We start from the raw sequence: 113,202 nt of genomic DNA, 5'->3' as shown, positions 1-113,202 counted from the left end.
CGGCGTGGCACTCGGCTCGGCCAATAAGTTCCAACTCATTGAGCAGCTTGCCAAAAAGCTCGGTGCCGCCATTGGCGCCACCCGCGCCGCCGTCGATGCGGGCTATGCCCCCAATGACTGGCAAGTCGGCCAAACCGGCAAGATCATCGCCCCCGATCTCTATATTGCCATTGGCATTTCCGGCGCGCTGCAGCATCTCGCCGGCATCCAGGGCGCCAAGAAGATCGTCGCCATCAACTCCGATTCCGAAGCGCCTTTGGTCAAGCTGGCCGATGTCGCGCTGATCGGCGATCTCTTTGAAATCATTCCGCAATTACTGACCGAGCTGGACAAGGCCGGCGTCAAACGCTGACGTTTGCCGATTGCAAATTCTCTGCTCCCGCCTATAACCATCCTGCATTCCACCGGAACACTTCTTCATCATGTTCGAGACCCTGACCAAGGCCCCCGGCGACAAGATCCTGGCGCTTATGGGCGAATACGCAGCCGACCCGCGCGCCACCAAGATCGACCTGGGCGTCGGCGTCTATAAGGACGAAAAGGGTGTCACCGCCGTGATGTCCGCCGTCCGCAAGGCGGAGCAACGTATTCTCGATACTGAAAAAACCAAGACCTACCTCGGCATCGCCGGCAACAAGGGTTTCGGCGCCGCCGTGCTCGACCTCGCCCTGGCCGATAGCGTCGACCGCTCGCGCGTCCGCATTGCCCAGGCCCCCGGCGGTACCGGCTCGCTCTGGGTGCTGATGCAGCTGATCAACCGCGCCCGTCCCGGCGCGACGGTCTGGGTCTCCGATCCGACCTGGCCCAACCACAATCCGATCGCCGAAAATTCCGGCCTCAAGGTCCAAAAGTATCCCTATTTCGACACCGAAACGCGTGGCGTGAAGTTCGAGGCCATGCTGGCCACACTCGACAAGCTGGGCAAGGAAGACGTCGTGCTGCTGCACGGCTGCTGCCACAACCCCACCGGCGCAAACCTGACGCCAGAACAATGGGATGAGGTGACCGCCAGCCTGCTGCGCACCGGCGCCTTGCCCTTTATCGACCTGGCCTATCTCGGCTTTGGCGATGGCATTGAAGCCGACGCCTATGGCACGCGCAAGATCCTCTCGGCGGTTCCCGAAGCGCTGGTCGCCTTCTCCGGCTCGAAAAATTTCGGCCTCTACCGCGAGCGCGTCGGTGCGGCCATTCTCGTGGCCCGAGATACCGCTGAAGCCGATGTGACCCAGTCGCAGCTGCTCAACATCATCCGTGGCGCCTATAGCCAGCCACCCGATCATGGCGCGGAAATCATCCGCACCATCCTCGAAGACGCCACGTTGCGTGCGGAATGGGAGACCGAGCTCAACCAGATGCGCGGCCGCATGATCACGCTGCGCGAAAAGCTGAGCGAAGCCATCCGCCAGAAATCCAATTCCAAGGATTTCGACTTTATCGCCGCCCACCGCGGCATGTTCTCGCTGCTCGGGCTGGAAAATTCCGTCGTTGAACATCTAAAAGCCGAGAACGGCGTCTATATGATCGGTGACAGTCGCATCAACGTCGCGGGCATCCCGGAAGATCGCATTGGCGATCTGGCCGATGCCCTGCTCGCCGCGATCAAATAGTTCAGTCGTTTGACCTTGCGGCAAGCCTTTGCCGTGCTACATCTTTTGCCTAACGGGCCCTCAGGAGGATACCATGAAGTTCTTCGTCGACACTGCGGAAATCAAGGACATCAAGGAGCTCTATGAGACCGGTCTCCTCGACGGCGTCACCACCAACCCGTCGTTGATCGCCAAGTCGGGCCGCGACTTCAAGGAAGTCATCGCCGAGATCGCAGCGCTGGTTCCCGGCCCGGTTTCGGCCGAAGTTGCTTCGCTTGAATATGACGGCATGGTCGCCGAGGGCGAGCACCTCGCCAAGATTGCCGACAACGTCGTGATCAAGCTGCCGCTGACGCTCAATGGCCTCAAAGCCACCAAGCATTTCTTCGACAAGGGCATCAAGACCAATGTCACGCTCTGCTTCTCGGCCAACCAGGCTTTGCTGGCAGCCAAGGTCGGCGCCACCTATATCTCGCCCTTCCTCGGCCGCCTCGATGACATCAATCTCGATGGCGTCGAGCTGATCGAAAACATCCGCCAGATCTATGACAACTATGGCTTCGAAACCCAGATCCTGTCGGCCTCGATCCGCTCGCCCAACCACGTGACCCAGGTTGCGCTAGCCGGTTCGGACGTCGCGACCATTCCGCCCGACGTGATCCGCAAGCTGGCCAACCACCCGCTGACCAATGCCGGCATCGAAGGCTTCCTCAAGGACTGGAAGGCCACTGGCCAGTCGATCCTTTAGTCTGTTCTGACGACGCCGATCACCCGGAAGACCTCTCCCTAGGGTGAGGTCTTCTGCATTTTGGGGGCTCGCATGGCCGATACCGAACTCGCCGCTGCCATCAAAGCTGCGCTCGCTGCCGTGGAAATCCCCGGCGGCGGTGACCTGTCCGGCTATGCCGGCCTCTCCGATATCATCGTCACCCCGGGCGCCGTCGCCTTCGCCATTGCCGTCGCGCCCGGCATGGAGGCCGCCTTCGGCCCGGCCCGCGAACAGGCGGCCGCCGTGGCGCAGAAGCTCGGCGGCACCCGCAAGGTCATGGTCTCGCTGACCGGCGGCAAGGCACCTCCTAAATCCGGCCCGACCTTCTCGCATGGCAAGCCGGTCCCCGCCGGCAAGACTCCCGTGCCCGGGATCAAGCACATCATCGCCGTCGGCTCCGGCAAGGGTGGCGTCGGCAAGTCCACCACGGCGGTCAATATCGCTCTGGCGCTGCAGGCGGAGGGTCTCACGGTCGGCATTCTCGACGCTGATCTCTACGGCCCCTCCATCCCCAAATTGCTCGGCCTCGAAGGCCAGCCCGCCATTCGCGACGATGGCATTTTCTCGCCGCACGAGGCGTTCGGCCTCAAGGCCATGTCTATCGGCTCCATGCTGGTCAAGGATCAGGCGGTGGTCTGGCGCGGTCCGATGGCCACTTCCGCTCTGCGCCAATTGCTGCGCGAGACCGACTGGGGTCCGCTCGACATTCTCGTCATCGACCTGCCGCCCGGCACTGGCGATATCCATATTTCGCTGTTCCAGCAGGCCGAAGTGGATGGCGTGGTCATCGTGTCGACGCCGCAGGACCTGGCGCTGATCGATGCCAAAAAGGCCATCGACATGCTGCCCCGCTTCGGCGTGCCGATCCTGGGCCTTGTCGAAAATATGAGCTATTTCGTCGCCCCTGACACCGGCACCCGCTACGACATCTTCGGCTCCGGCGGCGCCGAACGCGCCGCTGCCGAGATGAACATGGCTTTCCTCGGCGCAGTGCCTCTCGTCATGTCGATCCGGGAAGGCTCCGACGCCGGGCACCCGCCGGTTGCGTCTGCGCCGAATGGTCCGGAAGCGGAGGCCTATCGGGCTATTGCGCGCACCATCCTGACCAATACGCCGGCGTTGCGAGAGCGCTGAGGCTTGCTTTTCATCCATCTTGCGGGCAGGCATTGTTGCATGGATCGCTGCGGATTGGATTGAGCATGGACGACTTCGAAGAACTCTCCGAGAGCCAGCAGCGCCTCGATGCCATGCTGACCGAGCTGGGCGATGACGGCATGCTGCTCAGCGAGCTCGACGGCTATCTCTGCGGCATTGCCGCCGGCCCGGAGTTGGTCGCGCCCGAGACGTTTTTGCCATTGGTTTGGGGTGGTGAGGACTTCGACGTGCCGGCTGTCAATCAGGCCGAACTGACCTCAGCCGTCATGGCGCGTTACGAGCAGATCAATACCGAACTGGCCGAAGCCCGCTACGAGCCGCTCTATGAGCTCGACGAGGAAGACGGTGTGATCTGGGAAGTCTGGATCGCCGGCTTCGAGGCGGCGATCGGGTTGAGCTTTGACGCCTGGGAAAAGCTGCTGCAGAGCCACAAGGAATCCCAGGCGCAGGAGGCCGCTTTCGGCATCATGTCGCTGCTGGCAGCTAGCGATCCCGCGATCAGCGACGAAGACGCCAAGGATCCGGAGATGATCAAGCTGCAGCAGGATGCGCCGCATCTCATTCCCGAAATCGTCGGCACGCTCTATCGCGCCCATCGCCTCGCCACGCCGCAGACCCCGATCAGGAGCGATGCCGTCGGCCGCAATGATCCATGCCCGTGCGGCTCGGGGCTCAAATACAAGAAATGCCACGGCGCCAGCTGACCTTAGTCCTGCCGCATCGCAGCGGGACAGATCGTGCATTCACTTCCATCGATAGCCGGAGCCGTCCATGACTGCCACCTCGCTGATGACCGAGCCCAAGACTGCTGACGAAACCACGGTGGACCGCGACTGGTGGCGCGGCGCGGTGATCTATCAGATCTATCCGCGCTCCTATCAGGACCAGAATGGCGACGGTGTCGGCGATCTGGTCGGCATCACCAGCCGGCTCGACTATGTCGCCGACCTCGGCGTCGACGCTATCTGGCTGTCGCCGGTCTTCACCTCGCCGATGAAGGATTTCGGCTATGACGTCAGCGATTACCGCGGCATCGACCCCAGCTTCGGCACGCTGGAGGATTTCGACCGGCTGGTGCAGAAGGCCCATTCCTTGGGACTGAAGGTCATCATCGACCAGGTGATTTCCCATTCGTCCGACAAGCACGCCTGGTTCGCCGAAAGCCGGCAAAACCGCACCAATGCGCGCTCGGACTGGTATGTCTGGGCCGACCCGAAGCCGGATGGCACCCCGCCGAACAACTGGCTCTCCATCTTCGGTGGCTCGGCATGGCAGTGGGACAGCCGGCGCATGCAGTATTACATGCACAATTTCCTGGTCTCCCAGCCCGACCTCAACTTCCACAATCCCGATGTGCAGGATGCCCTGCTGGGCGACATGCGCTTCTGGCTGGAGCGCGGCGTCGATGGCTTCCGCCTCGATACGGTGAACTTCTATTTCCACTCGACGGGCCTGGAATCCAACCCCGTGGTCAAGCCCGAGGATTTCAACGCCTCGACTGCCCCCGCGGTGAATCCCTATAATTTCCAGGAACACTTGTTCGACAAGTCGCGGCCGGAAAACCTCGATTTCCTCAAGCGCCTGCGCGCCATGATGGACGAATATCCCGGCACCACCACGGTGGGCGAGATCGGCGACAGCCAGCACCAGCTCGAAATCATGGCGCAATACACCTCGGGCGACGACCGACTGCATATGGCCTATACATTCGATTATCTCGGCGGCGAATTCTCTGCCGAGCATTTCCGCAAGTCGATCGGCGCCACCGAAGCCGGCGCGCCGGACGGCTGGATTTGCCTCGCCTTTTCCAACCACGACGTCGTGCGTCATGTCAGCCGCTGGGCGGTACATGGGCAGGAGGCGGCCTTCACCCGCCTCGCCGCGACGCTGATCCTCGCCATGCGCGGCTCGGTCTGCCTCTATCAGGGCGAGGAGCTGGGGCTCAAGGAGGCCGAGCTGGCTTTCGAGGATCTGGTCGACCCCTATGGCATCGAGTTCTGGCCGCAGTTCAAGGGCCGCGACGGCTGCCGTACGCCCATGGTCTGGCAGGCCCATTCCGCCAATGGCGCCTTCTCCACCGCCAACCGCACCTGGTTGCCAGTGCCGGCCGAACACCTGCTGCATGCGGTGGACACCCAGCACAATGTCGACGGCTCGGTGCTGGAATTCTATCGCGCCCTGCTAGCCTTCCGCCGCGCCCATCCGGCGCTGATCAAGGGCGACATCAGCCTGCTCGAAGCGAGTGGCAATGTGCTGGCCTTCATCCGCGAGCATGACGGCGAACGCCTGCTCTGCGTCTTCAACATGGGCGAAGTGGCGGCCGAATTCGTCGTGCCGGCGGGTCTGGCGCCGAGCGATGCCGGCTGCCCGGGCGTTACGGCGGCGGTGATCGATGGCGAGATCGATCTGGAGCCGTTCGGGGCCTATATCGCGGTGGTCTAGGCATCAGACGTCCGAAAGCGCCGCCCGGCCTTTCGGCTTACGGAGACACGAGTAACGGGCGGCCATTGGACCTCAAGAGTTTAGTAGAGTGGCCCAAAGGCCGCCCGTCACGATCCGCTTTTGCACAGGGTCCGGTTCAGGCGGTACCATTCTTGCAGGTCCGGCTGCCGAGTTTCCAACCCCACTGGAGAAGCGCCCCTCTCCCACGGTCGCCCCGCCCGGCCCTGCGTCGGGGCCGCGTGTGTGGCGGGTATGGGGAGAGTATGCGGCAGGTTGGATGGGGCGTGGATAGATTTCGGGTTTTTGCTGGTGGGGCAGGGGGATGCGTTTGTTAAGCGTCTCTGCTTGAGCCGAAACATCGCACCCCCACCCGACGCCTCCGGGGCCACCCTCCCCACAAGGGCGAGGGATAAGCGGCATCGAGTTTGCTGAACTCTCCTCTCCCTCCCCTGTATGGGGAGGGTGGCCCCGGACGGGTCGGGTAGGGTGATGGGAGCCACGATCTGTGGTTACGCAGGCGTCCCGATATCCGGCAGCCTCGCCCCGACCAGTTCCTGCGTTAGCCTATGCTGCGGCGCGAAAAAGATCTGTTCGGGTCGCCCCTCCTCGACGATCCTGCCCGCCTCCATCACCAGCACGCGGTCGGCAATCGCCGCGACCATGTCGAGGTCGTGGCTGATGATCAAGTAGGTGAGACCGAATTCGAGTTGCAGGCGCGCCAAAAGTGCCAGCACTTCGCCGCGGACGGAGACGTCGAGGGCGGAGACGGGTTCGTCCAGCACCAGCAATTTTGGCCTTGTCACCAGCGCGCGGGCTATGGCGAGGCGCTGGCGCTGGCCGCCGGAGAATTCATGCGGATAGCGGTCGAGCATATCGGCGTGAAGGCCGACGGCGGTGACGGCTTCCACAAGGCGCGCGTCAATGGCTGGCCGGTCGAGACCGGGTTCGAGCCGCAAGGGTTCGCTTAGCGAGTCGCCGATGCTGCGGCGCGGATTGAAGCTGCCGAAGGGGTCCTGAAACACCAGGGAAATGTCGCGGCGCAGGGGCTTAGGCAGGTCGGAGCCGTGGTAGCTGGTGCCGTCGAGGCGGATCGCGCCACTGGTTGCGCGATCGAGGCCGACGATGATCTTGGCCAGCGTGGTCTTGCCGCAACCGGAGGGGCCGACCAGCGCCAGGCATTCGCCTTGGGCGACGGAAAAATGCACCTCATTGACGGCGCGCAGCGACTTTTCGGCCCAGAACACAAAGCCGTTCTGGCGATAGTCGCGGGTCACGCCGTCGACTTCGAGCAATGTGCCGCCGATCGGCGGGCGTTCGGCGCGCAAAGGGTCGAAGCGCGAGGCGGCGACCAGCTTCTGCGTATAGTCCTGCTGCGGCGAGGCGAACACCTGCGCGGCCTCGCCACGCTCGACCAGCCGGCCGCGATGCATCACCGCGACGCGGGTGCAGAGGCGAGCTACGGCCTTGAGGTCGTGGCTGATGAACAGCAGGGCCATGTGGCGGCGCGCGCAGATTTCGGCAATCAGGTCGAGCACCTTGCGCTGGGTGATGAGATCGAGCGCCGAGGTCGGCTCGTCGGCGATCAGCAGGTCCGGCTGGCTGGCCAAAGCCATGGCGATCATCACGCGCTGGCGCTGGCCGCCGGAGAGCTGATGCGGAAAGCGGCTGCCGTGACTGGGGTCGAGACCCACTTCGCCGAGCAGGGCCGGCACTTCGAGCTGCACGGCGGCATTGTCGCGGTTGAGCCGGATGGATTCCGCGATCTGCTCGCTGACCCGCATCAGGGGATTGAGCGCGGTCATCGGCTCCTGGAACACCATGCCGATGCGACGGCCGCGCAGGCGCGCCATGTCGCGCTCGGAGGCAGGCATGGGCGCGCCATCGAGGGCAATGCGGCCGGTCAGGCTGGCGCCTTCCGGCAGGAGACCGGCGATGGCCAGGGAGGTCAGCGTCTTGCCCGAGCCGCTTTCGCCGATGATGCCGAAGCGCTCGCCGGGCGCGATAGCAAAGCTGAGGCCGGAGACGACTTCAGTGGCGCCGAAGCGGATCGAGAGATCGGAGACTTCAAGCAAGGACATTGGGGTTTCCTTGCCGCAGGCGGGGATCGATGGCGTCGCGCAGGCCGTCGCCGGCAATGTTGAGGGCGATGACGATCAGCACGATGGCCAGCCCCGGAATAATGGTCAGCAGCGGATGGATCAGGAACAGGCCCTGCGCGTCCTTGAGCATCAGCCCGAGGCTGGTTTCCGGTGGCTGGGTGCCCAATCCGATATAGCTCAGCCCTGCCTCCGACAGGATGCCAAGCGACATCTGGATGGTGCCCTGAACGATCAGCAGGCTCATGATATTGGGCAAGAGGTGCCGCCAGGCAATCATCGCATTGTTGAGGCCAGCCAGCCTACCAGCCGCGACGAAGTCGAGCGTTGCGACGCTAAGCGCCCCGCCGCGCGCCACGCGGGCAAACACCGGAATGTTGAAAATGCCGATGGCGAGGATGGCATTTGGCGCGCCGGGGCCGATCAGCGTGGTGACCAGGATGGCGACGATCACCGCCGGGAAGGCGAAGATGAAATCGGACAGCCGCAGCACCAGCCATTCGACCGGTCCGCCCCAGGCGGCTGCGGCGAGGCCGAGCGGCACGCCGACGCCCATGCCAATCACCACGGCAACGGCAGCGACGAGGAAACTGGTCCAGGTGCCGGCCATGACGAGCGAGAGCATGTCGCGGCCCAGATTATCGGTGCCCAGCCAGTGTTCCGGCGTCGGGCCCAGGAAGCGGCGAGGGATATCGATCTGCTCGATGGGGAAGGGCGTCCAGACCAGCGAGACCACGCCGATGGCGAGGAAGATCAGCGTGGCGATCAGGCCGATGGCGAGGCTCGGATGGGCAAACAGCCGCTTCATGAGGCGCTCCGTTCGCGCAGGCGCGGATCGACCAGCGCATAGGCAATGTCGGTGACCAGCATGGTGGCGGTGACGGCAAGGATGAGAATGATGGTGGCGCCGCGCACCAGGATCAGGTCGCGCTCCAGGATGGCGGTATAGATCAGCTTGCCGAGGCCGGGCAGGTAGAAGACGTTTTCCACGATGATCGTGCCGGCGACGAGATAGGCGAATTGCAGGCCGAGGATGGTCAGCACCGGCAGCAGCGCATTGCGCACGCCATGCCGCCAGACTGCCTCGCCCATAGTCAGCCCCTTGGCGCGGGCGGTGCGGATGTAATCCTGGCTGGTAACATCGACCAGGGCGGTGCGCATCACCCGGGCAAGGATGGAGGCCTGCGGCAGGGCCAGCGCCAGGCTGGGCAGGATCAGGCCGCGAAAGGCCAGGCCCGGATTTTCATGCCAGGGCGTGAAGCCGCCGGGCGGCAGCCAGCGCAGCACGACGGCAAACAGCAGGGTCAGCAGCATGCCGAACCAGAAATTGGGAATGGCAATGCCGGTCTGGGCGACGACCATGACGGCCGTATCCAGCGCCTTGCCGCGGCGCCGGGCGGCAAGAATGCCGAGTGGCAGGCCGACGGCAACAGAAATCACCATGGCAAAAATGGCGAGCGGCAGGGTGACACCGAGGCGGCCCCAGATCAGCTCGCCGACGGGCGCGCGCTGGGTATAGCTCATGCCGAAATCGCCGCCCAGCATGCCCCAGATCCAGGCGATGAAACGCTCTGGTGCGGGGGTATCGAGGCCCATCTGCAGGCGCAGGCGGGCGACGGATTCCGGGGTGGCATTGATGCCGAGGATAAACTGCGCCGGATCGCCCGGCAGCAGGTCGAGCAGCCAGAAGATCACCAGCGCGGCGACGAGCAGGGTGACGGCAAAGCCGAGGAAGCGGCGGAGGGCGAAGAGGATCATGGTGCTGTCCATGCCGCCAAAACATTACCGGCGATCACTGGACCACCTCGCCCCTCAGGGGAGAGGTCGGCGCGTTAGCGCCGGGTGAGGGGTGGGATGTTGGGGCAGGGCATGATCGATCAGCATCGCACCCCTCACCCCAGCTCTGCCACGTCGCGTGCGCTCCTGGCGTCGCTACCCTCTCCCCTGAGGGGAGAGGGAGCAGAAGGCCGAAAAGGCTCATTTCCGGTATGGAAGTGTCACTCCGTCCAGCGAATATCCCGCAGCACGAGCCCCTCGATGGGCGAATCTTTCCACATGCCGGTAAGCTTGGAATTCCACACGCCGGTCTGTGGCAGCTGGAACAGGTAGCCGTTGACCGCGTCGTCAGCGAGAATGGTCTGCGCCTCCACGGCCAGTTCCTTGCGCTTGGCTTCGTCGGTCGTGCCATTGAGGGTCTCGATCAGCGCTTGGAACTCAGGGTTGTCATAGCCGAAGTAGTAGTCGGGGTTGGCGTAATTGCCAATGTCGAAGGGTTCGACATGGCTGATGATGGTGAGGTCGAAGTCCTTGTTGGTATAGACGTCTTCCAGCCACTGCGCGAATTCGACATTGATCAGTTCGAGCTTGATGCCGACCTCGGCGAACTGGCTGGCAATGATCTGGCCGGAGAGGCGGGCATAGGCCAGCGGCGGCAGTTTCAGCGTGGCGCTGAAGCCATCGGGATAGCCGGCTTCGGCGAGCAGCGCCTTGGCCTTTTCCACGTCATGCGGATAGGTGCCGGTCAGGTCGACATAATAGGGATTGTGCGGGGCAAAGGCGCTGCCGATCGGCGTGCCATAGCCATAGGTGGCGCCATCGATGATCGCCTGGCGATCCAGCGCATGGGCCATGGCCTGACGGACCTTGAGGTTGTCGAAGGGCGCCTTGCGGTTATTGGTGCCGAGGATGGTTTCGCCCTCGGTCGAACCGGCCAGAATGGTGAACTGCGGATTGCCCTCGAAAACGCCAAGCGCTTCCTGGCCGAAGTTGTTGGTGCCGTCGATGTCACCGGCCAGCAGGGAATTGGTCAGCGTCGCAGTATCGCCGATGAAGACATAGGTGGCCTTGCTCAGATGCACCGGCTCGCCCCAATAGGGCTGGTAGGCTTCAAGGATTACCCGGCTGCCCTTGTCCCACTGCACAAAAGCGAAAGGACCGGTGCCGATCGGCTCATTGGCATTGTTGTCGGCGCTTTCCGGCGCCACGATCACCGCATCGCCACGGCCCAGATCAAACAGGAAGCGGCCGATCGGACGCTCGAGCTTGAGCTCGACGGTCAGCGGATCCACTACGGTGACGCTGGTGATCGGGGTGAAGAATTCGCGATGCGCGTTGGTGCTGTCTTCGGCCAGGATGCGCTCGAAGGTGAACTTGACGTCTTCGGCATCAAAACTGGTGCCGTCATGGAAGGTGACGCCGTCATGCAGCTTGAAGGTGTAGGTCAGGCCATCGTCGGAAATGGTCCAGCTTTCGGCCAGGCCCGGCTGCACGGCGCCGGTCTGGTCGATGCGGGTCAGGCCCTCGAAGATGTTTTGATAGGTGACGATGTCGATGGCTTCCGCCGCGCCGGCGGTCGGGTCCAGCGCCGGTGGCTCAAGCGCCACGCCGATCCGCACTTCGCTCGATTGCGCCATGGCCATGCCGGCCACTGCCGTGCTGAAGGCCAGCGCCAAACCGATTGCCTTGGTGATCCTGTTCATCAATCTATCCCCACGCTGCGCGTATTCGCGCCTTGGCCGCATCATATAGGGCAGCGCGACTAACATGGCAGCAGGGTGGCCGGTTATACTTTCCTACGATCCCCAAGAACCGTAGCAAGAATGACCGGAATTAGCCCCGCCAGCACGATGCAGAGTGCGGGCAGCGCCGCCTGGGCGAAGAGCCCGACATTGGCGCGGCTATAGACCAGTGTCGCCAAGGTCTCGATTCCCAGCGGGCGCAGCAGCAGGGTGGCCGGCAATTCCTTGACGATTTCGACGAAGACCAGCGTGGCAGCGCTGAGGATGGCGGGCATCAGGGTGGGCAGGTCGATCTTGAACAGCAGGCCCAACCCGCTTTCGCCCAGCACGCGGCCAGCAGCCAGCATGGAATCGCCGCGCTTCTTCATCGCGGCGTCGAGCGTTGAATGGCTGACCGCGAGGAAGCGGATGGCATAGACATAGAGCAGGGCGGCCATCGAGCCGGAGAGGATCAGCCCGGGCCGCCAGTCCCACAGCGCCATGGTCATACGGTTGAACCAGAGGTCGGCCTGGCCGAGCGGCTGCAACAGGCCGAGCGCGAGAACGGTGCCAGGGATGGCATAGCCGAGCGTGGCGAGCCGGATCGCGCCGCCGCTCACCGGGCCACGTCGCGCCAGCTTGGCAGCGACAAGGCCGAGGATGACGGTGATCAGGGCGCCGAGGCTGGCGAGGGTCACGGTCGGGATAAAGGCATTGAGCGTTAAGGTGATGGTTTCGGGCAGCACAAGGCGGAAGGCCGAATAGGTCAACTGGCCGACGGGAATGCCGAAGCCGAGGGCGAGGAGAGTAAGGCAGAATGTGAAGGCCAGCCAGCGTCGGGGACCCTGGAGGATTTCGCGGGCAGGCGGCACGCGATTGTCGCGGCTGGCGAGATAGACCCGGTCGCGTCGGGCGCGCTGTTCGGCGATGATCAGCAGGCCAATTACCAAGACCACCGTCACCGCCAGTTGCGCCGCGCCGCCGAAGTCGGAGCGGTTGATCCAGGTGGAATAGATGATGGCGGTGATGGCATTGATGCCGAAATACTGCACGGCACCGAGGTCGTTGACGACCTCCATCATGGCCAGCGTCATGCCCACCACCAGCGCTGGTCGCGACAGCGGCAGGGTGACGGTGAAGAAGGTTCGCATGCCACCGGCGCCCAGGGTGCGGGCAGCGATATTGAGGCTGGCCGACTGCATCAGGAAGAAGGCGCGGCAGGCGACGTAGACATAGGGGTAGAGCACCGAGGACAACACCAAGACGGCGCCCCAGTCGCTGCGGATGTCGGGAAACCAGTAATCCTTCAGCGAGGTGGCGCCGTTGACGCTGCGCAGCGCCGTCTGTAGCGGGCCGGTGAAGTCGAGGAATTCGACGTAGGAATAGGCGGCGAGATAGGTCGGTACCGCCAGCGGCACCACCAGCGCCCAGTCGAACAGCTTTCGAAGCGGGAAGTCGTAATGCGTCACCAGCCAGGCGGCGACGAGGCCGACGGCGCCGGTGAGCACACCGACGCAGACCATCAATGTGCCGGTCTCGCGCAAGGCGGTGGGCAGCATGGTGGCGGCGAGGCCATTGCTGCCGCTGCCGAGAGCCGCCAGCGCCGACCACAGCAGCCAGAGGATCGGCAGCCCCGCCAGGGCCACCAGCAGCAGCAGCAGCACTGCGGGCAGGCTGAAGCTGCGAAAAATCCGGCTCAGTTCTGCGGGCCTTCGTCGAACTTGACTTCATCCACCAGCGCCGCCGCTTCCTTGCGATGGGCGGCGATTTCGACCATGGGCGTGGTGTCGGCCTTGAGCGCACCCCAGCTGGCCACTAGTTCGGAGGCTTCGACCCCATCGACCACCGGGAACTCGTAATTGCCGCTGGCATAGAGATGCTGGGCTTCGTCGGAGAGCAGGAATTCCACCAGCAGGTCGGCATTGGCCTTGTTGGGCGCATATTTGGCGACAACCGCACCGGAGAGATTGACCTGCGTGCCATCGCCGGTCGCGTCGGGATAGATGATCCGCGCAGCCTCAGCCCATTGCTTTTGCTCAGGCTCGGCTGCGTTGGTCAGCATCAGGCCCATATAATAGGTATTGCCGATGGCCAGGTCACAGGTGCCGTCGAAGATCTGCTTGACCTGATCGCGGTCGGCGCCGGTCGGGGCGTGATTGAGATTGTCGCGCACGGCGGTCAGCCAGGTGCGAGTCCGGTCGACGCCCCAATGGGCGATGCGAGTGGCGATCAGCCCGATATTATAGGCATGCAGCCCCGAACGGGTGCAGAGGCGACCCTTCCATTCTGGCCCGGCGATATCTTCGTAGCTCAGCGCGGTTTCGGTCACCCGATCGACCGAGGCATAAAACACCCGGGCGCGCAGCGACAGCGCCACCCATTGCCCGTCGGGGTCGTGATATTGGTCCGGCGCGCGGGCCAGCGCTGCGGCGGAAATCAGCTGGGTGATGCCAATCTCCTTGGCATTGGCCAGGTTGCCGATATCGACGGTGATGATTACGTCAGCTGGCGACAGCTCGCCCTCGGCGGCAACGCGCTCGATCAACCCGTCCGCGGCAAACAGCACATTGGTCTTGATGCCGGTTTCGGCGGTGAAGACGTCGAGCAGCGGCTGGATCAGGCCGGGCTCACGATAGGTATAGACATTGACGGCGCCACTCTGGGCGACGGCCGGTCCCGCCAGCGTCAGCAGCGCTGCGATACAGCCAATTTTCCGCCAGCCCGTCATAGAAATCTCCATCTATGACCAAGGGTTGTGCGACTGGGCGGGGGGAGGTGTCAAGCTGAGTTGGTGGATCAGCTTTGGATCGAGGAAACCACTTTGGCCAGCGGCCAGTCATCACCCCACCCGACCCCTCCGGGGCCACCCTCCCCATTCAGGGGAGGGAATTGCCCGCTCAGCGAACTCGATGCCTCTTATCCCTCCCCCTTGTGGGGAGGGTGGCCCCGAAGGGGTTGGGTGGTGGTACTCTTCGCTTACGTCATAAGCCTTACTTTTGCGGGCCTTCGTTGAACTTCAGCTCATCGACCAGTGCCGCTGCCGTAGCGCGATGCGCCGCCACTTCGGTCAGCGCCACCGGAGAAGCCTTGAGCGTGCCCCAGCTGGCGACCAGTTCGTTGATCGGCGCCGATGCCACCACCGGGAATTCGTAATTGGTATCGGCATAGATGGCCTGGGCTTCGTCCGACAGCAGGAATTCGATCAGCGCATTGGCGTTCTCGGCATTCGGCGCATGCTTGGCGATGAAGCCGCCGGCGACGTTGACCTGGGTGCCGTCGGCCTCGGCATTCGGATAGATGATGCGGGCGGAAGCGGCCCAATCCTTCTGCTCCGGCTCGGCGTCGTTGTTGAGCATCGCACCCATGTAATAGGTATTGACCACCGCCAGATCGCAGGTGCCATCCAGGATATTCTTGACCTGCGCACGGTCATTGCCATTGGGGGCAAAAGCCAGGTTGTCGCGCACATTGGTCAGCCATTCGCGGCCGGCCTCTTCGCCATTGACGGCGATATAGTGGGCAATGAGGCCAATATTATAGGCGTGGTCGCCTGGACGGGTGCAGACGCGTCCGGCCCATTCCTCGCTGGCGAGGTCTTCATAGGTTAGCGCGGTGGCGTCGACGCGATCCTTCGAGACATAGAACACGCGGCTGCGCAGCGACAGCGCGGTCCAGTTGGCGTCTTCGTCGCGGAATGCGGGGGGCACACGTTCGGCCAGCGCCGCGGTGGTGATCGGCTGGGTCAGGCCCTGCTCTTCGGCACCGACCAGATTGCCGATATCCACGGTGAGCACGACATCGACGGGCGATAGCTCGCCCTCGGCGGCAACGCGTTCGAGCAGGCCGTCGCCGGCATAAAGCACATTGGCCTTGATGCCGGTTTCGGCGCTGAAGCTGTCGAGCAGCGGCTGCAACAGGCTCTGCTCGCGATAGCTGTAAATATTGACTTCGCCGCTCTGGGCAAAGGCGGGCATGGCTAGGCCGCAGAGGGCCACCGAACCGAGAAGGGTCAGGGCAAGGCGCTTGGTCGTCATGTCAGATCTCCCTATTGAGCGGGGTTCAAGGTCCCGCCGCAGTGGAGATGTGTCGCAGAAGATTTCCTCGCGTCAATAATCGCGAGGTCTATCAATATCTTGCAGTCTGGAACGGTTCAAAGAACCGCTGGCGAAATGAAGCAAAAACAGTCGATTAGCTGACCGCCGCGATCCACTTATGCGCATGCGACATATAGAAGCGCATATTGTCGGGATTATTCTTCGACTTGCGGTGTTGCAGTCTTTTCCACCAGATCGGCCGGGATAATCATGGTGAACAGCATGCCCTGTTCGCCGGCCGGATCGACCGAGAGAGAGAAGGCATTCACCGCCAACAGCGACCGCGTCAGGGCAAGGCCGATGCTCGAGCGCACCGGCACCATGGCCTGGCCGCTGCGGCTGACGCCATCGCGGAACACCACGAAGCGCTCGGCCATGTCGACGGCATTGTTGGAGCTGTCGCGCACATGCACGGCAATGCTGCCATCGTCGCCACGCTGCGCCGAAATCACCACGCCGCCGCCGGTCGGCGTCTGGTCGATGGCGCTGGCCAGAAGGTTGAGCACGGCCTGGGCCAGCGAGGCGCGATCGGCGGTGACCCGCGGCAGGGTTTCGGAGATCGCATTGCGCACGATGACGCGGGCGCCGCTGGCCTGCTGGCGAATGCGCAACACGCAGCTTTCGAGCAGGCCGGTCAGCTCGATACTGGCGCGCTGCGGCAGGTAACGGCCATCGCGCAGGCGGGCATAGTCGTCCAGCTCATCGACCAGCGCGGCGATTTCCTGGCCGGCCGTGCTGATATCCTGCGCATAGCTCTCGTAACGCTCATCCTGCACCAGACCCGCCTGCGAGCGCAGCATGTCGGCAAAGCCGATGATGGTATTGAGCGGCCGCCGCACGCCGCGACTGATCCGCGCCAGCAGCGCCGGATCGGCATCGCCACTGCTGGCCGGCAGGCGGACGGGTGTCGCCTCGCGGGCCCGCACGAAGCCGAAATAGCCGGTAATGACCCCGGCCTGGCCCTGAGCAAACAGCATGATGTCGGCGATGCCCGATGCGGCACGCAGGGTCAGCACGGGACGTTCCGTCTCGGCAAAGCGGGCCGGACGCTCAAGGAAGGCGCGCAGTTCGGGGCCATCGATGGGGGCAATCAGCGCCGACAATGCCTTGCCTTCGAGCATGCCCTGGTCATTGAGCAGGCTGGCGCTATTGGGCGTGATGCTGCTGATCACGCCGGCGCGAGTGGTTTCGAAAAAGCCATCGCCACGCAGATCGGCAAAGTTGCGAGCAAAGGCGGCCACGGCCGCTTCGTGGCCGGTGCGCACCTCGGTGGTGCTGGCCGATAGCATCAGCGCCGGCTTGCCCTGCCAGGAAATCGACTGCAGTCGCGCGGTGACCGGCACCAAAGTGCCGTCGCGCTGCACCAGGTGATTGACCGGGCCGGCACCCTCGCCATCGGGTCCGGCGGCCGGAAAGACTGCGGCCAAACCGGCAGCGCGCAGGCTTTCCACCGAACCATAACCAACCATTTCGGTAATGGCGCGATTGGCAAACAGCACCTGCTGGTCGCGGAACACCAAGATGCCCAGCGGCAGGCGATTGAGCACCAGCGTTTCGCCACCGAGGTTGATCAGGGCGCCGGTGCGCTGTGGATCAATAGGGGCGGGCACTGCCGGGGCAGCCGGCGCCGGATCGCCGACCCGGTCGGTCAGGATGCGGGCCAGCTCGTCGAAATTATAGCGCGACACGCGCTCGACGGCCTCGGGATCGGCCGGTGGCAGATCAGCAAAGGCCTTGGCCATGCGTTCATTGTTGCTGTCGGCAACTTCCGGCTCGTCGGCCGAAGATTCCACGGGATCGGTCACGCCGTCGAGCGCCACCAGATCGTCCTGATCCGCCTCGGCATCGCTCAGCTCAAGCGGCGGTTCGGCCTCTTCGGGCGCGGGACGATCGTCAGCGCTCTCGGCCAGGGCAGGGGGCTCCGGCTCGGTGACCAGATTAAGCGGCGCGTCATCGGCCTCGGTCAGCGGCGTGAACAGCGCCTCGTCGGCTGCCAGGCGATCGACCAAAAGGCTCAGGCGGCTGGCTGCGGGGGCGTCTTCCGGCTCTGGATCCTGGGCAGGGTGTTCCGGCTCGGTCACCAGCTCCAGCGTCGCAACGCCGTCCGGCTCGGCTTCGCGCCAGTTTTCCAGCTCCTGCGCATAGGTCACCTCTTCGGCGACCTCGGGGCGAGGCGTGTCTTGCGTGTCGATATGTTCGGGCTCGTCCAGCGCATCCTGCGCGGCGGCGATATCATCGACCTGCGGCATGAAGGGTTCGGTGGTCTCCGACTCGATCTGTGTCTCTGTCGCCTGTTCATCGGATGAAGCGTGAGCAGCGTCCACCTCAGCCGGGATAGTCTGCTCGGCCTCCACCACAGGAGGGAGTTCGGTATGTTCGACTGTCTCTTCGACGGTGACGGCGGCGGCGTCCTCTATCACATCCGAATCGTCGCCCGCCGCCGCCAGCACTTCGTCGGCAATCGGATCGACACCGACCACCAGCAGCACGGTCTGGCCGTCCTGCCAGACGAGCGGCGTCGTGGCGCAGGTGCTTGAGGTCGGCTTGTCGCCGGCCAGAAACTGGATGCGGGCCAGGCTGGTGCGGCCGGGCGAGCCAAGGCGGATATTGCGGGCAATCTGGCCCTTGATCGGCACGGCCGGCGGCGCCAGCTTCAGCCCGTGCTTCTTGAGCTTGGCCAGGAACAGCGGTGCAGCGGCGTTTTCCCACAGCAACTGCTGGCCATCCTGCGACCACAGCCAGGCCGGGCGCGAATCCGCGGCATGCTGAAGCACGCGGCGGGCGCTTGGCGATGTGGTCCAGTCGGCATCCATCTAGGCTAGAACTCTCCGGATGCGGGCAAAGCGTACCAATACGGCACAATTTTTGCGGCAATCTTAAGCTTTGTTCAATATAGACTGCGCCGGAACCGGTCCAGTGCAGCCCTCAGCCTAGCCCCAGGCTTCCTCAAGGATGGTTAAGCCGGCTGCGATGACAAATCCGTCATCCACAGGCGAAATCACCGCTTGTCATCTCGAAATTCTCGACCTATGTTCCGCCCGCTTTCGGGACGAGCATTCGGCCATCCCTTGCAGAGCATTTGCCGCCTTAGCTCAGTTGGTTAGAGCGCTAGATTGTGGATCTAGAGGTCCTCGGTTCGATCCCGAGAGGTGGTACCATTCCTTCCCACAGCAGCAACCGTCACCGCGTTACGCGCAGGTAGGACAGGTTTTCGCCGATCTTGGAAAAGGCGGAGGCGAGGTCTGCGCCGGTGGTGGCTTCGAAGGCGTAGGACGAGTCGGTGGCGCAATTGGCCATGATGTCCTTGGCGGCCTGGATGTCGCCGACGTCAAAAGCCACGGTATAGATGCGCACCGGCGGATCGGCGGCCTTCATCGCATCGCACAGCTTCTGCGCCTGGGTGAAGGAATCGCCATTGGCGGGATCACAGTTGATCTTGGTGTTTTCGTCACCGCTGCCGGTGCCGGAAATCTGGCTGATCACGCCGTTGCAATAGGAGGTGTTGAAGGCGCCGTCCGTCATCAGCACCACGGCGCGGATCACGTTTTTTTCGGTCTTGGGCGCGGGCTGGCTGGCTGCCGGCCACGGACCGGAAAAATTGGGCGATACCATATACCAGCCCCAGGCAATGCCGAGGTGACCGGCGGTCGAGCCGACGGCGGGCAGGTCATCCGCCAGCGCATGCAGCACGGTCTTGTTGGAGGTCAACGGCTGGATCACCACATCCGGGCAGGCATTTGCGGCGGTCGGATAGTTGCGGCCGATCAGCGTCGTGGCTGGAGAGGCGTCACTGAGGCCATTGGTGGTGCGCTCCGTCGCGCAGGTGCTGATCTGCTGCAGGCGCCAGCTGGTGTTGGTATTGGTTGAGCTGTAGCGGTTTTGGTAAAGGTAGTACTGACAGCCGGCAGTGACGCAAGCGGCAGTGCCGCCGCTGGTATAGGTGCCGTAATTCTTGCCATTGGTCCTGGCGGTGCCGCTGAGCACAAAGGTATTGGTCGCCACCGCGCCGATCTGCCAGACAAGGAAGCGGTAGTCGTTATTGTCGACCGACTGGTTGTTGATCCAATTATAGGCCGTGCTGTCGCTGGTCGGATACTGGTTGTAGCGGTTGTAGGCATTGATGGCAGAATAGCTGTTCATGCCCCTGACGCCCGAAATATAAACATTGGCACCAGCAGCCAGGCCATGGTTGGCCGACTGCACCACGAGCTCGCAGGTCGAGACCAGGCATTTGGTGACGGTGTAGGGCGTCAGCTTGTTGTAGGAGCCGTAATAGCGGCCATTGACGACATTGCCACTGAGGTCCTTAAGCCGGAACTTGTTGGCATCGACATAGGCCACCTGAAAAATGGTGTTGCCGATCTGGCTCATGCCTTGAAACAGGGGGGTGGGCGAAACATAGATATAGTCGTTGTTGACGAAGCCGTGGTTGTTTGAGGTCACTTCCACGGCGTAGCCGTTGCTGGAGTTCTGCACCACGGCATCGGTGGCCGTCTTGTCTCCACCGGTTGACCAGGTGATCGCGGTAATCGCAGTTGGGGCCTTCACCGCACCGCGTATGGTCGGGGCCCAGGTGCTGCCGACATTGACGCCCATCGAATAGGGCACGATGGCCATCTTGGAATAGCTTGGCGTCTGGGAATCCTTGACCACGAGGTCGATCAGCTGCCCGAGGGCGCGCTCCAGCGCATCAATCTTGGTTTCGGTCTGCCAGCCACTGCCGGCTTTGGGCACAGTGTCATTCATCGAGCCGGTGATATCGACGGCAACCGACACTTCGACATCCATCGAGCCGCGCTTGACCTCGGACTGGATATTGGCGCTAAGCGTCTTCACGCCGACAAGGTTCACGAAGAAGGTATTCACCGTCATGTTGGCGGTGAAATACAGCGAGCCCTGCGTCTTATCGATCACCGTATTGTTGATTACCACAATGCCGGACTGGCCGACGCGGTCATTGACCAGGGCCTGCGCATCGCTCTGGATCTTGGCCTTGTCCGGCGTGGTCACCAGGATACGCGAATGCAGCGCCAGCGCTGCGGCGTCGAGCGCCACCTGGCTGCGGCTGCGGGTCTGCTCCAGTGACACATAGTCGACCACGGCGCCGCCGAGCGCGACCAGCACGATGGCCATCAGCCCGAAAATCACGGCGAAGACGCCGCTTTCGTCACGACCGAAACGGCGGATCAGGGAAGACAGACCATGCATCGAACAGGCACCCATAGCTCACGCGCCCCGCGCTGGAGCCAAGCCTAAACTGCTGGAAAATCCTTAGGAAAGGACAACCACCTTGCTGTGAAGTTTTACGCGTTCGTACAAATCGATCACGTCTGCGTTGGTCATGCGGATGCAGCCTGACGAAACATTCTGCCCGATGCTCCACGGCTCGGTGGTGCCGTGGATGCGATAGAGCGTCGATCCGAGATAAAGCGCCCGCGCGCCGAGCGGATTGTTCGGTCCGCCTTCCATATGCCGCGGCAGCTCTGGCCGGCGCTGCAGCATTTCGGCCGGCGGCGTCCAGCTCGGCCATTCGGCCTTGCGCGTCACCTGATGCGTGCCGCTCCACTCAAAGCCGGATTTGGCGACGCCGATGCCGTAGCGCAGGGCGCGGCCGTCACCCAGCACGAAATATAGAAAATGCGCCCGCGTATCGACCACCAGCGTGCCGCTGCGTTCGCTGGTCGGATATTGCACCACCTGTCGCAGGAACACCGGATTGACCTGGGTATTGGCCTGCAATTGCAGCGCATGGCGCGGCGGATGATTGACCACGGTGATGCCCGGCGGGGGCGCAAAGCGCCAGCCCTGCTGCAGACCCTGCGCCGTCGCCGGCAAGACGCTCGACAGCGCCATCAGCAATGCCAGAAGGCTTGCACCACCCGTTTTGATCCCGACCATGCTCATCCACCTGTGTTTGCCGGATTTCCGGCTTGCGCGGATAGTGCCAGCCAAGGGCCAACACGCCGTGAATCCACATGGTGAAACCATTGATAAGTCTGTTGGTTAGCGCCGCGATAAAGCCTGCGCTAAGCTCGCACTATGTCCATTGAGTCGCCCCCCGACGGTCTGCCGCGCTGCCCTTGGCCGGGCGATGATCCGCTCTATCGCCACTACCACGATCGCGAATGGGGCCGTCCGGTCACTTCCGATACGCGGCTGTTCGAAAAGATCTGCCTCGAAGGCTTCCAGTCCGGGCTGAGCTGGATCACCATTCTGCGCAAGCGCGAACGGTTTCGTACCGTGTTTCATGGCTTCGATATTGCCAAGGTCGCTGCGATGACGGACGCGGACGTCGAAGTCCTGCTGCAGGATGCCGGAATCATCCGCCATCGCGGCAAGATCCTCGCCACCATCAACAACGCGGCGCGCGCTCTCGAACTGCAGGCCGAATTCGGCTCGCTCGCCGCCTATTTCTGGTCGTTCGAGACCAGGCCCGAACATCGCCCGAATGATCTGAGCTGGGCCAGTCTGCGCCAGCTGGCGCAGACCGAGGCTTCGGTGCGGCTCAGCAAGGACCTGCGCAAGCGTGGCTTCAAATTCGTCGGCCCGACGACGTGTTATGCCTTCATGCAGGCCATGGGGCTGGTCAATGACCATATGGATGGGTGCTTCTGTCGTGATGAGGTGGAAGCGGAACGGGCGGCACTGGTGCGGCCGAAGTAGCTGATCTCTCAGTCGACTACCCTCCCCCTTGAGGGGAGGGAAGCGAGATAGGACTTAGCCCTTCGCTAAGTCCGTCATCGAGCAGGAAGGGGGTACCCTTCCGCAGGCACAGCGCCTGTGGCTCACCCCCTCCCTTGATCCCTCCCCCACAGGGGGGGAGGGTGTCGACTGAAATATCTCGGCCCAATGCATCTGTGGCTTCCCGGCCACACCCATCCCCTCCCTGCGTCAACCCGCCACATCTGCGCTTGCGGATCACGGAATCGCGAGCTAGGAATTAGGTGTCCAAAAACGCCAACCCGAGGGAGGCACATCCATGACAGTCATGTTCGTACGCCACCAGGGTCCCAAAATGCGACATACCCGCCAGGCCTGAGCCTCGCCCGTTCGTCGCCCCCGGCACTTCGGTGCCTTGGACACTCTCCCAACCGTGATGTGCTGAAACCGGGTCGCTCTGCGTCCTGATTGTGCTCATCATCACCTGAACCCAACAGAGGCCGGTCCGCGTTTGCGCGCGCCCGGAAACCGTCATGTCTTACGATATCCCTCGTGAGGGCAGCGTCGTGCTGCGCCTTGAATTCTCCATCGCCGATGCCGTGCACCAGCGCGGTCTGCTGTCTGTTCTGGGGGCCGCGATCAGCGCTTGGTGGAACCGTCCGCGGCTGCCCGCCAACATACCCGCCCGCCTGCGGGCCGATATCGGCCTGTCGCCGGTCGCAGACGCTGCCCACTGGCTCGACATCCCAAGCCGTTCCGGCATTCCAGATCCGCTGCGAAGGCCTGGAATGTAAGGATCGGGGAGGCCGGTTTTCCGGTCTCCCCGCCATTGCTCCGTAACCTCAGAAGTCCGGCGCGCCGAACGCCGCTGGGTCCCATCATGACGTTCAATGCACTCGACGAGGGCAGCGCTATGCTGCGCCCCGATTTTCACATCATACGTGCCGTCCATTTGCGCGGCCTGGTCCCGGTTCTGCGCGTCGCCGTGGCGGCATGGTGGGACCGTCCCCGCCTGCCACAAGACCTTTCGCCGCGCCTGCGCGCCGACATGGGCCTGCCGCCGGCCAAGCCAAGCCTGTTCTGGCCGGAGGCGTCGGATAGTCCGCATCTGTCACTGCCCTTGGGGTGGCATGCGATGTAGCGGCTGGGAGGGGCTGATCTCAGGATCGGCCCCTTCATTGCCACCCCCTCGGTGTCATCCCGGCGAAGGCCGGGATCCATCCTGAGATGCAAGGTGCGCAGGATGGTCGTCGGAACCACCTTGCGGCTGCGGCCTGATCTCGAGATGGGCCCCGGCCTTCGCCGGGGTGACACCGTGGATGGGGCTGCCATTGCACCAAACACTCGCCCGCCGCCTGTTGTCTCCATCACCCCGATCCGGTAACAACACCGCGACTTCCAAGGACTGCCAGATGACCGAAAAGACCAAGCTGATCGCCCCGCGCCTGCCGCGCGGCTTCGAGGACCGCACGCCGGGCGAGATCGCCGCTGTCGGCCAGATGATCGACAAGATCAAGGCGGTCTACGAACGCTATGGCTTCGATCCGGTTGAAACGCCGCTGTTCGAGTTCACCGAGACCCTCGGCAAATTCCTGCCCGATACCGACCGGCCCAATGCCGGCGTGTTTTCGCTGCAGGACGACGACGAGCAGTGGATGAGCCTGCGCTACGATCTCACCGCGCCGCTTGCTCGCTATTTCGCCGAAAATTTCGAGACCCTGCCCAAGCCCTATCGCTCCTATCGCCAGGGCTATGTCTTCCGCAACGAAAAGCCCGGCCCGGGCCGTTTCCGCCAGTTCATGCAGTTCGATGCCGACACCGTCGGCGCCGGCGGCCCCGAGGCCGATGCCGAAATGTGCATGATGATGGCTGATGTCATGGATGCACTGGGGCTGCAGGGGCAATATGTCGTCCGGGTCAACAACCGCAAGGTGCTGGATGGTCTGAGGCAGGCGATGGGCATCAGCGACGATGATCAATGGCTTGTCGTCATGAGGTCGATTGATAAGTTTGACAAAATTGGCGCGACAGGGGTCGAGCAGCTGCTTCAGAAGGGTCGATTGGACGAAAGCGGCGACTTTACCAAAGGGGCCGGACTGTCCGAGGTGCAGGCAAAGGCGCTGCTGTTGCTTTTCGCACCCATCACTATGCAAGAAGTTCCGGTCGCTATTGCTACCGAAGACACCAACAAACCGCGTTTTGAGCTTTGGTCATTGGATAAGGTCAATGCGGCTCCCGCCGGGGTCACCCGGGTCGATGAAGTTGCTCAGGCTTCCGCGGCCACGCTTGGCTACATTGCGATGGTGTTTCGTAGCATCGGGTCTCAAGTGGACTCGAATACGAGTGCGTACTACGGCTATAAAGAACTTTACGAAATGGGGCGTCTTTTTCAGGCTGCTGGCTACAACGCCGACCGCATCAAGATCGACCCATCCGTCGTCCGTGGCCTCGAATATTACACCGGCCCCGTCTTCGAAATCGAACTGACCTTTAAGGTGCAGAACGAGAAGGGCCAGGACGTGGTGTTTGGCTCCGTCGGCGGCGGTGGCCGTTATGATGGCCTCGTTTCCCGCTTCCGTCGCGAGCCGGTGCCCGCCACCGGCTTTTCCATCGGCGTCTCGCGCCTTGCCAATGCGCTCAAGCTGACCGGCAAGCTGAATGCGTCCGAACCGGCCGGCCCGGTCGTTGTGCTAGTGATGGATAAGGAACAGATGGCCGGCTACCAGGCCATGGTCGCCGAGCTGCGCCAAGCCGGCATTCGTGCCGAAATGTTCCTGGGCAATACCAAGAATTTCGGCAAGCAGGTCGCCTATGCCGACAAGCGCAATTCGCCCATCGTCATCATCGAAGGCAGCCAGGAACGCGAGCAGGGGATCCTGCAGATCAAGGACCTGATCGCCGGCAAGCAGGCCGCCGCCGCCATCACCGACAATGCCGAATGGAAGGCCGCCCGCCCCGGCCAGTTCGAGATCAAGCGCGACGAGCTCGTTGCTGCCGTCCAGAAACTGCTGAGCGAGCAATGAGCGTCTGTCGTCTCCCCATCCGCGATGTCATCCCGGCGCAGGCCGGGATCCATCTCGAGATCTCTGATCGGCCGCAAGGTAGTGCAGTCACGTCTTGCGATCTGGCGGCATGGGGGGGCATCTCAGGATGGATCCCGGCCTGCGCCGGGATGACAACCCTTGGGTTTGCGATGGAGTGGGCATCATGACCAATGCCGCCTTCCGCCGCACGCAGCTGGATGCCCTTGTCGAAGCGCAGGGCGCCACCCGCGCCACGCCGCCTTTGCTGCTGTCCGCCGATCCCTATTTCGACCTCGCCGGCGAGGAATTCGGCCGTCGTCTGTTGCTGACCACGGACGTCACCGGTGCCGAATATTGCCTGCGGCCGGATTTCACCCTGCCCATCGTCACCGCCTATATCGCCGATGGCGTCGGCGAACCGGCGGCCTTTTCCTACATGGGCCCGATCTTCCGCCAGCGCGACACCGGCCCGGCCGAATTCGACCAGGCCGGCGTGGAACTTCTGGCGCAGCCCGATGGGGATGTGGCGCTCGACCAGGTTCTCACCTTTGCCCGCGCGGCGCTGTCGATCTTCGGCGTGGCGCCGGACATCCGCCTTGGCGGCGTCGGCCTGTTCGAAGCGCTGCTGGTGCAGGCCGATATGCCTGACGCCTGGCGCCCGCGCATCCGCAACCGTTTCGGCCATACCGAGGCGCTCGATCGCCTGCTGACGCGCCTCGAAGCCGCGCCCGACGTGATCCGCGAACAGCAGCCCGGCCGCGACACGCTGGTCGAGAGCGTCACCGAGCAGATGGTCGCGTCCGGCCTCAGCCTCTCCGAGGGCCGTACCCCCGACGAGATCGCCGACCGCTATCTCGAACAGCAGGCGCTCGATGCCGCGCATGTCCCGGCCGCGACACTGAAACTGCTGCGCGACTATCTGGCCATTTCCGGCCCGGTGCTGCAGGCGCTGACCCAGGTCGAGGCGCTGGCCAGCCGGCACCGGCTGATGCTGGGCGCCCCGATCCGCGCCATCCGCCGCCATCTCAATGGCCTGGGCGAAACGCGCGTCAGCTTTGACGCCAGCTTCTCGCCGCGGCTCGACTATTACACCGGCATCGTCTTCGAAATGACCGGCCCCAATGGCGATGTTCTGGCCTCCGGCGGGCAATATGACCGCCTGCTCGAACGCCTCGGCGCCAAGGCCCCGATCGCCGCCTCCGGCTGTTCGGTCTGGGTTGATCGCCTGGAAGCGGAGGTCGCCCCATGAATGGCATTACGCTCGCCGTCCCCTCCAAGGGGCGCCTCGAAGAACTGACCCGCGAATGGTTTGCCTCCAAGGGCCTGACGATCACCAGGCCGGGCGGCGCGCGCTCCTATCTCGGCGCGGTGGAAGGCATGCCGGAAGTCACCGTGCGCTTCTATCCAGCCTCCGAAATCGCCCGCGAGCTGATCCGCGGCAGCATCGATATCGGGGTCACCGGGCTCGACCTGATCCACGAGACCAGCGAAAGTGGCCCGGCTTCGGTGTCCATCGCCAGCAAGCTCGGCTTCGGCAAGGCCGATTGCGTCGTCGCCGTGCCCGAGGCCTGGATCGACGTCACCCATATGCACGACCTGGCCGATGTCGCCTCCGACTTCCGCAGCCGCCACGGCCGCTGGATGCGCATTGCCACCAAATACATCACCGTCACCCGCCAGCATTTCGCCAAGGCGGGCATTGCCGAATATCGGACGGTGGAAAGCCTCGGCGCCACCGAGGCGGCGCCAGCCTCGGGCGTCGCCGATATCGTCGTCGATATCACCACCACCGGCTCGACCCTCGCCGCCAACGGGCTGCGCGTGCTGGAGGATGGCGTGATGCTGCGCAGCGAGGCCTGCTTGATCGTCTCGCGCATGGCGAGTTTTGCGCCCGAGCGTAAGGCGCAGCTCGATGCCGTGCTGGCGCGGCTGGGGACGGTTGCGGGTTTCTAAATATGGAATGGTGGCTGTTCGCGATCCCGGTGCTTATGGTCGGCAGCCTGGCCCTGTTGATCAGCCGCACGCCCCAGGGGCGGATCAATCGCCGCCGCAATGACAGCGGTGACCACGCCTCCGGCGACAGCGGTTCCACGTCCTCGCACCATCACGGCCATCGCGACGGTGATGGCAGCACGGACAGCGCTGACAGTGGTGGGGGCGACGGCGGCGGTGGTGGCGGCGACTGAGAATTGCCAGCGCGCCCGATTCACGGCACAAGCAAGCCATTGGGCCGAGGGGATTTTGTGGCCGACGCGATTGAACTGACCATTCTGATGCCCTGCCTCAACGAGGCCGAAACCCTGGCAACCTGTATCGCCAAGGCGCAGGGTTTTCTCGTCCGTAGCGGCGTCTCGGGCGAAGTGGTGATTGCTGACAACGGTTCCACTGACGGCTCGCAGCAGATCGCCCAGGAGCTCGGCGCCCGCGTCGTGCCGGTTGCCCAGCGCGGCTATGGCGCGGCGATTGCCGGTGGCGTCGAGGCGGCACGCGGCCGCTATGTGATCATGGGCGACGCCGACGACAGCTATGATTTTGCCGATCTCGACGCCTTCGTCGCCGCCTTGCGGGCTGGTGCCGATCTCGTCATGGGCAACCGCTTCCTCGGCGGCATCGCCCCCGGTGCCATGCCCTGGCATCACCGCTATATCGGCAACCCCATCCTCAGCGCCGTCGGTCGCCGCTTCTTCCACACCCCGATCGGCGATTTTCACTGCGGGTTGCGTGGCTTCTCCCGCGCCGCATTCCTCGGGTTGAACCTGCGCACCACCGGCATGGAATTCGCCTCCGAAATGGTGGTCAAGGCGACCCTGGCCCAGCTCGACCTGCGCGAAGTGCCCACCACGCTGGCCAAGGATGGCCGCTCGCGCCCGCCGCATCTGCGCTCGTTCCGCGACGGCTGGCGCCACCTGCGGTTTCTCTTGCTGTTCTCGCCGCGCTGGCTGTTCCTTTATCCCGGCATTGCGCTGCTGGCGGTGGGGCTGGTGGTTGGCGCGGTGCTGCTGCCCGGCCCCTTCACCATTGGCGACGTCTCCTTCGACGTGCACACTTTCCTCGTCGCGGCGCTCTGCATCATCGTCGGCCTGCAGTCGATTTCCTTTGCCATCATCGGCCGGCGCTTTGCCTCGCGCTATGGCTTCATCCCGCGCTCCGGCCATTATGACAAACTGCTCGAAGCGCTGACCCTCGAACGCATCCTGCTCATCGCCGTCACGCTAATGCTGGTCGGCGCGGGCGCGCTGGTCTGGGGCCTCGGCGAATGGGCGTCGCGCGATTTCGGCAACCTCAATCCCAGCACCACCATGCGCCCCGTCATCCTCGCCCTGACGGCGCTGGTCTCGGGCTTCCAGCTGATGATGAGCGGCTTCATGTCCTCCATGATCAACATCCCCATCTACGAACGGCGCATTGCCGAGACGCCGAAAGCCGACTGATGCTTGATCCGCTCATTCTTCTCGCGCTTGCCGCCGTCGGCATGCTGGCTGGTTTCGTCGATGCCGTGGCCGGCGGTGGCGGGCTGATCGGCATTCCGGCGCTGCTGTTTGCCGGCCTGCCGCCCGTCGCGGCCCTGGCCACCAACAAGCTGCAGGGCGTGGTGGGAACAACCATGGCCGCCGTCACCTATTGGCGCCGCGGCTATGTCGATGTGCGCTCGCTGCTACCAGCCATCCTGCTGACCTTCGCCGGCAGCCTCTGTGGTGCAATGATCGTGCGCAAGATCGATACGACGCTGCTGAGCGCTGCCGTGCCCGTGGCGCTGATCGCCATCGCGCTCTACTTTCTCTTCGCGCCCAATCTCAACGACAAAGATCGTCACCCGCGCCTCGGCTTTGCGCGTTTCGTACCGCTGATGGGCATGCTGATCGGCTTTTACGACGGCATTTTCGGGCCGGGCACCGGCTCTTTCATGACCATCGCCTTTGTCACGCTATTCGGTCTCGGCCTGACGCGGGCGACGGGCCACACCAAGGTCCTCAACCTCACCTCGAACCTGGCGGCTTTGGTCATCTTCATTCCGGCCGGCGATGTGGTCTGGCCGGCGGCGATCGCCATGGCGATCGGCCAGATCATGGGTGGCTATATCGGCGCCCGCGCCGGCATCCGCTTCGGCGCCCGCATCATCCGCCCGCTTGTGGTGGTCATCTCCATCGCCTTGGCGCTGAAGCTTTTGTTCTTCAAGTAAGCCCGGCAACCTCGCGCAGCGCGGCATTGATACGGTCCTGCCAGCCCGGACCCTCGTCCTGGAAATGCTCCAGCACGGCGCGGTCGAGCCGTAGCGTCACCATTTCCTTGCCCTCGGGCGGCGTCACCGGCTTGGCCGGTGCAGGGGCTGCCGGCTTGCTCGTCGCACTCTTGAAGGCAGCCTCGGCCTGATCATAGGCACTGCCGCCGCGTCTGGGTGGTCTCATCGAATCCTCGAGGTATTTTCCGGCCAGCCTAATCCGCAACCGGGATAAGAAAAAGGCGCAGTGTTGCCACTGCGCCTTTCTGCAAAGTTCGTGACTGGGAAGAAACGAACTTCGAAGCTTTGGGTCGGACTTCTTAGAAGTCCATGCCACCCATGCCGCCCATGCCGCCGCCGGCGCCCATTGCAGGACCTGCGTCCTTCTTGGGGGCTTCGACGATGAGGGCTTCGGTGGTGATCAGCAGCGAGGCAACCGAAGCGGCGTCCTGGAGAGCATGACGCACAACCTTGACCGGGTCGATCACGCCGAGAGCAACGAGGTCACCATATTCACCGGTGGCAGCGTTGTAGCCAAAGGTCGGCGAGGTGTTCTCGAGGATCTTGCCGACAACGACCGAACCTTCAGCGCCAGCATTGTTGGCGATGGTGCGTACTGGTTCCTGCAGCGCACGACGGACGATGGCAATGCCAGCTTCCTGGTCGGCGTTGGCACCCTTGATGGTCAGGGCGTTGGAAGCGCGCAGCAGAGCCACGCCGCCGCCGGGGACGATGCCTTCTTCAACGGCAGCGCGGGTCGCGTTCAGGGCGTCGTCGACGCGGTCCTTGCGCTCCTTGACTTCGACTTCCGTCGAGCCGCCGACCTTGATCACCGCAACGCCACCAGCCAGCTTGGCCAGACGTTCCTGCAGCTTTTCCTTGTCGTAGTCCGAAGTGGTTTCTTCGATCTGCGCCTTGATCTGGCCAACGCGACCCTGGATGTCTTCGGCAGAGCCGGCGCCATCGACGATCGTGGTGTTTTCCTTGGTGATTTCAACGCGCTTGGCAGTGCCCAGCATGTCGATGGTCACGTTCTCGAGCTTGATGCCGAGTTCTTCGGAAATGACCTGGCCACCGGTCAGGATGGCGATGTCTTCGAGCATGGCCTTGCGGCGATCGCCGAAGCCGGGAGCCTTGACGGCAGCGACCTTGAGGCCGGCGCGCAGACGGTTGACGACGAGGGTCGCGAGAGCCTCACCTTCGATGTCTTCGGCAATGATCAGCAGCGGGCGCTGCGACTGAACAACCGACTCCAGCAATGGCAGGATGGTCTGCAGGTTGCTGAGCTTCTTCTCGTGCAGGAGGATCACGGGATCTTCCAGAACGGCGGTCATCTTCTCGGCATTGGTCACGAAGTAGGGCGACAGGTAGCCGCGGTCGAACTGCATGCCTTCGACGACGTCGAGTTCGGTCTCAGCGGTCTTGGCTTCTTCGACGGTGATGACACCCTCGTTGCCGACCTTCTGCATGGCTTCGGCAATCATCTCGCCGATGGCGGTTTCGCCGTTGGCCGAAATGGTGCCGACCTGGGAGACTTCAGCCGAAGAGGTGATCTTCTTGGCCGATGCCTGCAGCGACTTGACGACTTCCTCGACAGCGAGGTCGATGCCGCGCTTGAGATCCATCGGGTTGAAACCGGCGGCAACAGCCTTGACGCCTTCGACGACGATGGCCTGGCCGAGCACGGTTGCGGTGGTGGTGCCGTCGCCGGCAACATCATTGGTCTTGGAAGCGACCGAACGCAGCAGCTGGGCGCCGAGGTTTTCGAACTTGTCTTCGAGTTCGATTTCCTTGGCAACCGACACGCCGTCCTTGGTGATGCGCGGAGCACCAAAGGACTTTTCGATCACGACGTTACGGCCCTTGGGGCCGAGGGTCACCTTGACCGCATTGGCCAGGATGTTGACGCCGCGCAGCATCTTGTCGCGTGCGTCGGTGGAGAACTTTACTTCTTTAGCGGCCATGAGGGGCGCTCCTTAAAGAGAGTGAATGGGAGAAAGACAAAGGGCAGAAGCCACGGTCCGATCGATCTTCAGCTGATGCTGGTCTGCAAATGCCGCTTTCTGCGCTTCCGGTGCTCACGTACTCAAACGTACGCTGCGCTCCGGTTCTCGAAATCGACATTTTCGACTCAGCCTGAGCTGAATCTCTTCCGGCCCTTAGACTTCGACGATGCCCATGATGTCGGATTCCTTCATGATCAGCAGATCTTCGCCGTCGAGCTTCACTTCCGTGCCGCTCCACTTGCCGAACAGCACGCGATCGCCGGCCTTGACGTCGAGTGCGTTGATCTTGCCAGCGTCGTCACGGGCGCCGGGGCCAACCGAAACGATCACGCCCTCGGAGGGCTTTTCCTTGGCGGTGTCTGGGATGATGATCCCGCCCTTGGTCTTTTCTTCGCTGTCGAGGCGACGGACGACCACGCGGTCGTGCAGAGGACGAAAGCCCATGTTTAGCTCCTATGGCAGCATATCAAATGCAATTTTGGCACTATTAGCACTCGCCATTGTAGAGTGCTAACAGGGTGACGGGGATATATGGCTGGGGCCGTGCGGAGTCAAGGTTCGGTGAACCCGCTTTCTTCTCGCGCGTTGTGTTCCCACACCGACAAATCACGAGAATGGCAGGCCAACATGACGCGTCAATGTCTGGACAAGGATATCAAGATCACCCCGGCCAAGGGCCGGGTGCATGTGCTGTTCGACGATGCCGAAATAGGCTCGTCGTTGAATGCGCTTGAACTGGATGAGCCGGGCGCGCCGCTGCGCATCTATATTCCGCGCGCCGATATCCGCGAGGATGTGCTCGAACTTTCCGAAACCCGCACCACCTGCCCCTATAAGGGCGAGGCCCATTACTACAATCTTAAGACGCTGACGGCAGATGGTCCTGACCAAGTCTGGTATTATCCCGACCCATGCCCGCTGGTGGAGCCTATCCGCGATCACCTGGCCTTCTGGGGTGACCGGATCGAGTACAAGACGTCGGAAGTCTAGCAACGAAAAGAGCCCGCATCATGCGGGCTCTGCCATTTCGGGACGTCGGAGCGATCAGTTCCTGAGGAAGTCGATCAACTCGGCGTTGAATTCTTCGGCATGGCTGGCATTGAAGCCGTGCGGCGCGTCCTTGACCACTACCAGCTTGCTGCTCGCGATCGCCTGATGCGTCCGCTGGCCCGATCCTTCGAGCGGCACGATGCCGTCGGAATCGCCGTGAATGACCAGGGTTGGCACCGTGACCTTCTTGAGGTCATCGCGGAAATCAGTGGTGCCGAAGGCCTTCATGCAGCCCAGCGCCGCGGTCTGGTCGGACTGCTGGCACAGCGCGATGGCCTTTTGCCGGTCCGCCTCGGAGACTTTCAACACGCCCTTGGCCGAGAAAAAGTCCTTGGTGAACTGATCGAAGAAAGCCGCGCGATCAGCCTTGAGACCCGCTTCCATCTCGCCTGCCTTTTCCTTCGTCAACGGCCCCTCTGGATTGTCCGGCCCCTGCATCAGATAGGGCGGCACGGCGCCGGCAAACACCACCGAATGCAGCCGGTCTTCGCCGTGATCGGCGATATAGCGGGCGACTTCGCCGCCGCCCATCGAAAAGCCGACCAGGGTGACATCCTTCAGGTCGAGGTCCTTGATGATGTCGGAGAGGTCATTGGCCAGCGTCTTGTAGTCGAAGCCATCTTGCGGTTTTTCCGACTGGCCAAAGCCGCGGCGGTCATAGGTGATGACGCGATAGCCGGCTTGCGACAGAGCCGGCACCTGCTTTTCCCAGGCCTTGCCGGACAGCGGCCAGCCGTGGATCAGGATGACCGGACGACCGGTGCCGCCGGTGTCTTCGACATGCAGGGCTATTGATTGAGCCACGACAATTCTCCTTGTTCTTGATGCAGGGCCAACGACGTGGTCTGACATCTGTTCCGGCTGGTCTGATCAATTGCGGGATTGTGAACTTGCGGGCGGCGAGGCGTTTTGTGGAAACTTCCCCCTTCCACCGGGCGCCAAGCTGCGCCATAAGGCACCTATGACCCAGGACAACACTCTTCAGATCAAGCTGCGCCTCAAAGGCGGCAGTGGCCCGAATGCCAACTGGCATTGGGAAATCCATGACGCCAGCGGCAAGGTCGTCAAGACCGGTTCGGCCGTCGGCCCCGAGCACAAGGCCTTTGCCACGGCACGTATCGCCAAGGAAAAGCTGGAGCAATCCCCCGGCAAGTAATTGCCGGCGACCGACGAGACTGCCTTGACCACTCCCGCACCAGCCGCCCAGACCAGCCCCACACCGTTCCGGGGCGGGCCGCTCTACGGGATCACGCTCAAGGTGGTGTCGGTCATTTCCTTCGTGATCATGGCCAGCCTGCTCAAGGCCACCGACACGGTGCCGGCCGGGCAGCTCGTCTTCTTCCGCTGCTTTTTCGCTTTGTTGCCCGTGGCCATCTGGCTGCTGTGGCGCGGGCAATTACGCTCGGCGCTGCACACCAAGCGGCCGCTCGGCCACGTCATCCGCGCCATGGTCGGTGCCACCTCCATGGGCTTGGGCTTTTTCGCCCTGACGCGCCTGCCGCTGCCCGAAGCCACCGCCATTGGCTATGCCGCGCCTTTGCTCATCGTCATTTTCAGTACGATCCTGCTCAAGGAGCGGGTGCATGTGTTTCGCTGGACGGCGGTGCTGATTGGCCTTGTCGGCGTGGTGATCATCCTCTGGCCGCGCCTCACGCTCTTTACCAGCGGCCAGCCGCTGGGCGATCGCGAGGCGATCGGCGCCATTGCCGCCTTTGGTGGCGCTGTGGTCACCGCCTTTGCGCTGATGCAGGTGCATAACCTCACCCGCACCGAGCGCACCGAGGCCATTGTCGTCTATTTCTTCATCATCGCCAGCCTGCTGTCGCTGCTGACCATTCCCTTTGGCTGGATATTGCCGACGCCCCAGCAGGCCATGCTGATGGTCGGAGCGGGCTTTGCCGGCGGCGTCGGCCAGCTGATGATGACCTCGTCCTATCGCTATGCCGACATGTCGGTCATAGCGCCCTTCGAATATGTCTCGCTGCTGCTGACGCTGATCATCGGCTTTGCCGTCTTCGGCGATATCCCGACGCTGACCATGGTGTTTGGCGCGTTGATCATCGTCGGCTCCGGCATCGTAGTGATCCTGCGCGAGCACTATCTCGGGCTGGACCGCGTCAAGGCCCGCGAGGCGAACACGCCTTAGCTGGCGACAGCCATCTCCGACCAACCCTGGCGCTTGCGATAGATGGTGGAAGGACTGATTTCCAGCGCCGCAGCCGCCAGGGACACATTGCCGCCGAAGCTGGCGATGGCGTCTTCGATGATGCGCTGTTCCTGCTGCCACATCGGCAGGATTGCCTGGCGGCGTTCGCCACGCGGCATCGGTTCGGGGGCAGGGGCGAGGCCCTGCGATTCGATATCGGCGGCGCGCAGCATCGGCATGGTGATCTCGGCGCCGTCGCACATCACGACCAGGCGCCGCACCAGGTTTTGCAATTGCCGCACATTGCCCGGCCATTCCGCCGACGTCAGCAGCGCCGCCACATCCGGGGCGAAGCCTGTAAAGCTCTTGCGCTCTTCGGCTGAATAGCGCGCGAGGAAATGCCGGGCCAGCACCATGATATCGCTCGGGCGCTGGCGCAGCGGCGGCAGGTGGATCGGCAGCACATGCAGGCGATAGAACAGGTCTTCGCGGAATTTCTTCTCGGAAATCAACTGCATCGGATTGCGGTTGGTGGCGCAGATGACGCGCACATCGACCTGCCGCACGCCCGCCTCGCCAACCCGGCTCAGGGTGCCGGTCTGGAGGAACCGCAGCAGCTTGCTCTGCAGCGACAGGTCCATCTCGCCGATTTCGTCGAGGAACAGCGTGCCGCCATCGGCCAGCTCGGCCGCGCCCTTGCGGTCTTCATGCGCGCCGGTAAAGGCGCCGCGCGCCACGCCGAACAATTCGCTTTCCATCAGGTCGCGTGGAATCGCCGCGCAATTGATGGCCACCAGACGCTTGCCCATGCGCGGGCCCTTGGCATGCAGCGCTTCGGCGCAGACATCCTTGCCGGTGCCGCTTTCGCCGGTGATGAACACCGGGGCCGACGATGTGGAAATGCGGCCGATCTGTTCGTAGACGAACTGCATGGCGCTGGAGGAGCCAATAAAGCCGGCAAAATCGCTGAGGCCTTCGCTCTGCGGCTCGATGCTGAGCGCCCTAGCCTTGCCGTGGCGCTGCGCCAATTCGCTGATCCGCGCTGCCATTGCCGGACCGCTCAGCGGCTTGGTGACATAGTCATGCGCCCCGGCCCGCATGGCGCCAACGGCTGCGGATACCGATGCGCCATCGGACAGCGCCACAACCAGCGCTCCATCGGCCAGCCGCACCAGCCGCGCCACGGCATCGTCGCTGCGATCGCTGAGATCGCGCAGGCTCTGCAAATCGGCGAGAATGATATCGTAACCGCCATCGCGCAGCAGTTCTGCCGCCGGCCGACCGCCCGAAACCACGGTGATGCGCAGGCTGCCGCCAAGGCTTTGCCCCAGCGTTTCGCTCACCAGTTGCGCACTGGCGTCATCGGCATCGACAAGCAATAGCCGACCAAAGGGTTCGCCATTGCTTCGATTGTGCATCGCCATGCAGCCGCGTCCTCGTCTTCAAGTCATATAACCGGTCCACAGCCGCTCCCGCTGCTGTCCCGTCCGCCCATTAGGTCACCAACAGGGTAAACAATCCGTTCCAAACCGTCGCATTCTGCATCGAACGCCTGTTTGGCTGGTGCAATTAGCCATGGGACAGCGCGGCTTGCGCGCTTTTGTGTGCCCTTGCGCAATGCTAAGAGGATTGGGCCGAATCCCGGCACCAGAGATGGGTTTGAGGTCCGCCCCGTGCAGGCATTGGTCTACACGTTCATTGCCCTTGCAGCGACCGCCATTGGCGCCGTCGCCTATTTCGGGCTGACCTTCACCCCGGCCGAGGCGATCCTCGCCGCCGTGGTCTTCGGCTGCGTCTGCGTCGTGCTGATGGAGCGCACCCTGCGCCAGCGCGCCGAGAATCGCCTGGAAAAGGCCATCGAAGATCTGTCGCGCCTGCTCGCCACCGATGCCCAGGCGGGTGCTGTATTGGGCCAGCGCATCAATGCCATGGCCGATATCAATGCCGACCAGCGCCTCGAAGGCGTCGAGGCCGATATTTCCGTGCTCGGCACGGTGATCCGCCAGGTCGCCGAGGCCGTCGCCGATATCGAGGATCGTGCCAAGGCCAGCCAGTCTACCGGCCGCGACCGCATGATCGCCGCCGCACCGCCGCCAATGATGCGCGAGCCCGAACCCAGCATTCCGCTGGAGCTGCTGCGCCAGGGCATCGACGATGGCCGGCTGATCTATCACATCCAGCCGGTCGTGACCCTGCCGCAGCGCCGGCCGCAGGGCTATGACCTGGTGCCGCGCCTGCGCATGGAAGACGGCGACCTGGCCGATCGCGGCGATTTCATGCCGCGTCGCGGCGGCGAGGACCTGCTGCGCCAGATCGAAGGCGTCGGCATGGTCGAGGCAATCACCATTTCGCGCCGCGCCCGCACCTCTGGCCAGCCGATCACCCTCTATGTGCCGCTGTCGCGCGCCACGCTGGGCGATTCCTCGGCCTCCGAACAGCTGATCGTCTCGCTCGAAGCCAATCGCGCCATCGCGCCGGGCCTGATCTTTGCCATTTCCGAACATGACTGGCAGGGGCTGACCACCGGGGAGCGGGCCATTGCCGATGCCATGGTCAAGAAGGGCGCCGGCTTCTCGGTGACCAATGTGCGCTCGCTGCGCGTCGATGTCGCCGAAATGGCGGCGCAGGGCGTGCGCTCGCTGCGCATCGATGCCAGCCATTTCATCGCCGAACCGCAGGCCTTCACCGATTTCCACGCTTCCGATATCGCCAATTACATCGCCCGCTTCGACATCAAGCTTTTGGCCACCAACATCACCAATGAGCGCCAGATCGTCGAATTGCTCGAAGACGGCATCGTGCTGGTGCAGGGCCCCCATATCGCCGCGCCGGGCCCGGTTCGTGCCGATCTCGTGGTCGAAAGTGGCCGCGCCGCACCGCAATTGCGCCGGGCGGAATACTAGGGCTGCGGCGGTTTCCCCTTGATCCCGAGGGGCAGACTGCCACATAGAACGGCGCATCCTGTTTGCATCGGAATAGCGCGATGACCAGCCCCCTGCCTTCCATCTCCGGCCTTGCCGATCTCGCTGACCGTTACGACGCGGTGCTGAGCGACGTCTGGGGCGTCGTCCACAACGGGGTGGAAGCTTTTCCCACCGCCGTCGATGCACTGACCAGGTTCCGCGAGGCCGGCGGCAAGGTGGTGTTCATCACCAATGCGCCGCGCCCCTCCAGCCCGATCGTCGACATGCTCGACCGGCTCGGCGTGCACCGCCCGGCCTATGATGCCATCGTCTCCTCGGGCGATGCGACCCGCGTGATGATCGCCAAATATTCCGGCAAGGCGATCCACCATGTCGGCCCGCCGACCGAAGACGATGCACTTTACGAGGGTCTCGATGTGCGCCGCACCGGCGCCGACGAGGCCGAGGTTGTCGTGGTGACCGATCTCGATACCGATGAAGACACACCGGAAATGTACCGCGAACGCGCCAAGACCTGGCTGGCCCGCAAGCTGCCGATGATCTGCGCCAATCCCGACCGCGTGGTCGAGCATGGCGACAAGATCATCTATTGCGGCGGCGCTTTGGGCGATCTCTATGCCGCCATGGGCGGCATGGTGCTGATGGCGGGCAAGCCCTATCAGCCAATCTATGAAGAGGCCTTCCGCCTCGCCGAAGTGGCGCATGGCGGTCCGCTCGACAAGTCGCGCGTGCTGGCCATTGGCGACTCGGTGCGCACCGATGCGACGGGCGCAGCGCAATTCGGCATCGATCTGCTCTTCGTCACCGGCTCGATCCACGCCGCCGAACTCGATGCTTTCGGCAAGCCCGATCCGCAGGCCATTGCCGATCTGGTTTCGCCCAGCCGCGCCCATATGGCCGGTTTCCTGCCGCGGCTCAGCTGGTGATACGATGAGCTTCGTCCGCCTGAATTCACTGGATGCCGTGCCGGCAAACCTGCGTGGCGCCTATGTTGCCATTGGCAATTTCGACGGCTTTCACCGTGGCCACCAAAGCGTGCTGACGACGCTCAAGGCCCGCGCCGCCGAGGCTGGCGTGCCGGCCATGGTGCTGACCTTCGAGCCGCATCCGCGCGACGTCTTCGCCCCCGCGCCCTTCATGTTTCGCCTCACCGATGGTGACGCCAAGGCGCGGCTGGCCGAGGCCTTCGGCATTGACGCCATCACCGTGCTGCATTTCGACCGCGACTTCTCCCAGATCGAAGCCGAGGATTTCGTTTCGCGCTTTCTGGTCGAGGCCCTGGGTGTCACCGGCGTCATCGTCGGTTCGGACTTCCACTTCGGCCGCCAGCGTCGCGGTACCCCGAATTTCCTCAAGGCCTCGGGCGAGGCGCATGGCTTTGCCGTCGAAACGCTCGGCCTGATGGACGAGGGCGACGAGGTTATCTCCTCCTCGCGCATCCGCGCGGCCCTCTCCGAAGGCGCCGTCACCGCCGCCAATCGCCTGCTCGGCTATCACTGGTTTTTCGACGGCTGCGTCGTCAAGGGCGACCAGCGCGGCCGCGAGCTTGGCTACCCCACGGCCAACACCATGACCCATGCCAATTTCCAGCTGGCCCAAGGTGTCTATGCCGTGCGCGCCCGGCTGGGTGATCGCCTGCTCGACGGCGTCGCCGCCTTCGGTAAGCCGATGTTCAACAACCAGCGCCCGCCGTTCGAAACGCATCTGTTCGATTTCGACGAGGACATCTACGGCCAGACCATCACCGTGGCGCTGATCGCCCATATCCGCGGGCAGGAAGTGTTTTCTGGACTGGACGAGCTGATCACGGCGATGGATCGCGATAGCCGGAAAGCGCGGGAAGCGCTGGCCGCGGCCAAGCCGATTAGTGAGCTGGATGCGAAGCTGGGGTTTGTGGGGTAGGGCAAGCCTGGTCTTCCCACACACTCGATGTCACCCCGGCCTTGCGGCCGTGGTACCATCTCGAGATGGTACCACGGCCGCAAGGTCGATCGGACGAAACACCTTGCGGCAAGACAAACATCTCAGGATGGATCCCGGCTCAAGGCCGGGATGACACCGTAGTTGTGGCGTTGTAGGTGCCTTCGGTCCCCTCAATCATCCAGCAACAACCGCACCAATTCCGACTGCCGCCGCACCCCGGTCTTGTCAAAAATGCTCGTCAGCTGGCTCCGCGCCGTCGCCACCGAAATCCCGCGCTTGTCTGCCGCCGATTTCCGCCCGCCGCCGCGTACGATTTCCCAGGCCAGCCGCGCCTCCGCAGGTGTCAGCCCATAGCGCTGGCGCATGCGTTCGACAGTCTGTTCCATCCTGGCGTCTGGGTCGGTGACGAAGATCATTGCCAATTGCTGGGTGAAGCCGGGCCACCAATTGCTGGTGGGGAAGGGCAGGCATTGCACGCTGAGCGGGCTGCGGCCCTCGCTGCGGCTGATCTGCAGGATGCCCTCGTCGCGCGAAACCATGCCGCGCACCGTCTGGGCGATCAGCCGGCTCAGCTGGGCCGTTTCGCGTGGATCGGCGCAGCTCAACCGGCCATCCTTGAGCGTCAGCCCGTCGCCGGCGGCCATGATGAGGTCGGCCATTCCATTGGCGGTGCGGATTATGCCATTGGCGCCGACCAGCAGCGCGCCGCGATCGAGATATTCCAGCGCCGCAAAGGCGCCCATGCCGAGCGAGCGGGTCTCGTGCAACACCTGGTTGAGCTGGAAGGCGCGGATCAGATGCGGCGTCACCGCGCCGAACAGTTTCAGCGCATCCTGGTCATATTCATTGCGGCCTGACACCATCAGCGTGGCGCGCCAGCCCTGCGAGGTGGCGAGGTTCAGCGCCGCGCCGTGGAGATAGTTCTGCGGCACGCACCATTCGTTGTAGAATTCGCTGGCCCGAAAACTCTCGGCATCCACTACCATGGCATCGACCACCGGACGCCCGACCGGCGTGGTGTGCAACGCCAACTGCATGGCATTGCGGCGGTGGTAATGCTCGGCATAGCTGCGCACCATCACCGGATCGGTGCGCACGGTGACCAGCAGCGGTACCTGCGCGGCGGTCTGCCCGCCCATGGTGGCGTCGATACTGCCGGTGCTGTCGGCGAGGTTCTTGAGGGCGGCGGGCCAATGCTCGGGATGGGCGGCGGCCTCGTAGATGTCGTCGATCAAACCAAGGATCGTGTCCACGAAGTCCTCACTGGCGCTGGATTTTTCGACTGCACACCGAATTGGCCGCCAATTCAAGCTGAGCCATCACAAATAGTTGCCCTGCCCCGAAGTCTTGCAGCGGCATCGCTGCAAACCGCCATGGGCTAAAACACTTTGCCCCGATGGCCGCCCCTTGCTAAAAGGCGCCCCAACTCTCCCTTTCCGATTGCCGTTTTCCATGACCGATACCGCTACAGGCGCCGCCGAAACCGATTATTCGTCGACGCTGTTTCTGCCGGAAACCGAATTTCCCATGCGCGCTGGCCTGCCGGATCGCGAGCCAGGTTGGCTTAAGCGCTGGGAAGACATGGACATTTACGCCATGCAGCGTGAGCAGGCCAAGGATCGGCCGCTGTTCACCATCCATGATGGCCCTCCCTATGCCAATGGCAATATCCATATCGGTCACGCGCTCAACAAGACGCTGAAGGACCTTGTCTCCCGCTCGATGCAGATGCTGGGCCACAACTCGGCTTATGTGCCGGGCTGGGACTGTCACGGCCTGCCGATCGAGTGGAAGATCGAGGAACAGTATCGCGCCAAAGGCAAGGACAAGAACGAGGTTCCGGTCGTCGAATTCCGCCAGGAATGCCGCAGCTTTGCCGAAAGCTGGGTCGATATCCAGCGCGAGGAATTCAAGCGCCTCGGCGTGCTCGGCGAGTGGGACAACCCCTATCTCACCATGAGCTTCGACGCCGAAGCCCAGATCGCCCGCGAACTGATGAAGGTGGCCACCTCCGGCCAGCTCTATCGCGGCAGTAAGCCGGTCATGTGGTCGGTTGTGGAACGCACCGCGCTGGCCGAGGCCGAGATCGAATATGCGGATTATGAGAGCGACACCATCTGGGTGAAGTTCCCGGTCAGCCAGCTGGGCGGTGCCGAGCCGGCACCCGGCAGCGCCGCCGTTCGCCCCTATGTCGTGATCTGGACGACGACGCCCTGGACCATCCCCGCCAACCGCGCCATCTCGTTCTCCGGCAAGATCGCCTATAGCCTTTATCGCGTCACCGCAGCTGCCGAAGGCAATTGGGCCGCGGTCGGCGACCAGTATATCCTGGCCGACAAGCTGGCTGCCGAAGTGATGCAGAAGGCCAAGGTCGAGGCCTATGAGCGCGTCTTTGCCGTCACCAGCGAGATGCTGGCCAAGACACTGGCCGAGCATCCGCTTCGCGGTCTCGGCGATGGCTATACGTTTACGGTCCCGCTGCTCGATGGCGATCACGTCACCGATGATGCCGGCACCGGCTTTGTCCATACGGCGCCGGGCCATGGCCTCGATGACTTTGAAATCTGGATGAACTCGTCGCGCCTGCTGGGCGAAAAGGGCGTGGACTCTGCCATCCCCTATGTCGTCGGCGACGACGGCTTTTACACCAATGAAGCCCCCGGTCTCGAAGGCGCTCGCGTCATCGACGACAACGGCAAGAAGGGCGACGCCAACAACCGCGTCATCGCCGCGCTGGCCGAACGCCATGCCATGGTTGCCCGCGGCCGCGTCAAACACTCCTATCCGCATTCCTGGCGCTCCAAGAAGCCGGTGATCTTCCGCAATACGCCACAGTGGTTCGTCTATATGGACCGCGACATTGAAGGCGCCTCGGGCGACACCCTGCGCCACCGCGCGCTCAATGCCATCGATGCAACCAAGTTCTATCCCGCCGCCGGACAGAACCGCCTGCGCGCCATGATCGCCGATCGCCCCGACTGGGTGCTGTCGCGGCAGCGCGCCTGGGGCGTGCCGATCACGGTGTTCGTGCACAAGGAGACGCAGGACATCCTCAAGGACGACGCGGTCAATCACCGCATTGCCCAGAGCTTTGAGGAAGAGGGTGCCGACGCCTGGTACAAGCCCGGCGCTGCCGCGCGTTACCTTGGCGAAGCCTATGCGGTGGCAGACTATGAAATGGTCACCGACGTGCTCGACGTGTGGTTCGACTCGGGCTCGACCCACTCGTTCGTGCTGCGCAACAAGCAGAAGTGGCCGCATCTGAAATTCCCGGCATCGATGTATCTCGAAGGCTCGGACCAGCACCGCGGCTGGTTCCACTCGTCGCTGCTGGAAAGCTGCGCCACCAATGGCCACGCGCCCTATGACAGCGTGCTGACCCATGGCTTCACCATGGATGGCGAAGGCAAGAAGATGAGCAAGTCGCTGGGCAATACCGTTGCTCCGCAGGACATCATCAAGCAATACGGCGCCGATATCCTGCGCCTCTGGGTGGCCTCGTCCGACTATTCGGAAGACCTGCGGCTGGGCAAGGAAATCATCCAGACCACCGTGGATGCCTATCGCAAGCTCAGGAACACGCTGCGCTGGCTGCTCGGCAATCTCGCTCACTACGAAGCCAAGGACGAAGTGGCTTTCGGCGAGATGCCCGAGCTCGAACAGCTGATGCTGCATCGCCTGGCCCAGCTCGATGCCCAGGTGCGCGACGCCTACAAGTCCTATGACTATCGCCGCGTCGTGACCTTGCTCACCAACTTCATGAATATCGAGCTGAGCGCCTTCTACTTCGATATCCGCAAGGACGCTCTCTACTGCGACCCGATCTCGAGCGTGAAGCGCCGTGCATCGCTGACCGTGCTCAACCACCTCTATATGTGCCTGACCGCCTGGCTCGCCCCCATCCTGGTCTTCACCATGGAAGAGGTCTGGCTCGAACGCTTCCCCGGCGCCGAATCCTCCGTCCATCTGCGTCTCTTCCCCGAGGTTCCAACCGAGTGGAAGAACGACGCGCTGGCTGCCAAGTGGGAGCAGGTCAAGTCGGTGCGTCGTGTCATCACTGGCGAGCTGGAACTGCAGCGCAAGGAAAAGGTCATCGGTTCCTCGCTCGAGGCCGCCCCGACCGTGTTCATCACCGATCCGGCCCTGGCCGCGGCGGTGGCTGATCTGGATCTCGCCGAAATCGCCATCACCTCAGCTTTGACGCTGGGCAATGGCCATGCGGCACCGGTCGGCGGCTTCACCCTGGCCGAAGTCCCCGGCGTTACGGTGGTGTTTGCCAAGGCCGAGGGCCAGCGCTGCGCCCGCTCGTGGAAAGTGCTTCCTGAAGTTGGTTCCGACCCGGAATATCCCGACGTCTCACCGCGCGACGCCCAGGCGCTGCGCGAACGCGCCGCGGCGGGTCTCTAGCCGTGGCGGCGAATAACGACAAGGCTGCCGCCGTTCGCGGATGGCTGCAGCCCTCCGTCTACATATCCCTGACCATGGCGATCCTCGCTTTCGGCCTCGACCGCGCGCACAAAGCCTTTGCGGTTTCGGGTGATTGCATCGCTATAGGCGCCTCCAATTGCGTCGAGGTCTTCACCAGTTATGTGCCCTTCGCCATGACCGGTTGGCGCGGCGGAGAGATCGTTCGAGTCACCGACTTCTTCGACTACGTGCTGGTGTGGAACACCGGCATTTCCTACGGCATGCTCGACCACCTGCCGGCCTGGGTTCTGGGGGTCGTCATGCTGGTGGCCATCGTCGCGCTGTCGATCTGGTGGGTGCGCGCCGATTCAGCGCTGGTGCGGCTCGGTCTCGCCTTCTGCATCGGTGGTGCCCTGTCCAATGCCATTGACCGGCTGATCTATGGAGCGGTGGCGGACTTTTTCCACCTGCACTGGGGCACTTGGTCCTTCTATATTTTCAACATTGCCGACGTTGCCATCACCGTCGGCGTGATCCTCTTGATCCTCGATCTGTCGGGCCTCACCAAGCTGCGGCCGAGCAAATCATCCGCGTGAACATCGTCCTGCCTGAATCTGGTTTTAACCGGCAAAGTGCGTTATAAGCCGCCGACATCGTGAAGGACGTCTCATGCAGATTGGATTGACCGGGCAGCACACTGCTCTTCGTGCCCTTGGCCGCGCCGCTTCGGCTGGCATGGCCATCGTGCTCGCGCTGGCGCTCACCGCCTGCACGACTGCCGAAGGCACCAATGCCATGGGCGACTTCCGCACCTTCGAGCGCGAGGTCATGACCTCCACGGCTCGTGGCGTCGGCCTCATCCCCGGCGAAGAGGCCAAGGAAGAAATGACCACGGCTCGCGCGCCACTTGCGCTGCCGGCTTCCGGTCAGGCCCTGCCGGCGCCGAGCACCGCCAGCGCCAAGGCCCAGCTGCCGGCCAATAGCGACACCGTCCAGATCGATACCGCCAATCTCAGCGAAGCCGACATCACGCGCCTGCGCAATGCCAAGGTCGTCGACCTGCGCAATGTCGCCGGCCGTCCGCTGACCGAGCAGGAAGCCCGCACGCTGACCGCCCGCATGCAGGCCAATAATCGCGACGTTGCCGTCAACAGTTCCAATCGCGCGCTCTACATGCCGCCGGATGAATATTTCACCCGCGTTGGCGATGCCGACCTGGTCTGCGCCGTGGGCAATGGCGACGTTGTCGCCCTCAATGATGCGCGCTGCCCCCCGGCCGTGCGCAAGGCCATCCAGGATGCCCGTATTCGCGCCACGCCAAATCTGACCCCCGGCGGTACCGGTGGCGGCCAGGGCGTTTCGCTCAACGACTCCGAAACCAAGCTCTGACGCCAGCGTCAGGTCTACCCTTTGCAAGCGGCCGGATTATCCGGCCGCTTCGCGTTTTCCGCGCCGCCCATTTTGGGTCCCGCATGATAGAAAGAATGCCGCCATGAGCGACAAGACGACCGACAAACCCACCCAGCCCGATACCGGCGATCGCCTCGCCAAGGTGATTGCCCGCTCCGGGCTTTGCTCCCGCCGCGATGCCGAGGTGTGGATCACCGAAGGCCGCGTCGTGGTCAACGGTAAGAAGGTGCTCACCCCCGCCTTCAACGTGACCGATCGCGACAAGATCCTGGTCGATGGCGCGCCGCTCGCCGCTCGCCAGGGCACCCGCGTCTGGCTCTACCACAAGCCGGCCGGCCTGGTGGTCACCGAGAAGGACCCCGAAGGTCGCGAGACGATTTTCGAACATCTGGAAACCCACGGCCTGCCGCGCGTCGTCACCGTCGGCCGCCTCGATATCAATACCGAAGGCCTGCTGCTGCTGACCAATGACGGCGGCCTCAAGCGCGTGCTTGAACTTCCCGCCACCGGCTGGCTGCGCCGCTATCGCGTGCGCGCCCATGGCTCGGTGACCCAGCAGGCCCTCGACAAGCTCAAGGACGGCATCGAGATCGACGGCATCAAATATGGCGCCATCGAAGCCACGCTCGAGCGCGAGCAGGGCGCCAATGTCTGGCTGGTCATAGCTCTGCGCGAAGGCAAGAACCGCGAGGTCAAGAATGTCCTCGGCGCGCTCGGCCTCGAGGTCAATCGCCTGATCCGCGTCTCCTATGGCCCGTTCCAGCTCGGCGACATTCCTGTCGGCGGTATCGAGACCATCAAGGCGAAAATGCTTCGCGACCAGCTCGGCAAGAAGCTTGCCGATGCGGCCGATGTCGATTTCGACAGCGAAATGCCCGCCGAGGCCAATGCCCTGGTCGGCAAGCCGACCCGCGATCGCCTGACCGGCCGCGGCACCAATACGGTCGAAATTGCCCGCCAGCGCTTCCGCTTCACCGATGGTGCGGAAAAGACAGAGGAAGAATTGCGCGCCGACCGTCCGCGCCAGGATCGCCCCGGCCGTTTCGACAGCCGCAAGCCGATGGCCAAGCGCGACGAGCGCCAGGACGACGAATATGCGCCGCCGCCGCGGCATATCCATTTTGACGAAGACGGCCGTGCGCCGGAGGAATTCGTGGCCAAACGCAATACCCGTATCGTGACGCGTCCAGACCGCGACGACCAGTCCGCCAAGACTTTCGGCAAGGCCGCGCCCAAGCCGGCCGGCAAGAGCTTTGGTGACAAGAAGTCCTTCGGTGACAAGAAGCCGTTTGGCGACAAGAAGAGCTTTGGCGATAAAAAGCCATATGGCGACAAGAAGCCCTATGGCGACAAGAAGGCTTTTGGCGACAAGCCACGCGGCCCGCGTCCCGAATTCGGTGATCGCCCGCGCGGTCCGCGTCCCGAAGGCGGTTCGCGTCCGCCGCAGGGCCGTGAATTTGTCGGCACGCCGCGCGGTCCGCGTCGCGAAGACGCCGGTGCCGGCGAGCGCCCGGCCTTCACGCCACGCGTGCGGCCCGATAGCGAACGCGGTGAAGGCGCCGCCTTCAAGGGCGAGGCCAAGCGGCCCGGCCGCAACTTCTCCGACAAGCCGCAGCGTTTCCGTCCCGAGGGTGGCGAACGTCCGAGCTTCGGCGACCGTCCGCCGCGTGGCGACCGCCCGAGCTTTGGCGATCGTCCGCCGCGCGGTGATCGTCCGGCCCGTCCGGGTCGTGACGAATTCGGCTCCGAGGCCAAGACCTATGGCAAGCCGCGCATGCGCGCCGATGGCAAGCCCATGCCCAAGCGCGACGGCGCTGCCCCCGCCCGTGGCCCGCGCCCCGGTGGTGCTGGCAAGCCCGGCGGCTTCGGCAAGCCGGGTGGTTTCGGTGGCAAGCCCGGCACTCGTCCCGCTGGCGGCGCTGGTGGCCGTCCCTCGGCTGGCGGTCGTCCGTCCGGCGGCGCCGGTCGCCCCTCGGGTGGCGGTGGCCGTCCGTCCGGTGGTGCCGGCCGCCCGACCGGTGGTCCGCGCAAGCCGCGCGGCTAAGCCATGCGTATCGTTGCCGGTAAATTCCGCGGCAAGCAGCTCAATTCTCCGTCGGACGATAGCATTCGCCCGACGGCGGACCGGGTGCGCGAGAGCATGTTCAACATCCTCGCCAGCCGCCTCGGCCCGGTGTTCGATGGGGTGCGCGTGCTCGACCTCTTCGCCGGCACCGGCGCGCTGGGGTTGGAGGCCCTGTCGCGCGGCGCCAGCCATGTCACCTTCGTGGACATGGGCGCCGAATCGCGCGGCCTGATCCGCGACCACATCGAAGCCTTCGGGGCAGGGGGCATCACCAAGCTGCTGCGCCGCGATGCGACGGACCTCGGCACCCCCGGCACGTTTGGGCAGTTCGACTTGGTGTTTCTCGATCCGCCCTATGGCAAGGGTCTGGGGGAACTGGCGCTAGCGGGGCTGGCGAAAGGCGGCTGGCTGAAGCCTGGGGCGACGCTGGTGTTTGAGGAAAGTGTCGAGGCTGAGGTGGTGATCCCGGAGGGATTCATGCTGGATGATCGCCGGGAGTATGGCGCAGCGGCGGTACATTTCCTGACGTTTGGTGAGACCGCCTAGACGCTCCACAAACGCGGTGTCACCCCGGCCTTGAGCCGGGGCCCATCCTGAGATGTCGGTCTAGCCGCAAGGTCGTATTGCTGATCACCGCCACCTTGCGGCTGTGGAGCGGTCTCAAGATGGATCCCGGCTCAAGGCCGGGATGACACCGTGGGTCCGGGATGACACCGTGGGTCTGGATGGCCCTCAGCCTAAGCCGCAGCCGCTAGACAAACCCCACACTTCCCCCGAATCTCCATCGTCGTCCGCTCGACCTTGAAGCCCTTGGCCCCGGCCCATTCGCCCAGGCGTTCCTCGATCACCGCATCGGCAAATTCATCCACCTTGCCGCAGCCTTCGCAGATGGCAAAGGCAATCAGCCCCTTGCGGTGGCAATGCTCATCCGCACAGGCGACAAAGGCATTGAGCGACTCCAGCCGATGCGCCAGCCCGCGCTCCACCAGCTTGTCGAGCGCGCGATAGACCTGTAGCGGCGCCCGCAGGCCATCGGCCCGCAGCTTGTCGAGAATGTCATAGGCGCTGAGCGGCCCCTCGGAATGGTTGAGCGCCCCCAGCACCAGGCCCTGGTTGCGCGTCAAATCGCTCGGAACGTCGTGACTATGCGCCATGGGTCTCACCTCTGCCGAACAGTCGCGTGACGGGAACCGCCAGCGACACCAGGAATATAAGCAGAGCCATCACCACAATCGATGGCCCCGACGCGGTATCCCACGTTCTTGATCCAAACAGCCCGCCGACCACCGCAATGGCGCCGAGCACGGCCGCCACCACGGCCATCATTTCCGGCGTCGCGCTCAGCCGCCGTGCCGTCGCCGCCGGAATGATCAGCAGCGAGGTGATCAGCAGCACGCCGACCAGCTTCATGGCAATGGCAATGACCGACGCCATCAGGATCATCAGCACCAGCCGGCTAGCCTCGGGCCGCAGGCCTTCCGCCTCTGCCAATTCCGGACTGACGGTGGAGGCCAGCAGCGGCCGCCAGGCGAGGATCAGGATCAGCAGGATGGCCAGCCCGCCGCCATAGATGATGGCAATGTCTTCCACCGACACGGCGAGAATATCGCCGAACAGGAAGCCCATCAGGTCGATGCGCACCGTGGTCAGAAAGCCCACCAGCACCAGCCCCACGGCCAGCGTCGAATGGCTCAAAATGCCCAGCAGCGCGTCGGTCGACAGCGTCGCCTGCCGCTGCAGCACGATCAGCGCCCCCGCTACCAAAGCTGCCACGGCGAACACGCCCAGCGTCATATTGACCGACAGCAGGATCGACAGCGCCACGCCCAGCAGCGCCGAATGGGCCATGGTGTCGCCGAAATAGGCCATGCGCCGCCAGACGACGAAACAGCCCAGCGGCCCCGCCACCAGCGCCAGCCCCATGCCGGCAATCAGCGCGCGGGAGAAATAGTCACCGAACATGGTCATGCCCCGCATGGTCGTGATGTCCATGATCACCTGTGTGATCGTGATGATGCTCGTGGGCATGCCCCTGGGGCGTGACGCAGCCATCGTCGTGATGTTCATGGTCGTGGTGATGCTGATAGATGGCCAGCGATCCCGCCGCCCGCTCGCCGAACAGTTTGAGATATTCCGGACTGCGCTTGACCATCGACGGCGTGCCGCGGCAGCAGACATGGCCATTGAGGCAGATCACCGTATCGGTTTCGGCCATCACCACATGCAGGTCATGGCTAATCATCAGGATCCCGCTCTGCGTCGTGTCGCGGATCTGTCGCACCAATTCGTAAAGCGCCACTTCGCCTGAGAAATCGACGCCCTGCACCGGCTCGTCCAGCACCAGGAGGTCGGGCTTGCGGATCATCGCCCGGGCAAACAGCACGCGCTGGAATTCCCCGCCCGACAGTTCCTGCACCGCCGCCTTGAGCAGCCGCCGCGCCCCAACGGCTTCTAGTGCCGCATCGATTTCGGCAGCCGAAAACCGCCCGGTCAGCGTCATTAGCCGATCGACGGTCAGCGGCAGCGTCCAGTCGATCGTCAGCTTCTGCGGCACATAGCCGATGCGCAGGCCTGGCTTGCGCACCACCGTGCCGGTGGAGGGCTTCAGTACGCCCGTTGCCAGCTTGGCCGTGGTCGACTTGCCCGAGCCATTCGGCCCGATCAGCGTCACGATCTCACCGCGCGCAATGGTCAGGTCGACCCCGCTCACCAGCGTGCGACCGCCGCGCGACACGCCCGCATTGCTGAGCGTGATCAGCGTTTCTCTTTGTGCCCTTGCGTCCATCTAAAACCCCTTGACGCCCTTCAATACGTTATAGCATAACACCACTCAAGCGTAATAACATAACATATCACGCTATAGCTTCACGTCTTCAAGAGGTCTCTGCCGATGAAATTGCTCGCCCCCACAATCCTTCTGGCCGCGACCCTGCTCACCTCCACCGCCTTCGCGGCGCCCAACGTCGTGGCCTCGATCAAGCCGGTGCATTCCCTCGTCGCCGCCGTCATGGCGGGCGTCGGCGAACCGACGCTGATCGTCAAGGGCTCGGCTTCGCCCCACACCTATGCCCTGCGCCCCTCCGATGCCGGCGCGCTGGAAACGGCCGACGTGGTGTTCTGGACTGGTCATGGCATGGAGTTGTTCCTCGGCGAGGCGCTCGGAACCCTCGCCGGCAAAGCCACGGTGGTCGAACTCGCCGACGCCCCCGGCATCGCGCTTCTCCCCGTCCGCGAAGGCGGCGCCTTCGAAGCGCATTCGCATGGGGGGGAGGATCACGATCACGACCATGAAGGCCATGACCACGCCCATGACGAACACGGCGAAGGCGACATGCATTTCTGGCTCGATCCGGAAAATGCCAAGCTGATGGTCACCCAGATCGCCACCACGCTCTCCGAAGCCGATCCCGAAAACGCCAGCGCCTATCAGGCCAATGCCGAGGCCGAAAACGCCAAGCTCGACGCGCTCGAAGCCGAGATCACCGCCACCCTGGCTCCGGTCGCCGACAAGCCTTTTGTCGTCTTCCACGACGCCTACCAGTATTTCGAATCCCGCTTCGGCCTCGACGTCGCCGGCTCGGTCACCGTCACCCCCGACGTAACCCCCGGCGCCGCCCGCATCGACGAACTCAAGGCAAAGGTCGCCACCCTGGGCGCCACCTGCGTCTTCGCCGAACCGAACTTCGAACCAACGATCATCAAGGCGATCACCGAAGGGACGGAGGCCAAGTCAGGCGTGCTGGATCCGGAAGGTGGCGCGCTGGACGAGGGTGTGGATCTTTACCCCAACCTCCTCCGCGGCCTCGCCACCAGCCTCGTGGAGTGCTTGAGCTAGTTCTCGGTTTTTCGCTCAAGTGCGGCTGAGAGAGCTGTTCACACAAAGCGAATCCAAACACGCGATGTCATCCCGGCCTTGAGCCGGGACCCATCACGAGATCGGGTCACGGCCGCAAGGTAGCAGTGGCTATCACAACGACCTTGCGGCGACGGTAGCATCTCGAGATGGGCCCCGGCTCAAGGCCGGGGTGACACCGTGGGTGGGTATCATTTGCGCTAAACCAACGCCCACCCATGCCCAAAACCTCGCCCCCATCTGTAACGTGCTAACATATCGGAGCCACCATGCACGCTCGCTTCCTCCTGCCCCTCCTCGCCGCCACCGCCATCACCGCCCCTGCTTTCGCCGATGACCACGCCGCCGCCTGGCGCCTGTTCATCGCCGATCACGCCAAGCCACAAGTCACCGCCCTCGACCTTGCGACCGGCGACACACTCGCCAGCTTCCCCCTGGCCAGCCCGGCCACCCTCTACACCACCGACGGCGCAGTCTTTGCCGTGCAGGGCGCCGGCAACCAGGTCTCGGTCATCGACAGCGGCATTGCGCTGGAAGACCACGGCGATCATGGCGACATCACCATCACCGATCCCAAACTGATCGAAGCGACCCTGACCGGTGAAAAGCCCGCCCATTTCGTCGAGCACGGCGGCAAGTCGGCCCTGTTCTTCGACGGCTCTGGCCTGATCAGCCTGTTCGACGCCCACGCCTGGGCCCATGACGGCACCCTCGTCACCGAAGAGCGCAACAGCGGCACGGCCCACCACGGCGTCGCCGTCCCCTGGGGCGACTACACGCTGACCTCCTTCGCCAATGCCGATGACGAAAAGAAGCCCCGCATCGGCCTTAACGTCCTCGACAAAGACGGCAACCAGGTCGGCGAAACCCATGCCTGCCCGGACCTGCATGGCGAGGCCACCTCGGGCAATCTGGTGATCGTCGGCTGCGGCGACGGCGTGCTGATCGTCTCCGGCTCCGGCGAACCGCAGATCGAAAAGCTGGCCTACACCGGTCTGCCCGAAGGTAAGTCCACCACCTTCCTCGGCGGCGTGGGCATGCAGTATTTCCTCGGCAATTACGGCGCCGACCGCGTCGCCATCATCGACCCGGCCGAGGCTGAGCCTTTTCGCCTCGTCGACCTGCCGACCCGCCGCGTGCATTTCGCGGTTGATCCGATCCGGCCGAAGTTCGCCTATATCTTCACTGAGGACGGCAAGCTCAACCAGCTCGACGTGGTCTCCGGCGCGATCGTGCAGTCCCTTGCGGTCACCGAACCCTATTCCATGGACGGCGACTGGGCCCTACCACGCCCCCGTATCGCCGTGGCCGGTGATGTGGTTGCGGTCACCGACCCGAATGAGAGCGAAGTCCACCTGATCGACATCGCCAGCTTCACCGAGACGCGGACGCTCCCGATAGAAGGCGCGCCGTACAATATCGTGGCCGTCGGTGGCGCAGGGACCGTGCACTAACGCCCAAGCCAGCCCGGTTTGCCGGGCTGGCTACTTCAACGGCCCCTTGAAGATGAAAAACGCGCCCAGCCCGATCAGGGCGAAGCCTACCCCGTGGTTGAGCGTCAGCTTCTCGCCAAAGTAGAACACCGTAAATACGGCAAACACCGACAGCGAGATCACCTCCTGGATGGTCTTGAGCTCAGACGGCGAATAGACAGCCTCGCCGATCCTGTTGGCCGGCACGGCCAGCCAATATTCGAAGAAGGCGATGCCCCAGCTGATCATCACTGCCGCCCAAAGCGCCGAGCTGGGCCACTTCAGGTGCCCATACCAGGCAAAGGTCATGAAGATATTGGATGCAAGCAGCAGCCCGATGGGTGCCAGTGTGGCGAAGTTGAAGCCCAAGGCTTCCTCCTGAACGAACCGGTCAATCCGGCGCGCCATTTAGCCATAAGGCCCGCGCCGGGAAAGCCCGATTTATCTAAGGTGGTTCGTCCGCTGCTCCAGCGCATACAGATCGTCATGCAGGCTATCCATGCGCGATTTGAGCGCCGCCTGCGCGTCATAGACGCCGCGATTGTAGTAATAGGCGCCCATCTTGTCGGCAAAGAACTGCATCAGCATTTCGGCCGGAATGGCACCGATATCGCTGTCCAGCTCCTGGCGGAAATAGTCCTGGATCTCGCCGACGATGGCCTTGCTCTCTTCCTTGCTGAACTTGATCGGCTTCATCTGAAAATCTCCTTCATCGCCGGTTCATACGGCGAGTCGTTGATTGTCGGGCGTCGCGATTTGCGTCAAAATCAGCGCCTTGAGGAGAAACACACCTATGCTCGCCCGCGTTTTTCTGTGCACGATTTGCGTCGCGCTGGTCGCGACGCCCACCATGGCCAAGGATAAATCCGGCGCCAAGCCCGAACAGGTCGCCTGCGCCGGCGTCTATGGCGCCGACAGTTCCGAGGCGCGGGTCATCGAGACCTTTGGCGCCGAGAATGTCGTCACCGGCCCGGTCGATGGCCCCGAGGGCAGCACTTATCTCGCCACCACCGTCTTCCCGGACGATCCCGAGCGCACGATGGTGTTCTCGTGGTTCGACGAGGATGCGAAAAAGGATGCCAGCAGCATCCGCCTCTCGCCCTCGCAGACCGGACCCTTCGGCATCCGCATCGGCATTACAGTGGCGGAAGTCGAAGCCATCAATGGCGAACCCTTCACGCTCAGCGGCTTCTGGTGGGATTATGGCGGTTCAGCCGGTTTCGACAGCGGCAATCTGAGTGGCGTCGAGGGCGATTGCTACGTCAATCTCCGCTTCACCCCGCCCGATGAAGTCTCGGGTGCCATCGACGTCACGCCGATCTCTGGCGACGTGGAAGTCCCCTCCAGCGAAGGCCTGTTGGAAGTGCTCGACGTCCGCGTCGAACAGGTCAGCCTCGGCTATGCCAGCGAAGACTATGCCTATTAGAATTGACCATGCCGCCACGAGAGCGTAACGCTGCTCTCGTGTTGGTTTCCGACGGCCGTTGTGCCCGAGGGATCAAAAGGGAACACGGTGCGACGTACCCATCAGGGCGCAAAACCGTGGCTGCCCCCGCAACTGTAAGCGGTGCGGGTTCTCAACTGCCACTGGCGCATGCCGGGAAGGCGAGGACCCTATATCCACCGCGAGCCAGGAGACCTGCCAGCACACGAACCGGGCGAAAAGCCCAAGACTATTCCGCGCACGGAGGGTGCTGCCATGAATACTACGACCACTACCTCGACTGGCCTGCAGTCGCTCTCGATTTCCCAGCGTCTCATTGCCGGTTCGCTGGCGCTTTTGCTTGGGCTGACCCTCTTGGTCGGCACAGGCTTTGCCGGCGATTTCCGCCTGCATAACGGCGCCCACGATACCCGCCACGCCATGGGCTTCCCCTGCCACTAAGGCAGGCGATCAGAGAGTATAGAAATGATCCGCAATCTGTTTGCCGCTGCGCTTCTCGCAGCCATTTGTGCTGGCCTGGTCACAGCCGCGATCCAGCATTTCCGCGTCACCCCGATTATCCTGCACGCCGAAACCTTCGAGGGCGAAGGCGGTCATAGCCATGGCGAAGCAGCCGCTGTCGCCGACCATGTCGATGCCCCCGGCACCCCGGCGCATAGCCACGATGTGGTTGCTGCCGTCGAAGCCGAAGAATGGGCGCCGCAGGACGGCTTCGAGCGCACCGCCTATACGACGCTGGCCACCGTGCTGGCCGCCGCCGGCTTTGCGCTGGTCATCGGCGCCGTGTCGATGTTCGCCAACATCCCGGTCACCTTCGCCAATGGCTTCCTCTGGGGCCTTGCAGGATTCCTGACCTTCTCGCTGGCCCCGGCCTATGGCCTCGCCCCCGAACTGCCCGGCATGCCGGCCGCCGATCTCGTCGCCCGGCAGATCTGGTGGGTTGGCACGGCGCTGGCCACCGGCTGCGCCATTCTCCTCCTTGCCAAGACCCGCGCCAGCTGGGCCTTTGCCGTCGCCGCCCTGCTGGTGATTGCGCCCCATATTATCGGCGCGCCGGTCGCGCCCGATGAGCCGAGCGGCGTGCCTGCCCATCTGGCGACAGAATTTGCCGCCATTACTCTGGGCACGTCTTTCGTCTTCTGGCTGCTGCTCGGCTCGCTGTTCGGTAAGTTCAGCGATGTCTTCGCCACCCGCAGCGCCGCCATCCCCAATGGAGCCCATGCATGACCACCAAAATCCCCACCACCGTCATCACCGGCTTCCTCGGCGCCGGCAAGACCACGCTGGTCCGTCACCTGCTGGCCCATGCCCCCAAGGGCAAGCGCATCGCGCTGATCATCAACGAATTTGGTGATCTCGGCGTCGACAAGGATATCCTCGCCGGTTGCGGCGACGAGACCTGCCGCGAAGAGGATATGGTCGAGCTCTCCAATGGCTGCATCTGCTGCACAGTGGCCGATGAATTCATCCCCACCATGCAGGCTTTGCTGGCCCGCCCGGAAAAGTTCGATCACATCGTCATCGAAACCTCCGGCCTCGCCCTGCCGCAGCCGCTGATCCGCGCCTTCAACTGGCCCGAGATCAAGGCGCAGGTGACCATCGACGGCATCGTCACTGTGGCCGACGCCTCGGCTTTGGCCGAAGGCCGCTTTGCCTCGGACGAAGCCGCCGTCGACGCGCAGCGCCGCCAAGACGAAATGCTCGATCACGAAACCCCGTTGGGCGAACTGTTCGAGGACCAGCTCTCGGTGGCCGACCTGGTCATCATCAACAAGGCTGACCTGGTCGATGCCGCCATGTTGGAAAAGGTCGAGGCCAATATCCGCGCCGAACTGCGCCCCGGCGTCGGCGTCATCCATGCCCGCAATGGCCATGTCGATATCGCCGCACTGCTCGGCATGGGCATGGGCAGCGAGGACGACATCGCCAACCGCCCCAGCCATCACGAGCTGGAACATGGCGGCGAGACCCACGAGCACGACGATTTCGACAGCTTTTCGCTGAAAATCCCCGGCGTTGAGAGCAAGGACGACCTTCTCGCCATCATCGAGCAGACCATCCGCGACCATGACGTGCTGCGTCTCAAAGGCTTTGCCGCCATTCCCGGCGCTGCTGCCCGCCTCGCCATCCAGGCCGTCGGCCCCCGCGTCACCGCCTATTTCGACCGTCCGTGGAAAGACGGCGAACTCCGCGAAACCGCTTTGGTCGTGATCGGCGAAAGCCCGCTCGACCACGCAGCCATCAAGGCCAGCCTGCAGCGCGCGACCAAGGTCGCCGCGTAACGCATGCATCTCCTCTCCGCCCAGGCCGGCGCCATCCAGCAGGAGGGCGAGGCCATCGACCTCAACCAGCGCCCCGGGGCGCTGGTTTTCGCCAGCTCGGCCGATAGCGAACTCGCCATGCTGGCCGGCGCCGCCGACCGGGCAGGGGAGGGAGAACTCCGCCTCGCCAATACGCTGCGGCTCTCCAACAATCTTTCGGTCGATCTGTGGCTGGAACAGACGGTGGCGCAAGCGCGGCTGGTGGTGCTCCGCCTGATCGGCGGCGCCGCCTATTTCCAGTATGGCGTCGATGAGCTGACGGCGCTCTGCGCCAACCGCAAGATACCCTTGGCCTTGCTGCCCGGCGACGCCAATCCCGACCCGATCCTGCAGTCGCGCTCGAGCGTGCATCCTGGCGACTGGACAAGGCTGCACAGCCTCTTCATCGCCGGCGGCCCGGACAATGCCGACACGATCCTCGCGGCGTTCAATCTTCTGTCTGCCCCTCTCCCTCCGGGTGAGGGGGCCTTGGCCAATCTTGAGCCCAAACCCTTCGCCCGCTTCGGCCTCTGGCACCCGACCGCCGGCATGAGTGACGAAGCCGGCCTGCGCGCGCTGCACCAGCCCGGCGCTGCCCACATCCCCATCCTCTTCTATCGCGCCGCCCTCGAAGGCGCCGGCACCGATACCATCGCCGCCCTCATCGCCGAACTCGAAGCCCGGGGCCTGAACCCGGTCCCGCTGCTGGTCTCCTCCCTCAAGGAAGCCGCCTGCATCCGCTTCGTTCAGAACGCGCTGGCCGCCTTCCCACCTGCCGCCATCTTCAACCTCACCGGCTTCTCCCTCGGCATCGACGGCCTCGACGACAAGTCCAACCCCTTCGCAACCTGCGACGCCCCTGTCATCCAGCTGATCCAGTCCGGCCGTTCCGAAGCGCAATGGGCCGCCGATAGCCAGGGTCTCAGCTCCAAAGACATGGCGATGTTCCTCGTCATGCCCGAAGTCGATGGCCGTCTCGGCGGCCTCATCGTCGGCCACAAGGCGGACGCCATCTGGCACGAGCGCTGCCAGGTGCCGCTCACCAGCTACACCCCCGACGCCTCGGGCATTGCCCGCGCGGTGACTCTGGCCAAGAACTACGCCACCCTCCGCGCCACATCGCGGGCAGACCGCAAGATCGCCCTCGTGCTCGCCAACTACCCGATCCGCGACGGCCGCCTCGCCAATGGAGTCGGCTATGACGCGCCGGAATCCACGGTGCGCATGCTGCAGGCGCTGGAAGCGGCAGGTTATGGCGCCTCGGCTGTGCCTGCTGATGGCGAGGCTCTCATTGCCCTGCTCCAGTCCGGCCCCACCAATGCCAACCCCTCGCGTGGCTCATCCCCTGCCCAGCTAACCCTCGCCCGCTATCGCGCCCTCTTCGCCAAGCTCCCGGCCAAAATCCAGCACGACGTCATCACACGCTGGGGCGACCCGGCCGAGGATCCCTTTGTCCGCGACACGACCTTCCATCTCCCCGCGCTCATCTTCGGCAATATCGCCGTCCTGCTCCAGGCCGCCCGCGGCTATCAGCTCGACGAAACCCTGAGCTATCACGATCCGGCGCTCGTCCCGCCGCATGCCTATCTCGCCGCCTACCTCTGGCTGCGCCATGAGTTTTCCGCCCATGCGCTGATCCACAATGGCAAGCATGGCACGCTGGAGTGGCTGCCCGGCAAGGCCACTGCCCTCGACGGCGCCTCCTATTCCGACGCCCTCTGGGGGCAACTGCCGCATCTCTACCCCTTCATCGTCAACGACCCCGGCGAAGGCACCCAGGCCAAGCGGCGCACCGGCGCCGTCATCATCGATCACCTGGTGCCGCCGCTGACCCGCGCCGAAACCTATGGGCCGCTGAAAGACCTCGAGGCCTTGCTCGACGAATATTACGCCGCCTCCGGCATGGACCGCCGTCGCCTCGCCGATCTCAGGCGCCGCATCCTCGATTTCACTCGGGACTCACGCCTCGACCGCGATATCGGCCTGCCCGAGGACGAGACCGAGGCGCTGATCAAGATCGACAATTTCCTCTGCGATCTGAAAGAGGCGCAGATCCGCGACGGCCTGCACATTTTCGGCCAGTCGCCGCAGGGTGATCTCGAACGCGATCTTATCGTCGCTCTGGCCAGAGTACCGCGCGGCGAGGGAAGCGGGGATAGTTCTCTGATCCGCGCTTTGGCCGATGATCTCAAGCTCGGTTTTGACCCTCTGACGGCCAAGCTCGGCGAGCCCTGGTCCGGCCCCCCGATTGCGCGTTCAGAATCCGTTCATCTGGCGACAATTCGGACCATGGGCGACGTGGTCGAGCATCTCGAATCCATCGCCTCCGACCTGGTCACCGGCACACCGCCCGATCCATCCTGGACCGGCACCATTGCGGTTCTCGATACCGTCGAAACCCTGATACGCCCCCGCCTCGCCGCCTCCGGCCCCGCCGAAATGCAGGCGCTGCTCGATGGCCTAGACGGCAAATTCATCCGCCCCGGCCCCTCTGGCGCCCCTTCGCGCGGGCGGCTCGATGTACTGCCCACAGGTCGCAATTTCTACTCGGTGGATAGCCGCGCCGTCCCCACGCCAACTGCCTGGGAGCTCGGCAAAAAATCCGCCGAAAGCCTGGTGCTGCGCCATCTGCAGGACCACGGCCATCACCTCCGTTCGGTCGCGCTGTCGGTCTGGGGCACGGCCAATATGCGCACCGGCGGCGACGACATTGCCCAGGCCCTGGCGCTGATCGGTGCCAAGCCGGTCTGGGACCCGGGCTCGCTCCGCGTCTCCGGCTACGAGATCATTCCACTGGCCAAACTCGGCCGCCGACGCGTCGATGTCACCCTGCGCATCTCCGGCTTTTTCCGCGACGCCTTCCCGGCCCAGATCGCCCTGTTCGACCGCGCCATCCGCGCTATCGGCGCCCTGGACGAGCCCACTGACGACAATCCCATCGCCGCCACCATGCGGACCGATGCCCTCGGCCTGATCGCTCAAGGCGGCGACGAAGCCGCCGCGGGCCATCGGATTTTTGGCTCCAAGCCAGGCACTTACGGCACCGGCCTGAATGCGCTGATCGACTCCGGAGCCTGGACGTCCAAGGCCGACCTCGGCCAGCAGGCGCTCGACTGGGGCCAATATGCCTATGGCGCAAAGGCCGCCGGTACGCCGCAACGCGACCGCTTCGCCGCCCGCCTCTCCGATATCGACGCGGTGATCCACAATCAGGACAACCGCGAACACGACCTGCTCGACAGCGACAATTACTACCAATTCGCCGGCGGCCTTTCTGCTGCCGCCGAGACGCTAACCGGTCGCCAGCCCGCCGCCTATCACAACGACCATTCCCGCCCCGAGCGCCCGCTGATCAGGACGCTGGAAGAAGAAATCTCCCATGTCATGCGCAGCCGCGTGGTCAATCCAAAATGGCTCGTCGGCATGCAGCGCCACGGTTATCGCGGCGCCTTCGAGATCATCGCCACGGTGGATTTCATGTTTGCCTTCGCCGCCACCACGGGCGCGGTCAAGACGCATCATTTCGACCTCGCCTTCGAGGCCTTTGTCGAAGACGACGCCACCCGCGACTGGCTCAAAGCCGCCAATGCCCACGGCTATGACGAGCTGATCGCCAAATTCAACGACGCCCGCCAGCGCGGCCTCTGGGTGCCGCGCTCCAATTCCGCTTACGCCTATCTGGAGAAATCCGCATGAGTGACAAACCGGCCAAGAAGACCGACCTGATGAGCGAGGCCGAACGCGATGCCTATCACGCTGAAAAGATGAAGAAAAAGAAGGAAGCGCGGAACAAGATCCTCGCCACCAAGACCCAGGAAAAGGGCCTGCTCATCGTCCACACCGGCAAGGGCAAGGGCAAGTCCACGGCCGCCTTCGGCATGGTTTTCCGTGCCCTTGGCCACGGCTTCCGGGTCGGCGTGGTGCAATTCGTCAAGGGCGTCTGGGAGACCGGTGAGCGCGACGTGCTCGACAAATTCCCCGAGCTGGTCACCATCAATGCCATGGGCGAGGGCTTTACCTGGGACGTCGCCGACCGCCAGCGCGACCTCGCCGCAGCGCGCAAAGCCTGGGAGCAGGCGAAGGCGCTGATCATGGACCCCAGCTACAAGCTGGTGCTCCTCGACGAGCTCAACATCGTGCTGCGCTACGATTATCTGCCCATCGAGGAAGTGGTGGAATTCCTCAAGCAGAAGCCCCAGGACACCCATGTCATCGTCACCGGCCGCAATGCCAAGGACGAGCTGATCGAGATCGCCGATCTGGTGACCGAAATGACCGAGATCAAGCACCACTTCCGTGCTGGCGTGAAGGCGCAAAAGGGCATCGAGTTTTAGCAGCCGTTGCCGCGCAAGGACTGAACCATCCGCTCGATCGGTTGGTTCATGTCGGCGGTTTCTGTGACCGAATATTCGGCGCGGAAGGCGGCGTAGCTGGTGTCGTCGCAGAGCAAGACCAGGCGTTCGTAGAGCACGCGCGAGCCCTTGACGGCCGAATAGCTTGCCCAGCGCGGCGTCACGGCCTGATAGGTGATGTTCCACGCATCGGCCTCGGACCAGGCCATGCGCTGGGCAACTTCGGTCTCGAAATCACCGGCGAGGTTGCCGCCCCAGACCAGCAGTTCGATTGGCGTCCTGGTATTGATAAAGCCTTGGCCGTCGCCACTCTCGCTCTCGCCCAGGCTGCGGAAGCCGGGCGGGATCTCGACACTGTAGCCGAAGCGGGCATTGTCGTAGGCGCGCCAGTCCTGCGCCAGGGCTGGGATGGTGATGAGGGCGAAGAGCAGCAGAGCAAGGATACGCATGGCGAAATTCTGCCTGCGTTGATTACAAGAAGCAAGAATACCCCCACCTAGCCTCCCCCTGAAAAGGTGGAGGAATCTGGCCGGTGGTTGTCACAAATCGAGTCCCACACTGGATCGGCTCCTCCCCCCTTTCAGGGGGAGGCTAGATGGGGGTATCCGACAAGGACTCTCTTAAAGCACCACGATCCCCGAATGCTTGGCCTTTTGCTCCGGCTCGACATGGATGGTGATCTGCACATCTTCCACGGCCTCGCGCAGCTTGGCTTCGATGCCGTCGCAGATTTCATGCGCGGCTTCCACCGTCATCGCGCCAGGCACGACCAGGTGGAAGTCGATGAAGGTCATCTTGCCGGCCTGCCGCGTGCGGATGTCGTGGGCCTCGATGGCACCATCGGCATTGGCGGCGATGACTTCGCGGATAGTCTTGCCGGTCTCGGGCGGCACCGCGACATCCATCAACCCGCCGACGCTTTCGCGGATCACGCCCCAACCCGACCACAGGATATTGACCGCGACCAGCGCGGCGAGGATCGGATCGAGCGGCGCCCAGCCAGTCAGGATGACGAGGCCGAGACCGATCAGCACGCCAATGGTCGAGACCACGTCGGTCATCAGATGCTTGCCATCGGCTTCCAGTGCCGGCGAACGCACCTTGCGGCCCTGCCGGATCAGGATCTGTGCCCAGACCACGTTAATGACAGTCGCGCCGACGCTGATGATCAGGCCCTGGATCGGCGACTCCGGAATTTCCGGCGACAGGAAACCGAAATAGGCTTCGCGCAGGATCAGGATCGCCGCAACGATGATCATCACCCCGACGATAACAGCGGAGAAATACTCGGCCTTGTGATAGCCATATTGCAGCGTCGCATCGGCCGGCCGCTGCGCCAGGTGCACGGCGATCAACGCGACAATGGCGGTCACCACATTGACGATGGATTCCAGCGCATCGGAATAAAGCGCGATCGAGCCGGTGACATACCAGGCGAGGAATTTGAGGCCGAGCACGACAAGGCCGACGACGAGGCTCCCCGCGGCGATAGCCAGGGTTCGGTTTGCGGTGATAGCCAAGGTCTTGCCCCGAAATGCGTGGAGCGCTGCCCATAGACCCATCGCGCGGTGGCTGCAAGTCGTTGAATTTGCAAATCATTTTCAAAAGCATTCCGATCTGTCACGCAATGCGGGCAAGCCATTGATTGACCACGCGCTTCTGGCCGCCTAGAACGGAACGGCGCAGAGTTCCCGTGACGGAACTGAAACAGAATTCGGTGCGGTCGACCCAAATCGGGGACCAAGTCCGGAGCTGCAACGGTCTTGAGCTGAACCTGCCTCTTGGTTTTGAGAGGCGTTTGATGACGACGATTCCCGATGATGTTCCGATCGTGATCGGCCTTGGCTGCGCCACTGCAGCCGAGCCGCGCGAGATCATCGGCCTGATCGAAATGTGTCTTTCGGAAGCCAATCTTCATGCAAGCCAGATCGCCGCTATGGGCACCCATGTCCGCAAGCGCGACAGCCTTGCCCTGATGCAGGCGGCGGCGCATTTCGATCTGGAACTCCGATTCCTCGATGACGACGATCTTGCCCCGGGCGTTCCGGGCACCTGCGAGGCGGTAGCCGCTGCGGCCGGTCCGCTGCTGCTGGGCAAGCGCAAGTCGCGCTATGCCACCTGCGCTATCGCTTTGGCCGCGCCCGGTTTTGATCTCTCAGGTTTTGGTCAGCCCGCCAGTCCGAGCGCTGCGATGGCTTCATCGACGCTGGCCACCTCATTGGCCGGGCCATAGACCGGCCGCGCGATCATGATGACTTTCACGCCCAGCCGCCGCGCCGCCTCGAGCTTTGACGCCGTCTGCTTGCCGCCCGAATTCTTGGTGACCAGATGAGTGACGCCCTCGCGCTCCATCAGCGCCATTTCGTCGATCAGCCCATAGGGCGGGCGGGTCTGCAACAGGCTGGCATGATGCGGCAGCTCCTGTGCCGGCGCCTCGATGGTGCGCACCACGAACTGGCAATCGTCGCGCTGGAGGAAATGCTCGAGCCCGGTATGGCCGGTGGTGAGCAGCACGTCGGCATTGCAGGGCAGGGCGGCCGCCGCTTCCGCCGCGGTCTCGACCGTCAGCCAGTCATCGCCCAATTGCTGCTCCCAGGCCGGCCGCATGAAGCGCAGCAGCGGCACATTGACCGCCTGCGCGGCGGCGACCGCATTGACCGAAATCTGCCCGGCATAGGGATGGGTCGCGTCGACCAGATGGTCCACACTGGCAGCGCGCAGATAGGCCGCCAGCCCCGGAATGCCGCCAAACTTGCCCATGCGCAAGCCGCCCTTGGGCAGGATCGGGTCCTGCGTGCGGCCGGCCAGCGAGGTGGTCACGTCATGGCCTTGCGCCACCAGCCGATTGGCCAGTTCGCGCGCTTCGGCCGTTCCGCCCAGGATCAGTATCTTCATTGCTGCAGCAAATCTCCTCGGGCCCACTCTGCCCATTCCGTTGCGCCGTCTCAAGGGCGGTCGCTCTGATGTTTCGCTGGTTCAGAAAATCGCGACCATCGGGCCATTTTGCGGCGCTCGACAGCGCGGACTTTCCGGCTATGCAGCCGGGCACGGTCTGGCTGGTCGGCGCCGGGCCGGGCGGGCCGGGGCTGGTGTCGCTCTTGGCCTATCATGGTTTAGGACAGGCCGACGTCATCGTGCATGACGCGCTGGTTTCGCCCGACCTGCTAGCCATGGCACCAACCAGGACCCTTCGGGTCTTTGCGGGCAAGCGGGGAGGCAAGCCGTCGCCGAAGCAGGCTGATATTTCGCTGCAGCTGATCGAACTGGCCAAGGCCGGCAAGAAGGTGCTTCGGCTCAAGGGCGGTGACCCCTTCATGTTCGGCAGGGGCGGCGAAGAGGCGGGAGCTTTGGCGCAGGCTGGCGTGCCGTTCCGTATCGTGCCGGGGATTTCTTCGGGGCTGGGCGGGCTGGCCTATGCCGGCATTCCGATCACCCATCGCGAGACCAACCAGGCGGTTATCTTTCTGACAGGTCACGACGAAAATGGCGCTGTGCCCGGTGGGGTCGACTGGCCTGCAGTGGCCAGGGCGGCGCCGGTGGTGGTCATGTTCATGGCGGTCAAGCATCTCGGCACGATTTCTGAAAAGCTGCTGGCGGCGGGGCGCGATGGTAATGATCGCCTCGCGCTGGTCTCGCATGCCGCGACGCCGCAGCAGTCGGTGATCGAGACGACGCTGGCCGAGGCCCATACGCTGGTTGACGTGCCGACGCCGGCCGTTGTCGTGCTCGGCCCGGTCAACGCCTATCGTCAGACTCTCGACTGGTATGTCGATGAAGCCCGGAGGCATGTGTTTGGCTAAGGGCCTGGTCATCGGCGCACCGCGCTCCGGCTCGGGCAAGACGGTCATCACTTTGGGCCTGCTCGCGGCATTGCGTCGTCGCGGCACGGTGGTCGCCCCCGCCAAGACCGGCCCCGACTATATCGATCCGGCCTTTTTGAGCCGCGCCGCCCTGCGCGATGCGGTCAATCTCGACCCCTGGTCGATGAGCCCGGCGCGGCTGAAAGCGCTGGCGGCCATGCAGGCCACCGGCGCCGATCTGCTGCTGGTCGAAGGCGTCATGGGCCTGTTCGATGGCGCGGCCGACAATACCGGTTCCACGGCAGACCTGGCCGAACTGCTTGAACTACCTGTCATTTTGGTCGTCGATGCCGAGCGCCAGAGTCAGTCGGTTGCGCCGTTGGTGGCCGGCTTTGCCAATTGGCGGCCGGGCGTGCGGGTGGCCGGCGTCATCCTCAACCGCGTCGCCTCGACCAAGCATGAGCGCATGCTGGTCGATGCCGTGGCGGCCACCGGCATCGCCTGCCTCGGCGCCATTCCGCGCGACAGCCATCTCGTCGTGCCGGAGCGGCATCTCGGCCTCGTCCTGCCCGGCGAAGTTTCGGCCTTCGAGACTTTCATCGACACCTCCGCCGAAACCATCGGCAATTACGTCGATCTCGAAAAACTCCTGTCCCTCGCCACGCCGATCGCCGAGGGCGACGCACCTCCGTCGCCCCTCGCGCCACTCGGCCAGCGCATCGCCATTGCGCGCGATGATGCCTTCGCTTTTCTCTACCCCCATCTGCTCGACGGCTGGCGCGCCATGGGCGCCGAGCTCAGCTTTTTCTCTCCGCTGGCCGACGAAGCGCCATCCGCTGATTGTACTGCCGTCTTCCTGCCAGGGGGATATCCCGAATTGCACGGCGCAAAACTCGCGGCTGCCAGCGCCTTCAAGGCCGGCCTCATTGCCGCGCGAGACCGCGATGCGCTGATCTATGGCGAGTGCGGTGGCTTCATGGTGCTGGGCGAAACGCTGGTCGACAAAGCCGGGCAGGGCCACGCCATGGCGGGCCTTTTGCCGGTTACCACTCGCATCGACCGGCCCAAGCGCATCCTCGGCTATCGCCGGCTGCTGCAGGCCGGTGACCTGCCTTGGCCGGGGCGCCTGCATGGCCATGAATTTCATTACTCGTCGGCCAGGCAATCCCGCCTGGCGCCGCTGTTTGCGGCGGCCGATGCGCGGGGCGAGGTGCTGCCGCCGATGGGGGCCGTGATCGGCCGCGTCATGGGCTCTTACGCCCATGTGGTGGATGCGGCATAACGGGTCCATGGCCAAGTCATTGATGTTCATGGGGACCGGCTCGGATGTCGGCAAATCGCTGCTGGTGGCAGGGCTTTGCCGCGCGCTGAGCAGTCGTGGATTGCGCGTTGCGCCATTCAAGCCGCAAAACATGAGCAATAATGCTGCGGTAACTGTCGATGGCGGCGAGATCGGCCGGGCGCAGGCGCTGCAGGCGCGGGCATCGCGGCGCGAGCCGGTGACGGCAATGAACCCGGTGCTGCTCAAGCCCGAGCAAGAGACCGGCTCGCAGGTCGTGGTGCGCGGCCAGCGCCGGGCGTCGATGTCGGCGCGGGACTATTGGCGTGAGCGCGGCAAGCTGATGCCCGAGGTTTTGCAAGCCTTTTCAGAGCTTTGTGCCGATGTCGACGTGGTGCTGGTGGAGGGCGCCGGCTCTGCCTCGGAGGTCAATCTGCGGGCCAATGACCTGGCCAATTTCGGCTTTGCCCAGGCGGCCAATGTGCCGGTGGTGCTGGTCGGCGATATCCAGCGCGGCGGGGTGATTGCCTCGGTTGTCGGGACGTTTGCGGTGATCGATCCCGCCGATGCCGGCTGGATCAAGGCGACGCTGATCAACAAGTTTCAGGGTGATCCGGCGCTGTTTTCGGCGGGGATAGAGTTCATTCGCGAGCGCACCGGCGTGCCCTGCCTGGGGCCTGTACCATGGTTTGCTGATGCCGGAAAACTGCCGGCAGAGGATAGCCTGGGGCTTAGCAACACCCCCCTTCGTGTTAACAGACTGTTAACATTGGCAGTGACGCAACTGCCCCGTATTGCGAATTTTGACGACCTCGATCCGCTGCGCGCCGAGCCCAATGTCAATGTGGTTATGGTGCAGCCGGGCGAGCCAATTCCGCGCCATGCGGACTGGATCATCCTGCCCGGCAGCAAATCCACCCGCAGCGATCTGGCGGCGCTGCGTGCCAATGGCTGGGACCTCGATATCGCCGCCCACCACCGCGCCGGGGGCAGGGTGCTCGGCATTTGTGGCGGCTATCAGATGCTCGGGCGCAGTATATCAGACCCCGATGGCATCGAGGGGACAGCCGGGACCAGCGAGGGGCTCGGCCTGCTCGATATTGAGACCGTGCTGACGCCGGTCAAGCAATTACGGGTCGAGCAGGCCACGCATGCCGCCTCGGGTGAGGCGGTCGCCGGCTATCATATGCATATGGGCGAAACCACGGGCCGCGACCGCGATCGGTCATTTGCGCTGGTGGATGGTGCCGGCGAGGGCGCGGTCAGTGCGGATGGTCGCGTCATGGGCACTTATCTCCACGGCCTGTTTGCCGGCGATGCTTTCCGCCGCGCCTTCCTCGGCAATCTCGCCAGCCCCGACCTGGCCTATGAAGCAAGCGTCGAGCAGACGCTTGACGATCTGGCCGCCCATCTCGAAGAGCATCTCGATATCGATGCGCTCCTGGCGCTGGCCGAACCGGTGAGAATGGACTGATGCACGCCTTCATCGCCCCCATTGCCCTGCTGCTCGAACGCTGGCTCGGCTATTCGCCGAAACTGGTGGCGGCCATTGGCCATCCGGTGATGTGGTTCGGCTGGGTGATCGACTATCTCGAAACCCGGCTCAATACGACCAAGCGGAGTGACGCGCAGCGCCGGCAGGCCGGCATGGTGGCGCTAGCGCTGCTGTTGCTTCTGGTGCTGGCCGTCACGGTGGCGGTGCAGCAAGCTCTGCGGGCCATTCCGGGCGGCTTTGTGTTTGAAATCCTGCTGGCAACGCCCTTCCTGGCGCAAAAGGAACTTGGTCGCGCCGTCGAGGCGGTGGCCATTGCGCTGCGAAGCTCGCTCGATGCCGGGCGCGGTGTGGTCAGCCAGATCGTCGGCCGCGATCCGCAGGCGCTGGACGAGGCTGGCGTGGCGCGCGCCGCCATCGAGACGCTTGCCGAAAGCACGTCGGATGGCGTGGTGGCGCCCTGGTTTTGGCTGGTGATGCTCGGCCTCCCGGGCATCGCGCTCTACAAGGCGATCAACACGGCGGATTCGATGATCGGGCACAGGAACGAACGCTATCGCGACTATGGCTGGGCGGCGGCCAAGCTGGACGATGTGGTCAACTGGATCCCTGCGCGGTTGACGGCCGTGCTGATCACGTTCGCCTGCTTTTTTACCCCCCACGCCAGCCCGAGCAAAGCCTGGGAGATCGCCCGCCGCGACGCCCGGAAACATGCCTCGCCCAATTCCGGCTGGCCCGAAGCGAGCTTTGCCGGTGCCCTGGGCTTCAAGCTGGGCGGGCCGCGCAGCTATGATGGCGAGGTGGTTGAGCTGCCCAGCTTCGGCGATGGGAAATCCGAGCTGGTGGGCAGCGATATCCTGCGGGCACTGGTGCTGTATCGGGCCACGTTGGATGTGTTGCTGGGGCTGAGTGTGGTGGTGGCGCTGCTGGTGTTTGCCGCTTAGGCCTCGTGAATCCGCGTCTCGCTCTGCCCAGGTGCCTCGCCCTTCAGCGTGATCGGCAGGCCCGCCACGATGAAATAGGCATCATCGCAAATCTCGGCCAGCCGCTGATGTGCCGATCCAGCCAGATCGCGGAACGTCCGTGCCATGGCGTTGTCCGGCACGATGCCAAGCCCGACTTCATTGCTGACCAAGATCACCTTGGCCGTCTTGAGCTGCACCAGCGTGGCGCCGAGCTCGCCGACCGCCTTAGCGACATCCTCATTGGCCATCAGCAGGTTGGTGATCCACAGCGTCAGGCAATCGACGAGAATCACATCGTGATCCATCGAGGCTTTCAGCAGCGCATCGGATAGATCGAGCGGCTCCTCGATGGTGGCGAACTGGCCGGCGCGGCCGGCCTTGTGGCTGGCAACGCGGTCGCGCATTTCCGAATCCAGCGCTTCGGCAGTGGCCAGATAGGCCGGCTTGCTGCCGCTGCGGATGGCCAATTGCTCGGCGAAGGCCGTCTTGCCGGAGCGTGCACCGCCCAGAACCAGCACATGTCGCGTCATTTTATCGTCTCCCGGCCGCCTACCGCTGTGGTCTATGATACAAAAGCCGTCACGCGCAAAGCGGTTGCGCCATGCCTGCAGCCTAGCCATGCAAAGCCCGCTCTTGGCACCTGATTTTTGTGCCTTATTCTACTTTCGTCTAAGCGGCTTTCGCATTATGGTCCGCGCCGAAACAAGACCTTAGAATCCCTCCAATCCACGGAGAATCCTAGCGTGACCCGATATTATCTTGGCGTTGATGGCGGCGGCACCAATTGCCGCGTGCGTCTGGCCGATGAAAATCTGGTGACGCTGGCCGAGGTCAAGAACGGCCGCTCCAATCTGCAGATCGATGATGGCGAGCCCGCCTACAAGGCCATTCTCGACGGCACGCGCGACGCTTTCGCCGCAGCGGGCCTCGATTATGCCGAAACCGCCAACACTTACGCCTGTTTCGGCATGGCCGGCGGCCGCATGGATTCGGCCCGCGCCGAGTTCGCCGCCCGCGCCTGGCCATTTGCCGGCGTGAAAGTCTATGACGATATCGATATCGCCCATGCCGGCGCGCTGGGTGGCGAAGAGGGCGGCGTCATCATCGTCGGCACCGGTTCGGCCGCCATGTCCATCGTTGACGGCAAGCGCCACCAGGCCGGCGGCTGGGGTTTCCCCACCGGCGACCAGATGTCCGGCGCCATTCTTGGCCGCGAGCTGATGCGTTATTCGGTCGAGGCCGAGGACGGCCTAGTCGAAACCTCACCACTCACCAAGGCGGTCATCCAGCAACTTGGCGGCGACAACCAGGCCGTGATGTCCTGGGCTTTCGCCACGGCGCTCGATCTCAAGGTGCTCAGCGCCGACGGTTCGGAAGGTTGCGACGACGCCCTGATCGGCCGCGCGCCCGCCGAATTCGGCAAGCTGATGCCGCTCTTTATCGATTATCTCGAAAAGGGTGATCCGGTGGCCCAGAAAATGCTCGATATCGAGCTGGGTTATATCGACACCTATGCCAATTGGTTCAAGCGCCACGGCGCAGAGGTGATGGCCATTGTCGGTGGCTTCGGCCAGCGGCTGTTCCCGATCCTTGAACAGCGCTATGGCAATTTCGTCGCCCTGCCCAAATTCGAACCGCTTCATGGCGCCGTCATCCTCGCCAAGCAGAACTTCGCCTAAGACCGCGTCAAACTAAGGACTAGCCCCTTGTCCAGCCGTATCATTCCCGTCCAGCCGTTCGACTATGTGGTGTTTGGCGCCACGGGTGACCTGACCAAGCGCAAGCTGATTCCGGCGCTGTATCACCGCTTCAAGGACGGCCAGTTCGACGAGCAGAGCCGCATTATCGGTGCTTCGCGTTCCAAGCTGAGCGATGCTGAGTTCCAGACTGCAGCGCGCGATGCCATCACGCAGTTCGTCGAAAAGGAATATCAGGATCAGGCGGTGATCGACCGCTTCATCAAGATTTTCTCCTATGTCGCCGTCGATGCCAGCAAGCCCGAAGAATCCGGCGATCTGGGCAAGAAGCTGCGCGACGATCCGAAAATCATCCGCGCCTTCTATCTCGCCGTGGCGCCCGACCTGTTCGAGCCGATCGCCGAATATCTGCACAAGAAGAAGCTCTACCGTCGCGACGCCCGCGTGGTGATCGAAAAGCCGCTCGGCCACGACCTGACCTCGTCGATGGAAATCAACGATGGCGTGGCCAAGATCTTCAAGGAAGATCAGGTCTATCGCATCGACCACTATCTCGGCAAAGAGACGGTGCAGAACCTGCTGGCGTTGCGCTTTGCCAACACGCTGTTCGAGCCGATCTGGAATTCGGCCCATATCGACCATGTGCAACTGACTGTGGCCGAAAGCGTCGGCGCCGGCACGCGCGGCTATTACGACGAATCTGGCGCCCTGCGCGACATGATCCAGAACCACATGCTGCAGCTGCTTTGCCTCGTGGCCATGGAGCCGCCCGCTTCGGACGATGCCAATGCGCTGCGCGACGAAAAGCTCAAGGTGTTGCGCGCCCTCAAGCCGATCAGCAATGGCGATGTGGCCAAGAACACCGTGCGCGGCCAGTACAAGGGCGTCAAATCCGAGACCACTTCGGTGGCCGGCTATCAGGACGAACTGCCCGAAGACAAGAAGGGCAGCCGCACCGAGACCTTCGTTGCTCTCAAGGCCGAGGTCGAAAACTGGCGCTGGGCCGGCGTGCCCTTCTATTTCCGCACCGGCAAGCGCATGGCCAGCCGCGCCTCGGAAATCTGCATCCAGTTTAAGCCGATCCCGCATTCGATCTTCGACCATGCCGAAGGCGCGCCGCGCGCCAACAAGCTGATCATTCGCCTGCAGCCCGACGAGGGGGTCAAGCTGATGATGATGATCAAGGATCCGGGCCCGGGCGGCATGCGCCTGCGCGAAGTGCCGCTGAACCTGAGCTTTGCCGCCACTTTCTCCGAGCGCACGCCGGAAGCCTATGAGCGCCTGCTGATGGACGTGATCCGCGGCAGCCAGACGCTGTTCATGCGCCGCGACGAGCTGGAAGCCGCCTGGAAGTGGGTCGACCCGATCCGTGAAGCCTGGGACCGCTCCTCCGAGCCGCCGCAGTCCTATGTGGCCGGCACCTGGGGCCCCAGCGGCTCGATCGCCCTGATCGAACGCGATGGCCGCACCTGGTATGAGGGTGACAACTGATGAGCATCGAACGCCGCAGCTTTGCCGACAAGCCGACCCTCGCTAAGGAACTGGCCGAGGCGGTGGCCGATCGCATCCGCAATGCCATCGAGACGCAGGGCACGGCGGCGATCGCGGTAAGCGGCGGCTCGACGCCGGCGCGCTTCTTCCAGGCGCTGGGCAAGACCAAGGATATCGACTGGTCCAAGGTCATCGTCACCCTGGTCGACGAGCGCTGGGTCGACGAGACCAATGACCGCTCCAATGCGCTGCTGGTCAACGAACGCATGTTGCAGGGCCCGGCGGCAACGGCCAAATTCTTCCCGCTCTATTCGGGCGGCGACGAGCCGGATGCCACGGGCGTCGCGAAAACCAATGCGCTCCTGGCCGACCTGCCGGAGACTTTCGCTGCCGTCGTGCTCGGCATGGGCAGCGATGGCCATACGGCCTCGTTCTTCCCCGGCGGCGATACGCTGGGCGAAGCGCTCACCGCCGAGGGCCCGACGCTGGCCATCCGCGCGCCCGGCGCTGGCGAGCCGCGCATAACCTTTACCCTTCCGCGTCTCCTCCGCACGGACGGGCTATACCTTCACATCGAAGGGGAGGAAAAGGCCGACGTGCTCGACACGGCTCTGGGTGATGGTCCCGTTGAGGACATGCCCATCCGCGCCGTCCTGCGGTCCGGCCACGCCGTCAACGTCTACTGGTGCCCATAGTCCCCTTCGCGATCCCCAATTGACCGCTTAGGCCACGAAGGGCTCCAGACCACTCTTAGGTTAGGAGCCGCCCCATGTCTGTCCGCCAGGCCATCCAGGATGTCACCGATCGCATCGCCGCGCGCAGCCGCGACAGCCGTCGGGATTATCTCGGCCGTCTCGACGCCGCCCGCGAGGCCGGCGTCAATCGTGCCGTGCTCTCCTGCGGCAATCTCGCCCACGCCTTTGCCGCCTGCACCCCGGCGGAAAAGGCGGCGCTGGCCGGCAACAAGACGCTGAACCTCGGGATCATCACCTCCTATAACGATATGCTGTCGGCGCATCAGCCGTACCAATTCTATCCCGATATCATCAAGCAGGCGGCCCGCGAGATCGGCTCGACGGCTCAGGTCGCCGGCGGCGTGCCCGCCATGTGCGATGGCGTGACCCAGGGCCAGCCGGGCATGGATCTCAGCCTGTTCAGCCGCGACGTGATCGCCATGGCCACGGCCATTTCGCTCAGCCACAACATGTTCGATGCCGCCGTCTATCTCGGCATCTGCGACAAGATCGTTCCGGGCCTGCTGATCGGCGCGCTGACCTTCGGCCATCTCCCGGCCGTTTTCGTTCCCGCAGGCCCGATGCCGTCTGGCATTCCCAATGACGAAAAGTCGAAGGTCCGCCAGCTCTATATGGAGGGTAAGGTCGGCCGCGCGGAGCTGCTCGAAGCCGAAAGCAAGTCCTACCATTCGGCCGGCACCTGCACCTTCTACGGCACCGCCAATTCCAATCAGATGCTGATGGAAATCATGGGCCTGCACCTGCCGGGCGCTAGCTTCGTCAATCCTGGCACGCCTTTGCGCGATGCCCTGACCCGCGAAGCCACCGTCCGCGCGCTGTCGCTGACGGCTCTCGGCAATAACTATACCCCGGTCGGCCATGTCATCGATGAAAAGGCCATCGTCAATGGCTTGGTGGGCCTCCATGCCACCGGCGGCTCGACCAACCATACCATGCATCTGATCGCCATCGCGGCGGCAGCGGGCCTACATGTCACCTGGGACGACATGAGCGACCTCTCGGACGCCACGCCGCTCTTGGCCCGCGTCTATCCCAATGGCGTCGCCGATGTGAACCATTTCCACGCCGCCGGCGGCATGGGCTTCCTGATCCAGGAACTGCTCGAAAGCGGCCACCTGCACGAAGACGTCAAGACCGTCTGGGGCGATGGCCTCTCCAACTACACCGTCGAAGCCAAGCTGCTCGATGACAAGCTGGCCTTCGAACAGTCGCCCAAGGAATCCGCCCTGCCCAAGGTTTTGACCAAGGTCGAGACCGCTTTCTCGCCCACCGGGGGCCTCAAGCTGCTCTCCGGCAATCTCGGCCGTTCAGTAATCAAGGTCTCGGCCGTCAAGCCCGAGCACCGCGTCATCGAAGCCCCGGCTCGTGTCTTCCACGGCCAGGAAGGCCTCCAGGCGGCGTTCAAGGCCGGCGAACTCAATGGCGACATGATCGCCGTAGTCCGCTTCTCCGGCCCCAAGGCCCTCGGCATGCCCGAACTGCACAAGCTCACCCCGTCGCTGGGCATCCTGCAGGACCGCGGCTTCAAGGTGGCCCTGCTCACCGATGGCCGCATGTCCGGCGCCTCGGGCAAGGTGCCCGCCGCCATCCACATGACCCCCGAAGCGGTCGATGGTGGCCCGATCAGCAAGCTCCGCGACGGCGACATGATCCGTCTCGACGCCAATGAAGGCACGCTGACCTTCCTCGGCGACGAAAAGGAACTGCTCTCCCGCACCCCGGCAACGGAAGACCTCCGCAGCCAGCACTACGGCATGGGCCGCGAGCTGTTCGCAGGGTTCAGGAGCCTGGTCGGCGTCGCGGATCGCGGCGCGAGCGTGTTTCAGTAGACCTCGGCCCGGCGCCTCTTGATATTTTTGCAGTGTGAACGACTTGAATGTGAGGAACGCACCCTAGGGGCCGTACATTGACAAAATGCCTTGGACAGTGTTCATTCGACAGTGAAATGGAGAGATGCTCATGATGAATCGTGAAGGTATCCGCGACTGAGCGATATGCTCTGTCCAGCCATAGTTTATGAAGGGGCCACGCAGATCATCAAGCTCTGCGAGGCCCCTTCTGTTTCTGTGATAAGCTATGTGACGCCCATTCTGGTTGCAATTTCTGCAAGCATCGCCGTATGGGGCATTATCTGGGCGCGCTCAGTGGCCTGCATGAGAGCCACGTTGGACATTATTGAAAAGACCGAGTCCACCGAACACTATCGGGGCTTGAACAAGACGTTCTCCGCGAGGCGAAAAGCCAATTCGTTTCAAGAGCTCCACCATCCGGGGGCGGATGCTGCCCTATCAACTGAGCGTACCAACGTTATTGACTATCTCAATCATTACGAGCTGGTCTCGATCGGGCTGTTGAGAAATCTTCTGGATTTCAAGATCTACAAGGATTGGATTGGTGGCCCGTTTGTGAGGGATTGGAACGCGGCGGCCGACTTCATCCAGCAGGAGCGGTGGCAGTGGGACGACAAGACCAGTCGATGGCTCTATCGGGAACGGGCATTTTCGAATTTTGCCAAGGTCGCACGTAAGATGAGCAAAGAGGCGCGCATCTTGACGCAAGAGACATCAAGACCGCCGGCCGCTCCCGAGGGGCCCAATGACGCGGCGCTACCTATTTTGACACCCGATGTACCTAAGCCCTTGGCCTAGGCCCCAATACTACCGACTGCGCCCGAACAGGCGTTCGATGTCTTTCTTCTTGAGCTCGACATAGGTCGGGCGGCCGTGGATGCACTGGCCGGAATGCGGCGTCGCTTCCATGTCGCGCAGCAGGGCGTTCATTTCGTCGACCCGCAGGCGGCGCCCCGAGCGGACCGAGCCGTGGCAGGCCATGCGGGCGATGATGGCTTCCATCCGGTCGCTGACGGCGGCGACGCTATCCCATTCGGCGAGGCCATCGGCAAGGTCGCGGACGAGGCCGTCGATGTCCGAATTGCCCAAAAGAGCCGGGGTCTCGCGTACCGCGATGGCGCGCGGGCCGAAGCGTTCGAGATAGAGGCCGAAGCGTTCCAACTCGGAAGCGGCGTCTTCGAGGCGGGCGCAGTCTTCCTCGGGCAGTTCCACCACCATGGGGATCAATTGCGCCTGGCTGGGCACCGGGCCGGAGGCCAGCTGCGCCTTGAACCGCTCATAGACCAGCCGCTCATGGGCGGCATGCTGATCGACCAGCAACAGGCCCTCGCCATTCTGCGCGATGATGAAATTATCAAACATCTGCGCCCGGGCGGTGCCGAGCGGGTATTCCATCAGCGCTGAGGAAGGTTCGGCGGCTTCGATGCGGGCGCTGGGTTCGCTGAGCCCATCGAGCCCCGCCTGACCGAAAACGGGCGAGAAGGGATTGTCGCTGCCGCGCAGGGCCGGGCGATCATAGCCGGCAAAGCTGCCGGTCCGTTGTGGCGCGTAGCTCGGGCCGGGTGAATAGGCCCCCACAGGCGGCGCGGCCGCCTCATAATTCGGCGTGGTGAAAGCGCCGAGCACGTCATCGGCAACGCTGGTGCTTGCCTTGAACCCTGCCGCCGTCAGCGCCTCGCCCACCGCTCGGATCACCGCCGAACGAACTGCCCCGGCATCGCGGAAGCGCAGTTCGGCCTTGGCCGGATGCACATTGACGTCCACTTCGCCCGGATCGACGGCGATATAGAGCGCCACCACCGGAAAGCGGTCGCGGAAGGTATAGTCGGCATAGGCCGCGCGCACCGCGCCCACCAGCACCTTGTCCTTCACCGAGCGGCCGTTGACGAAATAGAACTGGCTGAGCGAATTCGCCCGCGTATAGGTCGGCAGGCCCGCCATGCCGGCCACCACGACATTGTGCCGGCTGGTCGCCAGCCGCACGGAATTCTGCGCGAAATCATCGCCCATTACCTGACCGAGTCGCGATTCGAGCGCGCCATGGCCACTAACGGCAGGCCAGTTGCTCGGGCTGCGATCGCTGCCGTTGAGCATGAAATGCACGCCCGGATTGGCCATGGCCAGCCGCTTGATCACATCGGTGATGGCGCCCGCTTCGGCCCGGTCGGTCTTGAGGAATTTCAGTCTCGCCGGCACATTGGCGAAGAGGTTCTTCACTTCGACAATGGTGCCACGGTTCATTGCCAGCGGCACCGGTCCTGACCGGATCCCGCTCTTGACCTCGAGCCTCAGCCCGCTCTCCGCCGTCGCCGTACGAGAGGCAATGGACAACTCGGCCACGGAACCGATCGAGGCTAGTGCCTCGCCGCGGAAACCCAGCGTGCGGATATCGTCCAACTCGTCTTCGCTGAGCTTGGATGTGGCATGCCGCTCGACCGACAGCACGAGGTCGGCCCGGTCCATGCCATGCCCGTCATCCTCGATGCGGATCAGCCCCTTGCCACCGGTCGCGGTGGTGACAACGATCCGGCTGGCGCCGGCGTCGATGGCATTTTCCACCAGCTCCTTGACCACGCTGGCAGGCCGCTCCACCACCTCGCCGGCAGCGATGCGGTTGATCAGGTCTTCAGGCAGCTGGCGAATGGGCAAGGGCGATTCTCCTTGCTGAACTATATAGGCCGGCGCAGGCCGATTGTGACCCGGTTTGCGCAGAAGCGCACAAGGCGCTAGGGAAGATCATGCCCAGCCAATCGCCCATGGATATTGCTTTGTCCCTTGCTGAGGAGGCCGCTAGCCATGGCGAAGCGCCCGTCGGCGCTGTGGTCATGGAGGGCGAGGTGATCCTTGCCGCCGAGCGTAACCGCATGAAGGCGCTCAACGATCCCACCGCCCATGCCGAAATGCTGGCCATCCGCGCGGCTTTGGCCAGGCGCGGCACCGGCCGTCTCGATGGCTGCGACCTCTATGTGACGCTCGAGCCCTGCGCCATGTGCGCCGGTGCCGTGGCCCACACCCGCCTGCGCCGGGTGTATTTCGCCGCCGAGGATACAAAGGCCGGTGCGGTGGAAAACGGCATCCGCCTGTTCGACCAGCCGACCTGCCACCATCATCCGGAGGTGATTGCCGGGTTGGGGGCATCGCGATCGGAGGCGATGCTGCGGGCGTTTTTCCAGGCGCTGCGGTGAGAGGCTGACTTTGAACGCCGCTACTTAGTCGGATTGCTCTCGATCACCGGCACCCGACCAGCAATCCACGCCTCCACCTTGTCCCCCAAGATCCGCTTGAAGCGTTCCTTCTCCATCTCCGCATGCGCCACGATCTCGCGGACGCGCCAGAATTCCAGCGCGCCGAAATTGGTGACATGGGGGCGGATGTAGATGTCGGGCGGATAGGCGGCCATCATATGCGCGGTCAGCGAATGCATCATGATCTGGGCCGAGCCGAACCAGATATCGAGCGCCTTGTGGTCGGTCTTGGCAATGCCCTCGGACGGGTCGCCATTGACGTCGATGCCGATCAGAAAATCGGTGTCGATATCGGCCTGGTCGAGCGGCAGCGGATTGACCACGCCGCCATCGACCAGGATGTGATTGGCATAGACCACGGGTTTGAAGAGGCTCGGAATGGCGATCGAGCCGGCGATGGCCGGCCGCAGCAGGCCTGAATTGAACACCACCTGGTGCCAGGACTGGAAGTCGGTCGCCACCACATAGAGCGGAACCTTGAGGTCCTTGAACTGCAGCGGAAAGCTGGGGGGCGTGAAGGCATCGACGATGCTGGTGGCATCGAGCTGCATGGAAATGCCGTTCTTGAGAATGCCGCCAATGCCGCGGATCTGGGTGGCCCAGAGTTTTGTGGCAATGGTGCGCATGGTGCCCAGCACCTCATAGGAATGCTCGCGCAATTCCTTGCCGGTCATGCCGGCCGCCCATCCGGCGCCGATCAACGCGCCGATGGAGGTGCCTGATATCACCGAGGGTTTCAGTCCCAGCTCGTCCATCGCCTCGATATAGGGGATATGCGTCAGACCGCGGGCCGAGCCGCCGCCCAGTGCCACGCCGATCCTTGGTCCAGCAATCGTGCTCATCCCGTCGCGCTCCCCGCCCTTCGACCGGAGCCGATCGACCAGCGCCTTGCCGCGCATCTGCAGCGGGGTCAGCGGGCGTTGCGACGGCGTGCTGTCAAAGACTGACTTAAGATAGGGTAGGCCTGCGAGATTGAGAAATTGTTCAGTCGGAATTGGTGAACTGGCGGGCGATCTCGCGCCAGCCGATGTCGCTGCGGCTAAAGCCTTCTGGCCAAGCAATCTGCTCCACGCCTGCATAAGCACGCTGCTGCGCCTCTTTGACGTCCTTGCCCAGGGCGGTCACATTGAGCACGCGACCCCCGGCGGCGAGTAAACGGTCGCCATCGCGCCGCGTTCCCGCGTGGAACACATGTAATGTTTCGCTGTCCAAGCCCTCGGCGCCCTGAATCTCACTGCCCTTGCCATAGGTGCCCGGATAACCGTCCGTCGCCATGATGACAGTCAGCGCATATTGGTCTTTCCAGCTGACGTCGTGACCCTTGAGCGTTCCGGTGGCCGTGGCATGCAGCAGCGGCAGCAGGTCGCTTTCCATGCGCATCACCATCACCTGGGTCTCGGGATCGCCAAAGCGGGCATTATATTCGACGAGCTTTGGCCCATCCGGCGTCAGCATCAGCCCGGCATAGAGCACGCCCTGATAGGGCGTTCCCCGCGCAGCCAGCCCGCGCACCGTCGGCCAGATCACCCGCTCGATAACCTCTTCATAAATCTCGCGGGTCATCACCGGGGCCGGCGAATAGGCGCCCATGCCGCCGGTGTTGGGACCGGTATCGCCATCAAAGGCTCGCTTGTGGTCCTGCGCCGTGGTCAGCGGCAGGATATTTTCGCCGTCGCAGAGCACGAACAGCGAAACCTCCTCGCCCTCCATGAACTCTTCGATCACCACCGAAGCACCGGCCGCGCCAAACGTGCCGGAGAAGCAGTCGATGATCGCTTCCTCGGCTTCCTCCGTGGTCATGGCCACGGTAACGCCCTTGCCAGCGGCCAGGCCATCGGCCTTGATCACGATGGGCGCGCTCTGGGTGTAGAGATAGGCCAGCGCCGCGGCTTCGCTGTCGAAACGGCCATAGGCGGCGGTGGGAATATCCATCTCGTCGCAGAGCTGCTTGGTAAAGCCCTTCGAGCCTTCTAGCTGCCCGGCGGCCTTGCTGGGGCAAAAGCAGGTGATGCCCGCGGCGCGGACATCATCGCCGAGGCCGGCGACCACCTGGGCATCGGGGCCGACGACGACGAAGTCGATCGCCATCAGCTTGCAAAAATCGGTGACGGCCCTGTGGTCATTGATGTCGATGACGACATTTTCGGCCACTGCCGCGGTGCCGGCATTGCCCGGCGCGATGAACAGCTTGGTCAGCAGCGGCGACTGCGCGATCTTCCACGCCAGGGCATGTTCGCGCCCGCCCGAACCGATCATCAAAACCCGCATGCCCGCCTCCGATGTTGTCCCGGCGTGATGCACCAGAGGGACCGGGGAGGCAAGGATTTCTTACCTCTCCCCTGAGGGAGAGGTAAGGGCGTTACATCTCGGCTTCTTTGAACACCTGCGTCAGATCGCCATTCCATTCGCCACGGAACTTGTCCAACCAGCGCTCGGCCGGCGACTTGGCAAGGCGGATGGTCTCTTCCAGCGGCGCGAGATGGATCGTTTCGTCCTTGCCCTCGGCATTGCGGCGGTCGCGGCGGACAAGGCCAGCCTCGGCAATGCCCACGGCCTGGGCCGCTATATCATAGAGGTTGGAGCGATCATGCGGGGTTTCGAGGCCCAGGCGCGGCACTTCGCGGCGCATATGGGCGCGTTCGTCCTGGCTCCAGGGTTCGATCAGCTCATAGGCGGCTTCGAGCGAGACGTCGTCATAGAGCAGCCCGGTCCAGAAGGCCGAGAGGGCCGTGACTGACTTTTCGTCGCCCATATCGGCGCCGCGCATTTCGAGGAATTGCTTGAGGCGCACTTCCGGGAAAATCGTCGAGAGATGGTCTTCCCAATCCTTGATGGTCGGCTTTTCGCCCGGCAGTTGCGGCAGCTCGCCCTTGAGGAAGGCGCTGAAACTTTCGCCGGCGACATTCACATAGGCGCCGTCGCGGATGACGAAATACATCGGCACATCCAGCGCATAGTCGGCATATTGCTCGAAGCCGAAGCCTTCGTCGAAGGCAAAGGGCAGCATGCCGGTGCGGGCGTCGTCGGTATTGAGCCAGATATGGCTGCGGAAGCTGAGATAACCGCTGTCGCGGCCTTCGGAGAAGGGCGAGCTGGCAAACAGCGCCGTAGCCACCGGCTGCAGCGCCACCGAGACTCGCAGCTTTTTGACCATGTCGGCTTCGCTGGAGAAGTCGAGATTGGTCTGCACCGTGCAGGAGCGGAACATCATGGAGGTGCCGAGCGTGCCGACCTTTTCCATATAGGGCTTCATGATGCCATAGCGCGACTTGGGCATGGCCGGAATCTGGTCGACCGACCAGATCGGGGTGACGCCAAGGCCGAGGAAATGGATGTCGAGCGGCGCGGCGACCTTCTTGCTGACGCGCATATGCTCGGTCAGTTCTGCGGCGGAAGCATGCAGATCGACCTGCGGCGCGCCGCTCAGCTCGAACTGCCCACCAGGCTCCAGCGAAATGCCGCCGGCCGATTCATTGTTGCGCAGACCAATCGGGTTTTCGCCGTCATAGAAAGGCTCCCAGCCGGTTTCGGCCTGCACGCCATCGAGCAGGGCGCGGATGCCCTGCGGGCCTTCATAGGTGACCGGGCGCAGCGGATTGGTGTGGAAGACGTGCTTTTCGTGCTCGGTGCCGATCCGCCATTCGCTCTCGGGCTTGGCGCCGCGCGCCATCGCTTCGATCAGGTCGGCCCGCGACTCGATCAGGGGAGAATAGGTGTCGGCGCCGGCCATAAGCAGTCCTCGAGATATGAGGGTTCAATGTGGCGCGGAACATAGCGTTGCACCAGCCGAAAGCAATCGCCTTTTATCGCCAATCACCGATGATGGCCTGGATCACCGCCAGTGCGGCCACCGCTGCCGTATCGGCGCGCAGGATGCGCGGCCCCAGGCTAATCGGCACCACATAGGGCAGGGCCCGCAGTTTGGCCCGCTCCCCATCGGAAAAGCCGCCCTCCGGCCCGATCAGCACGCCGATCTTTTCACCCTTGAGCGCCTGCAGCGCGTCAACGGGGGAAGACGAGGCCTCGCTCTCATCGGCCAGGATCAGCTTGCGGTCGCTCGGCCAGGAATCAATCAGCCGGTCCAGCGTCACTTCGGCCGCCACTTCGGGGACATTGAGCACTTCGCACTGCTCAGCCGCCTCGATGGCATTGGCCACCAGCCGCTCATGCTTGAGTCGATTGACCTGGGTGAAGCGGGTGATCACCGGCTGGATGGTGCCGACGCCCATTTCCACCGCCTTCTGGATCACATAATCCAGCCGCTCGGTTTTGAGCGGGGCAAAGCCATACCAGAGGTCGGCAACAGGGGGTTGCACGGCAATCTGTTCGACGAGATCGAGCGAGACCGATTTCTTGGAATCGCTGGCCAGTTGCGCCAGCCAGGCGCCGTCACGGCCATTGAACAGCACCACCTGATCGCCCACCACCTTGCGCAGCACTGCGGCGAGATACAGCGATTGCTCCTTGCCCAGCGTGAACTGCACGCCCTGGGTCAGGGCGGATTTGACGTAAAGGCGGGGCAGGGCGGCGTGGGTGCGGGGCATGGTGACGTCCGATGTTAGGCGCTGGTCCTCCGCAACGGTTGTGAAAACTGCGGTCCAGAACAGGTCTACTGTGGCGGTAGCGTATAGAGTAGACCTCGAGACGAGTCGAATTACGAGGTCATGGCACCATGACAGACATCCAGCCCACCCCCGTCGCCGATGCCCAATCCGGTAATTTGGTCGATCGCTATGCGCCGCCCTGGCTGAAGCCATACGCGCGGCTGGCGCGCTGGGACCGGCCGATCGGCATCTGGTTGCTGTTCTGGCCCTGCGTCTGGGGGCTGGCGCTGGCCGCGGTCGCCAATCCCGAGCGCGGCTTCGACTGGATTGCGGCCATCCTGATGGTTTTGGGCGCTGCCCTGATGCGCGGCGCCGGCTGTACCTTTAACGACATTGTCGATCGCGATATCGACAGCCAGGTCGCCCGCACCCGCTCGCGGCCGATTCCCTCTGGGCAGGTCACGGCGCGCGAGGCGCTGTATTTCATGATCGCCCAGGCGCTGCTCGCCTCGGTGATCCTGTTCCAGTTCAACCGCTTCACCGTCTGGGCCTGCGTCGCCTCGCTGGTGCTGGTGGCCATCTATCCCTTCATGAAGCGTATTACCTGGTGGCCACAGGCCTTTCTGGGCCTCGCCTTCTCCTATGGCGCGCTGGTCGGCTGGTCATCGCAGACCGGCGGCCTCGGCTGGGCTCCGGTGCTGCTCTATGCTGGCACGATTTTGTGGGTCATCGGCTATGACACGCTCTATGCGCTGCAGGATATCGAAGACGACGCGCTGATCGGCGTCAAATCCACCGCCCGGCTGTTCGGCGATTATGTGAAGCCTGTGGTCGCCGTGCTCTATGTCGGCGCATTCTTGCTCTGGATGGCGGCGGCCCTGCTGATCGGCGCAGGCATCGTCTTCGCCGTTCTCTCCATGGCGGCAGCCGCGCTGCTCGCCTGGCAGGTCTGGACCATCGACCCGGCCCTGCCGGACAATCCCCGCTCGCGCTTTTACAGCAACCACTATGTCGGGATTATTGTGTCGCTGGCACTGCTGGCCGAGTGGGTTTGGTAGGCGGACGTCCCGTACTCCTTGAACGAACCACGCACTCGATGTCATCCCGGCCTTGAGCCGGGATCCATCTCGAGATCTATGGTCTGCCGCAAGGTGGCTCGAACGATCGACCTTGCGGTTGTGGTGTCATCTCAGGATGGGCCCCGGCTCAAGGCCGGGGTGACACCGTGGACGTGGCCCCATTGAGCAAAGACCCTAAAACGCCAAAAGGGCTGACCGCACCACTGGTCAACCCTTTCAACCTGCTTTGGAGGCAGTAGAACTTTTAGTCGTCGGTATGACCCGGCTTGCGGCGGTTGAGGAAGCGCGGGCGGCGGCCGGCTTCGGCCACGAGCTTCCGGCGGCTCTGGCTGTTGCCCAGCGCCACGCCATCAACCTGCTGGCTGTAGGGCATATAGGCGCCATCGCCGGCCTTGATGAACAGCGGCAGGCGGAGCTTCTTGCCCCAGTTCTGCCATTCGGCGACGACGTTGTGATTGCCCTCTTCCTCGAACACGCGATAATTCAGCTCGCTGTCCGAATGGACCAGCTCGATCGAGCTGGTGAGGACGCCTTCTTCCGAAATCCGGGTCGCCACGGCGACGCCGATAAATTCTGTAACCGGTACCTTGACCTTGATGGCCACGCCGCTCTGCTCGAGCATGCGGCGAACCGTGACGGTCTTGACGGGGTCTCGCGGGCCATTGTCATTGGCAGCCACGAAGCGGCGGTCTGCCAGTGCGGGGCGGCCAAAAGCGAGAACGACAGAGGTCCCTTCCATCGCAACACCATGAACCATTTGAATTCGCCTTCCTGTCAACTTCGAGAGCTGGTTTTTGGTGCTCTCTTTATGGCCCCAACATAGCGCGTCCCCTTACCCGCCACCTTAATCGGCTCGGTTAAATTTATGTTGTTTTCCCGAAGGGTTAGCGGGGTATTGCACCGGGTAGGAACCGATTAACCGCGCTGGCTTGGGAGGTGTTAACCCTGCCATATTTGCTGCCGCCATCACGGCTTCCGGCGCGCCTCTTGCCCAAAGGGGGCGCCCGGCCTAAAAGGCCCGCAATGCCTGCACCTGCGACCACATATAGCGACGATCTCGAACTGCTCCGCTCCTCGGCGGTATCGGCCGGCATCATTGCGTCCAGCTTCTTCCGCCGCCCGGTCAAGAGCTGGGACAAGGAGAATTCCTCCCCCGTCAGCGAGGCCGATATTCTTGTCGACCGCTATCTGGCCAATGCGCTGCTGCAAGCGCGGCCAGATTATGGCTGGCTCAGCGAGGAAACCGCCGACAATCCGAGCCGGCTCAATTGTGAACGCGTCTTCGTCGTCGACCCGATCGATGGCACTGGCGGGTTCCTGCGCGGCGAGGACAGCTGGACCGTTTCGCTGGCCGTGGTGGAAAATGGCGTGCCGGTGGCCGGCGTTGTCTATGCCCCGGTGCGCGATGAAATGTATGACGCGGTCAAGGGCGAGGGCGCCCGGCTCAATGGCCGCACACTTGAGCGCAGCCGCCGGGCCGGCGCTGCCCCGGTCATTCCCGCTGCCGGCGCGGTGCACCAGGAAATGCAGGCGGCCGGCCTCCATTATACGCGCGGACCTTATTACCCCTCTTTGGCCTATCGGCTGGTGCAGGTGGCGACCGGCAAGCTCGATGCGGTGGCCAGCCGCCGTGGCAGCCAGGACTGGGATATTGCTGCCGCCGCGCTGATCCTCGATGAATGCGGCGTCGATATCGCCGATGTCTGTGCCGGCTTCCCGCTTTTCAACAGACGAGATGTGCGCCATGGGGCGCTTGCGGCGCTCAGCGATATGAGCCTAAAACCGCTCGTTCACGCGGCGCTGATCAAGGTCTATGGTTGCCCTGCACCCGAGACCGGCGACGCGGAACTGTCCACTCCAACGCATACGGACCTGACCAATGGTTAATCCTACCCCCGACAAGCAGCTGCTGCATCTCGTCATCGGCGGCGAACTTTCGAGCCTCGAAGGCGTGACCTTTGCCGATCTCGACAAGGTCGACATTGTCGGGCTCTACCCCAACTATGCCGCCGCCTATGCCGTGTGGAAGCAGAAGGCCCAGATGACCGTCGACAGCGCCCAGACGCGCTACTTCATCGTGCATCTGCACCGCCTGCTCGAGCCAGAAGCTCCCAAGGCTTAACTGACCAACGCATCCACGATCGCCGCCATCGCACCCGGGCCGCCAATGCGTTGGCGGCCGATATTGGCGAGGCGGCGGCGTTCGTCGTCATCACTAAGCAAATTTGCCAGTGCCGCGCCGATGGCTGGAGCCTCCGGCGGCACCACGGTGCGGGCTTCGCCAAACAGCATCTGCTCATCGGTAAAGCGCGAGCGACGGTCGCGCGGGTTGATGAAGGTGATCACCGGCCGGCCCATGCCGAGCGACTGCACCGTGGCGGTACCGGCCTGCGACAGCACCAGATCCGACGTTGCCAGCAGATTGCCCATGGCCGAACCGCGCGCCATATGGATGGTCAGGTCGCCATCCGACAATTCGCCGAGATCCGCCGGCTCCGCGCTCAGCATGGCGGTGCGCTGCAAGCCGGTCTTTTTCGCCAGATCATCGACATTGACGCTGCCGGCCACCGCCAGGAATACATCCGGCCGCAGGTCGGGCGGCAGGCTGCGCAGCGCATCGACCTGCAGCGCAAAACTCTCCGCCGTCAGCGCCCGGCTGCCCGGCAGCAGCGTCACCGCCTTGGCCTTGTGGCGCCGCGTCCCGGCTTCATAGTCGCCATAGGGAATGGTATCCATCATCACATTGCCGGCCGAGCGGGCGTCGATGCCGATATGCTCCAGCGTACGCGCCAGATTGTCGGCCCGGCAGAACACCGTGGTGCAGGCGCGGCTGATGGTCCAGCGCTCGAGGCTCGAATAGAGCCGCGCCGACCCGGTCTTGTAGACGTCGATATAATAGAGGCCGCGATGGCCCACGGCATAGCTGGCCAGAATGCCGACCATGTCGCCGACCACCACCACGCGATCATATTTGCCGCGGATCTGGCGCAGGAATTTCAGCGCCGGCGGCACGGTGGCCAGACCGCCGGTGGCGATATCGCGGCGCAGCGAGCCCTTTACATTGCGCCAGCCCTCGGACGCCAGCGTGGCGCGGGGGCCGACCACCGGGCAAGTGCCGGCATACGCATTGCCCGAGCCGATCATCGGATAGGCATCGACTTCGATGCTCTTGGGGAGGCTATTGATGATGGCGGCGGCAATGCCATCTTCGCCATGGCCATTGGAGATGAACAGGAACCGGCTGCGGCCCGACGCTCTGGCCTCCACCGTCAGGCTCCGCGGCCGAACCGCTCGAAGGCGGTATTGGCGACCACGGCATCCGCATAGGGCTCCTGCCGGTCAACGCTCCAGTAGAACAGCTCGTCGATGGGGATCGGCTTGCCGGTAATGGCGCAGCGCACGAATGTGCCGGGTTTCAGCACGACATAGTCGCCGTCCATGTAGCGGATTACCGCTTCGGTGGGCGAAAAGCCCTTGTCGAAGATGTTCATGCCGACCGTCCCTTGCCGTTTGATCCGATATAGCGAGCAATGCCCAGGATCAAAAGAGGCTTTCCTGACTGCCGCCATCTGTTGGCGGACGTGGTTTCTTCTTTATCGCCGGGCTGCCGGCAATGGTGGCGCCCACTTCGCCATCGGCGAATTCCACCGTGACCGCATCGCCAGGGCTCAGGCCCGCGCGCTGATGTACCAGATTGCCCTCGGCATCCTTCACCACGGCATAGCCGCGCGCCAGCACGCTGCGATAGCTCAGCGAAACGAGCAGTTTGCCCGACTGGCTCAGGGCGGCGCGCTTTTCCCCGAGGTTCTGCGTGATCCCCGACAGCAACCGCGCCGCCAGCGGCGTCAGCTGGCTCTGCGAATGGCGCAGTTCGGCCTTCAGCGTATTGGGTGAGAGTTTAGGGCCGATCGCCTCGAACAGAGCCCGCTTGCGCTCAACCAGCCGGCCCGCCGCCGCAGCCAGCCGTTCGGCGCGCGGATCATGGGTCAGCCGCGCCCGGTCCACCGTCTTGCGCAATCCGGCATCAGCCCGCAGCGACAGGTTGCGCAGCTTTTCCGACGCTTCCTGGCGCTGACCGACCAGCACGCGTGGATTAAGCTTGGTCTCGACCCGCGAAAACGCGACGCGGCGATCCTGCACCGAATGGCGCAGACCGGTGAACAGATTGCTGGCCGCATGATCGAGCCGCTGGCGCTGTGTTGAGACCAGGTCGGAGGCGCGCGGCAGGCCGGCTGCAGCGGCGCGATAGCGGTCACGGGCCGAACCGGTGAGGCGGCGTGCGGCCTGGCGCTGGCGGGAACCGAGGTCGTCGACATAGCCGATCAGCTCGGCCCGCACCGGCACGGCGGCCTCGGCGGCAGCGGTCGGCGTTGGCGCTCGCATGTCCGAGGCATAGTCGATCAGCGTGGTATCGGTTTCGTGGCCGACGGCGGAAATCACCGGAATATCGCTGCCGGCCACAGCGCGCACCACGGCTTCTTCGTTGAAGCCCCAGAGATCCTCGATCGAGCCGCCGCCGCGGGCGACGATCAGGATGTCCGGGCGCGGGATCGGCCCATTGGGCAGCAGCGCGTTGAACCCCTCGATGGCATTGACCACTTCGGGGGCGCAGGTATCGCCCTGCACGCGCACCGGCCAGACCAGCACATGGCTGGGGAAACGATCATCGAGCCGATGCAGGATATCGCGGATCACCGCACCGGTCGGCGAGGTAATGACGCCGATGACGCGCGGCAGGTAGGGCAGGGCGCGCTTGCGCTCCTTGGCAAACAACCCTTCGGCCCCCAGCTTGCGGCGGCGCTCTTCCAAGAGCGCCATCAGCGCACCAGCGCCGGCTGGCTCGATATTGTCGATGACGATCTGGTATTTGCTGGAGCGCGGGAAAGTGGTCAGCCGTCCGGTGGCTATGACCTCCATGCCCTCTTCGGGCTTGAAGCTCAGCTTGGCGAAATTGCCCTTCCAGACCACGGCGTCGATCGAGGCCGCGTCATCCTTGAGGGTGAAATAGGCATGGCCCGACGAATGCTGGCCGCGATAGCCGGAAATCTCCCCGCGCACCCGCACATGGCCAAACTCGTCCTCGACAGTGCGTTTGACCGCCTGGGCGATCTCGCTGACGGTAAATTCGGCGGCATTGGTCAGGGCTTCGGCCATGCCTTCTGGTGCGAGATTTGGCGGGTGAGGTCAAGCCTCTCTTCCCTGTCCCTCAACGGGAGAAGAAAGAACTACTCCGCCGCTTCCGCCTCAGGCTGCCGCGGCAGATCGAGATTCCCCATCGACTGCACGATATGATTGGCCAGCGCGTCGTAAATCCCGCCATAGGCATGGCTCGCCCGCTTCAGCGCGATCTGAGCATCGTCCAGCCGCGGCAGGCCGGCTTCGTCGCTGACCACGCGCATGCCGGGCTGCAGCGCGCTTTCCGGCAGGAAGCCGACGGCCAGGTCCGACAGCACGGCGCTCGAAATCGCGGTGGCGTTGGAGGAGGTATAGGCGATGCGATATTCCTTGCCGACCCGGTCGAGCGCCGCCATCGCGTCCTTGCGCCAGATGCAGTAATGCGGCCCGCTGGCGATGGCGATCGGCTCGCTGGCCAAGGCGCGGCCGCCGTGGCTGGCCACCCAGAACATTTTTTCGGTGCGGAACAGCTCGCCGTAATTCTGCTCGGTGCCCTGGGTGAAGCAGATCAGGTCATAGCGCCCGGCGCGCATGCCTTCCAACAAGTGCTCGGAGGCCATGCAGGACACGTCCACGGCGATCTTGGGATGGGTGCGCTGGAAGCTGGAGAGGATCACCGGCAAGAGGCGCACGGCATAATCATCCGGCACGCCGAAGCGGATCGAACCGGCCAGATCGCCCTCGGAAAAGTGGTCGAGGATTTCCGCATTGGTGCGCAGCATTTTCCGGGCGCGGGAATACAGCGCCTCGCCATGCAGGGTCAGCGTAACCGTGCGGCCATCGCGGGCGAGCAGGCTCTGGCCGAGCCGTTCCTCCAGCCGTTTGATCTGCATCGAGACCGCCGACTGGGTCTTGTTCACGCGCCGCGCCGCCTCGGTAAAGCTGCCGCAATCGGCAATGGCGCAGAAGCTCTGTAACTGGTCGAGATCGAGCGGTGCACTCATCGTGGCATCCATCACTCAAATTGATAAAGCGGATGAAATCTATTTGTTGGACGAATAGTTGTCCAGAGCGCTATTTCATCAGCATCGGCGCAGTGACCTGCATCGAACCCCGCCGTCTCCCTTCGGCACAACCACATGTCTGGAAAACCATCATGGCTCTCTCGCTTCCCGGCGAGCGGTCTCTTGCGGCCGCCACGCCCGCCAATCCGTTTGTCGCTTTCACGCGCTGGATCGCCAAGGCACAGGCCGCCCGAACCCGTCGGGTTGCCCTGTCCGCCTTGCTGGAACTCGATCATTCCCGTCTGAGCGATCTCGGCATTTCGCGTGACGATGTCACCGCAGCCATCGCAGCGCCCCAGGGCGCGCGTCTGCTGAACACCGCGCGGGCGCGCAACTCGCACGCCTGATTGCGCGTATCTATTGCGCCAGTGCCTCCCGCTGGCGCCAATTCGTTGGTACGGAAATTTTTACGAGCGGTCGTGCCATCTTCGGACCGGTTTTGCCACCGGTCCCGTTTCCTGATGACTTGCCGGACAGCGCCTCGCGCTTGTCCGGCTTTTTTCTGTCAGGACTTACGGCAGCTGGGCAAAGCCTTCTTCAAAGCCTTTCAGCGACACCGGAATGCCGATGCCTTCTTCGGGCGTCTTGAACACTACGAAGATTGCGCTTTCGCCCTTGGACAGGGTTTCGATCAGGCTGTCGTCGAGCACGACTTCGGCCACGCAGCCATTGGGCAGGCAGCGCACGAAGGCAACGCGCCCCATATCCTCGCCATCGACATTGAGGCCCAGCCCATTGGGCAGCAGCACGCCGAGCGGCGCCAAGACCCGCAGCAGGCGCGCTTCGCGATCGGCGGTGCGCAGCACGATGACCGAGAGGCCGACATTGGGCTGATCTTCGGCCATGACATTCTGGATAATGGCGCATTGCTCGAAGCTCGCGCCGGGCGGCGTATCGCAGCTCATCTGCCAGTCGCCATATTCGGCGCGCACCACGCCCTGGCCAAAGCTGGCGCCGGTTGCCGCTGCTGCGGCCATCACGGCAAGGCCCAAACCGGCCAGGCGACGCTTCACAATTGGCTTCACTCTATCACTTCTCCCGTCGAATCGCGCGCTCGCGCGAGCAGTCTCGTGTTTCCGACAGGCCAGTGGGCAAGTCAACCAAGGCCCGGAAATGCTAGGGTTATGCCTCGGCAACTGCGGCGAGGGTGAGGCATTTTTTGCCATAACCCGCACAATATGACGCAGTGGCGCCCGGTTAGGCCGCCATAGACTCGCTCTTTGCGATATGATTTAGGTCAGCGCAGAGTTTTGCGCTCCGAGGTTGAGTCGGGGCGGCGTTGTCTATGCCGCTGTTTTCGTCCCTCAATCCCGGTGTGGATACACCAATTGAAGTCGACAGGGGGTTTAGGTGACCGGGCAGTTCTTGACAAAGATGGGGGCTCTTTCGGCGGCCGCAATGGCGCTGACCCCGACTTTTGCCGCGGCGCAGGAAGAGACTGGCTATACGGCTGGCCATCCGCTCCCCGGCCAGTTCCACCTGCAGCGTTCCGTGACCCCAATCATGGACTCCATCACGGCCTTCCATGATGGCATCCTGATGTGGTCGATCTCGCTGATCGTGGCCCTGGTGCTGGCGCTGCTGGTGTGGATCGTCATCCGCTACAATGCCAAGCGCAACCCGGTCCCGGCGGCCTTCACCCACAATACCGCTATCGAGGTGGTCTGGACGGTCCTGCCGATCGTCGCGCTGATCGTCATCGCCATTCCCTCTTTCGGCGTGCTGAGCGACCAGCTCACCACCCCTGATGGCGAGCGCAAGTATCTCGGCTCCAACATTTTCTCCTTCGGCGAAGTCGAAGTGCCGGCCCCCGAGCTGACCATCAAGGCCACCGGCCAGCAGTGGTATTGGGATTATGAATATGTCGATCAGGGCGTGGCTCTGACCTCGATCATGATGAACGAGACCGATCGCACCGCCACCAAGCCGAACCAGCCGCGCCTGCTGGCCGTCGACAACGAACTCGTCGTTCCTGTCGATACCACTGTGCGCCTGCAGGTCACCGCCGATCCGATGGGCGTGATCCACGCTTTTGCCGTGCCGTCCTTCGGCGTCAAGATCGACGCCGTGCCCGGCCGCCTCAACGAAACCTGGTTCAACGCCCGCGAAACCGGCCTCTATTATGGCCAGTGCTCGGAGCTTTGCGGCAAGGACCACGCCTTCATGCCGATCGCCGTGCGCGTCGTCACCAAGGATGAATTTGCAGCCTACATGACGGCGTTCCAGGCAGGCGACTACAACGCCGGCAACGCCACGCTTGCAGCTGTGCAGTAAGAACACGGGTCAGGGGAACTACAACAATGGCTGACACGACCGCCCACCTCGAAGCCCACGCGACCGGCCACGACGCCGCCTCGCATCACGAACCGACCGGCTGGCGCCGTTGGGTCTATTCGACCAACCACAAAGACATCGGCGTCATGTACCTGATCTTCGCCATCGTGGCGGGCATCCTGGGTGGCCTGCTGTCCGGCGTGATGCGCATGGAGCTGCAGGAGCCCGGCATCCAGATTTTCCACGGCCTCGCAGCCATGGTCTACGGTGTTGATGGTGATGCGGCGCTCGACGCCGGCAAGCACATGTACAACGTCTTCACCACGGCGCATGCGCTGATCATGGTGTTCTTCGTGGTCATGCCCGCCACCATGGGCGGCTTTGCCAACTATTTCGCTCCGCTGATGATCGGCGCGCCCGATACCGCTTTCCCGCGTATCAACAACATCGCCTTCTGGCTGTTGCCGCCCGCTTTCATCCTGCTGCTGATGTCCCTGTTCTTCGAGGGCACTGGCCCTGGCGCGCTCGGCTTTGGTGGCGGCTGGACCATCTATCCGCCGCTGTCGACCACCGGCCATCCTGGCCCGGCCATGGATTTTGCCATCCTGTCGCTGCACGTCGCCGGCGTCTCGTCGATCCTCGGTGCGATCAACCTGATCACCACCATTTTCAACATGCGCGCACCGGGCATGACGCTGCACAAGATGCCGCTGTTTGCCTGGTCGGTTCTGGTGACTGCCTTCCTGCTGCTGCTGGCCCTGCCAGTGCTGGCCGGTGCCATCACCATGCTGCTGACCGACCGTAACTTCGGCACCGCTTTCTTCAAGCCGGCCGAGGGTGGCGATCCGATCCTGTTCCAGCACCTGTTCTGGTTCTTCGGTCACCCCGAAGTGTACATCATGATCCTGCCGGGCTTCGGCATCATCAGCCACATCGTCTCGACCTTCTCGCGCAAGCCGATCTTTGGCTACATGGCCATGGCCTACGCAATGGTCGCCATCGGCTTCGTCGGTTTCGTCGTGTGGGCTCACCACATGTACACGACTGGCCTCAGCCTTGACGTGCAGCGCTACTTCGTGGCCGCCACCATGGTCATCGCGGTGCCGACCGGCGTGAAAATCTTCTCGTGGATCGCCACCATGTGGGGCGGCTCGATCACCTTCAAGTCGCCCATGCTCTGGGCCATCGGCTTCATCTTCCTGTTCACCGTTGGTGGTGTGACCGGCGTGGTGCTGGCCAATGCCGGTGCCGACCGTGCCCTGCACGACACCTATTACGTGGTTGCCCACTTCCACTACGTGCTGTCGCTGGGTGCCGTGTTCTCGATCTTTGCCGGTTGGTACTATTGGTACCCGAAGATGTTCGGCTGGCTCTACAACGAGACCCTGGCCAAGCTGCACTTCTGGGTGATGTTCGTCGGCGTGAACCTGATCTTCTTCCCGCAGCATTTCCTCGGCCTCGCTGGCATGCCGCGCCGCTACATCGACTATCCGGATGCGTTTGGCTTCTTCAACCGCATCTCCTCGATCGGCTATTACATCACCTTCGTTGCCATGCTGATCTTCTTCTATGCAACTTGGGAAGCCAGCCGCAAGAAACGCCCGGCCGGTGACAATCCGTGGGGTGAAGGTGCAACGACGCTCGAATGGACCCTGTCCAGCCCGCCGCCGTTCCACCAGTTCACGACCCTTCCGCGCATTGAATCGACCAACGCGCACTAAGCTCATCCGGGCCGCTTCGGCGGCCCGGCTCTAACAAACCAGCAAGGCAAGGCCAGTGGCTCTGATCGACGACAGCAGGACCCTATCGGGCATGACCGGCGAAGCCGGCGTGGGGGATTACCTCGCGCTGCTGAAGCCGACTGTCATGCAACTGGTGGTGTTCACCGGCTTCGTCGGTCTGGTCGTGGCGCCCGGCGGTATCAACCCGTTCATCGCGCTGATCGCCGTCGCCTGCATCGCCATCGGTGCCGGTGGGTCGGCCGCGCTCAACATGTGGTATGATAGTGATATCGACGCCATCATGAGCCGCACCCAGAACCGCCCGATCCCTTCCGGTCGCATGACCCGCGAGGAAGCCCTGGTCTTTGGCACGGTGCTGTCGGTGTTCTCGGTGGCGCTGCTCGGCCTTGCCACCAATTGGATCGCCGCCGGCTGGCTGGCTTTCACCATCTTCTTTTACGTCGTCATCTACACGATGTGGCTTAAGCGCTCGACCCCGCAGAACATCGTCATCGGTGGCGCGGCAGGGGCCTTCCCACCGATCGTCGGCTGGGCCGCCGTCACCGGCACGGTCTCGCTCGAGAGCGTGGTCTTGTTCCTGATCATCTTCCTCTGGACCCCGCCGCATTTCTGGGCGCTGGCGCTCTACAAGCAGTCCGACTATGGCGCTGCCGGCGTGCCGATGATGCCTAACGTCAAGGGCAATCAGTCGACCAAGGTCCAGATCTTTGTCTACACGCTGCTGCTGGCCGCCTCGGCCATGCTGCCGACCGTACTCGGCTTCGCCGGCTGGATCTATACGACTGTGGCCGTCGTCACTGGCCTATCGTTCAGCTACCTCTCCTGGCGTCTGCTGCTGACCCGTGAAGACGTGGCCATGCGCAAATCGGCGCGGAGCCTTTTCACCTATTCGCTCAGCTACCTGTTCATCGTGTTCTTCGCGTTCATGACCGACAACCTGCTGACCCGCTTCGGGACCTTTGGCTGATGAGCGCACCCAACGAAATCACCGCCGTCGAACTCGAAAGCCCGGAAGTCGCCGCCAAGCGCGCCCGTGTGCGTCGCCGCCGTTCGATTGCTCTCGCCATCGCTCTGGCGATTTTCGCCATCACCTTCTACACGCTGACCATCGTCAAGATGGGGCCGGCGCTGTTCGATCGGGCGCTCTGATGGCCGAGCTCAACCACCCCGGCATTGATCCTGCCATGGCCAAGCGCAACAAACGCGTGGCGATGAGCGGTCTGCTGCTGGCCGCCAGCATGGTTGGCTTGGCCTATGTCTCAGTGCCGCTCTACAACATCTTCTGCCAGGTCACCGGCTTCGGCGGCACGCCCGGCAAGGCGACCGACAATCCCAAGGGCATTATCGACCGCGAGATGACCGTGCGGTTCGATTCCAATGTCGCCAATGATCTCGCCTGGACGGTCAAGGCCGCGCCCCATATCACCGACAAGATCGGCGCGGTCGACACGGTCAATTATGTGGCCACCAATAATTCGGACAAGCCGATCACCGGCATGGCCATTTTCAACGTCTCGCCCGAACGGGCCGGCGTCTATTTCAACAAGATCGAATGCTTCTGCTTCACCGAGCAGACGCTGCAGCCCGGCGAGACCGTCGACATGCCGATCGTGTTTTTCGTCGATCCCGAGCTCGACGACAATCAAGAGCTCGACACCATCAAAGAGATTACGCTCTCTTATACTTTCTACGCTTCAGACAACGAGGGAAGCTGAGCATGGCCGATCTAGCCAAGAACCATGACTATCACATGGTCGAACCAAGCCCATGGCCCTTCGCCATGTCGGCGGCCGTCCTCATCATGGCCATGGGTGGCATCTTCTGGATGCACCACTGGACCCCATGGGTGTTCTTCATCGGTCTCGCTGGCGTGCTTTACGTCATGTATGCCTGGTGGAGCGATGTGGTGAAGGAAGCCAATACCGGCTTCCATACCCCAGTCGTGCAGATGCACCACCGCTACGGCATGATGCTGTTCATCGCCTCCGAAGTGATGGTGTTCTTCGGCTTCTTCTGGGCCTATTTCGATGGCTTCTTCCGTCTCGATGACGTCGAGCAGTACGCCCGCGTTGCCGCCACGGGCGGCATCTGGCCCCCGACCGGCGTCGAGCTGTTCGACCCCTTCCACCTGCCGCTGTTCAATACGCTGCTGCTGCTGACCTCGGGCACCACCGTGACCTGGGCACACCATGCGCTTCTCGAAGGCGACCGCGAGGGTCTCAAGTGGGGACTGGTGCTGACCGTGCTGCTCGGTGCCGTCTTCACCGGCGTGCAGATCCTCGAATATTCCGAAGCCCAGTTTGCCTTCTCCGGCAATATGTATGGCGCGACCTTCTTCATGGCGACTGGCCTGCATGGCTTCCACGTCTTCATCGGTACGGTCTTCCTGCTGGTCTGCCTGATCCGTGCGCTCAAGGGTGATTTCACCCCCGAACGCCACCTCGGCTTCGAATTTGCCGCCTGGTACTGGCACTTCGTCGACGTGGTCTGGCTGTTCCTGTTTGCCTCAATCTATGTATGGGGCAGCTGGGGCGTGGCACTCCACCACTAGACCCGCCAGGACAATTTCGACGGGGCGCAGCAAACCAGCTGCGCCCCGATCTCTTTGGAGACCAGCTTGGTCCAGCCCCAGCCTTTTCTGACCGGTCTCAAATGCCGCTGCCCGCGCTGCGGCAAGGGCAAGCTGTTCTCCGGCTATCTCAAGGTGGCGCCCAGCTGCGCTGTCTGCGGCCTCGATCTCAAATTCGCCGATAGCGGCGACGGCCCGGCAATCTTCGTCATCTTCCTCGTGGCGCCGATCATCATCCTCCTGGCGCTGTTCGTCGGCGCCACTTTCAACCCGGCGCCCTATGTCCACCTGATCCTCTGGATCCCCACCACGCTGATCCTGTCGCTGGCCCTGCTGCCGCCGTTCAAGGGCGTGCTGGTCGCCCTGCAATATCGCCACGACGCCCATGAGGGGCACCAATGACGCAAATTCGCCGCCTCGGCCGAGGCATGACCATCACCTTCATCGTGCTGATGCTGGCCCTCGCCGCCACCTGCGCCTGGCTCGGCACCTGGCAGATGCATCGTCTCGCCGAAAAGGAAGCGCTGATCGCCGCCGTCGCCGCGCGCCTCGATGCCACGCCGATCCCGGTGCCGCCATCGGCCGATTGGTCCGCGCTCGACCTCGAAGCGCTCAATTTCCAGCCGGTCTCGATGACCGGCAGCTTCCGCTACAACCAGACAGTCACCGTCTTCACCAGCCTCGCCAATGCCAATGGCCCTGCTTCCGGTCCCGGCTATTGGGTGGTGACGCCCTTCGTTCTGGCCGAGGGCGGCACGGTCTTCGTCAATCGCGGCTTCATTCCGGAAGAATTCCAGGAAGCCGCCGTCACCGACGGCGACAATGCCGAGACCCAGGTGACGATCTCGGGCCTGCTTCGCCCTGGCGAAAAAGCCGGCTTCATGACGCCGGGCCCCAACACCTCCGACCGCATCGAATGGGTCCGCGACCCTGAGCGCCTAGCCGCCATGGTCGATCCCGCCCTGACACCCGTCGCGCCTTTCTATGTCGACCTCTCCGCCGGCGCTCCGGGTGAGCTGCCGCAGGCCGGCGAGACCGTCGTCGAATTCCCCAACAACCACCTCGGCTATGCCTACACCTGGTACGGCTTCGCCATCGTCGCTGTGGTCATGCTGGGCTATTGGGTGTGGCGGGAACGTGCGAACCGAAAGGATTGAGCCAGCAAACTTGCGGTTCAGCGCCCGTTTGACTAGGTTGCAACAATTCTAAGAAGGCACATTCCCGTAAATGCAGTTTGTCTCTACGCGTGGCCAGGCGCCCGTGCTCGGTTTCTCCGATGCCGTTCTGGCAGGTCTGGCTTCCGACGGCGGGCTTTATGTGCCGCAAAGCTGGCCGCAGATCAGCCCGGATGAAATCTCCAGCTTCGCCGGTAAGCCCTATGCCGATGTCGCCTATGCCATCATCAGCCGCTTCACCGGCGACGAGATCGCGCCGGCCAAGCTCAAGGCCATCCTCGACGAGTCGTACGCCACCTTCCGCCACCCCTCGGTGACGCCGTTGGTCGAGCTCGAGCCCAATCATTTCGTGCTGGAGCTGTTCCACGGCCCGACCCTGGCCTTCAAGGACGTGGCCATGCAGTTCCTCAGCCGGGTGATGGATCACATCCTGCTCGAGCGCGGCCTCAAGGCAACCATCGTTGGCGCCACCTCAGGCGATACCGGCTCGGCGGCCATCGAAGCCTTCCGCGGCCGCGACACTACCGACATTTTCATCCTGCATCCGCTCGGCCGCACCTCGCCAGTGCAGCGCCGCCAGATGACCACCGTGCTCGACCACAATGTGCATAATATTGCGCTCAAAGGCACGTTTGACGACTGCCAGAACGTGGTCAAGGCCATGTTCAACAACCATGGCTTCCGCGACCGCGTGCGTCTTTCAGGCGTCAATTCGATCAACTGGGGTCGCATCGTCGCGCAGATTGTCTATTACTTCACTTCGGCAGTTTCGCTGGGTTCGCCGCATCGCAATGTCAGCTTCACCGTGCCGACCGGCAATTTCGGCGACATCTTTGCCGGCTATTGTGCCAAGGCCATGGGCCTGCCGATCGAGCGCCTGGTCATTGCCACCAATGCCAATGACATCCTGCGCCGCACCTTCGATACCGGCCGGTACGAGATGGATGGCGTTGCCCCCACCATCAGCCCGTCGATGGATATCCAGATTTCGTCCAATTTCGAACGCCTGCTGTTCGAAAGCGCCGGCCGCGATACTGCGGCCGTGCTGCGCATGATGGATGGCCTCAAGCAATCCGGCGGCTTTGCCGTGCCGGAGAATGCGCTGGCCGCCATCCGTCGTGATTTCGCTGCTGGCACCACCGGCGAGGCCGAAACCAAGGCGACGATTTCCATGACGCTCAAGGCGGCGGGATATCTTCTGGATCCACACACCGCCGTGGGCGTTAGTGTTGCGCGCCACCAGGCGCATGGCGCCACGCCAATGATTACCCTGGGCACCGCCCATCCAGCCAAATTCCCGGCTGCCGTACACGAGGCGACCGGCTTCGAGCCATCGCTGCCGACCTGGCTGGCCGACCTGCATGCCCGCGAGGAACGCCTCAGCGTCCTTGCCAACGACCAGTCTGCGGTCGAAGACTTCATTTCAGCGCGTACGCGCGCTGCCTGACGCATACCGACGTTGGCGGTCACTGGATCGCCGCGCCGCGGGGAGGAGCCTTGCGTGAGCGTACAATCGACGACCCTTGATAATGGCATGGTGGTTCTCACCGACGACATGCCGCATCTCGAAAGTGCTTCGCTCGGCGTCTGGGTCAAGGCCGGCGCCCGCAGCGAGCGCAAGACCGAGCATGGCATTTCGCATCTGCTCGAGCACATGGCCTTCAAGGGCACCACCTCGCGCAACGCGCTGGAGATCGCCGAAGCCATCGAAAATGTCGGCGGTGACCTCAATGCCGCGACCTCCATCGAGCATACCGGCTATTTCGCCCGCGTGCTCAAGGAAGACGTGGTGCTGGCCGCCGATATCCTCAGCGACATCCTGCAGAATTCGCTGTTCGACGAAGACGAACTGACCCGAGAAAAGCAGGTCATCGTCCAGGAAATCGGCGCGGCGCGCGACAATCCCGATGACCACGTCTTCGATCTGTTCCAGGCCGCCGCTTTCCCGACCCAGCCGATTGGCCGCACCATTCTGGGCACCGTCGATTCGGTGCGAGACATCACCGCCGATACCGTCCGCAAATATATGAACCGCAACTATGTCGGCGATCACATGGTGATGGCCGCCGCCGGCAATGTGGACCACGAGGGCCTGGTGCAGGTGGCGCGCGAGCGCTTCGCCGACCTCAAGCCCAATGGCGCCCCGGCCCCGCAGCGCGCCGAATATCAGGGCGGCGAAGAGCGGCTGATCTCCGATCACGAACAGGCCCATATCGTCGTCGGCTTCGAAGGCCGGGCCTATAATGCCGATGGCTTCTATGCCGCGCAGGTTCTGGCTTCGATTCTCGGCGGCGGCATGAGCTCGCGCCTGTTCCAGGAAGTGCGCGAAAAGCGTGGCCTCTGCTATTCGGTCTATTCCTTCCACTGGGCCTTTGCCGATAGCGGCGTCTTCGGCGTCGCAGCCGCAACCGGTGAAGACGAAGTGGCTGACCTGGTTCCCGTCGTGCTCGACGAGCTCAAGCGCGCCACCGAAAGCATCACCGATGACGAGGTGATCCGCGTCCGCAACCAGATCCGCGCGGGCCTTTTGATGTCGCTCGAAAGCCCCTCGGCTCGCGCCGGCCAACTGGCGCGTCAGCAGATCCTCTGGGGCCGTCCAATCCCCATGCAGGAGACGGTCGATCGCATCAATGCCATCACCACCCAGCGCGTGCAGGACGTGGCCGAGCAGATCTTTACCCAGGGCACGCCGACGCTGGCGGGCATCGGGCCGATCGGCAATCTGCCCGATCTGGGTGCCATCAGCGACCACCTGAAGCGCTGAGGCCGCCACACTGCCATGCTCTGGCCCTGGTCATCCCCCGCTCCTCTGATCGCGCTGCACGGCCCGCGGGTGACCCTGCGCCTGCCGCAGATGGGCGACTATGAGGCGTGGTATCACTTGCGCCATTCCAGCCGGGATTTTCTAAAACCCTTCGAGCCGCGCTGGACCGAGGCCGATCTCGGCCGCCGCGTATTTGCCATGCGGGTCAAGCGCGCCCGCATCGAGGCGGAGGAGGGGACCGACTATTCCTTCTTCGTCTTCCTCACCACCGGCGTGCAGGACACCCTCGTTGGCGGCATAACCCTCTCCAACATCCGCCGCCGCGCCGCCCAATTCGTCAATCTTGGCTATTGGATGGGCCAGCCCTTTGCCGGCAAGGGGTTGATGAGCGAGGCCGTGGCGCTGAGCCTGCCCTTCATTTTTGAGACGCTCGACCTGCATCGTGTCCACGCTGCCTTCCTGCCCGGTAATATGGCCTCGCGCCGTGTGCTGGAAAAGAATGGCTTCATCGAGGAGGGCTTTGCCGAGAACTATCTGCAGATTAACGGCCGCTGGGAGAACCACGTGCTGTTCGGCCTGACCCGCGAGCGCTACGATATCGGGCGCTATACAGGCCGCATCGTCTGAGCCTGTTGCCATTCGGTCACAGTTCGCTAACCTTGTCGCAAGGATCAATCCCCGCTACCAAAGCATGCTCCCGCCAAGAGGATGCCGTCGCAGCGCATGGTCGCCTGTTTCGACCCTTTGCTATGGACGTTGCCACAATGAAGCCTATCGCAGGATATAATCGCCCCTGATGCGTCACCTCTTTGCACTTGCGATGTGTCTTGCGTTCGCGCTCGGCGTCATGGCCCCCGCCGCCGCTTTTGAAGTTATTTCCGTCCCCGAAGACGTCAATGCCGTTAATCTGAGCGACGTCATCGAGATCCAGCCCGGCCCCGAAGGCAAGGTCCAGCTTTCGACTGCGCCAGGCGAGGACGGCATCATCCGTCGCATCGAAGTGCTGGCCAGCCAGCCGGGCACGACGCCCAATTTCGCGCTGTTTGCGCTGCGCAACGAGAGCGACCAGCAGATCGAGCGCCTGCTGGTCGCACCATTTTTTCGCCTGCCGGGCTCCGGCATTTTTCAGCCCGACCTGGGTGACGAACGCCTCACTGCCCTGACCCCCAGCGCCGGCATTCGTCCCGTGCGGCTGGTCGACAGCGAAGCCGACGTCTTCGAAGTCACCCTCGACCCCGGCGCCACGGTAACTTTCGTCGCCGAACTCGCTGGTGCCGATCTGCCCGAACTCTATCTCTGGCAGCCCAATGCCTATCGCGACTATGTGAACTCCTTCACCCTGTTCCGCGGCGTGGTGCTGGGCGTCGCCTCGCTGGCGGCGGTGTTTTTGACCATCATGTTCGTGGTCAAGGGGCGCGGCGTGTTCCCGGCCACGGCAGCCTTCGCCTGGGCCGTGCTGGCTTACCTCTTGATTGATTTCGGCATTCTCGGCCGCATTTTCGGCCTGCCGGCGGGAGGCGTGCAGCCGCTGCGCGCCGCAGCGGAGGCTGGCATAGCCACGACTCTAGCCGGATTTCTGTTCATCTATCTCAACCTGCACCGATGGCATCTGCGCTTCATCCATCTGGCGCTGGGTCTGGCGGCGCTGTTCCTGGCGCTGTTCGGCTTTGCCTTCTTCCAGCCAGCCATCGCCGCCTCCATCGCCCGGCTGGTGCTGGCGCTGCTCGGCGTCTCCGGCTTCTTCCTGATCCTCCTTCTCGCACTGCGCGGCTATGACCGCGCGGTCCTCCTTGTGCCGACCTGGATCATCCTGATCGCCTGGCTGTTCTATTCCTGGATGGTGCTCTCCGGCCAAGTCTCAAATGACGTCGCCCAGCCCGCCGTCGGCGGTGGGTTGGTGCTGATCGTCATGCTGCTCGGCTTCACCGCGGTGCAGCACGCCTTTTCGGAAGGACAGGTGTCGATCGGCACGTTGTCGGAAGTCGAGCGCCGCGCCCTGGCGCTCACTGGCTCGGGTGACTTTGTCTTCGACTGGAATATCGAACGCGACCGCGTCTCGGTCAGTGATGAACTGGCGACGCGTCTCGGCGAAAAGCGCGGGGCGCTGCGTGGCGCCATCAAGCGCTGGCTCGACCGCGTGCATCCGGATGACCGCGACCGCTTCCGCACCGCCTTCGACACGCTTGTGGAACTGCGTCGCGGCAAGGTTTCCGCCGACATGCGCATTGCCGGCCATGACGGCAGCTATCGCAGCTTCCGCATGCGGGTGAAGCCGGTGCTGGGCGGTGATGGCCAGGTCAACCGCATTGTCGGTACCCTGCAGGATGTCACCGAAGACCGCGCCTCGCGCGAACGTCTGCTGCATGACGCCGTGCATGACAGCCTGACCGGCCTGCCCAATCGCATGCTGTTTCTTGACCGGCTGGAACGCGCCCTGGTCCGCGCTCGTACGCCGGGCGGCACCAAGCCGGCGGTGTTCCTGATCGATATCGATCGCTTCATGGAGCTCGAAGAGCGCATCGGCCATTCCGCAGCCGATTCGGTGCTGCTGGCCATTTCCCGCCGCATCGCCCGCATCATGCGCCCGCTCGATACCGTTGCCCGTGTCACCGGCGACCAGTTCGCCGTGATCCTTGCCTCTGAACAGGCGGCCGGCAAGATTGCGGAGACGGCCGAACAAATCCGCAAGGCGCTAAAGGCTCCGTTCAATTTTGGCGACCGCGACCTGACGCTCTCGGCCTCGATCGGCGTCACCATCTATGACAGCAATCCGGCCACGGCGGCCGACGTGCTGCGCGATGCCGAACTGGCCATGTATTATGCCAAGCGCTTGGGCGGTGATCGCATCGAGGCCTATCGCGCCTCGGCCCGCTCGATTGCCGCGTATAACCGCGCCAGCGAGGAAGATCTCGAACGCGGCATGTCACAGGGCGAGCTGCAGGTGCAGTTCCAGCCGGTGATGGACATGATCTCCGGCAAGATCGCCGGCGCCGAGGCGCTGATGCGCTGGCTGCACCCGACACGCGGTCCCGTGGCGCCGACCGAATTCATCGCCCTGGCCGAACGCTCGGGCCAGATCGAACGGCTGGGCCGCATCGCCTTTGAACAGGCGGCGTTCCAGATGCGCGACTGGATGACCACCATGCCCGGCCTGCCGGAGGAGTTCTTCATCTCGGTTAACATGTCGCCCAGCCAACTGGCGGCAAAAAACCTTCTCAATGAAATGCGGGCCGTCATCGACCAGAACCCCGGCATTGCCGGCCATCTCAAGCTGGAACTGACCGAGTCGCAGGTGATGACCAATCCCGAGCATTCCGCCTATATGCTCGACGCTTTGCGTAATATGGGTCTGGGCCTGGCGCTGGATGATTTCGGCACTGGCCATTCATCGCTGGGCTATCTGCACCGCTTCCCCTTCGACACGATCAAAATCCCGGCCGATTTCGTTACCATTAACGAAAATAGCGGCCCCGGCCACACGCAGGTGCCGATCGTCCGCGCTATTGTGGCATTGGCGCATGAGCTGGGCCTGTCGGTGATTGCCGAGGGCGTGGAAACGCCGGGTGAAATCGAACGACTGAAGCAACTCGATTGCCGCCTCGGCCAGGGTTTTGCGTTCGGCGCGGCCATGACGGCACCCGAATTTGCCAAGCAGCTCGCCGCCCAGTTGGCCAAGCCGAACTAGGCGTGCCCCGCATCCGGGCTCAAGGTAGCCCGGGTGATGTGGAGACTGGCCAGCGCAGCCTCATAGCGGTCTTCCACCGGCGTATCGAAGATCAGCTCGCGGCTGAACGGCGCAGTCAGCCAGCCATTGCCGACGATCTCGTCCTCGAGCTGCCCGGCGCTCCAGCCGCAGCAACCGAGTGCGAACAGCGCCGAGTGGGGCGCAGGGCCGAAGGCCATGGCGCGCAGGATATCGACGGTGGCGGTGAGGCAGATGCCCTCGGTGACCGGATAGGTATTGCCGCTTTTGTAGTCCGACGAATGCAGCACAAAGCCGCGGCCCGTTTCCACAGGCCCGCCACGCATCACGGCGCGCTGGCGGATGCTGTCGGGCAGGCGGATCACCGCGTCGGGATCGCCGAGGTCGAGCTCGTCGAGAATATCGGCGAAGCGCAGGTTGGCCAGCTCGTGGTTGACCACCAGCCCCATGGCGCCCTCATCCCCGTGGCCGACGAGGAGAATGACGCTCTCCGCAAAGCGGTCGTCGTCCATATCAGGCATGGCGATGAGAAATTGGCCTTCGAGCGATGTCATGGCTTGATTGTAGGGATGGTCGGGCCTTCTGCCAAGTTGGCGGGCTCTTCACGAAGGCATGATGGGCCATCAGCTATTTCTCAACACCATCCTGCGCTAATGCCTTTGCCATGCGTCTTTCTGCCCTTTTCACCGCGATTGTTCTGCTGACATCCCCCGCTTTTGCGGGTGAAACACCATGGCAGGATGTGGCGCCTGGCGTGAAGCTGCGGCTGATCAGTTCGGGCCACATCAAGGCGGATGGTACCACGCTCGTGGGTCTCGAAATCGACATGCCCGAGACCAGCAAGACCTATTGGCGGGTGCCAGGCGATACCGGCCTGCCGACCGTGCTGGATTTTGCTGCTTCGACTGGCGTGCTGAGCCACAAGATCGTCTGGCCCTATCCGACGCGGCAGGAGACCGAGGACTATCTCGACTATGTTTATCTTGGCCCCACTGTCCTGCCTATCGAAGTGACCGTGGCGCCGGGCCGGCCTTATGCCGAGATCGACGCCATGCTGGGCGTTTGCTCCGATATCTGCCTGCCGGCGCAGGCGCATTTTTCGCTGGCACTGAGCGACGCGGAGCCGGATCGTCCCAATGGTCTACGGATCAAACAGGCGCTTGCCATGGCGCCGATTGCCTGGGAGCAGGATCCGCAGCCGATCGGCAGTGTCGACGTCATCGCCGACGACGCAATGCTGGCGGTCCACGTCAGTGACCCCGACCTCGATCCTACCTCGTTGATCGCCTCGATGCCCGAAGGCGAACCGGTGTTCGGCACGCCGCAAAAAAGCCCCGAACCAAACCTAGTGCTCATTCCCATCCTGGGCAAAGGCGATGATGCAATCGACCTTAAAAATCAGGATGTTCAGCTCACATTCCTGACGGGCATGGGGGCCTTCGAAGTCACCCGGACCGTCACGGCGCCGGCGGCTGAGTGAACGGCAGCGGGGAAAAGGCCATTAGGCCTTGTCGGTGGCGGAAAAGCCCCTTATCCCGATTGCAGGTGAGACGAGGAACGGCCGCCGCCCGGTGGCCCAGTCAGGGGCAAATCCAGTCATGATCGATCGCGGCAGTCCAATTCCGTCCGTGCCAGTCAAACTCGTTACTGCCGAGGGCACGACGGATACGACATCCGACGTCGCGCTGGGGACGGGCACAGTGGTGTTCTTCGCCGTGCCGGGCGCCTTCACCCCGACCTGCCACGTCAATCACCTGCCGGGCTTTGTCGCCAATCTGACCAAGCTGCGCGCCGCCGGCGTGGATCGCGTCGTCTGCGCCTCGGTCAATGATGCCCATGTGATGAAGGCCTGGGCCGAAGCCTCCAACGCGCTGGGCGAGATCGACTTCATTGCCGACGGCAATGGCGCGCTGGCCGAGGCCATGGGCTTGGCCAAGGATTATTCCGGCGCCGGCATGGGCAAGCGCTTTGCCCGCTCCGCCATGATCATCCGCGACGGCATTGCCGATGCGGTGTTTGTCGAAGATGCTCCGGGCGTCAATGCCAGCGGTGCCCCCGCCATTCTCATGGCGCTCGAAGCCGCCAGAAGCTAGTGTCCGCGTCAGGAGATACTGAGATGAACCTCGTCCTTTCCGTAGCCTTGCGCCTCACGGCGGCAGCCGCGACGGCAACCCTGTTGGCGGCCTGCTCGATGGGCGGCATGTTTGGTGGCGGCAATAGCGCTGCACAGACCCAGCAGCTGCAGAATGCGACGGCCAGCCCGGCTGCAGTCGCGCAGGCCCAGAGCAATGCGCTGCCGGCCATTGCCACGACCTGCCCGCCGATCCGCGTGCGCTCGGGCAGCGAGGCGATGTTCTACTATGGCGGCGGTCGCACCGGCGACGCCCGCTCGCTGCAATATCAGGGTGTCATCGACGAAACCTCGCGCAATTGCGTGGTGTCCAATGGGTTGATCACCGTCAATATGGGCGTGGTCGGCCGCGTGCTGCTTGGCCCGGCCGGCAACCAGACATCGGTCAATGCGCCGATCCGTTTCGCCGTCGAGCGTGACGGACAGGCCGTGTTCTCCGAGAAGCACACCATTCCGGTTGCCATCGTTGCACCGGCTCGTTCGGCCGAATTCGTCAAGGTGCTGGAAAACGTCGCCATTCCCTATCTTGGCGGCGAGGACATCACCATCTGGGTGGGTTTCGATACCCGCGGCTAAATTGGCCCAGTATCGCTCAATCTAAAGGGCCCGTGGATAACTCCACGGGCCCTTTTCTTATTCTGCCGCCTTGAGCGTTTCCGTTGGTCGTTCCCACTTGAGAATGGGAGACCGTGCTGCCCGTGTCTCATCCAGACGACGGCGCGGGGCCTTCATAGGGGCGGCTGTGAAGCGCTGCTTGTTGCCGGACTTGGCGTCCAGCGCCAGTTCTTCCATCACGTCGCAGAAGCGATCGAGGGTCTGTTTGCTTTCGCTTTCGGTCGGCTCGATCAGCATGGCGCCATGGACGACCAGCGGGAAATACATGGTCATGGGGTGGAACCCTTCGTCGATCAGCGCCTTGGCGAAATCGAGCGTGGTGACGCCGCTGTCCTTGAGGAAGCTGTCGTCGAACAGGGCTTCATGCATGGTCGGATAGTCGGGGAAGGGCACCGAGAAGACGTGCTGCAGGCGGGCCTTGATGTAATTGGCATTGAGCACCGCATCCTGCGCTGCCTGGGCTAGGCCATCGCCGCCGTGGCTGAGCATATAGGTCAGCGCCCGGACATACATGCCCATCTGGCCCTGGAAGGCCGTCACCCGGCCCAAGGCCGACGCTTCGGTATGTTCGACCAGCTCAAGGCCATTCTGGCCCTTGCGGACGAAAGGCACGGGCGCGAAGGGTGCCAGGGCTTCCGACAGAACAACCGGACCGGCACCGGGGCCGCCGCCGCCATGGGGCGTCGAGAAGGTTTTGTGCAGGTTGATATGCATGGCGTCGATGCCGAGATCACCCGGACGGACGACGCCCATGATGGCGTTGAAATTGGCGCCATCGCAGTAGAAGAAGGCGCCCGCCGCATGCACGGCTTCGGCAATCTCGATCACCTGCGGTTCGAACAGGCCGCAGGTATTGGGATTGGTCAGCATGATGGCTGCCACGTCGGGCGACAGCGCATCCTTGACCGCCTGCACGTCCACCGTGCCATCGGCGCGGGCCGGAATCGGCTTCACCGAATAGCCGAGGAAGGCGGCGGTGGCCGGATTGGTGCCATGAGCGCTTTCTGGCACCAGCACGATCGTGCGATGGCTCTGGCCGGCCGCGTCCTGCGCCGCCTTGATCGCCATCATGCCCAACAGCTCACCATGCGCGCCGGCCTTGGGCGTGAGCGCCACGGCCGCGGTATTGGTGAGGGTCATCAGCCAGTGGCTGAGCTGTTCCATCAGCTCCAGCGCGCCCTGCACGGTCGAGACCGGCTGCAGCGGATGGATATCCGAGAAGCCGGGCAGGCGGGCCATTTTCTCGTTGAGGCGCGGGTTGTGCTTCATCGTGCATGAGCCCAGCGGATACATGCCGGAATCGATCGAGTGGTTGAGGCGCGACAGGCGAACATAGTGGCGCATGGCTTCGGGCTCGGTGAGGCCGGCCAGATCAAGCGGCGTCTTGCGCTCGAAGCCGCCGAGGCGGCTGGTCGAGATTTCGACATCCGGCAGATCGACGCCGGAGTGCTCGGTATCGCCGATTTCGAACAGCAGCGGTTCATTCGGCAGAAGTGCCGAGCCCGAGGTCGAGGAAAAGCCGGAGGTGCCGACGCCGGTGGGGCGGCCCTGATTGTTCATGCTCATGCGAGTTCCTCCGAAAGGGCGGCGCAGAGCGCAGCAATGTCGGCGTCGGTGGTGAGTTCGGTGGCCGCCAGCACGATCAGATTGGCGACCGAGGGATCCTTCGGCTCCAGCCGGCTGACCGGCACGCCGCCGAGGATGCCGCGGGCGGCCAGGCGCTCGATCAGCGCGGCAGCGGGCTGCGAGGTACGGATGGTCATCTCGTTGAAGAAGGTCTTGTTGAGCACCTCGACGCCCGTCACCGCCGCCAGCGCATCGGCCAGCTTGCAGGCATTGGCGTGGTTGAGACGCGCCAGGCGGGTGAAGCCGGCCTCACCCAGAAGACCCATATGGATCGAGAAGGCGAGAGCGCAGAGGCCCGAATTGGTGCAGATATTGGACGTCGCCTTCTCGCGGCGGATATGCTGCTCGCGGGTCGACAGGGTCAGCACGAAGCCGCGCTGGCCTTCGGCATCGACGGTTTCGCCGCAGATGCGGCCGGGCATCTGGCGGATGAAGTCCTTGCGGGTGGCGAGGAGGCCCAGATAGGGGCCACCAAAGTTGAGCGCATTGCCGATCGACTGGCCTTCGGCCACGACGATATCGGCGCCGAGCGCGCCGGGGGCTTCCAGCAGGCCGAGCGAGACCACTTCGGTGATGACCACGATCAGCAACGCGCCCTTGGCATGGGCGGCATCGGCGGCAGCCTTCATGTTGCGCAGGTGGCCGTAGAAGTCCGGGGTCTGGATGACGATGGCGGCGGTCTGCTCGTCGATATGATCGAGAATGTCGCCCTGGCCTTCCGGCGAAGCCGAGAGGCATTCGAGATCGGCGTCATCCTTGAGATAGGCCTTCACCACATCACGGTAATGCGGGTGCAGGCCACCCGACAGCACGATCTTGTTGCGCTTGGTGAGGCGACGCGCCATCAGCACGGCCTCGGCCGTGCCGGTGGAGCCGTCGTATAGCGAGGCGTTCGCCACATCCATGCCGGTGAGCTTGGCCACCTGGGTCTGGAATTCGAACAGCATCTGCAGGGTGCCCTGCGAGATTTCCGGCTGATAGGGTGTATAGGCGGTGAGCCATTCCGAACGCTGGATCAGGTGATCGACCGTGGCTGGCACGTGGTGGCGATAGGCGCCAGCGCCGACGAAGAACGGGCCATCGGCCCCCGCATGGTTCTTGGCCGAGAGCGCCTTCATATGGGCTTCGACGAGGAATTCAGGGCTATGGGCGGGTAGGCCGAGATCGAAGCTCTTCAGCGCCCGGGCAGGCACGGCGCTGAACAAAGCATCGATATTGGCCGCGCCGATGACGCCGAGCATTTCGGCGCGTTCGGCTTCGGAATGGGGAAGATAGCGCATGGGATACTCTTAGAGGGTCAGCTCGGCATAAGCGTCGGAATCGAGCAGGTGGTCGATTTCACCGGCGTCGGCGATGGCGATCTTGTAGATCCAGCCGGTGGCTTCTGGATCCGCATTGATCAGGCCAGGATTGCCCGTCAGCTCTTCATTGACCTCGGTGACGGTGCCCGACACGGGGGCATAAATCTCCGAGGCGGCCTTGACGCTTTCGACGACGGCAGCTTCGTCGCCCTTCTTGAGAACCTTGCCGACGGCGGGAAGCTCGACGAAGACGATGTCGCCCAGGGCTTCCTGCGCATAGGGGGTGATGCCGACAATGCCGGTCGAACCCTCGACGCGGATATACTCATGGTCAGGGGTGAACTTGGTGGTCATGGCAGGCCTCTCAACTGGCTTTGGGCTTACGGAAATAACGATGGGGGACGAAGGGGGTGGGCACCACCTCGGCCGGCTGGGAGCGGCCGCGGACGGAGACCTGCAGCTTGCTGCCGATTTCGGCATGAGCCGGCGGCACGAAGCCCAGCGCAATGGCCTTGCCCAATGAGGGTGCGAAGCCGCCGCTGGTGACGACACCGATGGCGGTGCCGGAGGCATCGAGGATTTCAGCGCCTTCACGAGCGGGCGCGCCCTCGACGATCAGGCCGACCCGCTGGCGGCTGAGCTTGCCCTCGCGCTCGGCGAGAATGCGTGCGGCACCGGGGAAGTCGGCAGAATCACGGCGGCGCTTGGAGACGGCAAAGCCGAGATCGGCTTCAATGGGGGAGATGGTTTCGTCGAGGTCGTGCCCATAGAGCGGCAGGCCGGCTTCGAGGCGCAGGCTGTCGCGGGCGCCCAGGCCGATCGGCTTGACGCGCTCGTCCGATAGTAGGGCGTCCCAGAGCTTGGCGGCATTCTCGTTGGGCACGAGGATTTCGAAGCCATCTTCGCCGGTATAGCCGGAGCGGGCGACGATGATCTTTTGGCCAGCAAAATCGAAGGGGGCATATTGCATGAAGCCCAGCTCTTCGGCGCCGGGGGCAAGCGTGGCCATGACGGCGACGGCCTCGGGGCCCTGCAGCGCTAGCAGCGACTGCTCGGCATCGGCGCGGGTCAGCTTGGCCTTGTCACCAGCGGCGTCTTCGATCCGGGCGAAATCGCCGTCCTTGGTGCCGGCGTTGACCACGATATAGAGCGCGCCGCCGAACAGCGGTGAACGGCCGACCATCAGGTCGTCAATGGCGCCGCCAGTCTCGTTGAGCAGCAGGGTGTAGCGGATCTGACCGGGCTTGAGGACGGCGATGTCACCGCAGATCAGCGGCTCGATGACCGCAGCGACGGCAGCGTGGTCCGCTTCGGCATCACCGCTCGGATTGGTCAGCAGCAGAAAGCTCGGCCCCATATGCGACACATCGAACAGGCCGGCATGCTCGCGGGTCCATTTGTGTTCCGCCATGATACCCGAGGGATATTGCACGGGGAGAGAATAGCCGCCGAACGGCACCATGCGGCCGCTGGCGGCAACGTGCTGCGCGTGAAGGGCAGTGGTCTTGAGGTCTTCGGTTGGGGCTTCGGCCATCAACACATCCCGGATTTTGAACAAGGCGACACGACTAGCTTCGCCTTTCGGCGAATTCCGTGCCCCCTCTGTCCTTGCCCTGAGAGATTCCCAGCTGAGCGCTGGTTGCTCCTTCGGTGGGACCGTGCGTCGGTCCGCTTTCCAGAGTGTTTGACCTGACTGCGGTCCGTTTGCCTGAGAGTTTCCGGGGCGGTTGCTCCTTCGGCGCTGGAGAAAAACCAGTCTCTCCCGCAGTCCCCGGCACCATGGTGGAGAAACCCCGGGAGGTCAATCGCAGCCAGTATAGCGCCAAAGAAAAAGGCGGGCATAACTGCCCGCCTTAAAATGCATCAGAGCTGCTTGCCTCAGTTGAGTCGATTGCTCACGTCGGCAATGGCGCGGTCGACGACCTGGCCACCCTTCTTGCTCATCTCGTCGGTGAGGACGAGGCGGGCCGCTTCGATGGCAACGTCGGCCGAACGGGCACGAACTTCGGCGATGGCCTGAGCTTCAGCCTGGGCGATCTTGTCTTCCACGGCCTTGGTGCGGCGGGCAACGAGTTCATTTAGCGAGGCCTGGGCCTCGGCGGTCAGGCGCTCTGCATCGGCCTTGGCGGCCTTGACGATCTCTTCGGCTTCGCCTTCGGCGGCAACGCGCTTCTGCTCATATTCGACGAGCAGGGCGGCAGCCTCTTCGCGCAGGCGCTTGGCAGCTTCCAGTTCGTCCGAAATCTGCTTGATGCGCTTGTCGAGCATGGTGCCGATGATCCGCGGCACGCCGAAATAGGTGATCAGGGCGAGGAAGGCGACGAGGCCAACGGTAGCCCAGAAGCTATTGTCCATCCATTCAGCCATCACTCTACTCCTTGCTCGCCTTGGCGACGGCAGCGCGGACGCTGTCGCCCGGGATGTCGCCGACCAGCTGGGTCACGACGGTCTGGGCCGTTTCGGCGGCAATCTCGTCGACATGCGTCATGGCCGCGGTCTTGGTCGTGGCAATGCGCGCCTCGGCAGCGCTCACCTTGGCGGCGAGATCGGCTTCGACAGCCTTGCGCTTGCCATCGAGCTCGGCCTTGCTGGCGTCGCTGGCGGCCGTCGCAATGGCGCGGGCATTGTTCTTGGCTTCGGCGAGGGCAGCCTCATAGGCGGCAATCGCTGCATCGGTCTTCTGCTGGCTGGCTTCGGCCGCAGCAATATCAGCATCGATGCGCGCCTTGCGGTCATCGAGGATCGAACCCATGCGGGGCAGGGCGACCTTGCTCATCAGCAGGTAGAGGGCTGCAAAGCTCAGCGCCAGCCAGAGCAGCTGGGAAGGGAATGTCGCGGGATCGAAAGGCGGGAAGACATCGGAATGTCCAGCGTCGCCGTGAGCCTCGGTGGTCGCATGCGTTCCGGCCGTTGGATCGTCATGACCCGTTGCGCCAGGAGCCGGTGCGGTATGAGTTGCGTCGATCGCGTTGTCGAGGTTTTCCTCGGTCGGCGTCACCGCCTCTTGAGCGAAAGCTTGCGTTACCATCAGGTACGGTCCCGTTAAATCCGGTCAGCCGGCCGATGGCCGGAAATATGCACGCAGCCGGGAAATTTGGCCCCGGCTGCGAAAGCTCTGTCAGTCGACGCGTCTTAGGCGACGAACAGCAGGATCAGGGCAACCAGGAACGAGAAGATGCCCAGTGCTTCGGTCATGGCCATACCGAAAATCAGGTTACCGGTCTGGCTCGGAGCAGCCGAAGGGTTGCGCAGGGCACCCGACAGGAAGTTCGAGAAGATGTTCGACACGCCGAGGGCAGCACCGGCCATGCCGAGAGTTGCGATACCAGCGCCGATGAACTTTGCGGCTTCAGCTTCCATTTTTGTAGTCCTTTCGAGGGTAGGTCGTTTGTTGCCGGCGGGACCCGCCGAGGAGGGGACTCAACGTCTCAGTGAGATGGGTGAACCGCGTCGTTGAGATACATCGACGTCAGAACTGCAAACACATAGGCCTGCACCGCTGCGACGAGGAATTCGAGTGCCGTCAGGGCGACCGTCATCAGCAGCGGCAAAAGAGCGCCGAGCCAGCCGAGGGCACCAAGAGTTCCAAGGCTCACCACGAAACCGGCGAAGACCTTGAGCGTGATATGGCCGGCAAGGATATTGCCGAACAGTCGAACCGAGAGGCTGATCGGGCGGGACAGGAACGAAATGATTTCGATCGGCACCACGATGGGCAGCACATAGGCCGGAACGCCGGCCGGCACGAAGAGTTTCAGGAACTTGAAGCCGTGGCGGAAGAAGCCATAGCCGATCACCACCGCCATCACGAGCACCGCCAGAGCGATGGTGACGATGATATGGCTGGTGACGGTGAAGAAATAGGGGATCATGCCAAACAGGTTGGCAAACAGCACGAAGGTGAACAGCGAGAACACGAAGGGGAAGAACTTCATGCCTTCCTTGCCCGCCGAACTACGAAGCATATTGGCCACGAATTCATACAGCAGTTCGCCCGCCAGCTGGAAGCGCGAGGGCACCAGCGACTTCTTGG

109 protein-coding genes, 1 tRNA gene and 2 riboswitches (2 of these 112 only partly in view) are annotated in these 113,202 nt (G+C 63.5%); of the genes, 65 read left to right on the top strand and 45 right to left on the bottom strand.

The window, feature by feature from the left end:
* The 6 genes from BM045_RS06245 to BM045_RS06220 form a co-directional block, all read left to right on the top strand.
* On the top strand, nucleotides 1–352 hold the 3' portion of the coding sequence (locus BM045_RS06245; RefSeq protein ID WP_092180655.1) for an electron transfer flavoprotein subunit alpha/FixB family protein. 578 nt of this gene lie to the left of the window's left edge; only the last 352 of its 930 coding nucleotides appear in the window; its start codon lies off the left edge, out of view; its stop codon occupies nucleotides 350–352.
* A 70-nt stretch (nucleotides 353–422) separates the two neighbouring features.
* A complete protein-coding gene (locus BM045_RS06240; RefSeq protein ID WP_092180652.1) occupies nucleotides 423–1,607 on the top strand; it encodes an amino acid aminotransferase in 1,185 nt (394 codons plus the stop codon).
* Nucleotides 1,608–1,680: 73 nt separating this feature from the next.
* Nucleotides 1,681–2,334, top strand: coding sequence for a fructose-6-phosphate aldolase (gene fsa / locus BM045_RS06235; protein ID WP_092180649.1), 654 nt, complete (start codon nucleotides 1,681–1,683; stop codon nucleotides 2,332–2,334).
* Between the two features lie 72 nt (nucleotides 2,335–2,406).
* Entirely contained in the window at nucleotides 2,407–3,489 is a 1,083-nt protein-coding gene (locus tag BM045_RS06230) for an Mrp/NBP35 family ATP-binding protein (protein WP_092180646.1), read from the top strand.
* A gap of 65 nt (nucleotides 3,490–3,554) precedes the next feature.
* Entirely contained in the window at nucleotides 3,555–4,214 is a 660-nt protein-coding gene (locus BM045_RS06225; RefSeq protein ID WP_092181024.1) for a UPF0149 family protein, read from the top strand.
* 67 nt (nucleotides 4,215–4,281) lie between these two features.
* A complete protein-coding gene (locus tag BM045_RS06220) occupies nucleotides 4,282–5,952 on the top strand; it encodes a beta-galactosidase BglA (protein WP_244522893.1) in 1,671 nt (556 codons plus the stop codon).
* 509 nt (nucleotides 5,953–6,461) lie between these two features.
* On the opposite strand, the gene BM045_RS06215 is transcribed toward BM045_RS06220, so the two are convergent.
* From BM045_RS06215 to BM045_RS06180, 8 genes are all read right to left on the bottom strand, one after another.
* On the bottom strand, nucleotides 6,462–8,030 hold the full coding sequence (locus BM045_RS06215; RefSeq protein WP_092180643.1) for a dipeptide ABC transporter ATP-binding protein: 1,569 nt from the start codon (nucleotides 8,028–8,030) through the stop codon (nucleotides 6,462–6,464).
* Nucleotides 8,017–8,856: an ABC transporter permease gene (locus BM045_RS06210; RefSeq protein ID WP_092180640.1), complete on the bottom strand. Its 840-nt coding sequence runs from the start codon at nucleotides 8,854–8,856 to the stop codon at nucleotides 8,017–8,019. The genes BM045_RS06215 and BM045_RS06210 overlap by 14 nt, the downstream gene beginning before the upstream one ends.
* Nucleotides 8,853–9,806 carry an ABC transporter permease gene (locus BM045_RS06205; RefSeq protein ID WP_092181018.1) on the bottom strand — a complete coding sequence of 318 codons (954 nt, stop codon included), beginning with the start codon at nucleotides 9,804–9,806 and terminating at the stop codon, nucleotides 8,853–8,855. The genes BM045_RS06210 and BM045_RS06205 overlap by 4 nt, the downstream gene beginning before the upstream one ends.
* 239 nt (nucleotides 9,807–10,045) lie before the next feature.
* The gene (locus BM045_RS06200) at nucleotides 10,046–11,527 is read right to left on the bottom strand and encodes an ABC transporter substrate-binding protein (protein WP_092180637.1); all 1,482 of its coding nucleotides are present in this window, start codon (nucleotides 11,525–11,527) and stop codon (nucleotides 10,046–10,048) included.
* Nucleotides 11,528–11,610: 83 nt separating this feature from the next.
* Entirely contained in the window at nucleotides 11,611–13,209 is a 1,599-nt protein-coding gene (locus tag BM045_RS06195; RefSeq protein WP_092180634.1) for an ABC transporter permease, read from the bottom strand.
* Between the two features lie 32 nt (nucleotides 13,210–13,241).
* Nucleotides 13,242–14,273, bottom strand: a complete 1,032-nt coding sequence (locus BM045_RS06190) for an extracellular solute-binding protein (protein ID WP_092180631.1) — start codon at nucleotides 14,271–14,273, stop codon at nucleotides 13,242–13,244.
* Nucleotides 14,274–14,535: 262 nt separating this feature from the next.
* A complete protein-coding gene (locus BM045_RS06185; protein ID WP_092180628.1) occupies nucleotides 14,536–15,579 on the bottom strand; it encodes an extracellular solute-binding protein in 1,044 nt (347 codons plus the stop codon).
* 215 nt (nucleotides 15,580–15,794) lie between these two features.
* The gene (locus tag BM045_RS06180; RefSeq protein ID WP_092180625.1) at nucleotides 15,795–18,452 is read right to left on the bottom strand and encodes a sensor histidine kinase; all 2,658 of its coding nucleotides are present in this window, start codon (nucleotides 18,450–18,452) and stop codon (nucleotides 15,795–15,797) included.
* 268 nt (nucleotides 18,453–18,720) lie between these two features.
* On the opposite strand from BM045_RS06180, the gene BM045_RS06175 reads away from it, so the two are divergent.
* Nucleotides 18,721–18,797, top strand: a tRNA-His gene (locus BM045_RS06175).
* 22 nt (nucleotides 18,798–18,819) lie between these two features.
* On the opposite strand, the gene BM045_RS06170 is transcribed toward BM045_RS06175, so the two are convergent.
* Together BM045_RS06170 and BM045_RS06165 are read right to left on the bottom strand one after the other, a co-directional pair.
* Nucleotides 18,820–20,847 (bottom strand): TadE/TadG family type IV pilus assembly protein, encoded by a 2,028-nt coding sequence (locus tag BM045_RS06170; protein WP_170848398.1) that lies wholly within the window; start codon nucleotides 20,845–20,847, stop codon nucleotides 18,820–18,822.
* A 63-nt stretch (nucleotides 20,848–20,910) separates the two neighbouring features.
* Entirely contained in the window at nucleotides 20,911–21,537 is a 627-nt protein-coding gene (locus BM045_RS06165; RefSeq protein WP_244522892.1) for a L,D-transpeptidase, read from the bottom strand.
* Between the two features lie 141 nt (nucleotides 21,538–21,678).
* On the opposite strand from BM045_RS06165, the gene BM045_RS06160 reads away from it, so the two are divergent.
* From BM045_RS06160 to BM045_RS06115, 9 genes are all read left to right on the top strand, one after another.
* Nucleotides 21,679–22,302, top strand: a complete 624-nt coding sequence (locus BM045_RS06160) for a DNA-3-methyladenine glycosylase I (protein ID WP_092180617.1) — start codon at nucleotides 21,679–21,681, stop codon at nucleotides 22,300–22,302.
* A gap of 530 nt (nucleotides 22,303–22,832) precedes the next feature.
* Nucleotides 22,833–23,093 (top strand): hypothetical protein, encoded by a 261-nt coding sequence (locus tag BM045_RS06150; protein WP_092180613.1) that lies wholly within the window; start codon nucleotides 22,833–22,835, stop codon nucleotides 23,091–23,093.
* A gap of 86 nt (nucleotides 23,094–23,179) precedes the next feature.
* A complete protein-coding gene (locus BM045_RS06145; RefSeq protein WP_092180610.1) occupies nucleotides 23,180–23,440 on the top strand; it encodes a hypothetical protein in 261 nt (86 codons plus the stop codon).
* A 271-nt stretch (nucleotides 23,441–23,711) separates the two neighbouring features.
* Nucleotides 23,712–25,322 carry a histidine--tRNA ligase gene (locus BM045_RS06140; protein WP_092180607.1) on the top strand — a complete coding sequence of 537 codons (1,611 nt, stop codon included), beginning with the start codon at nucleotides 23,712–23,714 and terminating at the stop codon, nucleotides 25,320–25,322.
* Between the two features lie 184 nt (nucleotides 25,323–25,506).
* Nucleotides 25,507–26,571 (top strand): ATP phosphoribosyltransferase regulatory subunit, encoded by a 1,065-nt coding sequence (locus tag BM045_RS06135; RefSeq protein ID WP_170848397.1) that lies wholly within the window; start codon nucleotides 25,507–25,509, stop codon nucleotides 26,569–26,571.
* Nucleotides 26,568–27,275 carry an ATP phosphoribosyltransferase gene (gene hisG / locus BM045_RS06130; protein ID WP_092180601.1) on the top strand — a complete coding sequence of 236 codons (708 nt, stop codon included), beginning with the start codon at nucleotides 26,568–26,570 and terminating at the stop codon, nucleotides 27,273–27,275. The genes BM045_RS06135 and hisG overlap by 4 nt, the downstream gene beginning before the upstream one ends.
* A 2-nt stretch (nucleotides 27,276–27,277) precedes the next feature.
* Nucleotides 27,278–27,508 carry a hypothetical protein gene (locus BM045_RS06125; protein ID WP_092180598.1) on the top strand — a complete coding sequence of 77 codons (231 nt, stop codon included), beginning with the start codon at nucleotides 27,278–27,280 and terminating at the stop codon, nucleotides 27,506–27,508.
* Between the two features lie 57 nt (nucleotides 27,509–27,565).
* A complete protein-coding gene (locus tag BM045_RS06120; protein WP_210184981.1) occupies nucleotides 27,566–28,753 on the top strand; it encodes a glycosyltransferase family 2 protein in 1,188 nt (395 codons plus the stop codon).
* The gene (locus BM045_RS06115) at nucleotides 28,753–29,502 is read left to right on the top strand and encodes a TSUP family transporter (protein ID WP_092180595.1); all 750 of its coding nucleotides are present in this window, start codon (nucleotides 28,753–28,755) and stop codon (nucleotides 29,500–29,502) included. The genes BM045_RS06120 and BM045_RS06115 overlap by 1 nt, the downstream gene beginning before the upstream one ends.
* Here BM045_RS06115 and BM045_RS06110 read toward each other — a convergent pair.
* The 3 genes from BM045_RS06110 to BM045_RS06100 form a co-directional block, all read right to left on the bottom strand.
* Nucleotides 29,495–29,728 carry a BrnA antitoxin family protein gene (locus BM045_RS06110; RefSeq protein ID WP_092180592.1) on the bottom strand — a complete coding sequence of 78 codons (234 nt, stop codon included), beginning with the start codon at nucleotides 29,726–29,728 and terminating at the stop codon, nucleotides 29,495–29,497. The two genes, BM045_RS06115 and BM045_RS06110, sit on opposite strands and share 8 nt — an antisense overlap.
* Nucleotides 29,729–29,861: 133 nt before the next feature.
* The gene (groL, locus tag BM045_RS06105; protein ID WP_092180589.1) at nucleotides 29,862–31,505 is read right to left on the bottom strand and encodes a chaperonin GroEL; all 1,644 of its coding nucleotides are present in this window, start codon (nucleotides 31,503–31,505) and stop codon (nucleotides 29,862–29,864) included.
* A 195-nt stretch (nucleotides 31,506–31,700) separates the two neighbouring features.
* Complete coding sequence (locus tag BM045_RS06100) at nucleotides 31,701–31,991, bottom strand: co-chaperone GroES (protein ID WP_092180587.1); 291 nt, start codon at nucleotides 31,989–31,991, stop codon at nucleotides 31,701–31,703.
* Between the two features lie 183 nt (nucleotides 31,992–32,174).
* Between BM045_RS06100 and BM045_RS06095 the strand changes: the two genes are divergently transcribed.
* Nucleotides 32,175–32,537 carry a DUF427 domain-containing protein gene (locus tag BM045_RS06095; protein ID WP_170848396.1) on the top strand — a complete coding sequence of 121 codons (363 nt, stop codon included), beginning with the start codon at nucleotides 32,175–32,177 and terminating at the stop codon, nucleotides 32,535–32,537.
* 54 nt (nucleotides 32,538–32,591) lie between these two features.
* Here BM045_RS06095 and BM045_RS06090 read toward each other — a convergent pair whose 3' ends face one another.
* Complete coding sequence (locus BM045_RS06090; protein WP_244522891.1) at nucleotides 32,592–33,401, bottom strand: alpha/beta fold hydrolase; 810 nt, start codon at nucleotides 33,399–33,401, stop codon at nucleotides 32,592–32,594.
* A gap of 157 nt (nucleotides 33,402–33,558) precedes the next feature.
* Here BM045_RS06090 and BM045_RS06085 point away from each other — a divergent pair, with 157 nt between their 5' ends.
* Nucleotides 33,559–33,753, top strand: a complete 195-nt coding sequence (locus BM045_RS06085) for a hypothetical protein (RefSeq protein WP_092180579.1) — start codon at nucleotides 33,559–33,561, stop codon at nucleotides 33,751–33,753.
* A 24-nt stretch (nucleotides 33,754–33,777) separates the two neighbouring features.
* Nucleotides 33,778–34,743: a DMT family transporter gene (locus BM045_RS06080; RefSeq protein ID WP_244522890.1), complete on the top strand. Its 966-nt coding sequence runs from the start codon at nucleotides 33,778–33,780 to the stop codon at nucleotides 34,741–34,743.
* On the opposite strand, the gene BM045_RS06075 is transcribed toward BM045_RS06080, so the two are convergent.
* Nucleotides 34,740–36,167 (bottom strand): sigma-54-dependent transcriptional regulator, encoded by a 1,428-nt coding sequence (locus BM045_RS06075; RefSeq protein ID WP_244522889.1) that lies wholly within the window; start codon nucleotides 36,165–36,167, stop codon nucleotides 34,740–34,742. The two genes, BM045_RS06080 and BM045_RS06075, sit on opposite strands and share 4 nt — an antisense overlap.
* A 249-nt stretch (nucleotides 36,168–36,416) precedes the next feature.
* On the opposite strand from BM045_RS06075, the gene BM045_RS06070 reads away from it, so the two are divergent.
* The 3 genes from BM045_RS06070 (at nucleotide 36,417) to BM045_RS06060 (ending at nucleotide 39,569) form a co-directional block, all read left to right on the top strand.
* The gene (locus BM045_RS06070; RefSeq protein WP_139198724.1) at nucleotides 36,417–37,646 is read left to right on the top strand and encodes an EAL domain-containing protein; all 1,230 of its coding nucleotides are present in this window, start codon (nucleotides 36,417–36,419) and stop codon (nucleotides 37,644–37,646) included.
* Nucleotides 37,647–37,726: 80 nt separating this feature from the next.
* Nucleotides 37,727–38,593 carry a TIGR01459 family HAD-type hydrolase gene (locus tag BM045_RS06065; RefSeq protein ID WP_092180573.1) on the top strand — a complete coding sequence of 289 codons (867 nt, stop codon included), beginning with the start codon at nucleotides 37,727–37,729 and terminating at the stop codon, nucleotides 38,591–38,593.
* 4 nt (nucleotides 38,594–38,597) lie between these two features.
* Nucleotides 38,598–39,569, top strand: coding sequence for a bifunctional riboflavin kinase/FAD synthetase (locus tag BM045_RS06060; RefSeq protein ID WP_092180570.1), 972 nt, complete (start codon nucleotides 38,598–38,600; stop codon nucleotides 39,567–39,569).
* A 191-nt stretch (nucleotides 39,570–39,760) separates the two neighbouring features.
* On the opposite strand, the gene BM045_RS06055 is transcribed toward BM045_RS06060, so the two are convergent.
* The gene (locus BM045_RS06055) at nucleotides 39,761–40,843 is read right to left on the bottom strand and encodes a helix-turn-helix transcriptional regulator (protein ID WP_139198723.1); all 1,083 of its coding nucleotides are present in this window, start codon (nucleotides 40,841–40,843) and stop codon (nucleotides 39,761–39,763) included.
* A gap of 199 nt (nucleotides 40,844–41,042) precedes the next feature.
* Here BM045_RS06055 and ileS point away from each other — a divergent pair, with 199 nt between their 5' ends.
* From ileS to rsmD, 5 genes are all read left to right on the top strand, one after another.
* Entirely contained in the window at nucleotides 41,043–43,997 is a 2,955-nt protein-coding gene (gene ileS / locus BM045_RS06050; protein ID WP_092180564.1) for an isoleucine--tRNA ligase, read from the top strand.
* A gap of 2 nt (nucleotides 43,998–43,999) precedes the next feature.
* Complete coding sequence (lspA, locus tag BM045_RS06045; protein WP_244522888.1) at nucleotides 44,000–44,593, top strand: signal peptidase II; 594 nt, start codon at nucleotides 44,000–44,002, stop codon at nucleotides 44,591–44,593.
* A 73-nt stretch (nucleotides 44,594–44,666) separates the two neighbouring features.
* The gene (locus tag BM045_RS06040) at nucleotides 44,667–45,386 is read left to right on the top strand and encodes a hypothetical protein (RefSeq protein ID WP_139198722.1); all 720 of its coding nucleotides are present in this window, start codon (nucleotides 44,667–44,669) and stop codon (nucleotides 45,384–45,386) included.
* A gap of 103 nt (nucleotides 45,387–45,489) precedes the next feature.
* Complete coding sequence (locus tag BM045_RS06035) at nucleotides 45,490–47,451, top strand: pseudouridine synthase (protein WP_092180556.1); 1,962 nt, start codon at nucleotides 45,490–45,492, stop codon at nucleotides 47,449–47,451.
* A 3-nt stretch (nucleotides 47,452–47,454) separates the two neighbouring features.
* On the top strand, nucleotides 47,455–48,018 hold the full coding sequence (gene rsmD, locus BM045_RS06030; protein WP_092180554.1) for a 16S rRNA (guanine(966)-N(2))-methyltransferase RsmD: 564 nt from the start codon (nucleotides 47,455–47,457) through the stop codon (nucleotides 48,016–48,018).
* A 191-nt stretch (nucleotides 48,019–48,209) separates the two neighbouring features.
* Here rsmD and BM045_RS06025 read toward each other — a convergent pair whose 3' ends face one another.
* The 3 genes from BM045_RS06025 to BM045_RS06015 are packed head-to-tail and all read right to left on the bottom strand — an operon-like array spanning nucleotide 48,210 to nucleotide 50,257.
* Nucleotides 48,210–48,626 carry a Fur family transcriptional regulator gene (locus BM045_RS06025; RefSeq protein ID WP_092180552.1) on the bottom strand — a complete coding sequence of 139 codons (417 nt, stop codon included), beginning with the start codon at nucleotides 48,624–48,626 and terminating at the stop codon, nucleotides 48,210–48,212.
* On the bottom strand, nucleotides 48,616–49,434 hold the full coding sequence (locus tag BM045_RS06020; protein WP_092181006.1) for a metal ABC transporter permease: 819 nt from the start codon (nucleotides 49,432–49,434) through the stop codon (nucleotides 48,616–48,618). The genes BM045_RS06025 and BM045_RS06020 overlap by 11 nt, the downstream gene beginning before the upstream one ends.
* Entirely contained in the window at nucleotides 49,424–50,257 is an 834-nt protein-coding gene (locus BM045_RS06015; RefSeq protein ID WP_092180550.1) for an ATP-binding cassette domain-containing protein, read from the bottom strand. Before BM045_RS06015 ends, BM045_RS06020 begins: the two co-directional genes overlap by 11 nt.
* Nucleotides 50,258–50,362: 105 nt before the next feature.
* Between BM045_RS06015 and BM045_RS06010 the strand changes: the two genes are divergently transcribed.
* Together BM045_RS06010 and aztD are read left to right on the top strand one after the other, a co-directional pair.
* On the top strand, nucleotides 50,363–51,307 hold the full coding sequence (locus BM045_RS06010; RefSeq protein ID WP_092180548.1) for a zinc ABC transporter substrate-binding protein: 945 nt from the start codon (nucleotides 50,363–50,365) through the stop codon (nucleotides 51,305–51,307).
* Between the two features lie 287 nt (nucleotides 51,308–51,594).
* Nucleotides 51,595–52,779 (top strand): zinc metallochaperone AztD, encoded by a 1,185-nt coding sequence (gene aztD, locus BM045_RS06005; protein WP_092180546.1) that lies wholly within the window; start codon nucleotides 51,595–51,597, stop codon nucleotides 52,777–52,779.
* 30 nt (nucleotides 52,780–52,809) lie between these two features.
* Here aztD and BM045_RS06000 read toward each other — a convergent pair whose 3' ends face one another.
* Nucleotides 52,810–53,166: a DMT family protein gene (locus BM045_RS06000; RefSeq protein ID WP_244522887.1), complete on the bottom strand. Its 357-nt coding sequence runs from the start codon at nucleotides 53,164–53,166 to the stop codon at nucleotides 52,810–52,812.
* 72 nt (nucleotides 53,167–53,238) lie between these two features.
* Nucleotides 53,239–53,493 (bottom strand): DUF2164 domain-containing protein, encoded by a 255-nt coding sequence (locus BM045_RS05995; RefSeq protein WP_092180542.1) that lies wholly within the window; start codon nucleotides 53,491–53,493, stop codon nucleotides 53,239–53,241.
* Nucleotides 53,494–53,590: 97 nt separating this feature from the next.
* Between BM045_RS05995 and BM045_RS05990 the strand changes: the two genes are divergently transcribed.
* The 6 genes from BM045_RS05990 to cobO all read left to right on the top strand — a co-directional run bounded on the left by BM045_RS05990 (nucleotide 53,591) and on the right by cobO (nucleotide 60,875).
* A complete protein-coding gene (locus tag BM045_RS05990; protein ID WP_092180540.1) occupies nucleotides 53,591–54,223 on the top strand; it encodes a hypothetical protein in 633 nt (210 codons plus the stop codon).
* 25 nt (nucleotides 54,224–54,248) lie between these two features.
* A riboswitch (cobalamin riboswitch) is annotated at nucleotides 54,249–54,459 on the top strand.
* Between the two features lie 37 nt (nucleotides 54,460–54,496).
* A complete protein-coding gene (locus BM045_RS05985) occupies nucleotides 54,497–54,682 on the top strand; it encodes a CbtB domain-containing protein (protein ID WP_092180538.1) in 186 nt (61 codons plus the stop codon).
* Between the two features lie 24 nt (nucleotides 54,683–54,706).
* A complete protein-coding gene (locus BM045_RS05980; protein ID WP_092180536.1) occupies nucleotides 54,707–55,468 on the top strand; it encodes a CbtA family protein in 762 nt (253 codons plus the stop codon).
* Nucleotides 55,465–56,523 carry a cobalamin biosynthesis protein CobW gene (gene cobW, locus BM045_RS05975; protein ID WP_092180534.1) on the top strand — a complete coding sequence of 353 codons (1,059 nt, stop codon included), beginning with the start codon at nucleotides 55,465–55,467 and terminating at the stop codon, nucleotides 56,521–56,523. Before BM045_RS05980 ends, cobW begins: the two co-directional genes overlap by 4 nt.
* A gap of 3 nt (nucleotides 56,524–56,526) precedes the next feature.
* Nucleotides 56,527–60,237, top strand: a complete 3,711-nt coding sequence (gene cobN / locus BM045_RS05970; RefSeq protein ID WP_092180532.1) for a cobaltochelatase subunit CobN — start codon at nucleotides 56,527–56,529, stop codon at nucleotides 60,235–60,237.
* Complete coding sequence (gene cobO, locus BM045_RS05965; RefSeq protein WP_092180530.1) at nucleotides 60,234–60,875, top strand: cob(I)yrinic acid a,c-diamide adenosyltransferase; 642 nt, start codon at nucleotides 60,234–60,236, stop codon at nucleotides 60,873–60,875. Before cobN ends, cobO begins: the two co-directional genes overlap by 4 nt.
* On the opposite strand, the gene BM045_RS05960 is transcribed toward cobO, so the two are convergent.
* On the bottom strand, nucleotides 60,872–61,342 hold the full coding sequence (locus tag BM045_RS05960) for a hypothetical protein (RefSeq protein WP_092180528.1): 471 nt from the start codon (nucleotides 61,340–61,342) through the stop codon (nucleotides 60,872–60,874). The genes cobO and BM045_RS05960 overlap by 4 nt on opposite strands.
* A 171-nt stretch (nucleotides 61,343–61,513) precedes the next feature.
* Complete coding sequence (locus BM045_RS05955; protein ID WP_092180526.1) at nucleotides 61,514–62,455, bottom strand: cation diffusion facilitator family transporter; 942 nt, start codon at nucleotides 62,453–62,455, stop codon at nucleotides 61,514–61,516.
* A 239-nt stretch (nucleotides 62,456–62,694) separates the two neighbouring features.
* Here BM045_RS05955 and BM045_RS05950 point away from each other — a divergent pair, with 239 nt between their 5' ends.
* Nucleotides 62,695–63,126, top strand: coding sequence for a cobalamin biosynthesis protein (locus BM045_RS05950; protein ID WP_092180524.1), 432 nt, complete (start codon nucleotides 62,695–62,697; stop codon nucleotides 63,124–63,126).
* Here BM045_RS05950 and BM045_RS05945 read toward each other — a convergent pair.
* Nucleotides 63,060–63,788: a cobalt-precorrin-6A reductase gene (locus BM045_RS05945; protein WP_092180522.1), complete on the bottom strand. Its 729-nt coding sequence runs from the start codon at nucleotides 63,786–63,788 to the stop codon at nucleotides 63,060–63,062. The genes BM045_RS05950 and BM045_RS05945 overlap by 67 nt on opposite strands.
* Before the next feature lie 68 nt (nucleotides 63,789–63,856).
* On the opposite strand from BM045_RS05945, the gene cobA reads away from it, so the two are divergent.
* Genes cobA through cbiB form a run of 4 tightly spaced genes read left to right on the top strand, consistent with a single transcriptional unit; the run spans nucleotide 63,857 to nucleotide 68,408 of the window.
* Nucleotides 63,857–64,693, top strand: coding sequence for a uroporphyrinogen-III C-methyltransferase (cobA, locus tag BM045_RS05940; RefSeq protein WP_092180521.1), 837 nt, complete (start codon nucleotides 63,857–63,859; stop codon nucleotides 64,691–64,693).
* Nucleotides 64,686–65,975, top strand: coding sequence for a cobyrinic acid a,c-diamide synthase CobB (locus BM045_RS05935; protein ID WP_244522886.1), 1,290 nt, complete (start codon nucleotides 64,686–64,688; stop codon nucleotides 65,973–65,975). The genes cobA and BM045_RS05935 overlap by 8 nt, the downstream gene beginning before the upstream one ends.
* 7 nt (nucleotides 65,976–65,982) lie before the next feature.
* On the top strand, nucleotides 65,983–67,446 hold the full coding sequence (locus tag BM045_RS05930) for a cobyric acid synthase (protein WP_092180517.1): 1,464 nt from the start codon (nucleotides 65,983–65,985) through the stop codon (nucleotides 67,444–67,446).
* Nucleotides 67,446–68,408 (top strand): adenosylcobinamide-phosphate synthase CbiB, encoded by a 963-nt coding sequence (cbiB, locus tag BM045_RS05925; RefSeq protein WP_092180515.1) that lies wholly within the window; start codon nucleotides 67,446–67,448, stop codon nucleotides 68,406–68,408. Before BM045_RS05930 ends, cbiB begins: the two co-directional genes overlap by 1 nt.
* On the opposite strand, the gene cobU is transcribed toward cbiB, so the two are convergent.
* Nucleotides 68,405–68,959, bottom strand: coding sequence for a bifunctional adenosylcobinamide kinase/adenosylcobinamide-phosphate guanylyltransferase (gene cobU, locus BM045_RS05920; RefSeq protein WP_092180513.1), 555 nt, complete (start codon nucleotides 68,957–68,959; stop codon nucleotides 68,405–68,407). The genes cbiB and cobU overlap by 4 nt on opposite strands.
* A 213-nt stretch (nucleotides 68,960–69,172) precedes the next feature.
* Here cobU and BM045_RS05915 point away from each other — a divergent pair, with 213 nt between their 5' ends.
* From BM045_RS05915 to BM045_RS05895, 5 genes are all read left to right on the top strand, one after another.
* Nucleotides 69,173–70,108 (top strand): glucosamine kinase nucleotide-binding domain-containing protein, encoded by a 936-nt coding sequence (locus tag BM045_RS05915; protein WP_170848395.1) that lies wholly within the window; start codon nucleotides 69,173–69,175, stop codon nucleotides 70,106–70,108.
* Nucleotides 70,109–70,135: 27 nt separating this feature from the next.
* Nucleotides 70,136–71,617 (top strand): glucose-6-phosphate dehydrogenase, encoded by a 1,482-nt coding sequence (zwf, locus tag BM045_RS05910; RefSeq protein ID WP_092180509.1) that lies wholly within the window; start codon nucleotides 70,136–70,138, stop codon nucleotides 71,615–71,617.
* On the top strand, nucleotides 71,617–72,312 hold the full coding sequence (gene pgl, locus BM045_RS05905) for a 6-phosphogluconolactonase (protein WP_092180507.1): 696 nt from the start codon (nucleotides 71,617–71,619) through the stop codon (nucleotides 72,310–72,312). The genes zwf and pgl overlap by 1 nt, the downstream gene beginning before the upstream one ends.
* Before the next feature lie 74 nt (nucleotides 72,313–72,386).
* On the top strand, nucleotides 72,387–74,201 hold the full coding sequence (gene edd, locus BM045_RS05900; RefSeq protein ID WP_092180505.1) for a phosphogluconate dehydratase: 1,815 nt from the start codon (nucleotides 72,387–72,389) through the stop codon (nucleotides 74,199–74,201).
* A gap of 249 nt (nucleotides 74,202–74,450) precedes the next feature.
* Nucleotides 74,451–75,020 carry a DUF4760 domain-containing protein gene (locus BM045_RS05895; protein ID WP_170848394.1) on the top strand — a complete coding sequence of 190 codons (570 nt, stop codon included), beginning with the start codon at nucleotides 74,451–74,453 and terminating at the stop codon, nucleotides 75,018–75,020.
* A gap of 9 nt (nucleotides 75,021–75,029) precedes the next feature.
* Here BM045_RS05895 and mutL read toward each other — a convergent pair whose 3' ends face one another.
* Nucleotides 75,030–76,871: a DNA mismatch repair endonuclease MutL gene (gene mutL, locus BM045_RS05890; RefSeq protein ID WP_092180501.1), complete on the bottom strand. Its 1,842-nt coding sequence runs from the start codon at nucleotides 76,869–76,871 to the stop codon at nucleotides 75,030–75,032.
* An 89-nt stretch (nucleotides 76,872–76,960) separates the two neighbouring features.
* Here mutL and BM045_RS05885 point away from each other — a divergent pair, with 89 nt between their 5' ends.
* Entirely contained in the window at nucleotides 76,961–77,407 is a 447-nt protein-coding gene (locus tag BM045_RS05885; protein ID WP_210184980.1) for a nucleoside deaminase, read from the top strand.
* A 20-nt stretch (nucleotides 77,408–77,427) separates the two neighbouring features.
* Here the strand turns inward: BM045_RS05885 and BM045_RS05880 are convergent, their stop codons facing one another.
* From BM045_RS05880 to BM045_RS05865, 4 genes are all read right to left on the bottom strand, one after another.
* A complete protein-coding gene (locus tag BM045_RS05880; RefSeq protein ID WP_170848393.1) occupies nucleotides 77,428–78,309 on the bottom strand; it encodes a patatin-like phospholipase family protein in 882 nt (293 codons plus the stop codon).
* A gap of 142 nt (nucleotides 78,310–78,451) precedes the next feature.
* Nucleotides 78,452–79,735, bottom strand: coding sequence for a phosphoribosylamine--glycine ligase (gene purD / locus BM045_RS05875; RefSeq protein WP_092180497.1), 1,284 nt, complete (start codon nucleotides 79,733–79,735; stop codon nucleotides 78,452–78,454).
* A 91-nt stretch (nucleotides 79,736–79,826) separates the two neighbouring features.
* On the bottom strand, nucleotides 79,827–81,197 hold the full coding sequence (locus tag BM045_RS05870; protein WP_092180495.1) for a glutamate--cysteine ligase: 1,371 nt from the start codon (nucleotides 81,195–81,197) through the stop codon (nucleotides 79,827–79,829).
* Nucleotides 81,198–81,270: 73 nt separating this feature from the next.
* Nucleotides 81,271–82,011, bottom strand: a complete 741-nt coding sequence (locus BM045_RS05865) for a 16S rRNA (uracil(1498)-N(3))-methyltransferase (protein WP_092180493.1) — start codon at nucleotides 82,009–82,011, stop codon at nucleotides 81,271–81,273.
* Between the two features lie 128 nt (nucleotides 82,012–82,139).
* On the opposite strand from BM045_RS05865, the gene ubiA reads away from it, so the two are divergent.
* Nucleotides 82,140–83,069: a 4-hydroxybenzoate octaprenyltransferase gene (ubiA, locus tag BM045_RS05860; RefSeq protein WP_092180491.1), complete on the top strand. Its 930-nt coding sequence runs from the start codon at nucleotides 82,140–82,142 to the stop codon at nucleotides 83,067–83,069.
* Nucleotides 83,070–83,334: 265 nt separating this feature from the next.
* Here ubiA and BM045_RS05855 read toward each other — a convergent pair whose 3' ends face one another.
* Entirely contained in the window at nucleotides 83,335–83,829 is a 495-nt protein-coding gene (locus BM045_RS05855) for a DUF6101 family protein (protein ID WP_092180489.1), read from the bottom strand.
* Nucleotides 83,830–84,113: 284 nt separating this feature from the next.
* On the opposite strand from BM045_RS05855, the gene BM045_RS05850 reads away from it, so the two are divergent.
* The gene (locus BM045_RS05850) at nucleotides 84,114–84,977 is read left to right on the top strand and encodes a 3'(2'),5'-bisphosphate nucleotidase CysQ (protein WP_092180487.1); all 864 of its coding nucleotides are present in this window, start codon (nucleotides 84,114–84,116) and stop codon (nucleotides 84,975–84,977) included.
* A complete protein-coding gene (locus BM045_RS05845; RefSeq protein WP_092180485.1) occupies nucleotides 84,970–85,212 on the top strand; it encodes a DUF4170 domain-containing protein in 243 nt (80 codons plus the stop codon). The genes BM045_RS05850 and BM045_RS05845 overlap by 8 nt, the downstream gene beginning before the upstream one ends.
* On the opposite strand, the gene BM045_RS05840 is transcribed toward BM045_RS05845, so the two are convergent.
* From BM045_RS05840 to BM045_RS05825, 4 genes are all read right to left on the bottom strand, one after another.
* Nucleotides 85,209–86,357 (bottom strand): glycosyltransferase family protein, encoded by a 1,149-nt coding sequence (locus tag BM045_RS05840; protein WP_092180483.1) that lies wholly within the window; start codon nucleotides 86,355–86,357, stop codon nucleotides 85,209–85,211. The genes BM045_RS05845 and BM045_RS05840 overlap by 4 nt on opposite strands.
* A gap of 2 nt (nucleotides 86,358–86,359) precedes the next feature.
* Complete coding sequence (locus tag BM045_RS05835) at nucleotides 86,360–86,581, bottom strand: DUF2093 domain-containing protein (RefSeq protein WP_092180481.1); 222 nt, start codon at nucleotides 86,579–86,581, stop codon at nucleotides 86,360–86,362.
* A 49-nt stretch (nucleotides 86,582–86,630) separates the two neighbouring features.
* A complete protein-coding gene (xseA, locus tag BM045_RS05830) occupies nucleotides 86,631–88,244 on the bottom strand; it encodes an exodeoxyribonuclease VII large subunit (protein ID WP_092180479.1) in 1,614 nt (537 codons plus the stop codon).
* 71 nt (nucleotides 88,245–88,315) lie between these two features.
* The gene (locus BM045_RS05825) at nucleotides 88,316–89,209 is read right to left on the bottom strand and encodes a LysR family transcriptional regulator (protein ID WP_170848392.1); all 894 of its coding nucleotides are present in this window, start codon (nucleotides 89,207–89,209) and stop codon (nucleotides 88,316–88,318) included.
* A gap of 152 nt (nucleotides 89,210–89,361) precedes the next feature.
* Here BM045_RS05825 and BM045_RS05820 point away from each other — a divergent pair, with 152 nt between their 5' ends.
* A complete protein-coding gene (locus tag BM045_RS05820) occupies nucleotides 89,362–89,616 on the top strand; it encodes a hypothetical protein (protein ID WP_092180475.1) in 255 nt (84 codons plus the stop codon).
* A gap of 165 nt (nucleotides 89,617–89,781) precedes the next feature.
* Here the strand turns inward: BM045_RS05820 and BM045_RS05815 are convergent, their stop codons facing one another.
* Nucleotides 89,782–90,246, bottom strand: a complete 465-nt coding sequence (locus BM045_RS05815; protein ID WP_092181001.1) for an invasion associated locus B family protein — start codon at nucleotides 90,244–90,246, stop codon at nucleotides 89,782–89,784.
* 421 nt (nucleotides 90,247–90,667) lie between these two features.
* On the opposite strand from BM045_RS05815, the gene coxB reads away from it, so the two are divergent.
* From coxB to BM045_RS05755, 12 genes are all read left to right on the top strand, one after another.
* Nucleotides 90,668–91,543, top strand: a complete 876-nt coding sequence (gene coxB / locus BM045_RS05810; RefSeq protein WP_092180473.1) for a cytochrome c oxidase subunit II — start codon at nucleotides 90,668–90,670, stop codon at nucleotides 91,541–91,543.
* 26 nt (nucleotides 91,544–91,569) lie between these two features.
* The gene (gene ctaD / locus BM045_RS05805; protein ID WP_092180471.1) at nucleotides 91,570–93,264 is read left to right on the top strand and encodes a cytochrome c oxidase subunit I; all 1,695 of its coding nucleotides are present in this window, start codon (nucleotides 91,570–91,572) and stop codon (nucleotides 93,262–93,264) included.
* Between the two features lie 91 nt (nucleotides 93,265–93,355).
* The gene (gene cyoE, locus BM045_RS05800; RefSeq protein WP_092180469.1) at nucleotides 93,356–94,252 is read left to right on the top strand and encodes a heme o synthase; all 897 of its coding nucleotides are present in this window, start codon (nucleotides 93,356–93,358) and stop codon (nucleotides 94,250–94,252) included.
* Nucleotides 94,252–94,434, top strand: a complete 183-nt coding sequence (locus BM045_RS05795) for a hypothetical protein (RefSeq protein WP_092180467.1) — start codon at nucleotides 94,252–94,254, stop codon at nucleotides 94,432–94,434. Before cyoE ends, BM045_RS05795 begins: the two co-directional genes overlap by 1 nt.
* Nucleotides 94,434–95,000: a cytochrome c oxidase assembly protein gene (locus BM045_RS05790; protein WP_092180465.1), complete on the top strand. Its 567-nt coding sequence runs from the start codon at nucleotides 94,434–94,436 to the stop codon at nucleotides 94,998–95,000. The genes BM045_RS05795 and BM045_RS05790 overlap by 1 nt, the downstream gene beginning before the upstream one ends.
* Before the next feature lie 2 nt (nucleotides 95,001–95,002).
* Nucleotides 95,003–95,836 carry a cytochrome c oxidase subunit 3 gene (locus tag BM045_RS05785; protein WP_092180463.1) on the top strand — a complete coding sequence of 278 codons (834 nt, stop codon included), beginning with the start codon at nucleotides 95,003–95,005 and terminating at the stop codon, nucleotides 95,834–95,836.
* A gap of 66 nt (nucleotides 95,837–95,902) precedes the next feature.
* The gene (locus BM045_RS05780; RefSeq protein WP_244522885.1) at nucleotides 95,903–96,256 is read left to right on the top strand and encodes a DUF983 domain-containing protein; all 354 of its coding nucleotides are present in this window, start codon (nucleotides 95,903–95,905) and stop codon (nucleotides 96,254–96,256) included.
* Complete coding sequence (locus tag BM045_RS05775) at nucleotides 96,253–97,011, top strand: SURF1 family protein (protein ID WP_092180459.1); 759 nt, start codon at nucleotides 96,253–96,255, stop codon at nucleotides 97,009–97,011. The genes BM045_RS05780 and BM045_RS05775 overlap by 4 nt, the downstream gene beginning before the upstream one ends.
* Nucleotides 97,012–97,081: 70 nt before the next feature.
* Nucleotides 97,082–98,476 (top strand): threonine synthase, encoded by a 1,395-nt coding sequence (gene thrC, locus BM045_RS05770; RefSeq protein ID WP_092180457.1) that lies wholly within the window; start codon nucleotides 97,082–97,084, stop codon nucleotides 98,474–98,476.
* Nucleotides 98,477–98,530: 54 nt separating this feature from the next.
* Nucleotides 98,531–99,793, top strand: coding sequence for a M16 family metallopeptidase (locus tag BM045_RS05765; protein ID WP_092180455.1), 1,263 nt, complete (start codon nucleotides 98,531–98,533; stop codon nucleotides 99,791–99,793).
* A gap of 15 nt (nucleotides 99,794–99,808) precedes the next feature.
* On the top strand, nucleotides 99,809–100,420 hold the full coding sequence (locus BM045_RS05760; RefSeq protein ID WP_092180453.1) for a GNAT family N-acetyltransferase: 612 nt from the start codon (nucleotides 99,809–99,811) through the stop codon (nucleotides 100,418–100,420).
* Nucleotides 100,421–100,613: 193 nt separating this feature from the next.
* Complete coding sequence (locus tag BM045_RS05755; protein WP_244522884.1) at nucleotides 100,614–103,478, top strand: EAL domain-containing protein; 2,865 nt, start codon at nucleotides 100,614–100,616, stop codon at nucleotides 103,476–103,478.
* On the opposite strand, the gene BM045_RS05750 is transcribed toward BM045_RS05755, so the two are convergent.
* Entirely contained in the window at nucleotides 103,475–104,050 is a 576-nt protein-coding gene (locus tag BM045_RS05750; protein ID WP_092180450.1) for a YqgE/AlgH family protein, read from the bottom strand. The two genes, BM045_RS05755 and BM045_RS05750, sit on opposite strands and share 4 nt — an antisense overlap.
* A 200-nt stretch (nucleotides 104,051–104,250) precedes the next feature.
* Here BM045_RS05750 and BM045_RS05745 point away from each other — a divergent pair, with 200 nt between their 5' ends.
* From BM045_RS05745 to BM045_RS05735, 3 genes are all read left to right on the top strand, one after another.
* Nucleotides 104,251–104,976: a protein-disulfide reductase DsbD domain-containing protein gene (locus tag BM045_RS05745; RefSeq protein WP_170848391.1), complete on the top strand. Its 726-nt coding sequence runs from the start codon at nucleotides 104,251–104,253 to the stop codon at nucleotides 104,974–104,976.
* A 118-nt stretch (nucleotides 104,977–105,094) separates the two neighbouring features.
* Complete coding sequence (locus tag BM045_RS05740; protein WP_092180448.1) at nucleotides 105,095–105,589, top strand: peroxiredoxin; 495 nt, start codon at nucleotides 105,095–105,097, stop codon at nucleotides 105,587–105,589.
* A gap of 23 nt (nucleotides 105,590–105,612) precedes the next feature.
* Complete coding sequence (locus BM045_RS05735; protein WP_139198720.1) at nucleotides 105,613–106,203, top strand: hypothetical protein; 591 nt, start codon at nucleotides 105,613–105,615, stop codon at nucleotides 106,201–106,203.
* Nucleotides 106,204–106,260: 57 nt separating this feature from the next.
* On the opposite strand, the gene gcvPB is transcribed toward BM045_RS05735, so the two are convergent.
* From gcvPB to BM045_RS05695, 8 genes are all read right to left on the bottom strand, one after another.
* Nucleotides 106,261–107,808, bottom strand: coding sequence for an aminomethyl-transferring glycine dehydrogenase subunit GcvPB (gcvPB, locus tag BM045_RS05730; RefSeq protein ID WP_092180444.1), 1,548 nt, complete (start codon nucleotides 107,806–107,808; stop codon nucleotides 106,261–106,263).
* Complete coding sequence (gene gcvPA, locus BM045_RS05725) at nucleotides 107,805–109,148, bottom strand: aminomethyl-transferring glycine dehydrogenase subunit GcvPA (RefSeq protein WP_092180442.1); 1,344 nt, start codon at nucleotides 109,146–109,148, stop codon at nucleotides 107,805–107,807. Before gcvPA ends, gcvPB begins: the two co-directional genes overlap by 4 nt.
* Before the next feature lie 9 nt (nucleotides 109,149–109,157).
* Nucleotides 109,158–109,523, bottom strand: a complete 366-nt coding sequence (gene gcvH, locus BM045_RS05720) for a glycine cleavage system protein GcvH (RefSeq protein WP_092180440.1) — start codon at nucleotides 109,521–109,523, stop codon at nucleotides 109,158–109,160.
* Nucleotides 109,524–109,533: 10 nt separating this feature from the next.
* Nucleotides 109,534–110,703, bottom strand: a complete 1,170-nt coding sequence (gcvT, locus tag BM045_RS05715) for a glycine cleavage system aminomethyltransferase GcvT (protein ID WP_092180998.1) — start codon at nucleotides 110,701–110,703, stop codon at nucleotides 109,534–109,536.
* Between the two features lie 152 nt (nucleotides 110,704–110,855).
* A riboswitch (glycine riboswitch) is annotated at nucleotides 110,856–110,944 on the bottom strand.
* A gap of 103 nt (nucleotides 110,945–111,047) precedes the next feature.
* Entirely contained in the window at nucleotides 111,048–111,536 is a 489-nt protein-coding gene (locus tag BM045_RS05710) for a F0F1 ATP synthase subunit B family protein (RefSeq protein ID WP_244522882.1), read from the bottom strand.
* A 4-nt stretch (nucleotides 111,537–111,540) separates the two neighbouring features.
* Nucleotides 111,541–112,197 (bottom strand): F0F1 ATP synthase subunit B, encoded by a 657-nt coding sequence (locus BM045_RS05705; RefSeq protein WP_244522881.1) that lies wholly within the window; start codon nucleotides 112,195–112,197, stop codon nucleotides 111,541–111,543.
* 104 nt (nucleotides 112,198–112,301) lie between these two features.
* Complete coding sequence (locus tag BM045_RS05700) at nucleotides 112,302–112,529, bottom strand: F0F1 ATP synthase subunit C (protein ID WP_046137693.1); 228 nt, start codon at nucleotides 112,527–112,529, stop codon at nucleotides 112,302–112,304.
* A gap of 68 nt (nucleotides 112,530–112,597) precedes the next feature.
* Nucleotides 112,598–113,202: the 3' portion of a F0F1 ATP synthase subunit A gene (locus BM045_RS05695; RefSeq protein ID WP_092180995.1), read on the bottom strand. Its footprint extends 169 nt past the window's final position; 605 of the gene's 774 nt are visible here — the last part of the coding sequence; its start codon lies off the right edge, out of view; the stop codon is at nucleotides 112,598–112,600.

It is taken from the genome of Devosia sp. YR412, from assembly GCF_900110945.1.
Lineage (GTDB): Bacteria > Pseudomonadota > Alphaproteobacteria > Rhizobiales > Devosiaceae > Devosia.
Note: the sequence above shows the minus strand (reverse complement) of the source record. Positions and strands in the feature narration are given on the sequence as shown.

Coding starts and splice junctions, on each gene's coding strand:
- BM045_RS05790 (WP_092180465.1), top strand. CDS start 94,434: ATGGCCGAGCTCAACCACCCCGGCATTGATCCTGCCATGGCCAAGCGC.
- BM045_RS05980 (WP_092180536.1), top strand. CDS start 54,707: ATGATCCGCAATCTGTTTGCCGCTGCGCTTCTCGCAGCCATTTGTGCT.
- purD (WP_092180497.1), bottom strand. CDS start 79,735: ATGCGGGTTTTGATGATCGGTTCGGGCGGGCGCGAACATGCCCTGGCG.
- BM045_RS06170 (WP_170848398.1), bottom strand. CDS start 20,847: ATGCATGGTCTGTCTTCCCTGATCCGCCGTTTCGGTCGTGACGAAAGC.
- thrC (WP_092180457.1), top strand. CDS start 97,082: ATGCAGTTTGTCTCTACGCGTGGCCAGGCGCCCGTGCTCGGTTTCTCC.
- BM045_RS06060 (WP_092180570.1), top strand. CDS start 38,598: ATGAGCTTCGTCCGCCTGAATTCACTGGATGCCGTGCCGGCAAACCTG.
- BM045_RS05710 (WP_244522882.1), bottom strand. CDS start 111,536: ATGGCTGAATGGATGGACAATAGCTTCTGGGCTACCGTTGGCCTCGTC.
- BM045_RS05820 (WP_092180475.1), top strand. CDS start 89,362: ATGGCTCTCTCGCTTCCCGGCGAGCGGTCTCTTGCGGCCGCCACGCCC.
- BM045_RS06040 (WP_139198722.1), top strand. CDS start 44,667: ATGCAGATTGGATTGACCGGGCAGCACACTGCTCTTCGTGCCCTTGGC.
- BM045_RS05880 (WP_170848393.1), bottom strand. CDS start 78,309: ATGAGCACGATTGCTGGACCAAGGATCGGCGTGGCACTGGGCGGCGGC.
- BM045_RS05870 (WP_092180495.1), bottom strand. CDS start 81,197: ATGGCCGGCGCCGACACCTATTCTCCCCTGATCGAGTCGCGGGCCGAC.
- BM045_RS05825 (WP_170848392.1), bottom strand. CDS start 89,209: ATGAGTGCACCGCTCGATCTCGACCAGTTACAGAGCTTCTGCGCCATT.
- gcvPA (WP_092180442.1), bottom strand. CDS start 109,148: ATGCGCTATCTTCCCCATTCCGAAGCCGAACGCGCCGAAATGCTCGGC.
- BM045_RS06075 (WP_244522889.1), bottom strand. CDS start 36,167: ATGGCGATGCACAATCGAAGCAATGGCGAACCCTTTGGTCGGCTATTG.
- gcvH (WP_092180440.1), bottom strand. CDS start 109,523: ATGACCACCAAGTTCACCCCTGACCATGAGTATATCCGCGTCGAGGGT.
- coxB (WP_092180473.1), top strand. CDS start 90,668: ATGGCGCTGACCCCGACTTTTGCCGCGGCGCAGGAAGAGACTGGCTAT.
- BM045_RS06020 (WP_092181006.1), bottom strand. CDS start 49,434: ATGTTCGGTGACTATTTCTCCCGCGCGCTGATTGCCGGCATGGGGCTG.
- BM045_RS06205 (WP_092181018.1), bottom strand. CDS start 9,806: ATGATCCTCTTCGCCCTCCGCCGCTTCCTCGGCTTTGCCGTCACCCTG.
- BM045_RS06220 (WP_244522893.1), top strand. CDS start 4,282: ATGACTGCCACCTCGCTGATGACCGAGCCCAAGACTGCTGACGAAACC.
- BM045_RS05930 (WP_092180517.1), top strand. CDS start 65,983: ATGGCCAAGTCATTGATGTTCATGGGGACCGGCTCGGATGTCGGCAAA.
- BM045_RS05815 (WP_092181001.1), bottom strand. CDS start 90,246: ATGGCCGCAGCAGCGGCAACCGGCGCCAGCTTTGGCCAGGGCGTGGTG.
- cbiB (WP_092180515.1), top strand. CDS start 67,446: ATGCACGCCTTCATCGCCCCCATTGCCCTGCTGCTCGAACGCTGGCTC.
- cobW (WP_092180534.1), top strand. CDS start 55,465: ATGACCACCAAAATCCCCACCACCGTCATCACCGGCTTCCTCGGCGCC.
- BM045_RS05865 (WP_092180493.1), bottom strand. CDS start 82,011: ATGCCCCGCACCCACGCCGCCCTGCCCCGCCTTTACGTCAAATCCGCC.
- BM045_RS06190 (WP_092180631.1), bottom strand. CDS start 14,273: ATGACGGGCTGGCGGAAAATTGGCTGTATCGCAGCGCTGCTGACGCTG.
- BM045_RS05740 (WP_092180448.1), top strand. CDS start 105,095: ATGATCGATCGCGGCAGTCCAATTCCGTCCGTGCCAGTCAAACTCGTT.
- BM045_RS06225 (WP_092181024.1), top strand. CDS start 3,555: ATGGACGACTTCGAAGAACTCTCCGAGAGCCAGCAGCGCCTCGATGCC.
- BM045_RS06185 (WP_092180628.1), bottom strand. CDS start 15,579: ATGACGACCAAGCGCCTTGCCCTGACCCTTCTCGGTTCGGTGGCCCTC.
- edd (WP_092180505.1), top strand. CDS start 72,387: ATGTCTGTCCGCCAGGCCATCCAGGATGTCACCGATCGCATCGCCGCG.
- BM045_RS06180 (WP_092180625.1), bottom strand. CDS start 18,452: ATGGATGCCGACTGGACCACATCGCCAAGCGCCCGCCGCGTGCTTCAG.
- BM045_RS06010 (WP_092180548.1), top strand. CDS start 50,363: ATGAAATTGCTCGCCCCCACAATCCTTCTGGCCGCGACCCTGCTCACC.
- BM045_RS05775 (WP_092180459.1), top strand. CDS start 96,253: ATGACGCAAATTCGCCGCCTCGGCCGAGGCATGACCATCACCTTCATC.
- BM045_RS06115 (WP_092180595.1), top strand. CDS start 28,753: ATGCTTGATCCGCTCATTCTTCTCGCGCTTGCCGCCGTCGGCATGCTG.
- BM045_RS06100 (WP_092180587.1), bottom strand. CDS start 31,991: ATGGGCTTTCGTCCTCTGCACGACCGCGTGGTCGTCCGTCGCCTCGAC.
- BM045_RS05835 (WP_092180481.1), bottom strand. CDS start 86,581: ATGAACATCTTCGACAAGGGCTTTTCGCCCACCGAAGCGGTAATCCGC.
- BM045_RS06230 (WP_092180646.1), top strand. CDS start 2,407: ATGGCCGATACCGAACTCGCCGCTGCCATCAAAGCTGCGCTCGCTGCC.
- BM045_RS06035 (WP_092180556.1), top strand. CDS start 45,490: ATGAGCGACAAGACGACCGACAAACCCACCCAGCCCGATACCGGCGAT.
- BM045_RS06135 (WP_170848397.1), top strand. CDS start 25,507: ATGACCAATGCCGCCTTCCGCCGCACGCAGCTGGATGCCCTTGTCGAA.
- BM045_RS05950 (WP_092180524.1), top strand. CDS start 62,695: ATGACGACGATTCCCGATGATGTTCCGATCGTGATCGGCCTTGGCTGC.
- BM045_RS06165 (WP_244522892.1), bottom strand. CDS start 21,537: ATGGTCGGGATCAAAACGGGTGGTGCAAGCCTTCTGGCATTGCTGATG.
- BM045_RS05705 (WP_244522881.1), bottom strand. CDS start 112,197: ATGGTAACGCAAGCTTTCGCTCAAGAGGCGGTGACGCCGACCGAGGAA.
- pgl (WP_092180507.1), top strand. CDS start 71,617: ATGAGCATCGAACGCCGCAGCTTTGCCGACAAGCCGACCCTCGCTAAG.
- BM045_RS05990 (WP_092180540.1), top strand. CDS start 53,591: ATGCTCGCCCGCGTTTTTCTGTGCACGATTTGCGTCGCGCTGGTCGCG.
- BM045_RS06140 (WP_092180607.1), top strand. CDS start 23,712: ATGACCGAAAAGACCAAGCTGATCGCCCCGCGCCTGCCGCGCGGCTTC.
- xseA (WP_092180479.1), bottom strand. CDS start 88,244: ATGGCCGAAGCCCTGACCAATGCCGCCGAATTTACCGTCAGCGAGATC.
- gcvPB (WP_092180444.1), bottom strand. CDS start 107,808: ATGAGCATGAACAATCAGGGCCGCCCCACCGGCGTCGGCACCTCCGGC.
- rsmD (WP_092180554.1), top strand. CDS start 47,455: ATGCGTATCGTTGCCGGTAAATTCCGCGGCAAGCAGCTCAATTCTCCG.
- BM045_RS06200 (WP_092180637.1), bottom strand. CDS start 11,527: ATGAACAGGATCACCAAGGCAATCGGTTTGGCGCTGGCCTTCAGCACG.
- BM045_RS06215 (WP_092180643.1), bottom strand. CDS start 8,030: ATGTCCTTGCTTGAAGTCTCCGATCTCTCGATCCGCTTCGGCGCCACT.
- BM045_RS06125 (WP_092180598.1), top strand. CDS start 27,278: ATGGAATGGTGGCTGTTCGCGATCCCGGTGCTTATGGTCGGCAGCCTG.
- BM045_RS06145 (WP_092180610.1), top strand. CDS start 23,180: ATGACGTTCAATGCACTCGACGAGGGCAGCGCTATGCTGCGCCCCGAT.
- BM045_RS05960 (WP_092180528.1), bottom strand. CDS start 61,342: ATGCGTATCCTTGCTCTGCTGCTCTTCGCCCTCATCACCATCCCAGCC.
- BM045_RS05785 (WP_092180463.1), top strand. CDS start 95,003: ATGGCCGATCTAGCCAAGAACCATGACTATCACATGGTCGAACCAAGC.
- ileS (WP_092180564.1), top strand. CDS start 41,043: ATGACCGATACCGCTACAGGCGCCGCCGAAACCGATTATTCGTCGACG.
- BM045_RS06110 (WP_092180592.1), bottom strand. CDS start 29,728: ATGAGACCACCCAGACGCGGCGGCAGTGCCTATGATCAGGCCGAGGCT.
- ctaD (WP_092180471.1), top strand. CDS start 91,570: ATGGCTGACACGACCGCCCACCTCGAAGCCCACGCGACCGGCCACGAC.
- groL (WP_092180589.1), bottom strand. CDS start 31,505: ATGGCCGCTAAAGAAGTAAAGTTCTCCACCGACGCACGCGACAAGATG.
- ubiA (WP_092180491.1), top strand. CDS start 82,140: ATGACAGACATCCAGCCCACCCCCGTCGCCGATGCCCAATCCGGTAAT.
- cobN (WP_092180532.1), top strand. CDS start 56,527: ATGCATCTCCTCTCCGCCCAGGCCGGCGCCATCCAGCAGGAGGGCGAG.
- fsa (WP_092180649.1), top strand. CDS start 1,681: ATGAAGTTCTTCGTCGACACTGCGGAAATCAAGGACATCAAGGAGCTC.
- BM045_RS05750 (WP_092180450.1), bottom strand. CDS start 104,050: ATGACATCGCTCGAAGGCCAATTTCTCATCGCCATGCCTGATATGGAC.
- BM045_RS05955 (WP_092180526.1), bottom strand. CDS start 62,455: ATGGGTCTATGGGCAGCGCTCCACGCATTTCGGGGCAAGACCTTGGCT.
- BM045_RS06095 (WP_170848396.1), top strand. CDS start 32,175: ATGACGCGTCAATGTCTGGACAAGGATATCAAGATCACCCCGGCCAAG.
- BM045_RS05995 (WP_092180542.1), bottom strand. CDS start 53,493: ATGAAGCCGATCAAGTTCAGCAAGGAAGAGAGCAAGGCCATCGTCGGC.
- aztD (WP_092180546.1), top strand. CDS start 51,595: ATGCACGCTCGCTTCCTCCTGCCCCTCCTCGCCGCCACCGCCATCACC.
- BM045_RS06160 (WP_092180617.1), top strand. CDS start 21,679: ATGTCCATTGAGTCGCCCCCCGACGGTCTGCCGCGCTGCCCTTGGCCG.
- BM045_RS06015 (WP_092180550.1), bottom strand. CDS start 50,257: ATGGACGCAAGGGCACAAAGAGAAACGCTGATCACGCTCAGCAATGCG.
- hisG (WP_092180601.1), top strand. CDS start 26,568: ATGAATGGCATTACGCTCGCCGTCCCCTCCAAGGGGCGCCTCGAAGAA.
- BM045_RS05795 (WP_092180467.1), top strand. CDS start 94,252: ATGAGCGCACCCAACGAAATCACCGCCGTCGAACTCGAAAGCCCGGAA.
- cobU (WP_092180513.1), bottom strand. CDS start 68,959: ATGACGCGACATGTGCTGGTTCTGGGCGGTGCACGCTCCGGCAAGACG.
- BM045_RS05700 (WP_046137693.1), bottom strand. CDS start 112,529: ATGGAAGCTGAAGCCGCAAAGTTCATCGGCGCTGGTATCGCAACTCTC.
- BM045_RS05985 (WP_092180538.1), top strand. CDS start 54,497: ATGAATACTACGACCACTACCTCGACTGGCCTGCAGTCGCTCTCGATT.
- BM045_RS06065 (WP_092180573.1), top strand. CDS start 37,727: ATGACCAGCCCCCTGCCTTCCATCTCCGGCCTTGCCGATCTCGCTGAC.
- cobA (WP_092180521.1), top strand. CDS start 63,857: ATGTTTCGCTGGTTCAGAAAATCGCGACCATCGGGCCATTTTGCGGCG.
- BM045_RS06210 (WP_092180640.1), bottom strand. CDS start 8,856: ATGAAGCGGCTGTTTGCCCATCCGAGCCTCGCCATCGGCCTGATCGCC.
- BM045_RS05760 (WP_092180453.1), top strand. CDS start 99,809: ATGCTCTGGCCCTGGTCATCCCCCGCTCCTCTGATCGCGCTGCACGGC.
- BM045_RS06025 (WP_092180552.1), bottom strand. CDS start 48,626: ATGGCGCATAGTCACGACGTTCCGAGCGATTTGACGCGCAACCAGGGC.
- BM045_RS06085 (WP_092180579.1), top strand. CDS start 33,559: ATGACCCAGGACAACACTCTTCAGATCAAGCTGCGCCTCAAAGGCGGC.
- gcvT (WP_092180998.1), bottom strand. CDS start 110,703: ATGGCCGAAGCCCCAACCGAAGACCTCAAGACCACTGCCCTTCACGCG.
- BM045_RS05855 (WP_092180489.1), bottom strand. CDS start 83,829: ATGGAAGGGACCTCTGTCGTTCTCGCTTTTGGCCGCCCCGCACTGGCA.
- BM045_RS05755 (WP_244522884.1), top strand. CDS start 100,614: ATGTGTCTTGCGTTCGCGCTCGGCGTCATGGCCCCCGCCGCCGCTTTT.
- BM045_RS05845 (WP_092180485.1), top strand. CDS start 84,970: ATGGTTAATCCTACCCCCGACAAGCAGCTGCTGCATCTCGTCATCGGC.
- cobO (WP_092180530.1), top strand. CDS start 60,234: ATGAGTGACAAACCGGCCAAGAAGACCGACCTGATGAGCGAGGCCGAA.
- BM045_RS06150 (WP_092180613.1), top strand. CDS start 22,833: ATGTCTTACGATATCCCTCGTGAGGGCAGCGTCGTGCTGCGCCTTGAA.
- BM045_RS05850 (WP_092180487.1), top strand. CDS start 84,114: ATGCCTGCACCTGCGACCACATATAGCGACGATCTCGAACTGCTCCGC.
- cyoE (WP_092180469.1), top strand. CDS start 93,356: ATGACCGGCGAAGCCGGCGTGGGGGATTACCTCGCGCTGCTGAAGCCG.
- BM045_RS06240 (WP_092180652.1), top strand. CDS start 423: ATGTTCGAGACCCTGACCAAGGCCCCCGGCGACAAGATCCTGGCGCTT.
- BM045_RS05885 (WP_210184980.1), top strand. CDS start 76,961: ATGCCCAGCCAATCGCCCATGGATATTGCTTTGTCCCTTGCTGAGGAG.
- BM045_RS05945 (WP_092180522.1), bottom strand. CDS start 63,788: ATGAAGATACTGATCCTGGGCGGAACGGCCGAAGCGCGCGAACTGGCC.
- BM045_RS05735 (WP_139198720.1), top strand. CDS start 105,613: ATGAACCTCGTCCTTTCCGTAGCCTTGCGCCTCACGGCGGCAGCCGCG.